The sequence below is a fragment of the Pseudomonas sp. URMO17WK12:I9 genome, assembly GCF_900230165.1.
Lineage (GTDB): Bacteria > Pseudomonadota > Gammaproteobacteria > Pseudomonadales > Pseudomonadaceae > Aquipseudomonas > Aquipseudomonas fulva.
In genome coordinates, this window is record NZ_OCMQ01000010.1 from 54,073 (window position 1) to 143,924 (window position 89,852).

Genomic DNA, 89,852 nt, shown 5'->3' on the forward strand with positions numbered 1-89,852 from the left:
GCTGCTCCATTCGCCCCACTGTTGGGCCAGGGCCAGCTCTACGCCATCGACGCGCGCCGAGGCCACGTTGCGGGGAATGGCGTCCTGACCGAACACGATCGCATCGCGCAGGTCGGTGCGGTACAGGGAAGCCTCCAGGCGGGTGTCGGTAGACAGCTGGCTGCGCCACTGCACTTCATAGGTCCTGGCGTGCTCGGGGTCAAGGTCAGGGTTGCTGAACTGCGGGTAATACAGGTCGTTGAACGTCGGGGCCCGGAAGCCTTCGCTGTAGGACAGCACCACATCATTGCGATCATCGAGCGCAACGCTCACGCTGCCACTCCAGGTGGTGTGAGTGCCGAACTGCTCGTTGCGGTCCTGGCGTACGCCCACTTCGGTGGAAAACAGCGGGCCTTGATAGCGGTGCTGAAGAAACACCGCCCGGTTCCAGCGGCTGTCCTTCTCGAAGTCGGTACTGGCGTGCACGCGGTCCTGATACCAGTCGGCGCCGGCGAGCAGGCTGTGCTGGTCGTTCAGGGCCAGGTCGTTCTGCCAGGTCATCTGGTCGCGGTAGGTGTTGAACACAAAGCGTTCTGAGCTCAACGTGTCGCGCTTGTCGTCACGGTTTTCGCTGTGCGCCACCTCCATCCGCGTGTGCCAGTTGTCGGTGAGCTGAGCGTCGAGGTAACTGCCCAGGCTGGCGACGGTGAAGTCGGTGTACGGCTGTTGGCCGACGCTTTGGAAGGTGACAGGGTCGAAGCCGCCGAATGGATTATCGTATTGACTGCGGCCCTGACTGTGCAGCAGGTTCAGGCCGACTTCGATGCGCTCGCCGAGCGTCTGGCTCAGGCTGAAGTTGAGCGATTTGTTGCGGTAAGCGTCATGGTCGGCGTCACTGCTGAACGACGGTCCGGTTGAATCGATGCCTGCCGTTTCGTCCAGGCTTGTGCCCAGGTTGAAGCGCGTTGAGCCATCGGCGCCCGACACACCCAGGCTGCGCTGGAAGGTTTTTCGGCTACCGGCAGCCAGGCGCACGCGCGGGTGCAGGCCGTCACCGAGGCTCCGTCGGGTGAACACTTGGATGACCCCGCCAATGGCATCGCTGCCATATACCGCCGACCGAGAGCCGCGAAGCACTTCGACACGCTCGATCTGGTCGACGTTGATAAACTGCAGGCCGCTGTCGCCTGAGGTCGCGTTGGCGATGCGTACACCATCGACCAGCACCAGCGTTTGCGCGGTCTTGGTGCCGCGAATGAAAAGGCCTGGCAAGCTGCCGCGCCCGCCGGTCGGTGCCACTTGCACGCCCGGCACGCGGCTGAGCAGGTCCATGACGCTACTCGGTTGCAGGCGGTCGATATCGGCTCGGGTAAACACGGTGTTCGCAGCACTGGTGGCGGTGCGCGATTCGACCTGGCGGCTGGCACTGATGAGCACGTCAGGCAGTTTCAGGGCGTCGTCGCGTTCGGACGCCAGCAAGGGTAGAGGGAGGCAAAGCAGGATGGCAAGGGTCGGGTTTTTCACGGGCGGTACATATCTGCGAAGTCTGCGCACTCCAACACAGCGGAGCCCAGCGCAGAAAGGCCCTAGCCCTCAGAGTCGCCATGAACGAAAAAGAAGCCGGCAATCACAGACCCCGTTGGGTAAATGACTGCCTGCTCGTTTGGCTGAGCACCCGGGCTGCAGCGCAGCCCTGCACATCAAAGTCCCAGCTTGACCATGCGGGCCTTGACGCTAGCTTCGATGCCCGCTGCATCCAGCCCACACTCTGCCAGCATCTGCGCGGGCTTGGCGTGTTCCACATAAAGGTCCGGCAAGCCCAGGTGCAGCAACGGCTTGACCACCGCCTCCCTGGCCAGGCACTCGCCTACGGCAGCACCGGCGCCGCCCATGATGGCATTTTCTTCAAGGGTCACCAGCAGTTCGTGGCTACCTGCCATTTCCAGCACCAGGGCATCATCCAGCGGCTTGACGAAGCGCATGTCGACGACCGTGGCGTTGATCTGTTCGGCTACTTGCAGGGCTTCGGCCAGCTGCACGCCAAAGACCAGCAGCGCGACCTTTTCACCCCGGCGACGCACCACGCCCTTGCCAATCTCCAGCGGTTCCAAGCCCTCGCCGACAGCAGCGCCAGGGCCTGTACCGCGCGGATAGCGCACGGCAGCCGGGCCGTTGTAGAGGTGCCCCGTGCTGAGCATCTGGCGCAACTCGCTTTCGTCGCTGGGGGTCATCACCAGCATGCCAGGGATGCAGCGCAGGTAGGACAGGTCATAGCTACCGGCATGGGTCGGGCCGTCTTCACCCACCAGACCGGCGCGGTCGATGGCGAACAGCACGTCCAGGTTCTGCACGGCCACGTCATGAATCAACTGGTCATAGGCCCTCTGCAGGAAGGTCGAGTAGATAGCCACTACCGGTTTGCTACCTTCGCAAGCCATGCCCGCTGCGAGCGTGACGGCATGCTGCTCGGCAATCGCCACGTCGAAATAGCGTTCAGGGTAGCGTTCGCTGAACGCCACCAGGTCGGAGCCTTCCTTCATGGCCGGCGTGATGCCGACAAGGCGATCGTCGGCGGCGGCCATGTCGCAGAGCCACTGGCCGAACACGGCGGAATATTTCGGTCCGCTGGCCTGTTTCGGCGCAACCGGCTTGTCCACAGGCTCGAGCTTGGTGATGGCGTGGTAGCCGATCGGGTCGATCTCGGCCGGGGCGAACCCCTTGCCCTTTTTTGTCACCACGTGCAGGAACTGCGGGCCCTTGAGGTCGCGCATGTTGCGCAGGGTGGCGATCATCGTGGGCAGGTCGTGACCATCGATGGGACCGATGTAGTTCCAGCCCAGCTCTTCGAACAGCGTGCCGGGTACCAGCATGCCCTTGGCATATTCTTCGGTACGCCGCGCTATTTCCCACGCACCTGGCAGGCGCGACAGCACTTTCTTGCTGCCTTCGCGCATGCTGGAGTAGGTGCGGCTGGAGAGGATCTTGGCCAGGTAGTTGGACAAGCCTCCCACATTGCGCGAGATCGACATGTCGTTGTCGTTGAGGATCACCAGCATGTCGGCGTTGACTTCCTGGGCGTGGTTCAACGCCTCGAACGCCATGCCTGCGGTGAGTGCGCCGTCGCCGATGACCGCAATCGACTTGCGAGCGCTGTTTTGCAGGCGCGCCGCGATGGCCATGCCAAGGGCTGCGCTGATCGATGTGCTGGAGTGACCGACGCCGAAGGTGTCGTACACGCTTTCGCTGCGGCGCGGGAAGGCGGCTACGCCGTCCTTCTGGCGAAGGCTGAGCATGCGGTTGCGGCGCCCGGTCAGAATCTTGTGCGGGTAGGCCTGGTGGCCCACGTCCCATACCAACCGGTCATCGGGGGTATCGAAGACGTAGTGCAGGGCGATGGTCAGCTCGATGACGCCCAGGCCGGCACCGAAGTGCCCACCGGTCTGGCCCACGGTATACAGAAGTTCCTGGCGCAACTCGTCGGCCAGGGTCTCCAGGTCGGCTTCGGCCAGACGGCGCAAGCCATCTGGCGTGTCAGCGCGGTCGAGCAGCGGCGTGACCGGGCGTTCGCGGGGGATCTCTTGAAACGTCGTGGGCATCAGGCGAGTCGTTATAGGTGTATTAAGACGCGGCAGTTTACCCCATTGTAGGAAAAGCTGCCCATTCAGACGGGTGACGCGCTGGCGGCTTAACAGCCATCACGCGCTACTCGCCAGGTCAGTTGCGGCGTTCGACGATGTAGCACGCCAGGGCTCGCAGTGGCTCAGCCTTTTCGTCGAAGCTTTCCAATGCGACCAATGCCTGGTCGCGCAGTTCGATCGCGTAGGCCTTGGCCGCCTCCATGCCCAGCAGGGCGGGGTAGGTCGGCTTGTCGCGGGCGATGTCGGCGCCCTGGCGTTTACCCAGTGTAGCCGTATCGCTTTCCACATCGAGGATGTCGTCCTGAACCTGGAAGGCCAGGCCGATGGCCTGCGCATACACCTGCAAGGCATCGAGCTGCGCCTGGTCGGCGCGGGCACTGGCCAGCCCGCCCAGGCGGACGCTGGCCTCGATCAGTGCACCGGTCTTGTGCCGGTGCATGAACGCCAAGGCTTGCTGGTCCAGCTTCATGCCCACCGAGCCCAGGTCGATGGCTTGCCCGCCCACCATGCCAGCGGGGCCGGCGGCCGAGGCCAAGGCCTGCACCATGGCCAGGCGAAGTGCGTCGGTCTGGGGGCTCAGGCGGGGGTCGAGCAATGCGCTGAAGGCCAGGCTTTGCAGGCCGTCACCGGCAAGAATGGCACAGGCCTCGTCGAACGCCTTGTGCGTGGTCGGCTGGCCGCGGCGCAGGTCGTCGTCATCCATGGCCGGCAAGTCGTCGTGGACCAGCGAGTAAGCGTGGATGAGCTCGACGGCGCAAGCGGCGCCGTTGGCGTGCTCCGCCGGAGCGCCCAAGGCCTCGCAGGCCGCGTAGGCGAGCAGCGGGCGTACGCGTTTGCCGCCGTTCATCACGCTGTAGCGCATTGCGGCGTACAAGCGTTCAAGCTCGGCCGTGGGGGCGATGAACAGCGGCTCGAGTGCGCCATCGACGCGTGCCTGGCAGGCGGACTGATAGGCACCGATCATGCCTCGGGCTCCACGTCGAAGGGCTGAGCAGTCAGCTCGCCATCGCGCTCCAGCAGAACCTGCACCTTCTGTTCGGCCTGAGCCAGTGCGCCTTGGCAATCACGCGTCAGGGCAATGCCTTGTTCGAAAGCGGCAAGCGAGTCCTCCAGGGACAACTCGCCGTTCTCCAGGCGCTCGACCAGTGCCTGCAACTCGGCAAGGGATTGCTCGAAATCAAGGGAAGCTTTTTTGCGGGCCATGGCGGCAGTCTCGGCGGTAGTCTGAACGCCGCGACACTAGCAGAGCGGGGCGGGGTGAGCAAACCGCCATTGGCACGGCAGCGCCGGGTTGGCGCTACCGTTCAGGCCCTGGCGTGGCCAGGTCGATCAGATCGCCGCAGCCGTTTGCGCCTGCAGCGCCAGTCGATACTGCGCCAACTCGTCGATGGTCAGCATGGGAAGGTTGTACTGGCGTGCATAGACGGCCACTTCCTCACCGCGAGCCATCGTGCCGTCAGGGTTCATCAATTCGCACAAGACGGCTGCCGGCCGCAGTCCGGCCAGGCGGGCCAGGTCAACCGACCCTTCGGTGTGACCGCGACGCGTGAGCACACCGCCATTGCGCGCGCGCAGCGGAAACACATGCCCAGGGCTGACGATATGCCGTTGCTCGGCCGAAGAGCGCAGTGCAGCGGCAATCGTGGTGACCCGGTCCTGGGCGCTTACGCCAGTGCTGATGCCCTCGGCAGCTTCGATGGTGACCGTGAACCCGGTGCCGTGGCGGGCCTGGTTGTTCTGGACCATGGGTGCCAGTTGCAGCTCATCGACCGTTGCCTCGTCCAGGCACAGGCAGACGATACCGCTGCAATCGCGGATCATCATGGCCATGGTCTGCAACGAAATGTTCTCGGCAGCGGCAATGATGTCCGCTTCATCTTCACGGTCGTCATCGTCAAGCAGCAGCACGGGGCGACCGGCCTTGAACGCGGCGATGGCGGCGGTGACATTGGGAAAGTGCACAGGGTGCAAGGTAGACATGAAACGCTCCTCGTAAGTGATCGATGAACGTCTCGGGGCGAGCAAAATGCGTGCGCAAGGGTGCCCGTGGGGCCCCTGCCTGACGCCTTCTTTCATCCGGACTATGACCGTCGGCCCTGGAATCTCACCAGGTCTGCTGACCTCCGGCATGGCCGGAGCGCTCGCGGGCTCATCTTTCGATTTACCGCCGGTGGGGACTTTCACCCCGCCCTGAAGACCGGGCAAGCATACCGCACCCTGTGCCTGGGTTGGCAACCCGCCGTTATGATCTAGACCGCTGTCAGCGGCTGGGCGAGGTGCCCTGCGGTGCTGCTTTGCTCAAGGTGTCGATCACCCAGTGCAGCGACGCCGCAAGCATCGGCCCATGCCCAAGGCCGTCGAACTGCTTGAAAGACACCTGCACGCCCTTGAGCTGGGTCAGGCTGGCGGCGAGGCTCCGTGCCGTCTGATCGGCGTGGGGCTGGGCCGGTTCGCGGGGGCTGGCCGGCTCCAGTGAGCCGCGCATCAACAGCACCTGCGGTTGGGCATCCCCCAACCGCGCCGGCAGGCTTGCCGCTTCGCGCAGGATCGCGCCGTCATGCCACCACAGCGATGGGCTGGCCGCCGCATAGACGGCGAATGACTTGGGCCGGGTGAAGAGGGCATGGAGCACGGCCAGGCCGCCATACGAGTGCCCCCACAGCGTCTGCTGCTGGGGGTCGATGCTCACCAGTGCTGCCAGCCCCGAGCGCATGCGGGTCTCCAGCAGGTCAAGAAAGGCATCCACCCCGCCGCTGGGTAACCCGGTGAGTGGGTCGCGTTGCTCTGTCTGCCCGGCCAGCGCCGGCGTGTAGTCGTAGGTTCGGCTGGTTCTGTCGATGCGCTGGCGGGTCTGGTAACCCACGGCGACCAGTACGGGGGCCTGGCCGGCGGCCAAGGCATCGAGTCGTTGTGGGTCCAGTGCGCTCAGGGCTGCATTGCCGTCGAGCATCCACAACACAGGGTAGCCGGTTGCGGGGGCGGCGCGCTTGGGCAGTCCTATCCACAGCCGGTAGTGACGCGCGCCGTCTGCCGAGTCGAGGTTCAGGTGGGTGAATCGATAGGCCAGGTCCTGGCGAGCCAGCAGCGTCGTATCCATCGGCTGGTCATGCTCGGGCTGGGCCGTGGCGGCACCGGTCACAAAGGCCAGCACAAGCGCCAGGCCCCGGATCATTCTGTTCATCAGGCATCTCTTCACGGCATTGCAGGCGCTGCAACTCAAGCAGCCAGATGATAATCAGCCTTTGACATGCGTAAAGCGCCTTAACTTTCTAAACCGTTGACGCTGGCCGGCAGGGTAAGGTGCAGGCGCAAGCCTGGGTGAGCATTGCAGGCCCAGAGTCTGCCACCCTGCAATTGGACGGCGCGGCGGGCAATGGCCAGGCCCAGTCCGAAGCCTGCGCCGCTGGCGGTCAGCCGCTGGTACGGTTGGAAAATGCGCTCAAGCGCGGCCTCAGGCACGCCGGGGCCTTGATCGCGCACGCACAGGTGCCAATGCGTACCCTCGCGCCAGCCCTCCAGGCAGACGGTTCCCTCGGGCGGAGAGTGCCGGATGGCGTTTCGCAGCAGGTTCTCCAGCGCCTGGGCCACGCTGTCCAGGTGCACCTGGACCACGCAGTCCTGCCCGAGTGTGCACGGCAGGCGTGCGGGGCTCCAGCCGCTTTCGAAGCAGATGTCCTGGCACAGCGCCTCCCACAGTGATGCCATCAGTACCGGTTCGGTGGCCAGGACGGGCTGCTCGGTATCCATCCAGGCCAGGTCGAGGGTGTCTTCCAGCAGTTTCTGCATATGGCTCGTTTCATAATCCATGCGCGCGCGTAACTGGGCGGCGGGCAAGTTGCTGTCATGGGCAATACGCAGGCGTGCCAGCGGCGTGCGCAGTTCGTGGGACAGTGTGCGCAGCAGCAGCCGCTGCTGTTCCAGGCTCTGGCGCAAGCGATTGGCCATATGATCGAAGGCCTGCGCCAGTTCGCCCAGCTCATCGCGCCGGTCTTGCAGGGCCAGGCCTGGGCTGTCCAGGTCGTTGGCCCGCAGCGCATCGGCGCGGTCACGCAGGCGGTTCAACGGGGCGACAAGGTGACGGTACAGTGCCAGCCCCATCAGCAGGGCCAGCAAGGCCGGCGCCACACCGTGGGTAACCAGGTGAGTCCAAGGCGTCAGCCCGGTGGGCAGCAGCCGCTCGGGCAGTTGCATCACCAAGCGACCGTGCTCGGGATGGCGCGGGAAGGTAATGCTGACGTAAGGCAGTTCGCCTTGCAGGCGGCGGCTCATGGGCCAGTTCAGCTTGCGCATGAAGGTCAGGTGACCCGCTTCCTCGGCTGTGAGCTGTGTGGTCCCCAGGCTTTGCAGGTAAGGGCCGACGACGGCTGCCCAGGTGTCCTCGGCCCTTTGCACCTGCTTACGCCAGGTCTCGACCCCCACGGCGCCTCCTTGCTCCCAGGCGAGCTCGGCCTGCCGGGCATAGCGGGCCAGGTAGTCCTGGTCGGCCTGAGCCAGGAAATAGGTGCTGCGTTCCACCGTCAGGCCCCAGGTCCAGATCAACCAGGTGAGCAGCAGGCAGAAGCTGACCTGCAGCAGGGCCAGCTTCCACAGCAGCGGATGACGCCGCATCAGGCCGGGCTCTGCACGACCAGGACATAGCCCTGACCACGCACAGCCTGGATGAGCAGATGCTGTATGCCAATGTCCGCCAGCTTGCGGCGCACGTTGCACACATGCACATCCAGGCCCCGATCCAGGCGCGTGTAGCCACGGTGCAGGACGGTCTGGTACAGGAAAGGCTTGCTCAGCGGCTCCCCGGCATGGGCGTGCAGCGTGATCAACAGGCGGAACTCCGAGCCAGTCAACCCCGCCGGCATGCCGTTGTGCATGACGTCCTGGGCCGCGTGGTCGAATACGGGCTCATCAGCGCGCGTTGCCAAGGGCGGCGTGCTGTGGAAGGCGACCCGGCGCAACAGTGCGTCTACCCGCGCATCCAGTTCCGCCAGGCTGAAGGGCTTGGGCAGGTAATCGTCGGCGCCGCGGGTGAATCCGGTGATGCGGTCCTGCTCGGCACCCAATGCCGACATGAGGATCACCGGTACGGCCTGCTTGCGCCGCAGTGCATCGAGCAGGCTCAGGCCATCGAGACCTGGCAGCATGATGTCCAGCAGCGCCAGGTCGAATGCGCATCGACGGGCATTGGCCAGCGCCGCTTCTCCCGTCGCGCATGCATGTACCTCGAAGCCACGGTCGATGAAATGGCGGTAAAGGTCGTGGCGTAAGCGTGGGTCGTCTTCGACCAGCAGCAAGGAGGTGGGCACGGCGAGCCTTGAATGAGAATTTATATCAGTTGCAAATCATCCCACCGGACTCGGCCCTAGGCAATGGCCCCAATGTGTTAAGAAGGTTAATGCTGCTGCATGCCCTGTACCTGCTCCGGTATCGTTCGCAAAAAGCAATATGTTTCGTTTGCGAATTACTATCATATGGGCGAAGGGTGCGGCATGAATGTTTTCAGTGGGGCAGGGCGCGCGCGGCGCGTGCGGGGATGGCTGGTGGCAGGGCTGGTGGCGCCGTTTTCACTTTCGGCATTGGCGCAAGACGTAGCTGTGGTGGTCAATGCCGATGACCCCCTTGACCTGCCTGCATTGACCATCGAAGGCAATCGGCTATACGACATGCTGCCCTCCGAAGCCACTGGCGGGTACAGCGTGGACGCCGCCACCGTGGGCACCAAGACGCCAGCCGCCTTGAAGGACATCCCGCAGTCGATCACCGTCTATACCCAGGATTACGTCAAGGATCGGCAGTTTGTCCACCTCGATGACCTGGCCAAGTACACGGCCGGCTTGCGTACCCTGACCAACGACAGTGGTCGGTCGTCGATCTACGCCCGTGGCTATGAGTACAGCGAATTCAACATCGACGGCCTGCCAGCACCGATGGCGAGCATCTTCGGGACCGTGCCATCGCTTGTGGCCTTCGACCGTGTCGAGATCATGCGTGGCCCGGCCGGGCTGTTCAGCAGCACCAGCGAACTGGGCGGTATCGTCAATATGGTGCGCAAGCGGCCGACGGCGGACTTTCAGGGGCATGTCGAGGGTTACTACGGCACCTGGGATACCAATCACCAGGAACTGGACCTGAGCGGGCCGCTGGACGAAAACGGACGGGTGCGCGGTCGCTTCATCGCCTCGCGCGACGACACCAATGGCGAAGTCGACTACAACGCCAACACCAGCAACAGCTACTACGGCGCGCTCGATGTCGACCTGGACGAGGCCACCACCTTGTCGTTCGGCCTGATCCACGAGGTCAAGAACATCACGCCGCACAACGGCTACCCGGCAACGCTGGACGGCAAGGTCCCTGACTTCAGCCATTCCCGCTTTCTGGGCGCAGACTGGAACGCGTTCGACGGCAAGACCACCGATCTGGTCGCTGAGCTGACCCATCGATTCGACAACGGTGGTTATGGCCGCATTGCTGCCCGCGGGTCGCACCGCGATACCAACTATCTCTACGCCTTCACGGCCACGAACCCTACCACGGGCAAAAACTCCGAACGCGCCAGTGCACGTGATTTCACCCAGGACACCTACGCGGTCGATGCCAGCTACAGCCAGCCCTTCGAAACCTTTGGCCAGGTCAGCGAGTTCGTCGTCGGCAGCGATTACAAGAACTACGATACCGAGTACCTGAACGGGGCCACGACGCTGGGCAACATCAACGTCAACACCTACTCGCCCAAGCAGTTCGCTAAACCAGCTGCGAACTACACGACCGAAACGGGCATGCAGGAAGAGGAGTACGGCTTGTATTCCAAGGTGACCTTCCGCCCGGTCGAGCGCCTGGCGTTGATTGCCGGTGGGCGGTTCAGTTGGTACCGCGGCGATTTCTACACCACGACCCTCAAGAGCGGTGTCACTGCGGACGACAGCAAGCAGGTCGATGGTCATTTCACACCCTATGCGGGGGCAGTCTATGACCTTTCCGAAAACCATGCGCTGTATGCCAGCTATTCCCAGGTGTTCAAGCCGCAATCGGCAACCGATGGCGACGGCCGGGTACTCAAGCCACGCGAAGGCGAGCAGTACGAAGTGGGCATCAAGAGCAGCTACTTTGGTGGCGCGCTCAACACGCGCCTGTCGGCGTTTCGCCTGACCGACGAAAACCGCGCCACCACCCGTTACGACAGCGAAGGCGTTGCGACCAATGACTCGGTGGCTGCCGGCAAGACACGGGTCAAGGGCGCGGAAGTGGAATTCAGCGGCAAGCTGACCGATAACTGGGAGCTGCTAGGCGGCTACACCTGGATGGACACCGAAACCGTGAAGGGCGATGCCGAAACCACGTTCTTCATCATGCCGCGCCACCAGGCGTCGCTGTGGAGCAAATACACCATCAGCCGTGGCGCGCTCACCGGGCTGGCCATCGGTGGCGGCGTTTCGGCAATGAGCAATTTCCACTCGGAAAACGGCGGGGTAGGCATCGACGCGCCGGGTTATGCCACCGTGGACGCCATGCTTTCCTACCCGGTGACCTCCAAGCTGACGGCCACCGTCAACGTCAACAACCTGTTCGATCGCGAATACCTGTCGCGAGTAGGTTCGACGTCCACCTTCAACTTCTACGGCCCGTCGCGCAGTGTGCTGGTGGGCGCGCGTTACGATTTCTAGAGGCGTGTGCCGACGGGTAATGCAGCGGCGCTATCAAGGCCCTACAGCGTCCCGGCTTTGCGGAGCTTTTCAAGTTCGCGAGGAAAGGCGACACCCTTATCGTCTCTGCTATCGACCGTCTTGGCCGGGACACCATCGACGTGCTCGAAACGGTGGAGGCTCTCAAGTCCAAAGGCGTGGCCGTCGTTTCGATGCGAGAGGGATTTGACCTTTCCAGCCCAATCGGAAAAGCCATGCTGACCATGCTTGCTGCCGTTGCGGAGTTAGAGCGCTCCAATATCAAGGCCGGACAAATGGCCGGCATCGAGCGAGCCAGGGCTTTGGGGCAGAAGCTGGGCGCACCTAAAAAAGTCGATGATCTGGCTGTTAGCGCATGGCGGGCAGCGAACTCGGCAACCATTCAGGAAACGGCTGCTCAATTCGGTATATCCATTGCATCTGTCAAAAGAGCTTGCGCCAGCAAGCCCTCAGTCACCGTAAAAGGGGAATGAAAATGGCCGGTAAACAATCGACGCCGGATCAAGCAGCTCAAGCGGTGATACTAAGAGAGGCGGGTTGGACCGTCTCAGGGATTGCACAGCGCCTGTGTATCAGAGTCAGCACAACGCAACGTCTCCTCAAAAAACACAATGCCGTTGCTGGCGCCGGAACTCAGGCGCTGATCGAGAAAGCCAGGGAAGAACTGCTCACCACAGCATTCTCCTTAGACACCGTACAGCAAACAGCAGCCTCGCTGGTGGCTGATGAGCTGGCGCTGAACCAGCAAATCCGGAGTAAGCTTGCAAACGCTCTTGAAGTACTCGACCCGGCCAACCCGGTTGTCTTCCGCTCGCTAGCAGCGGCATCGACTGCCCTCAAGCTGACGCAGGACGTGACGCGACGAGCCCTCCCGCTAGAAAAGCTGAACCAAGCGCTCGACATTGAAGAGCTGCCGGAGCTGAAGATTCATCTCATGACTGATGCGGATGTTGCAGAGATGCGCGCGCAGCAGCGGCTAGAAGAGGCCGAACACGAAGGGAACCTTGAAGGCGTTGAGGACGAGCTGGAGACATTGCGCTGGCTCGACAGCAGACGCCTCGCCCAGCTACAGCACCATGACGACGGCATTGTCAGCGAAGGTTCTGATCCAATCTTGCCCGGATGATGACCGGGCAAGTGTCAAAGTCTTAGAAATCAGTTTAAGTATCGAACACCCTGACGTCATGCAGGGTAACTCAAAAATGAAAATTAGCCCCTAGCCTGAGCATCTGAAGGTTGCCATGAGCAATGATAATCACAGCCCAACCATCGAGGCTTATCCCCTCGGTGCTGGAGTAAATGCAAATGCCGGCCACTCACAAAAGACCGGAAAATCGCTATCTATTCCAGGCAGGGCGGGGCTTGTGGCTGACTTCCACCTAAGGCACACAGAGCTCGTAGCTCGTAGTAGCTATTAGTGATCTCAACCCAGAACATGATCATCAACAGCTAGAAGCAGTCAGGAAAACAGAGGACTTCATTCAGAACCTGATGAGAAGCTATCAGGGAGCTGGTGAGCTTCCAGGTTGGGCCAAGTTTGTTAGTCCAGAAATGAGCAGTACTTCCGTCTTCATCTGCTGTGTACGAAGCCCGGCGCGAAAACGATCACCATCCGGCTAGATCATGACGCTGCTGAGGCAGCGCTGGCAGCGCCGCGAGGGCCAGCTAACTATCTCGCCGAGATTATCAAGCGAGCTCTGGCAAAACTAGGCATCAAGTCAGAGCTAGCTTTCAATCTGGAGTTCAACCATACAGGGAGTACGGAGAATCATCCCCTTCACATTCACGGGGCTTTCTGCATTCCGGATGTCAGAATTTCAGAGGTCTCTGAGGCTCTAAGGAGGGCGCTGGCGCTGGGTGACAGGCAGCGGTATACAAACCTTGCGGTGCATATAGAGAATCCACGGAGCGCTCACTGTTGGGCGGCGTACTGCATAAAGGAGTACACAGTCACCGCCGCGAGGCTCGAGGCTGAACGAGGACAAAAAAACCGTCCTGACTATTCTCTTCAATCACTGACACAGGAGGCAAAAGCCTTCTATGAAGAGATCAGTGGCTGGCTAAAAATCGAATAGTTTATGACCAATTGCCTGAGTTGAGCCCGGAGCTCAAGCGAACGGTGTACCTCAATACCCTGCCAATGCCGAAGCGACTTTATCAGGTGTGGCCTCTACCTCGACTGGCCGTGGCCACACAAGCTCAGCGGCCTTCAGCATAGCTCGAGAACGCCTAGCTATAGCCGTCTCATCCCATACTACACATGCAGGCTGCTGGAAATATGTATTGATTAAGAGGGCACTCTGCCCTAACTGTGAACGTTTTCCCTGTAGCTTTGGAGTACCACCATCCACCTCTACAAACGGCCCGTTACTGACGATGCTGTTAAGTGGCTGTGTCAACAGAGTCAGATTGCCAAAGCTGTGCAGCGCTGCCTCCCGAATGTGTTGCATCGAGTCATCAACCTGATAACTGGATACGTTTCTCCAGCTCTGAGGCATGACATGCTCAACTGTCAGGTCGGCCTGCTCAGGCACATGATTGCTCGCTTGCTGAGTTCCTCGAGCTGCGTATTCCAAAGCCCGTAAGATGCCGCAAGTCTTTGCAGGCCGAAGGGTCAGGTATGCTTGGCAAGAGCGCCAGGAGTCACTGAATCTCTCATCATCCGGCCAGATTTCACTCAAATTCGTTGTTGCGAGAAGAGTCTGTCGAAGAGCGTCTTGGGGTTCAAGGGTGCCAGCCGTTATCGCCTGAACTACGCGCAGAAAAAAATGGCCATAGCTTTTGCTGCTAAGTCCACATATCGCGCGCCTGGTCAGGTATGACGCTAGGTCGCTCAAGGCTTGCTTCAGTTGAGGGCTATCTGGCTCGAGTCGCTCTCGAAGGGCGAGGTAGACCGGCCCGACAGTACCTACATCCAGGGATTTGATTAAACGAGCGAACTCTGCCAGATACCCGGTTCCCGATGGCGAGACAAGCTCTTCGAAGTGCTTACTCGCACGGACAATCCGACCGAGTTCATCAGCAAGGCTTCGTGAGTGCCCTTTTTGCCACCATCCCTTGAAAGACTGGAACACGTGGCTTGTGAGAACACTCTCCTCGCTCCGGAGAATAGTATAGTTGTAGAAGAATAGATCTAGTCGGGGCGAGGCAAGGCGGCCTAACCGTTCCTTCTCCCTCCAGTATGCATTCGCTCCATTCGTTTTACCGTCGCCAGCGATGTCGAAAGGACTCCAATATTTCGCATACAACTCTTGAACGGGTTGTCCTTGCCGGGCGGCTTCGAGGAACACGAAGTTTCGGATTAAATCTGATGCTAGAAGCGGCTCCCCGCGTGCGTTCAACGTCTCGAAGATCACCTGAGGATCGTCGTCGGCTTCCAGAGTCAAAGTCATGATCTGAACCTGATCCTGCAATGCCATGTATAGAGCTTCAGCTCTTGCAGGGTCTAGTGGAAGCGTACCGAGTACCATAGGTACTTCGTTACTACGCCGAATGCTTCCGATGAGAGCGCTGCCATGCGTGCTTCCATTGCCGCCCGCAATCTCATCATCCAAGTCAACCCCACGCATGAAACTCAAGCAAGCGTGATAAAGGTAGAGGAACGTCTGGACCATTAACGGGCGGTCAATTTTTCTACGTCCGTCTTTCGCAGGGTAACGAGCGCAGAGATCTTCGATGGTTTGTTCTGCGTCATATAGCCGTCGTATTTCATCCTGACCAGCTTGCGTTGGCCATACTTTGTAATAGTCTTCGTCTCGCGAGTATGAGCCTCGATTCCTTACAAGATACTCCAGCATCTTAGGGATCGGGCTATCTGCCAACTTAGACGAAGCCTGACGCAGTGCTAGCAGCAGCAATTGCAAGGTAGTGGATCGTTGCTGGCCATCGATAACCTCAAACGCACCTACCCGCCCGAATGTGCTCTGTACCGGGGTCATCACGATAGAGCCCAAGAAATGCTTGGGGGCGGCCTTCACGCTATTTGACGGGTTGGCAGCTGAGGCCGCCTTTCGAGCCAGTACCGCATCAGCCTGGTCATGAATATCAGTCCAGAGTGGGCCAACTTGCTTTTCGAGCGTCCACACATACCCGCGCTGGAAGATCGGAATTTGATACTGAAAGTCAGAATTAAAGAGGCCAATGACTGTTGTTTTGCTGGGCTGCATACGATGTCCTATGTATCCGGATAATCCTTCATTTCAATCGTGCACCCTAGGCATTGCCTGAGTACTGGAGAGTCATGACCGGTTAAGCGTGCTGGCGCAGATCGTAGCATCACATTGCCATTTGCTACAAAACTGTGCTCAAAAGCTGGCTGCATCAGCTATCGAAAAGGTATGGGCTAGAGTATGGGCTGGGAATGAGGTAGTAGCGCGGAGGGTTGATTTGCGGGACTTTGAAGCATTAAAAAGCCGGCTTGTGGCCGGCTTCTCGGGGACGCTTCCGACTAATTTATGGTAAGCCGCAATCGCCTTAACGGTGTGGCCAAAAGAGGCCTGAAAGAGATGGCTGATGCCCGTATGGGGTATCGCCGAGCCCTCTGGACTGCGGCTTGGGCCGGTCGGGGCTGATGTGCGCGTAGCATACAAGGGCATGCACCTGATGCCCAGCAAAAAATGGCACAGGGTGTTTCAGCCAGGCCGCTGCCGTCGAAAATGCGACCAGTGATATACCCATCCCAGGATCTCTAGCCCTTGCGCCTGGCGCTGGCTGGGGGTCAAGCGCTCGACGGCATAGTTGTGCCGGTCATGGCTGTGTAGGTAAAGCGTGCCGTGCTCACCCATGGTCAGGTTGTGCACGCGCAACGCACCATTGATCAGCAGGGCATAGGTTTCGCCCTCCACGATCTGGGTCATGCTCATGTCGATGGCCAGGGTCGCTTCGACGGGGATCAAGGGGGCCATGTTGCCGCCTGGCATGGCCATGCAGATGGACGTGTCGTGTTTGACACCCAGCATTCGCAGGGCGTTGGCCGGCAGGCGCAAGGCACGCCCCGACACCTTGCACAGCAGGCCATTGCGCACCTCGTGGAACGGCACGTGCACTACGCGCCCGCGATGAACCGCACGCGGAATGGGAGCATCTATCGGCACAGGGCGTGGCGGACAGGTGCGCAGGATGGCATTGGGATGCTTGGCGCCTTCACCCGTGCGCAGCCAGCGACGGTGCACGCAGAACAGGTCGGCAAGCTCGTCCAGGCGAGCCAGCGGGACCCCGCGATTGAACCAGTTGTTGACGTGCTGAGGCGTCACGCCGCGCTGTGCGGCGAAGTCGGCAGGGGTCAGTCCGCATTCCTGAAGAAGGGCTCTTAAACGTTCACCAGATGTGTTCATGGGGAAAGTTTAGCGGCACGGTGCCACCAAGGGTATGAACAAGATGTTGATGGGCAAAGGGGAAACGTAGGGCAGTCAGACGCGGGTGTAGGACGTTGTAGGACGCTTGCGCCGCGATTGGCTGTGAAGCGTATTGCGCGCCAAAAAAAACCCGCCGAAGCGGGTTTTTCGTGCAATCAGGATCAGCCTTTGTAGGCTTCAACCGATTTGGTGATCGCAGCGCGGGCGGCGTCAGCGCCGTCCCAGCCTTCGATCTTGACCCACTTGCCTTTCTCGAGATCTTTGTAGTTGGCAAAGAAATGCTCGATCTGCTGGATCAGCAGGGCAGGCAGGTCGGTGTACTCCTTCACGTCCACGTACAGCTGCGACAGCTTGTCGTGGGGGACTGCGATGACCTTGGCGTCGCCGCCGCCATCGTCGGTCATGTTCAAGACACCCACCGGGCGGGCGCGGATGACCGAACCTGGGGCCACTGGGTAAGGGGTAACCACCAGCACGTCCAGCGGATCACCGTCGTCAGCCAGGGTGTTGGGGATGAAGCCGTAGTTGGCCGGGTAGAACATAGGGGTGGCCATGAAACGGTCGACGAACAGCGTGTCGCTGTCCTTGTCGATCTCGTATTTGATCGGCGCGTGGTTGGCCGGGATCTCGATGGCGACGTAGATGTCGTTCGGCAGGTCTTTGCCCGCCGGAATCTTGCTGTAGCTCATTGGGCAGTGCCCCCGTGTTTGACCAAAAAAGTGGCGGCGATTATAGGCATATTCCGACGGGGCATGCCACGTCTGGCCCAATGAACCGGGCGCTAGACGGGGGGATGGCGATAGTCGGGATGCTCGCTTTGCAACCGGGTCAGGCGTGCAAGCGGGTTCTGCCGGTAGAACAGCGACAGTTGCTGGTAGACCTCGGGGTAGGCCTGGTGCAGCAGGTCGGGGGCGCTGAAGAAGTACTCGCTGGTTACGGCGAAGAACTCGGCGGGGTTTTCGGCGGCATAAGGGTCGATCGGCGTGTCGGCTTCCGGGTCCCGATCGAGTTGCCGGTTGAGGTCGTCGAAGGCGTGTTGCATGGCATTCGCCCAGCGTTGCACAGGCATGTCGCTGTGCAGGGGAGGCAGGCCATTGGCATCGCCATTGAGCATGTCCAGCTTGTGCGCCAGCTCATGGATGACCAGGTTGTAGGCTTCCCAGCCGCCGCTGCCGAATACGCCATTGCAGGCCAGGATGATCGGGCCCTGCTGCCAGGCCTCGCCACTGTGTTCGCCGTCCCAGGCGTGCTCCACGCCGCTGGCGTCCCGGTGGCGCTGCGGGCTTTTGAAGTCGTCGGGGTAGAGGATGATTTCGTGAAAGCCCTGGTACCAGTTCAGGTCGCCCAGGTGGAGTAACGGCAGTTGAGCTTGCGCTGCCAGTACCAGGCGTTGCTCATCGTCGAGCTCGACGCCTGGCAGGCACGTCAGGTGCTTTTCGTTCAGGAACAGGATGCTGGCCTCGCGCAACCATTGGTCTTCGGCCTCGTCGATACCGTCCAGTATGGACAAGCGCTCGCGTACGGCTTGCCACTGCTGGACGCTGATCGGGAAGCGCGCCAACGTGCGCTTGCGCCGCCAGGCGCTGAACGACCACATGCCCGCTCAAGCGCCTCAGTGCGCTTTGGCCGTGCGGCCCAGGCGGGTGCGCAGCAGGCCGAGAATCATCGGGACCAGCGACAGCAGGATGATGCCCACTACCATCAGCGACAGGTGCTGCTTGATGAATGGCACGTTGCCGAAGAAGTACCCCAGCGTGACCAGGCCACCTACCCAGAGCAACGTACCGGCAATGCTGAAACCGAGAAAGCGCGGGTAGTGCATGCGGGCAATACCGGCCACGAACGGCGCGAACGTGCGCAGGATGGGCAGAAAACGCGCCATGGTGACCGTCTTGCCGCCGTGACGCTCGTAGAAGTCGTGAGTGCGCTGCAGGTAGTCGCGGCGGAAAATCTTCGAGTTCGGGTTGCTGAACAGGCGCTCGCCGGCCGTTCGCCCGATCACGTAGTTGGTGCTGTCGCCCAGGATGGCAGCGATCATGAGCAACCCGGCCAGCAGGACAGGATCCATGCCGCCGCCGGCAGCGACTGCACCGGCGATGAACAGCAAGGAATCGCCTGGCAGGAAGGGCATCACCACCAGGCCGGTTTCGCAAAATATGACAGCAAACAAAATGGCATAGATCCAGGGCCCGTAATTGGTGACCAACAGATCAAGGTACGCATCGAGATGCAGGATGAGGTCCAGCGGGTTGAAATCCATGTACAGCACCTGTGGTCTGGGTCGAAGGCTCGGTTACCTGGAGGAGTGAAATTTCACACATGACAAGTGGGCCATTATACGGCGAAGTGAGGATCACGCCCGCACAGTTTGTAGCGAGGGATTACGGCAGTAGGAAGGCGTGAGCCGCGTTGTAGTAAGGCAGACAGACACTGAGGCCATGGGTATCGTTCATCGTCCACGTTCGACGCACGGAGGCTTCGACGAGCGTGTTCAGTCCCCCGTCTGTAGCGCGCAGCAGGGCAGCGGGGGCACCGCCATCCTCCTGCGCAGGTGCTCAGCCCTTGCCCAGCAGAAAATTACCTTTCTGGCTGGCCAGTTCGTCACTTTCCAGGCTGTGAACTTCAGCCTCATCCTTGAGGTTCACGCCTGACAGCTGGCGCCGACAGGCTTCACGCATCAGGTACAGCAGCCGATGCGCGGCCATGCCGTAGCTCAACCCCTCCAGGCGAACATTGGAAATGCAGTTGCGGTAGGCATCGGTCAGCCCGACCCTCGGGGCGTAGGTGAAGTAAAGCCCCAGGCTGTCCGGTGAACTGAGCCCTGGCCGCTCACCGATCAGCATCACGGTCATGCGAGCCCCGAGCAGCTCGCCGACCTCGTCTGCCACCGCCACGCGTCCTTGCTGAACCAAGGAGATGGGCGCGCAGGTCCAGCCTTCGGCATTGACCTGCTCCTCAAGGCGCGTCAGAAACGGGAGTGTATGACGGTGTACCGCCAAGGCAGACAGCCCGTCGGCAACCACGATTGCCAAGTCGACCCCGCCGGGGTTGGCCTGGGCATGCTGGCGCAAGGTGGCGACCGAATCCTCGTTCAGGCGCCGGCCCAGGTCGGGCCGCTGCAGGTATTGATGACGGTCGCTTGCGGCGCTGTGCAACACGAGGCTGTCGCGCCCGCGTTGATCGAGCTGTGCGGTCAGCTCAGCCACGTCGAATGGAAGGTGCACGGCGTCCCGAGCCTGGGCATGGGCGAACTGGAAATCCAGTTGCGCACTGGTCGGAAGGCTGGTGCCCACGCGCCCCAAGGCGATACGCGCCGGGGTGAGGTTGCGCAGGGCCAGCCAAGGGTTTTCGGGGGTGGGGGTGCGGTTGTCCATGATCGGCGATTCCTATGCAAGCTGTGCCAAGGCCTGCCGGAAGGCTGGCGGCAGGTTGTCACCAAAGCGTATCCGGCCGTCGGCCTGGGTGAAGATGCCGGTCCGTGCCAGCCATGCTTCGAACTCAGGCCCAGGCTTGAGGCCCAGGGTTTGGCGGGCATACAGGGCGTCATGGAACGACGTGGTCTGGTAGTTGAGCATGATGTCGTCCGAGCCGGGAATGCCCATGATGAAGTTGATCCCGGCGACCCCCAGCAGCGTCAGCAGCGTGTCCATGTCGTCCTGATCGGCTTCGGCGTGGTTGGTGTAGCAGATGTCGCAGCCCATCGGCACGCCCAGCAACTTGCCGCAGAAGTGGTCTTCAAGGCCCGCGCGAATGATCTGCTTGCCGTTGTAGAGGTACTCCGGGCCAATGAAACCGACCACGGTATTGACCAGAAACGGTTTGAAGTGGCGGGCGACGGCATAGGCGCGGGTTTCGCACGTCTGCTGGTCGACACCATGGTGGGCATTGGCCGACAGCGCACTGCCTTGGCCGGTTTCGAAATACATCAGGTTCTGCCCCAGAGTACCGCGCTTGAGCGACAGCCCTGCTTCATACCCTTCCTGCAACACGTTCAGGTTGATGCCAAACCCTGCATTGGCCGCCTCGGTGCCGGCGATGGACTGGAAGACCAGGTCCAGTGGCACGCCCCGGTTGACCGCCTCGATCGAGGTGGTGACATGGGTGAGCACGCAGGACTGGGTCGGAATGTCGTAGCGCTGGATGATGGCATCGAGCATTTCCAGCAGCGCGCAGATGGAGGCGGTGCTGTCCGTGGCCGGGTTGATGCCGATCATGGCATCGCCATTGCCGTACAGCAGGCCGTCGAGAATGCTCGCCGCGATACCGGCCGGTTCGTCGGTAGGGTGGTTGGGCTGCAGTCGCGTCGACAAGCGCCCGCGCAGGCCCATGGTGCCGCGAAACTGGGTGACGACACGGATCTTCTGGGCCACCAGCACCAGGTCCTGGACGCGCATGATCTTCGATACGGCAGCGGCCATTTCCGGCGTCAGGCCCGGCGCCAATGCGCGCAGGCTGTTTTCGTCGGCCTGCTCGCTCAACAGCCAGTCACGCAAGCCGCCCACGGTCAGGTGGCTGACCGGTGCGAACGCCTGTGCATCGTGAGTATCGATGATCAAGCGGGTGACTTCGTCGTCTTCGTAGGGGATCAGCGCTTCGCTCAGAAAATGCGAGAGCGGAATGTTGGCCAATGCCATTTGCGCAGCCACACGCTCGCCATCGCTTGAAGCCGCGACCTCGGCGAGGTAGTCGCCGGAGCGTGCCGGGCTGGCCTTGGCCATCACTTCCCTGAGGCTGTCGAAGCGATAGACCAGGTTGCCTACGGTGTGTACGAAACTTGCCATGCAGATTCTCCAAAGCCGCGGGGCGCCCCGCGGCGAGTGTCGTCGATCAGTGCAAGGCCTCTTCGGCCTTCTGGATCGCGGCGAATTCCTCTTCTGGCGTGCCCGCTACCAAGTGGTGACGGCTGTAGAACGCAAAGTACGCAATCAGCACCGCATAGATCACGGCTGCGCCAATCACCACGCGCGGGTCGACCAGGAAGCCGGCGACCACGGCGATGCAGGCCAGCACCAGGGCCAGGCCCGAGGTGAAGATGCCGCCTGGGGTGCGGTAAGGGCGCTCCATTTTCGGGCGACGGATGCGCAAGGTGATGTGCGCCGCCATCATCAGTACATAAGACAAGGTAGCCCCGAACACGGCAACCAGGATGAGCAAGTCGCCTTGACCTGTCAGCGACAGGGCAAAACCGATGATGCCTGGGATCACCAACGCCATGACCGGTGCCTTGCTCTTGTTGGTCTCGGACAGTTTGCGCGGCAGGTAACCGGCTCGCGACAGCGCGAAGATCTGGCGCGAGTAGGCATAGATGATCGAGAAGAAGCTGGCGATCAGGCCTGCCAGGCCCACCAGGTTGACGAAGCTGCCCATCCAGGTGGAACCGCCGTAAGCCTTGGCCAGCGCCTCGACCAGCGGATTGCCGGAGGCCTTGAGTGCTTCGGAGCCTGCGCCGCCGGGGCCGACGATCAGGATCAGCAGGGCGAACGCCACCAGCACCAGCATCGCGCCAATCAGGCCGCGTGGCAGGTCGCGCTTGGGGTTCTTGGTTTCTTCGGCAGCCAATGGCACGCCCTCGACTGCCAGGAAGAACCAGATCGCATAGGGAATGGCTGCCCACACGCCTACATAGCCAAACGGCAGGAAGCTGCTGGCCCCTGCGGCATCGGTGACGGCGATGTCGAACAGGTTGGCTGCATCAAAATGGGGCACCATGGCCACGAGGAACACGGCCAGTGCAACGGCGGCGATGGCGGTGATGATGAACATCAGCTTGAGCGCCTCGCCCACGCCAAAGATGTGGATGCCGATGAACACCACGTAGAACGCCAGGTAGATCATCCAGCCGCCGATGCCGAACAACGACTGGCAATAGGCGCCGATGAAGGTGGCAATGGCCGCCGGCGCGATGGCGTACTCGATCAGGATGGCGGTGCCGGTCAGGAACCCGCCCCAGGGCCCGAAGGCGCTGCGGGCGAACCCGTAGCCACCGCCGGCAGTAGGGATCATCGACGACAGTTCGGCCAGGGAGAAGCACATGCACAGGTACATGGTGGCCATCAGCAGGGTAGCGAGGAACATGCCGCCCCAGCCACCCTGGGCCAGGCCGAAGTTCCAGCCGGCGTAGTCGCCGGAGATGACGTAGGCAACGCCTAGGCCGACCAGAAGCACCCAGCCGGCGGCGCCTTTCTTGAGTTCACGCTGTTGGAAATAGTCGGAACCGACTTTCTCGAAATCTACGGAAGAGCCTGCCGGGCTACCGGCTGGTTGTTCGCTTGGCATGGTTTCACCTGTTCTTTTTCTTGGTGGCCGGAAGGGGTTCGGGCCGATGGTGATCTGTACTGCAGGAAGCGAGCCAGAGCGGTTGGTGCATGACAACCGCCCTGGAAAGGGCCAGTCAACGCCGGCCTTTGCACCGTAACCGGTGAAAAGACCGGCGCAGGGCTTAGAAGAAGCCCAGTGGGTTGATGTCGTAGCTCACCAGCAGGTTCTTGGTCTGCTGGTAGTGATCGAGCATCATCTTGTGCGTCTCACGGCCAACACCGGACTTTTTGTAACCCCCGAAGGCCGCATGCGCCGGATACAGGTGGTAGCAGTTGGTCCACACACGCCCGGCCTTGACGCCGCGGCCCATGCGGTAGGCACGGTTGATGTCGCGGGTCCAGACCCCGGCGCCCAGGCCGAACTCGGTATCGTTGGCAATGGCCAGGGCTTCGGCCTCGTCCTTGAAGGTGGTGACGCTCACCACCGGGCCGAAGATTTCCTCCTGGAACACGCGCATCTTGTTGTTGCCCTTGAGCAGGGTCGGCTGGATGTAGTAACCGGTGGCCAGCGCGCCTTCGAGTTTCTCGACCTTGCCCCCGGTCAGCAGCTCGGCGCCTTCCTGCTGGGCGATCTCGAGGTAAGACAAGATCTTCTCGAACTGCTGTTGCGAGGCCTGTGCACCGACCATGGTGTCGGTGTCCAGCGGGTCGCCGCGCTTGATCTGCAGCACCTTCTTCATCACCACTTCCATGAACTGCGGGTAGATCGACTCCTGGACCAGGGCTCGGGATGGGCAGGTGCACACCTCGCCCTGGTTGAAGAATGCCAGGACCATGCCTTCGGCAGCCTTGTCGATGAAGCTTGGTTCGGCCTGCATGATGTCTTCGAAGTACACGTTCGGCGATTTGCCGCCCAGTTCCACCGTCGACGGGATGATGTTCTCGGCCGCGCACTTCATGATGTGCGAGCCCACGGGCGTGGAGCCTGTGAAGGCAATCTTGGCGATGCGCTTGCTGGTGGCCAGCGCCTCGCCCGCTTCACGGCCATAGCCTTGCACCACGTTCAGCACGCCCTTGGGCAGCAGGTCGCCGATCAGCTCCACCAGCACGGTAATGCCCAGTGGCGTCTGTTCGGCGGGCTTGAGCACCACGCAGTTGCCTGCTGCCAGCGCCGGCGCGAGTTTCCAGGCGGCCATCAGGATCGGGAAGTTCCACGGGATGATCTGACCGACCACCCCCAGCGGCTCATGGATATGGTAGGCCACGGTGTTTTCGTTGATTTCCGCAGCGCCGCCTTCCTGGGCGCGGATGCATCCGGCGAAGTAGCGGAAGTGGTCGACGGCCAGCGGGATGTCGGCATTGAGGGTTTCCCGCACGGGTTTGCCGTTGTCCCAGGTTTCGGTGATGGCCAGCACTTCGAGGTTCTGTTCGATACGGTCGGCGATGCGCAGCAACACGTTGGAGCGGTCCTGGACGGACGTGCGGCCCCAGGCATCGGCAGCGGCGTGGGCAGCGTCCAGGGCCTTGTCGATGTCTTCGGCGGTGGAACGGGGGAATTCGGCAATCGGCTGCCCGTCCACGGGCGATGTGTTGGTGAAGTACTCACCCTTTACCGGAGGAACGAACTCACCACCGATGTAGTTGCCGTAGCGGCTTTTGAAGGAAACCTTCGCGCCTTCGGTACCGGGATGTGCATAACGCATGGTGTGTCTCCTGGCTATTGTGTTTGTGTGGAGTGCAAAGCGTAGAGCAAAGGTTGGGCCATCGTTTTGCGCTTCAATGAAATCAAGCAGTTGGCGCCGCACAGCGCCCACTGGCTACCCGCGATGTGCCGTGTTCGATACAGGCTTGGGTGACACTGTGTACCGTCGATGACACGCCTTGTGGCGGGTGCATTGCAAACCGGCCTGCTGTGGAGGATGCTGGCTTTAGCCTCTATCTGCGGAGAACCACAATAATGCAGAGCAATCCATTTACCCGGCATGCCAGGCAAGTGCACACGGTCGCCCATGGCGGCGGTGTCGAAGGCGGCAGCGACCCGTCCATTGCCCGCTCCTGGCTGCGCTGCCTGGAGGACTATCATCTGGATCCCGCGCTGGCCGAAGCACCGGTGGTCCTCGAGCATGGCCGCCTGCTGGAAAGCCGCGAACGCATGCGCCAGGTGCTGCAAATCGCCGATCAGGAAATGAACAGCCTGCACCAGCAGCTTTCCGGTGCCGGCCATGCGGTGCTGCTCACCGATGCCCGTGGTGTGATCCTCAATTGCGTCACCGCTCCTACCGAGCGGCGCAGCTTCGAGCAGGCCGGGCTGTGGCTGGGCGCTGACTGGAGCGAGGCGCGAGAGGGCACCAACGGCATCGGCACCTGCCTGGTCGAACGCCAGGCGTTGACCATTCACCAGCACGAACACTTTCGTGGGCGGCATACGGGGCTGACCTGTTCGGCCAGCCCGGTGTTCGACCCTCACGGGCACTTGCTGGCCGTGCTGGATGTGTCTTCAGCGCGGCCCGACGTCTCGCGCCAAAGCGAATTCCACACCATGGCCATGGTGACCCTGTCGGCCAAGATGATCGAAAGCTGCTATTTCATGCGCCAGTTCGAGCACCACTGGCTGCTGCGTTTTCACCTGCAGGCCGAGTCGGTCGGGCTGTTCAGCGAGGGGCTGCTGGCAGTCGACGGCGATGGCCGTATCTGCGCGGCCAACCAGAGTGCGCTGAACCTGCTGGGCCGCGTGCGAGCCGGCGTGGAAGGGCAGACCCTGGAGCAGTTTTTCGCCTGCACCCATGACGAGCTGTTCAGCCGTGCCATGCCCGATGGCAGCGCAGCCTGGCCGCTGCTGACCCTGGACGGGCGGCAGGTGTTCGCCAGCCTGCGTGGCCAGGCACGTACGCCGGTCTGGACCGTGCCCGCCGGGCATGCGCGCCGCGTCGTCCGGCAGCCTGCGCAGGTCTGCCTGCTGGACCCGGCGCTGCAACACGATTTTCGCCGCAGTGTGCGGGTGTTCGAGCGCAATGTACCGCTGCTGCTGAGTGGAGAGACGGGCTGCGGCAAGGAAGCCTTCGCCCAGGCCGTGCATCAGGCCAGCGAACGCCGGGACAAGCCCTTCGTGGCCATCAACTGTGCATCCATCCCCGAGAGCCTGATCGAAAGCGAGTTGTTCGGCTATCGGGCCGGCAGCTTCACCGGGGCGCGCAAGGAAGGCATGCGCGGCAAGCTGCTGCAGGCCGACGGCGGTACCTTGCTGCTCGACGAGATCGGCGACATGCCCTTGGATCTGCAAACGCGGCTGCTGCGCGTGCTCGAAGAGCGGCAGGTGGTGCCAATCGGCGGCGAGCCGCAGGCTGTGGATGTACGCATCATCAGCGCCACCCACCGGGACCTGTTGCAACGAGTGGCCCAGGGTACGTTCCGTGAAGATCTTTACTACCGCCTCAATGGGCTCGAAGTCGCATTGCCTGCCGTGCGCGAGCGCAGCGACAAAGCGCAGTTGCTGGACGTGCTGCTGCGCCAGGAAACCCAGGGCCAGCTGATCGAGCTCGAACCCAAGGCGCGTCAGGCACTGCTGGACTACCCCTGGCCTGGTAACGTGCGGCAGATGCGCAACGTGCTGCGCACCCTGGCAGCCTTGTGCGACGAGGGTCGCGTCACGCTGGCAGACTTGCCTGCCGTGGTGCGCACGGCGCGTCGGCAAGACGCCGCGGCCGTGGCCATGTCGGGCTTGCCGAATGAGGGTTCATCGGTACCTGGGAACAAGACCACATTGGAGGCGGCCGAACGCCATGCGCTGCTGGCCGTTCTCGAGGCCCGGCATTGGCAGCTTACTCGGGTAGCTGAGCATCTGGGCATCAGCCGTAACACGCTGTATCGCAAACTGCGCAAGCATGGCATCAGTCGGCCCTTGTAACGAAACAGCGGGTGCGATTTGTCGCGCCCTGGGCTACCCTGCCTCGAAGTTTTGCGAGGTCGACCATGCACATTCACATTCTCGGTATTTGCGGCACTTTCATGGGCTCGCTGGCGGTGCTGGCCAAGGAACTTGGCCACCGCGTCACCGGATCGGACGCCAACGTCTATCCGCCGATGAGCACCCAGCTCCAGGCCCAGGGCATCGAGCTGACTCAGGGATATGACCCTGCCCAGCTGGAGCCGGCTCCCGATCTGGTCGTCATTGGCAACGCCATGTCCCGTGGCAACCCGGCGGTGGAGCATGTGCTCAACAAGGGCCTGCCTTATGTGTCGGGCCCGCAGTGGTTGGCCGACCATGTGCTGCAGGGCCGCTGGGTGTTGGCAGTCGCCGGTACCCACGGCAAAACCACCACCAGCAGCATGCTGGCCTGGGTGCTCGAGCATGCCGGCATGAGCCCTGGGTTCCTGATCGGTGGGGTGCCGCAGAATTTCTCCGTATCGGCGCGGCTGGGTGATACGCCGTTCTTCGTGGTCGAAGCGGACGAGTACGACAGCGCCTTCTTCGACAAGCGCTCGAAGTTCGTGCATTACCATCCGCGCACGGCAATCCTGAACAACCTGGAATTCGACCACGCCGACATTTTCCCTGACCTTGCTGCCATCGAGCGTCAATTCCATCACTTGGTGCGCACCATCCCCAGCGAAGGGCTGGTGATCCATCCCACGTCCGAACACGCGCTGGCCCGGGTCATCGAGATGGGCTGCTGGACGCCCGTGCAGACCACCGGTGACGGCGGTCAGTGGCAGGCACGCCTGCTCAGCCCGGACGGATCGCGTTTCGAGGTGCTGTTCGACGGGCACGTGCAAGGCGTGGTGGAGTGGGCCCTGACCGGTCAGCACAACGTGGCCAACGCCTTGGCGACCCTGGCGGCCGCTCGTCACGTTGGCGTGGCACCGGCGATGGGCATCGAGGGCCTCAGTGCGTTCAAGAGCGTCAAGCGGCGCATGGAAAAGGTCGCCGAAGTGCAAGGCGTGACCATCTTCGATGATTTCGCCCATCACCCCACGGCCATCGCCACCACCCTGGACGGCCTGCGCAAGCGCGTGGGTGATGCAGCGGTGATCGCCGTCATCGAGCCGCGCTCCAATTCGATGAAACTGGGCGCGCACCGCGATGGCCTGCCTGAAAGCGTCAACGATGCTGACCAGGTGATCTGGTATGCCCCGGCCAACCTGGGTTGGGACCTGGCAGCCACGGCCGCGCAATGCAAAGTCCCCAGCGTAGTGGCCGACAGCCTCGAGGCGATCATCGAGCAGGTCAAGCGCCAGGCGCGACCCGGTACCCAGGTGGTGATCATGAGCAACGGCGGCTTTGGCGGCCTGCACGGCAAGCTGGCCGAGGCGCTCAAGTGAACGGGCCGCAACGCATTACCCTGGCGATGACCGGGGCGTCGGGTGCGCAGTACGGCCTGCGCCTGCTCGATTGCCTGGTGCGCGAAGATCGGGAGGTGCACTTTCTGATTTCCAAGGCGGCACAGCTGGTCATGGCGACCGAAACCGACGTCCTGCTGCCTGCCAAGCCGCAGGCGATGCAGGCGTTTCTGACCGAGTACACCGGGGCTGCCGACGGGCAAATTCGGGTGTACGGCAAGGAAGACTGGATGTCGCCCGTGGCCTCGGGTTCCGGCGCACCGGCGGCCATGGTCGTGGTGCCATGTTCCACCGGCACGCTGTCGGCGATCGCCACCGGTGCGTGCAACAACCTGATCGAGCGGGCTGCCGATGTCACCCTCAAGGAGCGTCGGCAGTTGATCCTGGTGCCTCGTGAGGCGCCGTTTTCTACCATTCACCTCGAGAACATGCTCAAGCTGTCGCAGATGGGTGCGGTGATGCTACCGGCCTCGCCTGGCTTCTATCATCAGCCACAGACCATCGACGATCTGGTCGACTTCGTGGTGGCGCGCATCCTCAACCTGCTGAACATCCCTCAGGACATGCTGCCGCGTTGGGGTGAACATCACTATGGGGTGGATGATTGAAAAGAGGGCTGGCCGGGACGTTGGCTGTGTTGATGCTCGGTGGCTGCGCCACGGTACGCACCCTGGATGGCACCAAGCCAGGGGCGCCCGTGGTCTATGCAGGCACCCGGCTGGATTGGTATGCGATCAGCGGTGGCTGTTGCCCCCAGGCCCGCTTCGGCGTTGAGGCGCCTCGGTTCGCCTCCCTCGATCTGCCGGCGAGTTTTCTGCTCGATACCTTGTTACTGCCGTTGACCCTGCCAGCTGCAGCCGGCATCTACTATCACGGCAGCGGCGGCTTCTGAGTGCTGCACCTAGCCGCTTGCGAGCAGGCAGCGGCTCAGTTTTTCCCCAACTTGCGCAACTCGTCCGACTCCACGATCCGGATACCGTTCTCTTCCTCCAGCGCCAGGCGCCACAGCGCTCGCGCCAGGGTGCAGGCCTCTATGCCCCGGTACTTGCCAGGAATCAGCTTGGAAAAGGGAGCGGCCAGGGTTTCAGTGAGCCTTGGCTCGGTGCGTTCCCCGAGCAACAGCGACGGGCGGACGATGGTCAGCTGAGGCCAGTCCTGGGCTTTGAGGGCTTCTTCCATCTCACCTTTGACGCGGTTGTAGAAGATCGAGGAAGTCGGGTCGGCACCCACGGCACTGATTACCAGCAAGTGCCTGGCCCCCATCTCGCGGGCTCGCTTGCTGAAGGCCACCACCATGTCCAGGTCCACGGCCTTGAATGCAGACTCCGAGCCTGCCTGCTTCAATGTCGTGCCCAGGCAGCAGTAGGCAATGTCCACGCGGCCCTCCAGCTGGGGTAAAAAGACAGCCGGATCGCCCACGGGGTTTTCCAAGTGTGGATGTTCTGCCAAAGGCCGGCGTGTAGGCGCCAGCACCCGGGTGATGGTGGGCTCGTTGAGCAGGCGGTCGAGCAGGTGCTCGCCAGTCAGGCCGGTCGCTCCGGCAAGCAGGACATGCTGAGGCGTCAAGTACATGATGTCTCTCCCTTGTTACACACAAGCTTAGTGGGTGCGCGGCGTTTTCGCCTGTGCCCCCACCGCGGCCTGTGTCGTATTGCGCAAGGCCTCTTCGGCTTGATGCCGGCGTAGGCGCTGCCAGTGCTCCAGTACGTTTGGCGGTGCCCACAGCTGCGGCTCGGACGCTTCGAAGCCTTCGTTTCGTTCACGTTCGGCAACGCGGGTGCGCGCCAGTTCAAACGCCTGTTTCAGATCGTCCGTCTGGTTCAGCGCCTGCGCGAAAAGGGCATCGCCAAAATAGGTGAAGTCGGCTTCTTCCGAGCAACCGAAGGAAACCCGGTCGGCTCGGGCTGCTGTCATCAGAAGTGTGCGCGAGTCCTTCAGGGCATCGATGTAACCACCGGAATAACACGCGGAAATGACGATGACCTTGTCACGATTTTTCAAGGGGGCCAGTGCATCGGCCAACTCGTCGGCGGAAATATCGGCCAGTTGCAGGCGTGGTTGATCGAGGACCAGTTGGTGGTCCTGACTGCCGTGGCTGGTGAGGTAGATAAACAGCAGGTCTTCCGGGCCGCTGCGCTCGGCCAGGGTGCTGGCTGCGCGGGTGATGCTCTGCCGCGTGGCCATGGGGCGCGTCGCCATGAAGTCGCGATGGTTGACCAGCGTCACCTGCCCTTTGGCACCAAAGCGTACCTTCAGCAGGTTGCTCACGTAATCGGCTTCGCGCAGAAAAACGCTCTGCTGCCCGTCGCCACCCACCACCAGGCTGTACAGCTCGACCGCCGGCTGGGACCGGGGCACGGCGGCCAAGGCTTCCTTCAGCAAGCGCCCTTGATTGAGCAGTGCCATGTCGAGCGGGTCCGGCAGCAAGGTGCCGTGTTCATCGCGGACCCGAACGCCATTGGCCCAGATACCGGCTTGTACCTTGCCGTCAGCCAGCGTCAGGCGCCCCTGCCCGTGGTAGGCATCATCGAGCATGTGGCCCACATATTGACTGCCATCTGCCAGTTGCAGGCTGCCCTGGCCCGACATGCGCCAGTCGAGGAAGGTGCCTTTGTAATGGCTGCCATCGCTGCCCAGCATTTCACCCTCGCCGCTGAGCGAACCGTCCTTGAACTGACCGATCCACACGTCGCCTTCGGCGTTTTCATAGCGCCCGCGGCCTTCGAGGCGGTTGTCCTTGAACTCGCCGATGTACTGCTCGCCTTCGACGCTGTCGTAGGTGCCAGTGCCTTGCAATTGGCCATCCACGAACCTGCCGCTGAACTGATTACCGCTGGCGTCGCTGCGCACGCCGGCGCCGTTGGGCTTGCCCTTGGCGAACAGGCCCCGGTAGCGACTGCCGTCGGCCAGCTCCAGTTCGCCTGCGCCGTCGTAGAGGTCGTCCTTGAACTGCCCGCGGTAGGTTTGCCCGGTCTGCTTGAGGGTGCCTTCGCCATCGCGCCTGCCATGGCGGAAGGTACCCGCATAGTGGCTACCCGGAGTGGTCAGGTCGCCAAGCCCTTCGAACAGGCCAGCGGCGAACTGGCCGCGGTAGACTTCGCCGTTCTGCCCATGCCATTCCCCCTGACCGTGCCACAAGCCGTCCTTGAAGCCGCCGGCATACCAGCTGCCATTGGGGTAATCGATACGGCCTTGGCCCTGCAGCAAGCCGTCGACCACCTGGCCACGGTAGCGGCCGCCGTCCGGCAGGCGTGCATCGGGTGGGCTCAGGGATTCGCCATCCCCACAGGCAGCGAGCAACAGGAGCAGGGTCAGGGGAAGCAGTGGACGCATGGCGAGGACCGGGCAGTGAGTGCGCCGATTATGACTCAGATCGGGCGCCTGAAACAGCGAGTGGTGCGGGCGGGGCGAGGGGGCTTTGCGCCACGTTTGCAAGCTGTCGGGGCCTTGGGTAGAAGCGGCCTTGCCGGGGCGCCGGACCGGCAAGGCCGCTCTAGAGGGAGCTTCGATACCGTGCGCTTAGCGACCCAATCCCGGCGACACAATGATCTTCACGTTTTCCTCCTTGTTGTTCACCAGTTCCTCGAACCCCAGCTCGACGATTTGCTCCAGCCCGATGCGGCCGGTCACCAGCGGGCGTATGTCCAGCCGACCATCGGCGATGAAGGCGATCACGTCGGCGAACTCGCCGTTGTAGGCCAGGGCGCCGATCACCTGCTTCTCGGTGGACACCAGTTCGAAGAAGTTGAATTCGCTCGGCTCTTCGAAAATCCCCACCATCACACACTTGCCGGCCTTGCGAAGGGTGTCGATGGCCAGCTTGGCCGTGTGCTTGTTGCCGATGCACTCGAAGCTCACGTCAGCCCCCAGCCCGGCGGTGAGCACGCGAATCTCGGCCAACACATCGCACTGGTTAGGGTCCAGGACCACGCTGGCGCCCACTTCCAATGCCTTGGCCTTGCGCGCCGAAGACATTTCCAAGGCGATCACCCGCGCCGCGCCTGCCGCCTTGGCGCACATGATGGTGCACAGCCCGATGGTACCGGCGCCCACCACCACCACGGTCTGGCCCAGCAGGCTGCCCGCTTTTTTCACCGCGTGCATGCCGACCGCCAGCGGTTCGATCAGCGCCCCTGCCTCCGCTGGAAAACCGGGCGGCAGCCGGTAGAGCAGATTGGCCGGCACATTGACCCGCTCGGCGAAGGCGCCATTGTTCATCAGCCCTGTGAACGCCAGTCGCTCACAGATGTTGTACATCCCATGGGTACAGTAATAACAGGTCCCGCAGTGCTGGCAGGCGTCCGCCGCCACCGGATCGCCCACCGCATAGCCCTCGACACCTGCGCCGAGCTTGGCGATCCGGCCGCAGAACTCGTGGCCGAGGATGCACTGGCCCTGAATACCGGTAAGAGGATGTGGCGCGTCTACCGGGATGAAGACCGGCCCGGCCACGTATTCGTGCAGGTCCGAGCCGCAGATGCCGCACCAGTCCACCTGGATCTGCACCCACCCAGGTGCAGGATCGGCCGGCAGAGGCACCTGCTCGACGCGGATGTCGTTGCGCCCGTGCCAGACCGCCGCGCGCATGTGTGGGTTGCTCAAGTCGTTCATAGGAATCTCCAGAAGCCAGGAAGGGTCAATGGCTGCGCAGGAAAGCGAGCAGGTGCTGGTTGACCGCGTCGGCGGCCTCCATCTGCACCATATGGCCAGCGTCCGGCATGACCACCACCTGGGCTTCCAGGCCCTGGGCGTGACTGGCCGGAATGATCGCGTCCTTGCCGCCCCAGATGACCAGGGCGGGGTGCTGGCCCAGGACGCCGCGCAGGTCGTGGCGTTGCCGATCGCCCTCGGCCAGGGCCGAGGCCAGCACCTGCAGCGCCTGGTCTACGCCCTCAAGACGCTTGAACTTGAGCATGTCTTCGAGCAGCTGCCGCGTGACCAAGGCTGGATCGGCGAACAGTTGCACCATCTGCGGCTTGAGGGCGTTGCGGCTACTTGCCGCGACGAACCCTTGCAGGTATTGCCCATTGATCGCCTCGCCCAGACCCGCGCTGGCGATCAGACCAAGGCTGGCCACCCGGTGCGGTGCCAGGCGCGCAAGGCCCAGGCAAACCGCGCCGCCCATGGAGTGGCCGACCAGGTGCGCCCGGGGAAGGTCCAGGTGATCGAGCAGGGCCAGCACCGTTTCGCTCAGCTCCTCCAGGTCACCGCGCTGCAAGGCTTTCGCCGACTCGCCATGGCCCGGCAGGTCGAGGGCGATCACGCGTCGATCGGTGGCCAGGGCAGGGTGGTTGAACAGCCAGTTGTTGAGGTCGCCGCCAAAGCCATGTACCAGCACCAAGGGCGTCCCGCCTTCGCCCAATTCGAACCAACGCAACAAGCGCCCCTTCACCTCGGCTTTCTGGGGCGCCGGGCCTTGGGCCTGGTCGGTGCTACCTTCGGCCACGAACTCGGCCTGGAAGCGCTGTACCACAGCGTCGATGTCGGCGTCGTCGGCTTCGCCTTCAACCACCACGGCCAACAGCGCACCTACAGGCAGGGTCTCATCGGGCCTGGCCACCAGGCGGCGCAACACGCCACTGAACGGCGCCTCGACGCTGCTGCTGATCTTGTCCGTCTCCACGTCCAGCACTTCGTCGCCCTTGGTGATGACGTCGCCTTCCTGTTTGAGCCAGGTGTCTACCCGGCCTTCGGTCATCGACAAGCCCCATTTGGGCATGGTCAGGGTATGGATCTGGCTCATGCGGCGCTCCTTGTAGCGTCGAGGACGGTGCGCACGGCTGCTTCGATTTTGGCAGCGTCGGGGATGTACAGGTCTTCCAGGGCGTCGGAAAACGGAACGGGCGTGTGCGGCGCCGTCACCATTTCGATGGGCCCTTTCAGCGCGCCGAATGCCTTCTGCGCAACCAGGGCGCTGATGTCCGTGGCCATCGAACAACGGGGGTTGGCCTCGTCGATCACCACCAGGCGCCCGGTCTTCTCGACACTCTCAAGGATGCTGTCTTCATCCAGTGGACTGGTGGTGCGCAGGTCCAGGACTTCGCAGTCGATGCCCTGGCGGGCCAGGTTGTTGGCGGCTTCCATGGCCACATGCACCATGCGGCCATACGTCACCAAGGTGACATCGCTGCCATCGCGCAGGTAGTTGGCTTCGCCGAACGGCACCGTGTACACCTCTTCCGGTACGTCGCCCTGCATGCTGTACAGCAGCTTGTGCTCGCAGAAGATCACCGGGTCGTTGTCGCGGATGGCCTGGATCAGCAGGCCCTTGGCGTCATACGGTGAGGACGGGCACACCACCTTCAGGCCTGGGATATGCGTCCACAGCGAGGTGAGCATTTGCGAATGCTGGGCCGCGGCGCGCAGCCCGGCACCGTACATGGTGCGCATGACCAGCGGCGTCACGGCCTTACCGCCGAACATGTAGCGAAACTTGGCCGCCTGGTTGAGGATCTGGTCCAGGCAGCAGCCGGCGAAGTCGACGAACATCAGTTCGCAGACCGGGCGCAAGCCCTGGGTGGCCGCACCAACGGCAGCGCCTACGTAGCCGATCTCCGAGAGGGGCGCATCCAGCACGCGGCCTGGAAACTGGTGGTACAAGCCCTTGGTCACGCCCAGCACGCCACCCCAGGCATCGTCTTCGCCTGGCGCGCCTGCACCGCCGGCCACATCTTCGCCAATGATGAACACGGTATCGTCACGGCGCATTTCCTGAGCCAGGGCTTCGTTGATGGCCTGCTGGTAACTGATCTTTCTTGCCATGGTGGTTCTCCTGTTGTTCTTGTTCTGAGCGGCTCAGGGATAGGCGACGTAGACGTCGGTGAGCAGGTCGGCAGGTTGTGGCTTGGGGTCGGACTTGGCGCGTTGCACGGCGTCTTCGATCAGGTCCTCGACGCGGGCGTCGATGCTGTCCAGCTGCCCTGCTTCGAGCAGCCCCGCGCGCACGGTCTTGTCGCGGAACTGCAGCAGGCAGTCACGGGTTTCGCGCAAGTTCTTTACCTCATCGGGCGCGCGGTAGGTTTGCGCATCGCCTTCGAAGTGACCGTAGTAGCGGCTGAGCTTGACCTCGATCAGCGACGGCCCCTGGCCGGAGCGTGCACGCTCGATGGCGGCACCGGCGGCTTCGTGAACCGCGAAGAAATCGAAACCGTCGATGGTGACCCCTGGCATGCCGAAGCCGGCGGCGCGGTCGGCTATGTGATCGCAGGCCACTGACCAGTTGGACGCCGTGGCTTCGGCATAACCATTGTTCTCGGCGACGAAGATGCACGGCAGGTTCATGATCGCGGCCATGTTCATGGCTTCGAACACCGCGCCTTCATTGGAGGCGCCATCTCCGAAGAAGACCACGGACACATCGTCGCGGCCCTTGAGCTTGGCTGCCAGCGCAGCGCCCACCACCAACGGTGCGCCGGCGCCGACGATACCGTTGGCGCCGAGCATGCCCTTGCCCAGGTCGGCAATGTGCATCGAGCCGCCCTTGCCGCCGCAGACCCCGGTCTTCTTGCCGTAGATCTCGGCCATCATGCCGTACACATCCACGCCTTTGGCGATGCAGTGGCCATGGCCGCGATGGTTGGAGGCGATGCAGTCGCTGTCGCGCAGGTGGGCCATCACCCCCGCCGCGCTGGCCTCTTCACCCGCGTAAAGGTGGACGAAGCCGGGTATTTCGCCTGTGGCGAACTCGACGTGCAGGCGTTCTTCGAAGGCACGAATGGTGCGCATCACTTCATAGGCATGCAGCAGTTGTGCAGAACTCGGTTGATTGGACATCTTGTTGTTCTCCGGGGTTGTCTCAACGGGTCGCGGGGTGCAGCGGGTGGCCCAGGGGTACAGCCAGCAGACGATGCTGGGCGGCATGCGTGAGCACCGCCTGCACGTCCACACTCAAAGGGCCCAGGTGATCGAGGGTGATGGTGGGGGTGTCATGGGCGCAGAATTCGATTTCCCGCTCGCCGTCCAGCGCCAAGGTGCCCTGGACGAGGACCGGGCGGTACGGCGCGTCAGGCGCCATGTAGCCCGAGGCAGTAATGCCGCAGGCTTGCAGCACGCCGGGTGCCACGGGGGCCAGCAGCGCCTGCCCGGCGTCTTCGCCCAGGCGCACCCAGGCCCCGTGAGGCGCTTGCCGCGAGACCGGGCTCCACAGGCCGCACAGTGCCGACAAGCCGATGGCGTGGGGCTCGGCAAAGCAGGCGAAGATTTCGCTCAGGTCCTCGCTGCGGCTCAGGGCCCGCGCACCGATGAAACGTTGAGGCGATACCGCGACCTCCACCAGCGCCCATTCGCTCAGTTGCTGTTGGGGCACCCTGACCAGCAAGCGTTTGTTGCGGCGCAGGCCGATGGAGGTTGGCACCTTGCCGCTGACCACCAGGCCGCCTGCAAGGCCCGCACTGGTGGCTTCGCGCAGCTCCGGGAAGGCGTTGGTGGTGCCGGTGGACAAGGTCAGCAAGGGTACGTCGCCAGCTTCTGCCGCGACGGCCTTGTGCGTACCGTCGCCCCCCAGCACAGCGATCAGCGACACCCCCCGCGCCACCATGTTGCGCGTGGCAAGGCGGGTGTCGCTGACGGTCTGGGTCAGCGGCAGGTCGAGTATCTCGAGGGCAGGCCAGTGTTGATCGCGCGCCATCGGCCCGGTGCAGGCTTTGACCACGGCGGCGGCGATGCCAGTCATGTCGCTGGGCATCAGCACGTGGCCGACACCTGTTGCGCCGAATGCGGCGAGCAGGCGCGCGATGGCAGCGGCTTTGTCAGTGCTGGAGTACAAGCCGGCAGTGGCTGTCAGGCGACGCAAGTCTCGGCCTGAAGCAGGGTTGGCAATGATGCCGACCAGTGGGGCGGGTAGCGGCATGGCGCACCTCGTGTTCTTGTTTGCAAGGACAAGAGCAAGCGCGGTGCCAGCTTTGAATGAAATCCCGCAAAGGCCCGCAGCAGAGGCCTGGGATCGTCTTGCCTGCTGCCAGGCGGGTCGCCGTGCTGAGACGCCAGGTGCCGCTCTGGGCGTTGTGCGGCGAGACGCTGAGACGCTGCGTCTCAATCACACCTTTGATCACACCGTGCTTGTCCATGCCTGCGCGCAGGCGCTTAATGGCTGCACAACCACAAGAACAGCAACGAGAACCGGAGGGCCCGAATGCTTGCCGCGAACTCCCGCGCTCATGTCGACTGCGTCAGCAGGGTACTGAAGAACGCCGACCGTCTGCCCCAGGCGCCAGTACCGCCGTTGATCCTCGATTCCTGGCGTCGCTCCATGGAGCTGTACCGTCTCGATCCCGCCTCCGAGCAAGGGCCGCGTATCCTTTCCCAGGCCCTGCTCAACGAATGCCGAGAGCGCTCGGAGCTGTTCCTGCGCATTGCCGGGGATGCCGTGGCACGCTTGCACGAACAGGTGCGCGAGGCCGACTACTGCGTGCTGCTGACCGATGCCCAGGGCCGCACCATCGATTACCGGGTCGAGTCGGCCATTCGCACTGACTGCCGCAAGGCCGGCCTGTACCTGGGCACCTGCTGGTCGGAAGGAGAAGAGGGTACCTGCGGGGTAGCGGCGGTGCTGACCACCAAGGCACCGGTCACCGTGCACAAGCGCGATCACTTTCGCGCTGCCTTCATCGGTCTGACCTGTAGCGCGGCGCCTGTTTTCGACCCCTTTGGCGACTTGCTGGGGGTGCTGGACGTCTCTGCGCTGCGCTCGCCCGACGACCGCCGCAGCCAGCACCTGATCCGGCAATTGGTCGAGCAGACCGCACGCGAAATCGAGAACGCCTTTTTCATGCACAGCGCCCAAGGCCACTGGGTGATGCGTGCCCACGGCACCCCAGGCTACGTGGAAAGCCAGCCTGACTATCTACTGGCCTGGGACGCCGACGGTCGCCTGCAGGCGATGAACAGCCTGACACGGCAACGCCTGATGCAGCGCCTGGGACGCTTGCCTGCTCACATTGGTGAGCTGTTCGACCAAGAGCAATTGCGACGGGTCAGCAACGCGTCTGCGCAACGTCTGCCAGGGTTGGGCGAGCTGTATGGCCGGGTCAGCGCCCCCCAGCGCAAGCAGCCGGTCGAGCCCTTGCTGCAAGGCTTGGACCGGCGCATCGAACAACACTTGCGCCTGGCCACACGGGTCAAGGACTGTAACCTTGCAGTGCTGGTGCAGGGTGAGACGGGTACAGGCAAGGAAGTTTTTGCTCGCCAGGTGCATCAGCAAAGCAAGCGCGGCACCGGCCCGTTCGTCACGCTCAACTGCGCCGCCATCCCCGAGAACCTGATCGAGAGCGAGTTGTTTGGTTATGTCGCGGGCGCCTTTACCGGGGCTTCGAGCAAGGGTATGCAAGGGCTTGTACACCAGGCCGATGGCGGCACGCTGTTTCTGGACGAGATTGGCGACATGCCACTGAGCCTGCAGACCCGACTGTTGCGGGTACTGGCAGAAGGTGAGGTAGCCCCCTTGGGGGCTGCGCGGCGCCAGCGCGTGGACATTCAGGTGATCTGCGCCACGCACCGCGACCTCGCGGCGAGGGTGGAGCAGGGACAGTTTCGTGAGGACTTGTATTTTCGCCTGGCCAACGCCCGCTTCGCGTTGCCGGCGCTGCGCGAGCGCGAAGACCGGCTGGGGCTCATTCACCAGTTGCTGGCCGAAGAGGCCGACGCGTGTGGCGTGAGCGTGGCGCTAGCCGACGATGCCTTGCAGGTGTTGCTGGAGTACCGCTGGCCGGGGAACCTACGCCAGTTGCGGCAGGTGTTGCGTTATGCGTGCGCTGTGAACGAGGGTGGGCAGCTGCGCCTGCTTGACCTGCCTGAGGAAGTCCGTGGGCAGGAGGTTGGCCGAGTCACGAGCGAGGCGTCCTGCCCGGCGCGGCAACGGTTGCTGGATGCGTTGATCCGGCATCGTTGGAAGCCCGCCGAGGCTGCCCAGGCGTTGGGCATTTCGCGTGCGACATTGTATCGGCGCGTGCACGAGCATCGCATCGAGATGCCTCGTATGAAAGGGTAGCGTCGTGGCGGCATCTTTTTGCTGTTGTTGCTGACCGAGCAATCGTTCAGGCGCCGCAGCTTGCCGTTTCAGAGCCGTGCCCTACGCACAGGCTGCGTTCGGCCTGCTGAAGTCGCGAAGATCAACAGCACAATGCACATGGCTGGAAGCTGCGTTCAGTGAAAAACCCATGTGGAGTGATCATAGCCAAGAGAAAAACTTCAAGTTGATATCAGCCCGATGAGCCGTCCGCACGATGTGTTTCACCGGAGATATCGTTTTGTAGGCACGCGGTGGCAATTTCGGTCTTTGGCTTACGGGTAGAGGTGCGTTTCTTTCTCTGCGGGCGTTTGCCTGGGCGAGTAGCCCATAGGTAAGCGTTTTCACGCAACCGTGCTTGGATAGCGGGTGGATAATCATCAAGTGTGGTCAGCGGCGGGACGGGTTTTCCGGGCAAGCCGGCTTCACGAATGATCCTGGGCCAGCCCGGTTTCCAGCACAGCATCAGGCTTAGCCAATGGCCGGTGCCGATGATCAGGAAGGCGGGCGAGATCAAGACCAGGCCGAGTTTGGTGATTCGAGAAGATCTTCGAAAGTAGTGGGTCAGGCCTTCGAATTGAGGCGTGAAGGCTTGCCAGGGCCAGGGAAAATGCGAGGTGATAGACGGGCGCGGCAGGCCCTCATGGCCCTCGTCCATGAAGCGGCGGATGAACTCCCACTCGGATTGCTGCTCCGCAAAGTTGTTGGAGGCTTTGCCGACGTGGACGAGTTCTGGATGAAGTGTGCCGGTGAATGAAGGCGGCCATAGGAGTTCCAATGGAAGGCCTACGCCTGCGGCTGTAGCGTATTTTTTATCTGAGCCACTGGAGGTGACGCCGTGCCAGGGAAGTGTGACGATACCCCCACAGGACGTCGGACGATGCAGGTAGACCTGTTGGGTAATTCGGTTGAAGCGTACTAGCAAATGGCGGGATGTGAACATTTCCAAACGTGAAATACGTAAGCCATATTTTACGTAAGGTATGAAAATCAATAGCGCCAAGCTGGTACTAAATAGCGCTATGAATAGCTGGGGTCCGTATGACTCATCCTGAACGCTTTTATCCATTTCCAACAGTCGCATCAACGATATTGCCGCCATGTATAAGAAAGATGCGGCCGTACCTATGACAGTAGCGGAAATCAGGCTGATAAGTCCGCGTTTATCCTCCCACATGCCACTGCGTATTTCCAGAACGTGCTCGTTATAAATATAAATTGGTCCGCGACTTTTAGGGATATTGCTGGCTGATTTTTTCGCGGCCTCAATCATTTCCTGATCGTCGCTTTCATACACGATTTTTTTTCTGGTTTTTTTATGTCGCTTTTCGAAAGCTTCGCGCTCGTCCTTCGGATCGGTGTAGGCAAGCCATGTAAGCCACTCAAAAAGGTACACTAGGTGGTCTCCCAGATTGCGCTGAACAGGTCTTTGAGTTCTTCTGAGTCTTCGGCATAACCTTTGTCAGATAGTTGAATGCGAAAGCAGCATTTGTTGCACCATTTTTCAAGGGCGTCTTTGTCGATAATAAGTAAGACGGTACTGCTAATGAGCACGATGGCGCCTCCGAACCAGCTCAGGCGACTAAGCCAAAGCATGGCAGCATTGCTCGCGGCCAGTCGTGCTGATAATAGTGACAGCGTAGTGCTTAAGCTAATTGTGTATGTGCTTTTGACGCTGATGGATAGCCAACTTAGAAGCGCACTAGCCTGGGAAAACGCTATTCCTCCTTGTCCCGTGAGTAAGGCAAGAGTAGCGCCTATCCTGGCGCCATAAGCTGCTACTGATAACTGTTCAGATTTAGCTTGTGCATCAAGGGCATCGGAATAGTCCCACCTAATGCTTATGATTCCCCCCACCGCCGCCAAACCAGCCCCCCACAACCGATACCGTCCCAGGCTAACTTGCGCGCCCCGCGCAGTGACGCTGTTCCCACCAACACCCCTGAGTGTCAGTTCAGTGCCCACTGCAAGCAGCTCCATCCCCGCAGCCGCACTGGTAAATGCGGCCGCAGTCACTTCGCTCCAAAAGCGTCGGTCCTTGTCATCCCGCCTGCCTTGTAACAGCAGCAGCCCGGCCTCCAACAGCAGCAATCCGCTGGCGACCCGCAAGCGATAAAACTGATTCCCGTGCACCCCGCGCAACGTCTCTGCATAAGCTCGATCAAGCCGGCGCACGATGGGGGCCGCGACGCGACCGGGCGAGGGCGTTTTACCGTCCAGCGCCTGCTCACTCAAGCGCAGTTCCACGGCTTGCTTACCCAGCGAGGCAATGAGGTAGGTGCTCAGGCGTCGATACAGCAACCGGTCAGTGCTACCGGGCGCACCTACTGACAGGCTCTGGCGCCCCAGCTGCCCGAGCCAGGCCAGCGCGCCAGCAGTGTTGGTGGGGCTGTGTTGCGTGAGCTGGTCCAGGTGGCTGTCCAGCCGGCTGAAGTGTGCGGCGAGCTCTTTGGCTTGTTTGAGGGCCGCCTCCAGTTGAAGAATAGGGTCGCTGCCCGGTGCCAGTGCGTCCAGCGCTGTGCGTGTCTGCGCAAGCACCTCTGCGATCTCGCGCTGATTATGGACAAACGAGCGCAGCGCCAGGTTGTCGGGGGTGATAGCGTCGGCGCGCCACCATTGAGCAAGCAGCGCTGCGCCGGATGGCACGCCTTCGAGGCCGGCTACGCACAGCCCTGTCTGGTGCGCAAAGCACAGGCCATTGGCAGGGTCGTTTTCGTCGTAGTGGGCAAGTGCGTCTACCAGTGCGGACGACTTCAACCATGCGAGGTGATCTGCCGCTCTGGACTCGGCGAGACGTTGGGCTTCGGCGCTCTGCGCCTCAAACACATCAGGGTGCTGGTACATACCTTTTAGGTTAACGAGTGACAGATAGCGCTCTTCGAATTGCTTGGCAAATTCTCCATTTTTTGCGCGCGTTTCGAGCTTCTGCCTTTCAAGTTCAGCGGCGCTGTCCAGAATGTGCTCTTTAGCTGTTGCCCACCCCTCGGCCATGTACCGTGGAACCGCCTCGTCGCTGCCGAGATAGCCGCGCATCGCCTCTCTGCGGCGATCGACCATTGCGGCAACCTTTCGCTCCGTGAATTGCTGATGCAGTTCGGTGAATGTTTGCGCAACCAACACCTTTCGCTCGTTACTAGGGCCACCGCTCTCAGTGCTGGCTTCCAGCCAATGCTTGAGGTGTTCCATGCCAGCGTTGCGCCAGGCATTGAGTTCCTGGGTAATGCCGATGGCATCCTCCACCACCACGGCAACGCCCCGTGCTTCAGGTTTACTGCCCAAGGGGCCCAAGGCTTGGCGGGCCGCCGCCAGCGAGCTGATGCTTGGTGTACTGAAGACCTGAGCGTCCAACAGCGTGCGCAACACGTCGTTGGATTCCGCGGCAAAGTCGGCGACAAGGTTCAACTGGTCATGACGTATCGTGTAGGGCCTGGGCATTGGGCAGCTGGGGCTGGCGAAGGGCGCTATGTCTACTGCAGGCAGCAGGTCGCGTCGACGCAGCAATTGCCGCTGCGCCGCGATGGTCAACGGATCGGGGCTGTAGAACAGGCGAAGCTCGAGCAAGTCGTCGAGATCATGAACCGTGAATGCCCAGGTCATAGCGCGCACGACATCCTGGAATGTGGAGATGCCAGGCGGTTTTGGCTCTGGATGTTCAGGGTCGAAGAGCGACAGGGCGCCGTTCGCGGCGATTCGGTAGGGAGGGTGAAGGCTGTATTGCCCACTGAGCCTGCGCTTTTCCATGACATACAGGAAACCTTCACGCAGCGGGCGAATGGCATAGTCCGCCTGATGCAGCGCGGCGGTGCGATGCGGGTGGCGCAGGTGTTGAGGCAGAGTAGGGAGCTGCTGACGCTGGTAGGGATTACCGCCCACGGCGGCATAGCGTAATGGCAGAACGGTGAAGGTGCGGGTGCATGAGACGGCGGGCCCTATGGATAAAGGGTCTTGCAAGGCTTCGCAGTTCTGCCGATTGATTTCCATCAGCATCTTCAGATCGAACATGAGGGCCTCTGGCGAATTAAACGGTGCAGGTGTGTTTGAAGGCATTGGGCAAGTGGCAGGCTTTGCTCGAGTGATTCTTCATGGCAGCCTGCCAAACGGAATCGCAAGTCGGTTTTTCGCAAGCAGTACCGAGTAGGCTTGCCGTCTCAACGCCGCATTAATCAGGTACTCATCGAGTCGCTTTCCTGCACTCAATTTATATTCGAAGGTACTGTTTTCGTCTTGCCAGGAAGTTCCCAATGCTCAGTAGGAGTTTTCGTTGCAGGGCACGCTTCATACTCAAGCGGCATCGGTGCTTGCTCTTTGCGGCAAGCCAGATCATCAAGTCATGCAAGTTAGAGAGGGCGGCGGGAATACGCAGATTGCTCTGCTAGGTCGGTAGACACCGTTTGCTGGGTGATCGCCATTTGCACAGTGTTTGGCCGCAAGCACCCTGAAGGGCCGTATCAGCCATTAATGAAGCCTAACAGGCAATGAAAAAACCCCGGAGCCAGTCCGGGGTTCTTGTACGTCACACTACGCGATCAATCCTGGTTGGCCAGTTTGTGCTCGAGGTAGTGAATGTTGACGCCGCCTTTGCAGAAGCCTTCATCACGTACCAGATCACGGTGCAGCGGGATGTTGGTCTTGATGCCATCGACGACGATCTCGTCCAGGGCATTGCGCATGCGGGCCATGGCTTCGTCACGGTCCTTGCCCCAGGTGATCAGCTTGCCGATCAGCGAGTCATAGTTCGGCGGAACCGAATAACCGCTGTACAGGTGCGAATCGACGCGCACGCCGTTGCCGCCTGGTGCGTGGAAGTGCTTCACCTTGCCGGGGCTTGGGATGAACTTCTTCGGATCTTCGGCGTTGATACGGCACTCCAGCGAGTGGCCGTGGACCACCACGTCCTCCTGGCGGAACGACAGCTTGTTGCCAGCGGCGATGCTCAGCATCTCCTTGACGATGTCGATGCCTGTGACCATCTCCGACACCGGGTGCTCAACCTGCACACGGGTGTTCATCTCGATGAAGTAGAAGCGGCCATCTTCGTACAGGAACTCGAACGTTCCCGCACCGCGGTAGCCGATCTCGATGCACGCGTCCACGCAGCGCTTGAACACTTCCTGGCGCGCTTTCTCGTCGATGCCTGGGGCCGGAGCCTCTTCCAGCACCTTCTGGTGGCGGCGTTGCAGCGAGCAGTCACGGTCACCGAGGTGGATCGCATTGCCCTGGCCGTCGGACAAGACCTGTACTTCCACGTGACGTGGGTTGGTCAGGAACTTCTCCAGGTACACCATCGGGTTGCCGAAGGCTGCACCGGCTTCGGTACGGGTGAGCTTGGCCGAGGCGATCAAATCCTCTTCCTTGTGCACCACGCGCATGCCGCGACCACCACCGCCACCGGCGGCCTTGATGATCACCGGGTAGCCGACGTCGCGGGCGATGGCCAGCGCGACTTCTTCGTCTTCCGGCAGCGGGCCGTCGGAGCCCGGCACGGTCGGTACACCCGACTTGATCATCGCGTCCTTGGCCGACACCTTGTCACCCATCAGGCGAATGGTGTCGGCTTTGGGGCCAATGAAGGCAAAGCCGGACTTCTCAACCTGCTCGGCAAAATCGGCGTTTTCCGCCAGGAAGCCGTAACCGGGGTGAATCGCGGTCGCGCCGGTGACTTCGGCAGCGGCGATGATCGCCGGGATGTGCAGGTACGAATCCTTGGACGATGCAGGGCCGATGCAGACCGACTCGTCTGCCAGGCCCAGGTGCATCAGTTCACGGTCAGCGGTGGAGTGCACGGCGACGGTCTTGATACCCAGCTCTTTGCAGGCACGCAGGATCCGCAGGGCAATTTCCCCGCGGTTGGCGATCAGGACTTTTTCGAGCTTCCCAGACATCGTTGGCTCTCCGCGATTCAAACGATGGTGAACAGCGGCTGGTCGAACTCAACCGGCTGGCCGTCTTCTACCAGGATGGCGTCGATGACACCGCCGACATCGGCTTCGATGTGGTTCATCATCTTCATGGCTTCGACGATGCACAGGGTGTCGCCTTTCTTCACGCTCTGGCCCACTTCAGCGAAGTTCGGCGAGGTCGGCGAAGGTTTGCGGTAGAAGGTGCCTACCATTGGCGAGCGGATGACGGTGCCCTTGAGGGCCGGGGCAGCGGCGGCAGCTTCGACAGCAGGGGCGGCAGCGGCGACCGGGGCAGCGGCAGGCGCAGCCATCGGGGCAGGTGCGTAGAACTGCTGGGCAGCTGGGGTCTTGCTGTGACGGCTGATGCGAACCGACTCTTCGCCTTCCTTGATCTCCAGCTCGTCGATGCCAGACTCTTCCAGCAGCTCGATCAGTTTCTTGACTTTACGGATATCCATTAATCATCAACTCCCAAAGGTTCGGTCAGGGGGCGAAATTGTTAAAGCGTGTCGACACGCTTCTCTTGACCCTGGCCACCGAGGCCAGGGCTTTCATCATTTGGGCTGTGCGTTGGCAGCCAGCTGTTCCAGCGCGGACTCCAGGGCCAGGCGATAACCGCTGGCGCCCAGACCGCAGATCACCCCTACGGCTACATCGGAAAAGTAGGAGTGATGACGGAACGGTTCGCGTTTGTGCACGTTGGACAGGTGCACTTCGATGAATGGGATGCTCACCGCGAGCAATGCGTCACGTAGTGCAACGCTTGTGTGGGTGAATGCAGCCGGATTGATCAGGATGAAATCCACACCCTCGTTGCGTGCCGCATGAATGCGATCGATCAACTCGTATTCGGCATTGCTCTGCAAATACTGCAAATGGTGGCCCGCGGCGCGAGCACGTTGCTCCAGGTCTTGGTTGATCTGGGCCAGGGTCACGGCGCCATAGTGGCCGGGCTCGCGCGTACCGAGCAGGTTCAGATTAGGGCCGTGAAGCACCAGTAGCGTTGCCATCTGCGAGTTCCTTGGATTTGTAGGGCAATTCGACACAGCGCGGCGAGTGTGCCTAAAGCGACGGCAAGTGTCCAGTTCCCGGCAATAGCCAGCACGATGACCGAGATTCGCGCGAAGTATGTGACCGGATAGCAGGATCCGGTCACTGATCGCCGATATGTTCCTATGCCAGCGGGCCGTTACAGGCCTGACGTGTCGCGAACGCGGGACAAAATGGACGCAAAGTTCTCGGCATTTATCTCGCCTATCACCCGATCAGCGGTCAGTTCGCTGCCGTTGGCGGCAAAGAACATCAACGCTGGCGGGCCGAACAACCGATAGCGGTCCAGCAGGGCTCGCTGGGCCGCATCGCTGCGCGTCAGGTCCAGGCGCAACAGTTTGAAGCCCGCCAGTTGCGGCAGTACCTGAGGTGCATTCAACACCTCGTGCTCGATGACTTTGCAACTGATGCACCAGTCTGCGTACCAGTCCAGCAGTACCGGCTGGCCTGCGGCCTTGGCATCGGCCAGTGCAGCATCGAGCGCCTCGGCGGTGGTCAGTGTTTGCCACGCCTGGGCAGGGGGCGCAGCCTGACCAGCCATGCTCTCACCAACCGGGGGCAACGGCCGCAGCGGATCACCCTGGCCGCTGAGGGCGCCATACCCGCAGGCCAGGGCGTAGACCAGCAGCGCCAGGCCAAGCAGTTGGGCCAGGCGTTGGCGAGGCGTCTTGACGACGAATTCCAGTGTCCCCAGGAACACGGCCACCCCGGCCGCGAGCAACCCGATCAGCCCCAAGGTGACGGGCCCTGGCAAGACCCTGCTGAGCAAACCGATGGCCAGCCCCAGCAACAGGACGCCGATGGCGTTCTTGACACTGTTGAGCCATGGGCCGCTTTTCGGCAGCCAGGCGGCGCCACCGGTTGCGACCAGCAGCAGCGGGGCACCCATGCCCAGGCCCAGCGCGAACAGTTTGAGCGCACCGCCCAGGGCGTCTCCACTGGCACTGATATACAGCAGAGCACCGGCCAGCGGCGCCGAAACGCAGGGTGAAACCAACAGGCTGGACAACACGCCCAAGGCCGCGGCGCCCAGCAGCGAGCCGCCTTGGGTGCGATTGGCGACGCCGTCCAGACGGTTGCTCAGGGCCTGGGGCAGCTTGAGTTCGAACAAGCCGAACATGGCCAGGGCGAAAGCCACGAAGAACAGCGCAAAAGGCACCAGTACCCAGGCCGACTGCAGGCGCGCCTGCAGGTTGAGGCCTGCGCCGAACAGGCCCATCAAGGCCCCGAGGGCGGCGAAGCTGGCAGCCATGGACAGCACATAGGCCAGTGACAGCGACAGCCCGCGCAGCCCTCCTGTCTGACCGCGCAGTACCACACCCGAGAGAATGGGCAGCATGGGCAGCACGCATGGCGTGAACGTGAGGCCTACGCCGGCGATGAAGAACAGCAGGAGCGCTTTCCAGTCCCAGACGTGCGCGGCCTGGCTGCTCGGCGCGCTATCACCGTCAATGCTCAGCCGTTCGGTTTCAGGTGGATAGCACAAGCCTTTGTCAGCGCAGCCCTGGTAGCCCACCTGCAAGGTGAAAGCCCTGGAATCATTGCGTGGCAGCTCGATGTCGACGATGCCGTGATACACCTCCACATCGCCGAAGAATTCGTCATGCTTGGCCTCGCCCTTCGGGATGACCGGCGTGCCCAGAACAATGTCGGCCGGCTCGGTTCGAAACACGAAACGGTGGCGGTACAGGTAATAGCCGTCGGTGGCCACCAGGCGCAGCTTGATGGCATGGGCGTCGGCCTGGATCAGGCTGAGCTTGAAGGCTTCGTGTACCGGGAGGAAGTCGGCATTGCCGGCCAGTGAGGAGGCGCCGAGGGTGGCGCTGGGGCGATTGTCCAGCAACCCCGTGGCGAACACCGGGCTGGCCAGCAGTAGGCACAACAGGAAAAACAGGCGGTGCATGGTGAACTCGCAAGATCGAACGTGCCGCGCATCATAACGGAGTTGACGCTCAGGGAACCATGCGTGGGCCTGCCCGTCTTGCCGGTGATGGTCTAAAGCTATTTCGTGGAGCCAGGGCGGTCGGTTCAGGCCCTGAAGGCACCCACCGCCTGGTTCAGTGCGCTGCCAAGGCTAAGCAGGTGGTCGCCTTGCTCGCGTCCTTCACCGATGCGTTGCAGGTTATCTCCGCCCAGTTGATGAATCCGCTCGCTGTGGTCACGGATCTCGCTCACCGCTGCGCTTTGTTGCGCCGTCACTTCGGCAATGCGCAGGGCAGTGTCGGCAATGGTGCGGATCGCGCACACGATTTCGTCCAGTGCACCGTCGGCGGTCTGGGCCTGGTTGGCAGTGGCCTCGGCATGCTCCAGTTGTACCCGCGTACCGTCCACGGCGCCCTTGGCTGCCTGCTGCAATCTGTCGATCAGGGTCTGGATTTCCCCAGTAGCGCCGGTGGTGCGTTGGGCCAGGGTGCGGACTTCGTCGGCTACCACGGCGAACCCGCGACCCATTTCACCGGCGCGGGCGGCTTCGATGGCGGCATTGAGTGCCAGCAGGTTGGTCTGTTCCGCGATGGACCGGATCACTGTCAGCACGCCACCGATCGTGGCCGACTCTTCTGCCAGTTGCTCAATCATGCGCGCGTTGCCCTGCACCTCGTCGACCAGCGTGCGTAAACCCGACAAGCTTTGCCCGATCACCGCCTGGCCCTGTTCCACTGCCCGGCCTGCGTCACGGCTGGCCAGGGCTGCAGCGCTGGCGTCGCCAGCCACCTGCTGGATGGTCGCTTCCAGTTCTCCAAGCGCGTCGCGAATCTGCCCGGTATCCCCGGCCTGTCGTTGTGCGCCATCGTGCAAGGCAGCACTCATGTCGGCCAGCGCATGGCTGCTGCCGGCCACTTGCTCGGCGTTGTGCCGCAGGGCGCCTACCAGTTCGACCAGGTACTGGCGCAGGCGATTGAGCGAAGCCTGGATGTCATGCAGCTCGCGGTTGGTCCTGCCCATTTCGACAGGCTGGGTAAAATCGCCCTCGGCCCAGCGCGACAGCGCAGGCGCCAGGCCGGTGAGTGTGCGTGCAAGACGACGTTGCAGGGTGTCGATGAGCAGGGCGATCAGCAGGATCATCACGATCATCCCCCCTTGCAGGGTGCGCACTTCGCCCGCGATCGTGCCATGCAGGCTGCGCACCTCTGGCTCCAGGGCCGCAATGGCTTGACGCACTGCCTCCAGTTGTTGCGTGGCGCGGGTCGCCAGGGCGGCGCGCTGGTCGATCTGGGCACGGGTGCGTTGCAGCTCGGCCGGGTAGCGCCCCACGAGGCTTTGCAGTTCGCGCTTCAGGCCTATGGCGACGTCTTCCTGCTGGGCACGGGTATCGGTCTGCAAACCCATCAGCGCGGCAAAGTCATCCGCGCCGGATTCGGCAGCACGGGTCACGCCCAGCAGCGGCAAGCCTTCGATGACGTGCGCCTGGGCCTGAATCGATTGCAGCTCGCGTTCCAGCTCGTTCGCAAGTTCCGGCCGGCCGCTGCCCACCAGCTTTTCCCGCGCCAGCCCAAGCCTGCTCAGGTGCAAGGTCGCCTCGACAAGCGGCAGCAGGTATCGCCCAGCGTCGGGGCTGGTGCTGTCGCGCGCATAGGTGGTCAGTTGCTCCAGATTGGCCCCCATCTCGCGCTCGGCTTGCAGCAGCAGCGCCTGGGGGTCACCGGCCAACTTGCCGGCGGCCAGCAACTCACCCGCGCTGAAGGCCTGGAGGTCGTCCAGGCTGGGGCGCAGTTGGCTGGCCATCGCCTCGGGCCATTCGGCCAGCGAGGCTTGCAGTTGAACCGTGGCCTGCAGTGCCGCGGCATGGCGCACGGCATCGCCGTTGCCAAGATAGGCCTGGATGTTCTCGGCCGCCTCAGTCTGGAAATGGCGCGACAGGGTCAGGTAGCGCTCCATCATCTGGTAGGGGCGCTCCAGCGCCCGCTGCGACCACCACAGCGTGACACCCAGGGCGATGCACACCGTCACCAGTAACAACGTATTCAAATTGGTCAGCCACTTCAGGCGCATAGCCGCGAGCTTCCTGCGGGGGAGGGAGGAGTCAGGGGCCTGAAGTTATTGCGTTCGTGTGACGCGATGATGACGGCGGCACGCAGTTGGCTGGCAAAGTGCCTTTACCCATTGCCCGGCTTTTCAGGGCTCCACACGCACCACGCAATTGCGTCCCGCATGCTTGGCCCGGTACAGCGCCTCGTCGGCCGCGCTGGCCATGGTCAGCGCATCGAGGCCGTCATCGAGTTGCACCACGCCCGCGCTGAACGTACAGCGCAGGTCATGGGGCTGGGCTGGGTAGAGGATTTCGGCAAAACGCCCGCGGATGTCATCGAGCACCTTGTACGCCGCCTCCAATGGGGTATTGGGCATGACGATCGCGAATTCCTCGCCGCCGTAGCGTCCGATGAAATCGGTCTTGCGCAGGCGTTGCTTGAGAAACAGCGCCAGGCTCTTGATTACCCGGTCGCCCATGGGGTGGCCGTGGCGGTCGTTGATTTTCTTGAAGCGGTCGATGTCGAGCATGGCAAAGCTCAACGGCTGCTGTTCGCGCCGGGCACGGAAGCTGCAATCCTCGAGCAATTGCAGGATATGGGTGTGGTTGTACAGCCCGGTCAGGCTGTCGCGGACCATGCGCGCCTTCAGGTGCCGAGCGCGGGCCGCGCGGTTGCGCACCGTGGTGATCAGGTGGCGCGAGCGAAACGGCTTGGTCAGAAAGTCATCACCGCCTTCGCTCATGGCCTCAAGTTGCTTGTCCAGGTCATCCTCGGCCGACAGGTAGATGATCGGCACACTGACGTAGCGGTCGTTATGGCGAATCACCTTGGCCAGTTCAGGGCCGGTGCACGCCGGCATGTACAGGTCGAGGATGATCAGGTCAGGCTGGAAGTCAGCCAGCTCGGCCATGGTGGCGATCGGGTCGGTCAGGCTGCGGGTGATCATCCCGGCGCCTGCCAACACCCGTTCCGTGAACAGAGCCTGGGTGCGTGAGTCATCGATGATCAGCACGCGCAGGGGATCGTACGGCGCGGCATCGGTCAGTAACTCGACCTTCTCCAGCAGGCTGGAAGCCTCCAGTGTCCCGGTGAGGAAATCGCGACCGCCTGCCCGCACGGCGGCCAAGCGCGTCGGGGTATCGGTTTCGTGGTGGCTGAAGAACAGCAGCGGCAGGGGTTTGGTCTGCCGCGCCTGGGCTTCGGCCGCCAACGTCAGGCCCTGGCCGACCCCATTGAAGTCGACGTCCATGATGACCGCCGAAGGCGGGCATTCGTCCACCGATGCGCGAAAGGCATCGGCAGTGGGCAAGGCCTGTACGCCCAGGCCGAAGAATTCCAGTTGCTGGGCCAGGCGCTCGGCGCGGTCGTGGTCCTGCAAGAGGATATAGACCGGCCTGCGCTGGGGCGCCAGCAGCAACTGATCGTGTGGATCGTCCTTGCGCAGGCCACTACGCGCAACATGCTCAGCGGGGCACTGCGGGCTCGGCTCAACTGCTTGGCTCATGTCCTGGCTACTTGTCGTTAGGGGTATGCAGGGGCAGTGATGGCTCTATGCTAGCAGCTCTTGAGCTGCGTATGCGTGGCCCCTTTCAACAAACTGGGCTGAATGACTATTCAGTTCTCGACCCAGGGGTCGCTTATGCGTAAGGCGGTGTCTGCTTTATAGTGCTGTCAGGCGGGCTTGCCGTGGCACCCTGGCGTAGGCCTGTGGTCAAAGCCCCTGAACCGTCGTGACTGATCAAGGATATAGCCATGCTGGACTGGAAAAACCGCGAGGCCAAAGCCGAGCCCCGCGAGCGTGTCGACGGCCGCGGCGCTGCCGCCCGTAGCTATTTTGGTGGCCTGTGGGGCCGCTCACTGTTGGCCCTGATCGGGCTCTACCTGCTGGTGTGCATCGGTCTTGCCTGGTACTGGAGCCAGGAACCCGAATTGTTCCCGGTGCAGCAGAACGCCCAGAGCGCAGCCGAGCGTAACGGCCAGCAGATGGTAGTGGGCTACACCACCGTCGAAACGCTCAAGACGGTAGCGAGCACCTTGTTGAACAAGCCAGGTGGCTATATCGCCAATGACCGTCTCCCGCCAGGCCTGTGGATGGACAACATGCCCAACTGGGAGTACGGCGTACTGGTCCAGGTGCGTGACCTTTCCCGCGCGCTGCGCAAGGACTTCGCCCGCTCCCAGTCGCAATCGACTGAAGACGCCGACCTGGCCAAGGCCGAGCCGCGCTTCAACTTCGATTACAAGAGCTGGATCCTGCCGTCCAGCGAATCGGAATTCGAAGAAGGCATCAAGTCGCTGGCGCGCTATCAGGCTCGCCTGGCTTCAGGCGACAAGGGCGCGATCTTCTATACCCGTGCAGACAACCTGAACAACTGGCTGGGTGACGTCGCTACCCGCCTGGGCTCGCTGTCGCAACGACTCTCGGCCAGTGTAGGCCGCGTGAAGCTCAACACCACCCTCAAGACCGAGTCCGTGGTGGCTGGCCAGGCGCCGCAGGTAGATGAGGAAGTGGTGGAAACCCCATGGCTGCAGATCGACGACGTGTTCTATGAAGCCCGCGGCCAGGCCTGGGCGCTGTCGCACCTGCTGCGTGCGATCGAAGTCGATTTTGCCGACGTGTTGGCCAAGAAGAACGCCACCGTGAGTGTGCGTCAGATCATCCGGGAACTGGAGGCCTCGCAAGAGCCTCTGTGGAGCCCGATGGTGCTCAACGGCAGTGGTTTCGGCATGTGGGCCAACCACTCGCTGGTCATGGCCAACTACATCTCCCGCGCCAACGCGGCGGTCATCGACCTGCGCCAGCTGCTGTCGCAGGGTTGAGATGAGCTTCAGCCCTGATGAAGCCGCCCACCGGGCGGCTTCGGACCGGGAACGGGTTACCTGGGTGGACGAACACGACCAGGTGCTCGGCGCATTGCCCAGGGCGCAGTTGCGCGAGCGCGGGCTGATCGGGCGCTGCACGTTCATTCTGTTGTTCAATGGTGCCGGTGAACTGTGCGTGCACCGGCGTACCCTGAGCAAGGCGCTGTACCCCGGCTACTGGGACGTTGCCGCCGGCGGCATGGTGGCCGCTGGTGAAACGTACGCCGAATCGGCTGCGCGCGAGCTGGCCGAGGAACTGGGCGTCGCCGACGTGACCTTGCGCTTTCACGAGCGGTTTTTCTTCGATCAGCCTGACAATCGCCTGTGGTGCGCCTTGTACTCGGCAGTGTCCGATGCGCCGCTGCGGCTGCAGCCCGAGGAAGTGATCGAGGCACGTTTCATCGGTATTGACCAGGCCCTGGAGGACAGTCGGCTCAGGCCTTATTGCCCTGACTCGATGGCTGCGTTGATCCGCTACAGGAACAGCCTCGTCTAACCGCTGCACAGCGGGTCGCAAAACATTCGCAAAATGGCGCAATCCAGTACTTAGCAACTGCACCGTTTATCGTTACACTGCGCGGCCTTTTCGGGCTGCCGCACGTGTTGCGGCAGTAGCGCCGCCCCTGCCAGAGTGGGGCTTCGCGGTCGGCCTCATGTGCAGGTACGACCAGTTTTTGTCCTCAGCACCGAGGCACAAAAGTGGCCAAGAAAGCTTCTTCCCTCTCCGCCCTCGGCGGTCTCGTTTATTCGACCGATGCCGGTCGTCATTGCCCTGACTGTGGCCAGCCCGTGGATGCCTGTACCTGCAAGCAGCAGGTCATTCCCGAGGGTGATGGTATTGCCCGCGTGCGCCGCGAGAGCAAAGGCCGTGGCGGCAAGACCGTGACCACCGTCACGGGTGTGCCGTTGCCGCCCGATCAGCTCAAGGAACTGGCTGCCACCCTCAAGCGCCGCTGTGGTACCGGTGGCGCGCTCAAGGACGGCGTCATCGAGATCCAGGGTGATCATGTGCAATTGCTGCTCGACGAGCTGAGCAAGCAGGGCTTCAAGGCGAAAAAGTCGGGCGGCTGAGTCGCTCGGCAGGTTTTCGTCCTGCGCTTTCTAAACTCGTCGCAGTGCCCAGGGTCTACCCCAGAGCACGGGCGAACCGTCATTTTTGGCTTCTACACTGCTTCCCCGGTTTGACCGGCAGTGTCTTGACTCAATTTATAGGGGACTTGAATGTCCGTACGACGCACACGCAAAGACGATGGTAGCCAATGGACCGTGGCCGACAGCCGCAGTGTTTATGGCATCCGCCATTGGGGCGCTGGGTATTTCGCCATCAATGAAGCCGGGCGCGTCGAAGTGCGCCCCAACGGCCCGGACAGCTCGCCGATCGACCTGTACGAGCAGGTTGACCAGCTGCGCCAGAGCGGCCTGTCGCTGCCTTTGCTGGTGCGCTTCCCCGACATTCTGCAGGACCGCGTACGCCAGCTGACCGGCGCCTTCGACGCCAACATCGCGCGCCTGGAATACCAGAGCCAGTACACCGCCCTGTACCCGATCAAGGTCAACCAGCAGGAGGCGGTGGTCGAGAACATCATCGCCACCCAGAACGTGTCCATCGGGCTGGAAGCCGGCTCCAAACCCGAATTGCTGGCGGTGCTGGCCTTGGCGCCCAAGGGCGGTACCATCGTCTGCAACGGTTACAAGGACCGCGAGTTCATCCGCCTGGCGCTGATGGGACAGAAGCTGGGCCACAACGTCTTCATCGTCATCGAGAAAGAGTCCGAAGTGGCCTTGGTGATCGAGGAAGCGGCCGACCTCAAGGTCAAGCCGCAGGTGGGCCTGCGCGTGCGCCTGTCGTCGCTGGCATCGAGCAAGTGGGCTGACACCGGGGGCGAGAAGTCCAAGTTCGGGCTTTCTGCCGCGCAGCTGATTTCCGTGGTGCAGCGTTTCCGCGATGCCGGCCTTGATCAGGGTATCCGCCTGCTGCACTTCCACATGGGCTCGCAGATCGCCAACCTGGCGGACTACCAGCACGGCTTCAAGGAAGCCATCCGCTATTACGGCGAATTGCGCGCCCTGGGCCTGCCGGTGGACCACATCGATGTGGGCGGCGGCCTGGGTGTTGACTACGACGGCACTCACTCGCGCAACGCCAGCTCGATCAACTACGACATGGATGACTATGCCGGCGTGGTGGTAGGCATGCTCAAAGAGTTCTGCGACGCGCAGGGCTTGCCGCACCCGCACATCTTCTCGGAGAGCGGCCGTTCGCTGACGGCTCACCATGCCATGCTGGTCATCCAGGTCACTGACGTGGAGCGACACAATGACCAGGTGCCGACCATCGAGAACAAGGACGCGCTGCCCGAAACCGTGCAGTGGCTGGCCGATCTGCTGGGGCCCACCGACATCGAGATGGTGACCGAAACCTACTGGCGCGCCACCCACTACATGGGCGATGTAGCCGCGCAGTATGCTGACGGCAAGATCAGCCTGGCCGAGAAAGCCCTGGCCGAGCAGTGCTACTACGCTGTGTGCCGTCGTCTTTACAACTCGCTGAAGGCTCGCCAGCGCTCGCACCGTCAGGTACTCGACGAGCTGAACGACAAGTTGGCGGACAAGTACATCTGCAACTTCTCGGTGTTCCAGAGCCTGCCGGACACCTGGGCCATCGGTCAGGTGCTGCCGATCATCCCGCTGCACCGCCTGGACGAAGAGCCCCTGCGGCGCGCCGTGCTGCAAGACCTGACGTGCGACTCCGACGGCAAGATCAACCAGTATGTCGATGAGCAGAGCATCGAGACCAGCATGCCGGTGCACGCCCTGAACGAGGGCGAGGACTACCTGCTGGGCGTTTTCCTGGTCGGTGCCTACCAGGAGATTCTGGGCGACATGCACAACCTGTTCGGTGACACCGACTCGGTCAACATCTACCAGAATGCCGATGGCAGCGTGTACCACGCCGGTATCGAGACCCACGACACCATCGAGGACATGCTGCGCTACGTGCACCTGTCCCCCGAGGAGCTGATGACTCACTACCGCGACAAGGTGGCCAGCGCCAAGATCACCGCGCGCGAGCGTACCCAGTACCTGGATGCGCTGCGCCTGGGCTTGACCCGTTCGTCCTACCTCTCGTCCTGAGAAGCGTCAGCCCGTGAGGCCTCATTGCCGTCACGCCTTCGCGGCGTGGCGGCAGTGAGCACTGTCTTCGAATGCTCACGGGTCCACGCCACTGATCTCACGCCACCCAGGCGTCCTTGCCTTGCAGGCGCCACGCCACCCAAGCCAACGTCAGGGCGCGCACGCCCATGAAGACGAGAAACGCCAACCACAGGCCATGGTTGCCCAGCCCGCTCAGGGCAAAGGCCAGCGGCAATGCAATCGCGAGCGATGCCAGCATGGCGTTGCGCATTTCCCGAGCCCGTGTGGCCCCGATGAACAGCCCATCGAGCAAATAGCTCCACACGGCGATCAACGGCAGGCACGCCAGATAGGGCAGGTACGGGTAAGCCGCCGCCCTGACACTGTCGATATCGGTTTGCAGATCGATGAACAGGTGTCCTCCCACCCAGAACAGACCGGCAAAGACCGAACTCGCAATCAGCGACCATCCACCTGCCACCACCAGCGCACGGCGTAACGTGTCGCGGTCCCGAGCGCCAATGGCGTGACCGCACAGCGCCTCGACCGCGTGCGCCAGGCCATCGAGGGCATAGGCCGTAAGCAGCAGGCCGTTGAGCAGCAGTGCATTGGCCGCCACCGTGGCCTCGCCCAGGCGTGCGCCCTGTACGGCGATTAGTAGAAAGACCAACTGCAAGGCAAGGCTGCGCAAAAAGATGTCGCGGTTCACCGCCAACAGCGGGCGCCAGGCCTGCCAGCGTCTGAGTGCTGCCCAGGCGATGTGGCCCGGATAGGCGCGCAGGGCCGGACGGGTAAGCGCCAGGCCCAGCAGGGCCGCGCACCATTCGGCAATCACCGACGCGCGTGCCGAGCCCAGGACGCCCCAATCCAGGCCGAGCACGAACCACAGGTTCAGCACGATATTGAGCAGGTTGGTGGTCAGCAGGATCGCCAACGGCGCCCGGGCATTCTGTGTCCCCAGAAACCACCCGACCAAGGCGTAGCTGGCCAGTGCCGCCGGGAGGCCCAGCAACCGGGTGTGGAAGAAGGTTTGCGTAGCCTGCCCCAGGGCCGCGCTGGGCTGCATGGCGTGCAGTGCCAACTGGCTGAAGGGCAGGGCCAGCAGGCCGATGAGCAATGCGAACCCCACTGCCAGCATCAGGCCCTGAACCAACACCTGGCGCAGGGCGGCGCCATCCCCTCGGCCGGCGGCCTGGGCGGCGAAGCCTGTCGAGCCCATGCGCAGGAAGCCCATCAAGCCGACCATGAAGGTAAACAGCGTAGCGCCCACGGCCACTGCGCCGAGTTGATGGGCATGGGGCAGGTGGCCAATGACGGTGCTGTCGACCAGCGCAACCAGTGGCACCGAGACATTGGACAGGATCATGGGCGCGGCCAGCCCCCACACCTTGAAGTGGGTGGGGCGGTGGTGCCAGTCGGCGAAGAATCGGGGCATGTTCATTCCAGCGAAAACGAGGGCTGCAAACGCTCGAACGGACGCGCGCAAGGCGGCAATGCAAGCCAAGGGCGACAGTGTAACGGCCACGCAACCATTGTGTGCGATCAAGGTCTCATCTGGCGCACAACGCTGGGTGCAGCACTCGGCCTTGCGCTATAGTTGCTGCCTTCATCTACACCCTGCCTTCGAGTGTCTACTCCATGTTCAACAAAGGATTGTTGCTGGCCTGCGCGCTGGCCTTGCTCAGCGCCTGTGACGCCTCAACGCCCGACGCCTCGGCCCCTACCCAGAAGCCAACCGCCAGCGCTACCGCCAAGACAGCGCAGCGCGAAGACCCCGCCGTGCTTGCCAAGCGCTACGAGGGTCGTGAGCTGACGGTACTGGATGTGTCGGAAGTACAGCTCGATGGCGCGGCCACGCTGTCGGTCAGTTTCTCGGCGCCGCTGGATGCCGACCAGGACTTCGCCAACAAGGTGCACCTGGTGGACACGGTCAAGGGCAAGCTGGACGGTGCCTGGGAGCTGTCCGACAGCCAGATGGAGCTGCGCCTGCGTCACCTGGAACCGCAGCGCAAGCTGGTGCTGACCGTGGACAAAGGCCTGCTGGCTGTCAATGGCAAGGCCTTGCAGGAAGAGTCGATCACTCGCCTTGAGACACGCGACCTGCAACCCACCGTTGGCTTCGCCAGCCGGGGTTCGCTGTTGCCGACGCGGCTGGCAGAGGGACTGCCGGTCATCGCATTGAACGTGGACAAGGTGGATGTGGAGTTCTTTCGCGTCAAACCGGACATGGTCTCCTCGTTCATGGCCAACTGGGGGCGCAGCAGCAGCCTGGAGTACTACCAGTCCAAGGACACGCTGAGCATGGCCGAGCTGGTCTACAGCGGCCGCTTCGACCTCAACCCTGCACGCAACACGCGTGAAACCGTGCTGTTGCCCATTGCCGGCATCAAGCCGCTGCAGGAGCCCGGTGTGTACCTGGCCGTAATGCGCGCCTCGGGTACCTACGATTACTCCCAGCCAGCTACCCTGTTCACCCTGAGCGACATTGGCGTGTCGGCCCACCGCTACCGCGATCGCATCGATGTGTTCGCCCAGGCCCTGGAGGGGGGCAAGGCGATGGATGGCGTCAACATCGAGCTCCACGACAAGAAAGGCAAGCTGCTGGCCCAAGCCAGCACCGATGGCAAAGGCCATGCTGAACTGCCGATCACAACGAAGGCCGATACCCTCATCGCCACCCAAGGCGTGCACACGACCTTGTTGCGGCTCAATACTGCGGCGCTGGACCTGGCGGAATTCGACATCACCGGTCCCCAGGCCAATCCGCTGCAACTCTTCATCTTCGGCCCGCGCGACCTGTATCGCCCAGGCGAAACGGTGCTGTTGAACGGCTTGCTGCGCGACCAGGACGGCAAGCCCGTCAAGGCGCAACCGGTGAACGTCGAAGTACGCCGGCCGGATGAACAAGTCAGCCGCAAGTTCGTCTGGGAAGCAGACGATAACGGCCTGTTCCAGTACCAGTTGCAACTGGCCACCGAGGCGCCGACCGGCCGTTGGCAACTGCTGCTCGACCTGGGCGGCGGACGCAAGCAGGTCTACGAGTTCCTGGTCGAGGACTTCCTGCCTGAGCGGCTGGCCCTCGAACTCAAAGGCAGCAGCAAGCCCCTGGCCCCTGATCAGGACGCGCGCATCGAGGTGACTGGCCGCTATCTATACGGTGCGCCGGCCGCTGGCAATCGCCTGAGTGGCCAGGCCTATGTGCGCCCGCTGCGTGAAGCGGTACCTGCACTGCCGGGCTACCAGTTCGGCTCGGTTACCGAAGGCGAACTGGAGCAGGACCTGGAGCTTGATGAAGTCACCCTCGACCAGGCAGGCAAGGCGGTCCTGGATATTTCCAGCCGCTGGGCAGAGGCGCGTTCGCCGTTGCAACTGACCGTGCAGGCGAGCCTGCAGGAGTCCGGTGGCAGGCCCATCACCCGTCGCCTTGAGCAACCTGTTTGGCCGGCCGAACGCCTCCCAGGCCTGCGCGGGCTGTTCGACGGTGATGAAGCCGACAGTGAAGGCCCGGTGGAATTCGAGTTTCTGGTCGCTAACCGCGAGGGCAAGAAACTGGCCGCCGACGACCTGAAGGTCAGGCTGATCCGCGAGCGACGGGATTACTACTGGAATTATTCGCAAGGTGATGGCTGGAGCTACGCCTACAACGAAAAATTCCTGACCCAGGTGGAAGAGACGGTAAGCGTCAAGGCCGACGCCACGGCCAAGCTGAGCTTCCCGGTCGAGTGGGGCCCCTATCGCGTTGAGGTCGAAGACCCGCAGACCGGCCTGGTGTCCAGTCAGCGCTTCTGGGCAGGCTACCGCGCCCAGGACAATGCCGAGGGCGGAGCGGTACGCCCCGACCAGGTCAAGCTGGCCTTGGACAAGCCCTCCTACGCCGACGGTGCAACGGCCAAGGTCACGGTTACGCCACCAGCCGCCGGCAGTGGTTACTTGATGATCGAGTCCAGCGACGGCCCGTTGTGGTGGCAGGAAATCCAGGTGCCTGCAGAAGGAAAGACCTTCGATATCCCGCTGGACAAAGCCTGGGCACGCCACGACCTTTACCTCAGCACCTTGGTGGTGCGCCCAGGTGAACGCAAGGCCAATGCCACGCCCAAGCGTGCGGTAGGCCTGTTGCACCTGCCGCTCGACCGTGCCGAGCGCAAGCTGGCGGTGACGTTGCAGGCACCGGAAAAAATGCGTCCCAAGCAGCCACTGACGGTGAAAATCAAGGCGGCAAACGCCGACGGCAGCGTGCCTGCACAGGTGCGTGTGCTGGTGTCGGCGGTGGACGTCGGCATCCTCAATATCACCGACTTCAAGACCCCGGATCCCTTTGCAAGCCTGTTTGGTCGCAAGGCCTACGGTGCCGATCAGCTCGACATCTACGGGCAACTGATCGAAGCCGGGCAAGGGCGTCTGGCCAGCCTGGCATTCGGTGGTGACGCGGCGATGGCCAAGGGGGGCAAGCGCCCTAATACTACCGTCACCATCGTGGCCCAGCAGAGCCTGCCGGTGACCCTGAACGAGAAGGGGGAAGGGCAGGCCACGGTCGATATCCCTGATTTCAACGGTGAGTTGAGGCTCATGGCCCAGGCCTGGACCGAGGATCACTTTGGCATGGCAGAGGGCAAGACCGTTGTGGCCGCACCGCTGATTGCCGAACTCTCGGCCCCGCGGTTCCTGGCAGGCGGCGATCAGACGCGTTTGGCGCTGGACCTGGCCAACTTGTCGGGAGCTGCCCAACAGCTGACCGTGCAAGTGACCACCGAAGGGCAAGTGAGCCTGACCGGCAATGCCATGCAGTCTGTGGCGTTGGCCGAAGGCCAGCGGTCCACCCTGATGATTCCGGTACAGGCTCAAGGTGGCCTGGGGCAGGGCAAAGTGCATGTGCAGGTGACCGGCCTGCAGTTGGCCGGCGAGGCGCAGACCACGTTCGAGCGCGAATGGACACTGGGCGTGCGTCCGGCCTATCCCGCCATGCTCAAGCATTTCCGCGTGGCCTTGAAGGATCAGCCCTGGACGTTGCCCGAGGCGGACCTTGCTGCCTTCGAGCCTGCCGGCCTCGAGGGCACGCTGGCCCTGTCGAGCCGCCCCCCGCTCAACCTCGCCGAACAGATCCGCGCGCTGAAGGCTTACCCGTATGGGTGCCTCGAGCAGACCACCAGCGGGCTGTACCCATCGTTGTATGCGGACGCCGATACCCTCAAACGGCTCGGCATCGAGGGTGAACCGGCCACGGTGCGCAAGCGCAAGATCGAGATGGGCATCGAGCACCTGCTGGGTATGCAGCGCTACAACGGCAGCTTTGGCTTGTGGAGTGCCGACAGCGAAGAGGAATACTGGCTGACGGCCTATGTCACCGACTTCCTTCTGCGTGCCCGCGATCAAGGCTACGGGGTACCCGCCGAGGCGCTGAAGAAAGCCAGCGAGCGGTTGTTGCGCTACCTGCAGGAGCGCAACCTGATCGAGGTGGACTACAGCGAGGACGCCGATCACACCCGGTTCGCCGTGCAGGCTTACGCCGCGCTGGTGCTGTCGCGCAGTCAGCAGGCGCCCTTGGGCGCGCTACGCGGGTTGTTCGAGCGCCGCGCCGAAGCGCGTTCCGGTTTGCCGTTGGTGCAACTGGCCGTGGCGCTGGACAAGATGGGTGACAAACCTCGTGCCGACCAGGCCCTGCAGGCAGGGCTCGCCGTCAGCCGCGGCAAGCACTGGATGGCAGACTACGGCAGCCCCCTGCGTGACCAGGCGTTGATCCTGGCACTGCTGCAGGAAAACAAACTTGCCAGTGGCCAGGTGGACCAGCGGCTCTTCGCCCTGTCCGATGAAGTGGCGGCCAATCGCTGGCTGTCCACCCAGGAGCGCAACGCCTTGTTCCTGGCCGGACGTGGCCTGCTGGGTACGCCTGAAGCCAAGTGGCAGGCCCGTCTGGACAGCGCCGGTGAGCAGCGTGATTTCAATAACGCCGAAGCCGGCATGAAGCTGGAAGGGCCCCTGCTGGCATCGCCGCTGACGGTGCAGAACCATGGCAGCCAGACCGTCTACCAGCAACTGACCCTGTCGGGTTACCCCCGCCAGGCGCCGCCTGCCAGTAGCAATGGCATGCAGATCCGCCGCGAGTACCTGGGCATGAAGGGCCAGCCGCTGGACTTGGCGAACCTGCGCAGCGGCGATCTGGTGCTGGTGCATCTTGCCCTCAAGGCCGATGAGCGCGTTCCCGATGCGCTGGTGGTCGATCTCTTGCCAGCGGGCCTGGAGCTTGAAAACCAGAACCTTGCGCAAAGTGCAGCCAGCCTGGATAACGCCAGCGGCGCAGTGAAGCAATGGCGCGAATCGATGCAAAATGCCAACGTGGTTCACCAGGAGTATCGCGACGACCGTTACGTCGCAGCGCTCAAGCTGGACAGCTACGCAACCACCCACCTGCTGTACCTGGCGCGAGCGGTGACCCCAGGTACCTACCGGGTACCGCCACCGCAGGTCGAGTCGATGTACCGCCCCAACCTGCAGGCGGTGGGGGAAGGGCAGGGTGAAATGACGGTCAAGCCTCGCTAGGGGCAAGCCTTGTGCGACGAGCAGGGCTTTCACCTGTTCGTCGCACGGCCACTCAATGGATCACCCAGCTCATTACCCACAGGCCCAATACCAGCCAGATGATGCCGAGGATGATCGAGGCACGCATGAAGGCGCGGATCGCCGAAAACAGCAACATCAGGCCCACGATCAGGGCCAGGATGCTGACCAGCGAGGTGTCCATGCCCAACGTGCGCGACAGGCCATCGACGAAGTTGCCGCCCGCATTGGCCAACAGGTTGAACAACCCGCTCAGCGCGTCGACGACGATGCGGATCAGCGATCCCAGTGCTTGCCCCAGCCATTCGAAAAAACCTTCTACATGCATAGTTGCTTCCTGATCAACATGGCGGCGTTCTTGCCGTTTCCAGTGCTTTGGCCCTTGTCGGGGCAGGTCGGTTCCCGATGCCAAGCTTAGCCCGTTGGCGGCGATCGCGAACCGGCAAGGCAGTGCGTGCCCTGGTGATTGGCGCGGTGGCCTTGATGGGGCTGCTGTGGCTGGCCGACCGGATCTGGCCTTTGCCCATGCCCTCCGACGACCTGGCCCGGGTCGTGCTGGCCGAAGATGGCACGCCGTTGTGGCGATTCGCCGATGCCGACGGGGTGTGGCGCTATCCAGTCAGCCCCGAGCAGGTGTCGCCTCTATACCTGCAAGCGTTGCTGACGTACGAGGACCGCTGGTTCTACCAGCACTTGGGCGTGAACCCGATGGCTTTGGTCAGGGCGGCGTGGTTGAACGCGCGGGGCGGCCGCGTGGTGTCAGGCGGCAGCACGTTGTCGATGCAGGTGGCGCGCCTGCTCGATCCCCATGATCGCACCGTGGCGGGCAAGTTGCGGCAGCTGTGGCGCACGCTGCAGCTGGAATGGCACCTGTCCAAGCGGGACATTCTGCAAATCTACCTGGACCGCGCGCCGTTCGGCGGCACCTTGCAAGGTGTTGCCGCTGCCAGCTGGGCTTATCTGGGCAAGTCGCCCTTGCACCTGACGCCGTCGGAGGCAGCCCTGCTGGCGGTGCTGCCGCAAGCGCCCAGCCGCCTGCGCCCTGACCGCCACCCCGAGCGCGCCGAACGCGCGCGCAACAAGGTGCTGCAACGGTTGGCGCAGTATCAAGTGTGGCCCGAGCAGCGCCTGCGTGAAGCAGCTGAAGAACCGCTGGTGCTGGCACCGCGCCAGGAGCCGGCATTGGCACCATTGCTGGCCCGCCGTCTGAACACCCCTGGTAGCCCGCCGTTGATCCGTACCACCGTGGACGCCGGGTTACAGCGCCGGCTGGAAGACTTGCTGCTGGGATGGCGAGCGCGCCTGCCGGAGCGCACGTCTGCCGCAATCTTGGTGGTCGATGCGCAGACCATGGCTGTACGCGCTTACTTGGGCTCGATCGACCTCACGGACGCCCGGCGCTTCGGGCACGTGGACATGGTGCGGGCGTTGCGCTCGCCTGGCTCCACGCTCAAGCCGTTTCTGTATGGCCTGGCGATGGATGACGGGCTCATTCATTCCGAGTCGCTGTTGCAGGACGTGCCACGCCGCTACGGTGACTACCGTCCGGGCAATTTTTCCAGCGGCTTCAGCGGGCCGGTGTCGGCCAGTTCGGCATTGGCCCTGTCGCTCAACTTGCCCGCCGTGCAGTTGCTCGAGGCCTATGGCCCGAAACGCTTCGCCGCGCAGCTGCGCATGGGCGGCTTGCCGCTGACGCTACCGCCGCTGGCCGAGCCGAATCTTTCGCTGATCCTGGGCGGTGCCGGTAGCCGCCTGGAAGACCTGGTAGGCGGCTATGCGGCCTTGGCCCGTGAGGGTAAAAGCGCCCAGGTGCGGTTGCAGCCCCAAGCACCCTTGGTGGAGCACCGGCTCTTGTCGCCGGGTGCGGCGTGGATCATTCGGCGCATCCTTGGTGGCCAGGCTCGGCCCGACCGCGATCGGCATGCCGAACTGGTACGTCGCCCCCAACTGGCCTGGAAAACCGGCACCAGCTACGGCTTTCGAGATGCCTGGTCGATTGGCGTCGGCCCTCGCTACCTGATCGGGGTATGGATTGGCCGGCCGGACGGCACCCCTGTGGCCGGGCAGTTCGGTCTGGCCTCGGCCGCCCCGTTGATGCTGCAAGTGCACGACCTGCTCAGCAACCGGGACAGCCAGCGCGGGTTCGAAGCCCCGGTGCAGCGAACGCCTGCCAATGTCGGGGTGGCGGCGATCTGTTGGCCTTTGGGGCAAGCTATGAGCCGCCAGGACGACAACTGCAGGCGCCAGCGCTTTGCCTGGACCCTGGACGGCACCGTTCCCCCTACGTTGCAGGCGGCCGATCAGCCGCTGGGCCTGGGTTTGCGCGAACACATCTGGGTCAACGACCGCGGTTTGCGCGTCGACAGCACTTGCCCAGGCGCCCAGGCGCGCGAGGTGGCCCTGTGGCCCGCCCCCCTGGAACCCTGGTTGCCTCGAGCTGAACGGCGGGCTGCCCGTCTACCGGCCATGGACCCCACATGCCCACCGCAAGGTCCGGTCAGTGCCCCGCCGCTGGCCATCGTCGGTATTCGTTCTGGTGACCATCTGCGTCGCCCCGCCACCAGTGGTGAGCCGCTGCAAGTGCCAGTGTCGGCGCTGGGCGGTGGTGGGCGGCGTTGGTGGTTCCTCAATGGACAACCGCTGGGGGAAACCCAGGGGCAGGACAGCTTGCTGGTGCGCCTGCCGCAGGCAGGGCATGCCGAATTGAGTGCGCTGGACGAAAGCGGTGAGACCGCGCGGGTCGTGTTTCAGGTCAACGAGTAGTACGGCGGTGTGCCGGTGCCTTGGCACCGGCACCTGTCAGTGCGCCGTGAAGCGTTGATTCACCGGGGAGGAGCCTGGTGTCAGAGCCAATGCCAGTTGCGTGCGGTTGTGCATATGGGTCAGGCGCAACACCTGGGACACGTACAGTTTCACTGTGTTTTCGGTGATACCCAATTCACAGGCGATCTGATAATTGGTCTTGCCCTTGCCCACTAGCCGCGCCACCTCCAATTGACGGGGCGAGAGCTTTTCGAACACCGAGGGCAGCTCGGCCTCGGCTTCCTCCGTGTCGCCGGCGCGCCGGTGAGCCCCCTGCCCGCGGGCTTTTTCCAAGTCCTGATACAGTTCGTCGACGGACTCTGCCAGATCCTGCAGGCGCTGATTGAGCCCACTGAGGTCGTGGAAACCGCGCTGACGTTCCTGCAGCACCTGCTCCTGGCGGCGTACCCCTTCGAGCAGCTCGTCAAGGTCCATCGGTTTCTGGTAGTAGTCCGCAAAGCCTTCGCGCAGCGCCCGAATGACGTCCTGCTTTTCGGCACGGCCGGTCAACATGATCGCCTCGAACATGCGCTGATTGCCGTCGATCTGCTTTAGAGCCCGCATCAGTTCGATGCCATCGCGTCCGGGCATGTGAAGGTCGCAGATGATCAGACCGATGGCTGGGTCGGCCTTATAGTGTTTTACCGCCTCATCCGTGGAGAGTGCCGATACGCAACTGTATCCCTTGGCTTGCAGGAACTCGCACAGCTGTTCGACGATGACCGACTGATCATCGACTACCAGCACTTTCATTTCACTTACAGGTTTGGACACGATCAACTCCCTGTGAATATACGGCCCTGCTCCCGGGCTAGACGCTCTGGCAGATTAAAAGTAGCCGTACCTCTCGTAGTTGTACAAGGTGTGTACAAGATTAGGGACCGCTGGTTTCTTCATTGGATCCATACAGCTGTCAGAAGGTAGCCAGCCAGCACATAGGGGACGAATGCCTGCTTGTCGCCCATGGCTTCGGTCAGGGCCTGCAGGCGTTTTTTCACCTTGGGGTTGAGCAGCGTCCATAAGCGTCTGCGGGTAGTCAGCCAGATCAACAACGCGATCCCGGCCCCGATAAAGGTGCCGAGCACATGATCGGTGCCGGTAGCCAATGCCAGCGCGCCCATCAGTTTGACGTCATCGGCGCCGAAGTGGCCCATCATGTAGCCGGGCAAGGTGAGGAGCATGACGATGGCCAGCCCCCAGCCTGCCGAGCTAGGGTCGGCGCCAAGCCAAGTGTGGCCGGTTGCGAACAGCCATAGCAGAGCCCCTACGGCCACACCCAGCGTCAATAGATCCGGGAGCTGGCGCTGGCGCACATCCTGTTCGGTACACAAGGCAAGCCACAGAAGAAGAACAATGCTTTGCATCGACAGGTCGCCTTTCCTGGTAGATGAACACTTACCCGCTCAGTCAGGTTTCCTTAGTCAAGATAGACCGGAACCTGCATGACGGCCGTGTGCCGCGAGGAAAAGGCGCTGGGAGAATGGGTTTTGTCGCAGTCGTCGTCTGTCGAGAGGGGAGGTCGGCCTCTGCCTGCACCCCGCCACGGGGCGAGGCAGGCAGAACAGGCCCCGCTAGCGATTGCTGCCAGGTGGATAATTGCCCAGCACCTGAGCCACCGTTTTTTGGATGGCTTCGTTGCGTTCCTGCGGGCTTGGCGGGTAGTTGTTCATGATCTGCTCGGCACTGCCGCGCCAGACCAGCTTGCCATCGCGCCCATCAAGCAAGTCGACCTGGATGGTCGCGACTTTGTAGTCGACGCTGCGGGTTTCGTTGTACATCGGCCCGCCCCAGTAACCTCCCCAATAGCCACCCCAACCGCCGCCGTAGTTGGTGGTGACCTGTTGCTGGCGTTGCTCCACTATCAGGTAGGTGCGCACGTTGAGGTCCGCTCGCGTGCCAGGGGGCGCTGGGCGTAGGCCACGCTGATCAAGCTGTTCGCTGACCGCCTGACGGATGCGCTGCTCGGTCAGGTCGCTCTTGATGCGTGGATCGTCAGGACGATATTGCAGGCCGGGCTCCTGCCAGGCCCAGTTGCGGTAGGTGGCAAAATCACGACTCGCGTCGTAGTCCTGCTGCACATTATGGCTTGAGCAGGCAGCCAGCAAGGCCGCGAACGACACGAGTAACAGGCGGCGAAACATGATGAATCTCCGTTAGGCGTTAACTGGGAGGATAGCCGCTGAGGGCCTTGCGCACGGCGTCGCGCACGGCATTTTCACGGTCTCGCGGTGAACCCTGGTCGTTGCCGCTTTCGGCGCTGGCGCTCCAGACGGCCTGGCCGCTGCGGCTGTCGTACAGGTCGATGCGCACCACCATGACCTCAACCTGATAGGTGCGCACCACTGGGGTACTGGCATAACCCCCAAAACCGTTGCGGTAACCGCCATAGCCTACGTTGCCGTAGGGCCCGTAGTAGGGGTCGTAGCCGTCGTAGTCGCGCACTTGGCGCAGGCGTTTCTCAAGGCGGATATCGGCGCCGACGAGCAGGTCGCCAACGCCGCTGCGGGCGGGGCGCAAGCCCTGCTGATCGAGCGCTGCGGCGACGGCATCGGCCAACTGCGCAGGGTCGGCATTGGCCGAACCGCTGGGCAGGTGGCCGTCATGCCAGCTCCAGCTGCGGTAGCGGCCGTAGTCCCGTGTCGGTGCGGGGTAAGCGCTTGCGTCGAACGTGGTCGCTGCCTGAGGCGGGGCTGGTGGCAGTGGGCGGCTGCTGGCGACGTAGGGATTGGTGCCCTGGCATCCGGCCAGAACCAACGGCAGCAGGGCCAGTGGCAACAGACGGTACGGCATGCTTGCTCCTCACGGCAGGTCAACGTGGGCGACAGACCCAGTGCAGGTAACGGCCCAGGCCGGCGAAACTCGGATGGCGGCGGTGAGCGAGCTCCATTTCCAGCAGGTCCAGCAGCTCGGCGCGGTCCTGAAATTCCTTGGGCATGTAGTCATGGAAAACACGTATGCCACTTTCACTTTCGACCTGCCACAGAGGTTCAAGTTGCGCCCTGAGCGCCCGCGGATCAAGTGGTTTCTGCGGGGTAAGGCTCTGCTTTTCACCTTCGAGGCGATTGCTGCGCAGTTTGCGGAAGTGGCCCTTGAGCAGGTTGCGGTAGACCAGGGCATCGCGGTTGTAGAACGCCAACGACAGCCACCCTTCGGGGGCCGTGAGTTGATGCAGAACTGGCAGGATACTTTCCGGCTCAGCCAGCCATTCAAGTACCGCGTGGCACACGACCACGTCGTAGGGCTCGGTCAGCTCGCCCAGCAACGCTTGCCAGGGTGCCTGGATGAACGTTGCCGCCTGACCCGCTGCGGCAAAGCGGGCCCGTGCCCCTTCGAGCATGGGCTCGGCGGGTTCGGCCAGGGTAAGCTGGTGCCCGCGCTGGGCCAACCATAGCGCCATGTGGCCAAGGCCAGCACCGATATCGAGGACGCGCAACGGGCGATCCGGCAAGGCTTCGGCCAGGTCGGCCTGCAAGACTGCCAGCCTGATCGCACCCTTTGCGCCGCCATAGATCTTTTCGGCAAAACGGGTGGCCAGTTCATCGAAATGACGGTCGTTCATCGTGCGAAGCGCCTTTCACTGTCGGCCAGCTTGGCGCGCACCACCTGGTCCATGTCCAGCCCCAGTTCACTGCACAACAGCAACAGGTAGAGCACGACATCGCCTACTTCCTGACCGGCGTGGGCCAACTGTTCGGGTGGCAGGCGACGTGACTCGTCCTCGCTGAGCCACTGGAAGATTTCAACCAGCTCGGCCATTTCAACGCTGGCGGCCATGGCCAAATTCTTTGGGCTGTGGAAACGTTGCCAGTCATTGGTATCGCGGATTTGATGCAGGCGTTGAGTCAGTTCTTGCAGGTTCATCGGGTTCTCCTCATGGCGCATAGCTTCCGCGCAGGGCCGTTGCAAAGCAAGCTTCCCTGCACGGGGGCAGCACGCGCGAGTCAGCCCTGCAAGCAGGCCCAGCGGCCGAGCATATGTACCACGTCCGCCTGGCCGTCCAGGCGCAGTTCACCCACAGGGCCGGCCTGGCTGCCGCTGAGTACCACCTCCGAGGGCAAGCGCACGGGTTTGTGGAAGTCCACTTCGAACCAATAGCCACTGTGGGGCAAGTGCCCGTGCAGCGCGGCCATGGCCATGGACTTGCTCCACATGCCGTGGGCGATGGCAGTGGGAAAACCGAACAGCTGGGCGCTGGGGGCGCTGAGGTGAATGGGGTTGTAGTCGCCGCAGACCTTGGCATAACGGCGGCCGATATCACTGTCGGCATACCAGCGCGTGACTTCAGGCAAGCTGCTGGCCTGATCCTCGGCCGCTTCTGCCGCTTCTGCCGCTTCTGCGGGGTCGCCGTCGAGCTTCAGCCCGCGCACGAGCATGCGGCTGGTTTCCCGCCAGAGCACGCCGATACCGTCCGCCGCCTCGGTGACCAGGTCGAACGTTCCGCCTTTGGGGTGGGGCTGCAGGTTGTCGGCGTGAACCGCCATGCGCAGCGACTCGATGCCCCCAAGCGGGCGAATGACGTCAATGCGGTTGTGCAGGTGGACCAGCCCCAGTAGCGGAAAGGGAAACTGCTCGGCGGTCATCAACTGCAGTTGCAGGTTGAACGCCATGATGTGCGGATACGTGGCAGGCAGCCGGCCATCGTCGACGAAACGACACAACTGCCGGTAGGCATGCAGTTGCTTGGGCTGAACCGCCAGGGTGCAGCGCAGCCCGTGCATAGGCAGTTGATCACCGGTGATGCGTCGTTTGCCCGCTGCGCGCAGGTACAGGCTGGCGCGGCTGGCGGGTTGGTGCAGGTCATGCCATTGTCGTTGCATGCTCAGGCCCCCATCAGTGCTTGGCCGCACACCCGCAGCACCTGGCCGCTCACGACACCGGAGCCAGGTTGGCTAAGCCAGGCGATGGCTTCGGCCACATCCTGGGGCTTGCCGCCCTGGCCGAGCGAACTCAGGCGTCGCCCCGCCTCGCGCAAGCCCATGGGCATGGCGCCAGTCATATGGGTCTCAATGAAGCCAGGCGCCACGGCGTTGATGCTGATGCCTTGCTCGGCAAGCGTCGGTGCCCAGGCCTGAGCCAAGCCAATCAGCCCAGCTTTGCTGGCCGCATAGTTGGATTGCCCACGGTTGCCGGCGATGCCGCTGACCGAAGCCAGCAGGGTGATGCGGGCGTCCGCGTGCAACGCGCCGTTATCGAGCAGGGCCTGGGTCAGCACCTGCGGAGCCTTGAGGTTCACCGCCAGCACGGCGTCCCAATATTCGGGGGTCATGTTCGCCAGGGTCTTGTCACGGGTGATGCCTGCGTTGTGCACCAGGATGTCGAGGCCATCGGGCAAGGCCGCCAGCAACTGTTCGGCGGCGTCACTGGCGCAAATGTCCAGTGCTAGCGCCTTGCCACCCAGGCGCGCAGCGAGCGCCTGCAATGGCTCGCTGGCCTGGGGCACATCGAGCAGCAACACGTCGGCACCGTCGCGGGCCAGGGTTTCTGCAATGGCGGCGCCGATGCCGCGGGCAGCCCCGGTGATCAGCGCACGCTTGCCGCTAAGCGGCCGTGTCCAGTCCTCCACCTGAGCCTGGCAGGGCTGAAGGCGCAGCACCTGCCCCGACACGAAGGCGCTCCTGGGTGACAGGAAGAAGCGCAAGGCGCCTTCGAGTTGAGATTCGGCGCCATCACCCACGTACAGCAACTGTGCAGTAGCGCCGTTGCGCAGCTCCTTGGCCAGTGACCGGCTGAACCCTTCAAGCGCACGCTGGGCGACGCTGGCCATCGGGTCAGCGACGGCCTCAGGCGGGCGACCCAACACCACGATATGGGCGCAGGGCGCCAGGTTGCGCAGCAGCGGCTGGAAGAATTCGCGCAACTGCGTGAGCGCATCGCTGTCGGACAAGTGACTGGCATCGAATACCAGCGCCTTGATCTTGGGGCCCAACCCGGCGACCCAGGGTTCGCACTGGAGGCCTTGGCCGTTGAAACCGTAAACCGCGTCGGTCAACCGCGCTGCGAGTGTTTCGACCTGGCGTGCCAAGGGGCCGCCGCCAAGGACCAACGGCCCGTCCACTGGCCGCATGCGGCCCGCTTCCCAGCGCTCCAGGGTGGCTGGACGAGGCAGGCCCAGGCTGTCGACAAGTTTGCGGCCGAGGCTTGAGTTGGCAAAACCAAGGTAGCGATCACTCATGGTGGGTCCTCCGAAAGCAAGTCTGACAGTGTGGACCAGGATTGTGGCCAGGTCGTTCGAATGCAGCAAAAACACCTAGGCTCTACGGATCAAATTGTTTCAGGAGGAACATGCGCATGCGCTCACTTCGCCGGGTCGCTATCTTGGGCGGCAATCGAATCCCATTCGCCCGTTCCAATGGTGCGTACGCCACCGCCAGCAATCAGGACATGCTGACTGCCGCACTCGAGGGGCTCATCGAGCGCTACCGCCTGCACGGCCTGCGCCTTGGCGAAGTGGTGGCAGGGGCGGTACTCAAGCATGCCCGGGACATGAACCTTACGCGCGAGTGCGTGCTGGGTTCACGCCTGTCGGCCTCGACCCCCGCCTATGACATTCAGCAGGCCTGCGGCACCGGGCTTGAAGCTGCATTGCTGGTGGCCAATAAAATTGCCCTCGGGCAGATCGACTGCGGCATCGCCGGCGGCGTCGACACGACCTCCGACGCACCCATCGCCGTGAGCGAAGGGCTGCGCCGAATGATGTTGCAGGCCAACCGGGGCAAGACGCTGGGTGACCGACTCAAGCCTTTTCTGGGCTTGCGGCCTCACCATCTCAAGCCGTCGCTGCCGCGCAACGGCGAGCCACGCACCGGGTTGTCGATGGGCGAGCACTGCGAACGCATGGCCAAAACCTGGCGCATTGGCCGGGACGAGCAGGATGAGATGGCGCTGCGTAGCCATCAATGCCTGGCACGTGCCTACGAAGAAGGTTGGCAGGACGATCTGATGACCCCTTTTTGGTCGCTGACCCGGGACAACAACTTGCGCCCCGACCTGACACGGGAGCAACTGGCCAAGCTCAAACCGGCCTTCGACCGCAGCGATGAGGGCACCTTGACGGCAGGCAACTCCACGCCGTTGACCGATGGCGCCTCGCTGGTGTTGCTGGGGACTCAGGAATGGGCAGACCAACATGGCCTGCCGGTGCTCGCCTACCTGGTCGATGGCGAAACAGCCGCGGTGGATTTCGTCGACGGCCGCGAGGGCTTGCTGATGGCGCCCGTGTATGCGGTGCCGCGATTGCTGGCCCGCAACAACCTGACGCTGCAGGATTTCGATTACTACGAGATCCATGAGGCATTCGCGGCCCAGGTACTGTGCACCCTCAAGGCCTGGGAGGATGACCAGTACTGCCGGGACCGCCTTGGGCTGGATGCGCCGCTGGGGGCGATCGACCGTTCTCGGCTGAACGTGAAGGGCAGCTCACTTGGGGCAGGCCATCCATTCGCCGCAACGGGTGGGCGCATCCTAGCCAACTTGGCCAAGCTGCTGTCGACAGCGCCCCAAGGGCGAGGCCTGATCTCGATCTGCGCCGCAGGCGGGCAGGGCGTTACGGTCATCGTCGAGCGGTGAGCGTCGGTGTTGATCCGGCTGGGTGACCGAAGGTGGCCATCGAGCCGGATAACGCCGAGGGCGCCTGGGCTGTTAGGCTTGTCCGATCATCATGATAAGAAGTCGCCATGCCTGCCATCGGACATCCCCGTCCCATTCCAACGCTCGATTGCCTGCCTCGACCACTCTATGCCCGCGCCGAGCGACTGGTCGCCGGCTCGTGGACGACGTCGCATCAACACGACTGGGTGCAGTTTTCCTATGCCATCAGTGGCGTATTGGGGGTGTACACCCAGGCAGGCAGTTACTTCGCCCCGCCGCAATGGGGCGTGTGGATACCCGCGCAGGCCGAGCATGCGGTGTCCAGTTCGATGCAGGCTGAAATGCGCAGCCTCTACATACGCCGCGATGCCTGCCCTTGGGCGGCTGAGCGTTGCCGTGTGCTGGAAGTGACCCCCTTGGCCCGTGAGCTGATCAAGCAGTTCTGCCTGTACCCTGCACATTACCCAGAAGGCGATAGCGCACAGGCGCGTCTGGTCGCCGTGCTGCTTGACCAGTTGCAAGCGTTGCCAGAGGTGGCGTTTTCGTTGCCGCTGCCGCAACATCCAGGCTTGCTTGCCCTGTGCAATGGCCTGATCGCTGCACCGGAGCAGCCGCAGACCTTGCAGCAATGGGCGCGCGAACTGGGGTGTTCGGAAAAGACCCTGATGAGGTTGTTCCAGCGCGAGACCGGGTTGAGCTTTCGCAACTGGCGCCAGCGCATGCGCCTGCTGTCGTCCTTGACCGCGCTCGAGGCAGGGCACACGGTCACTGACGCGGCGCTGGGCTGCGGGTACGACTCTACCTCCGCCTACATCGCCGCGTTCAAGCAGCTGTTCGGTGCCACGCCAGGCGAGCTTAAACTCTAGCGGCTTACCTGGTGCGGCGCCCCGCGAGCCGGGTGAACGTGCACGCCCGATACTTGCGAGGCTTTTGCCGTCAGGTACGGAACCTGCGGACCAGCGCGTCCAGCTCGTTGGACAGGCCGGCGAGGCTTTCGGAGTCCTGGCGGGCTGCCTGGGCCAGTTCTGCCACCAGCTGGGCATCGCCGTGGATCTGGCTGATGTGCCGGTTGATGTCCTCGGCTACTTGGTGCTGCTCTTCGGCTGCCGTGGCGATCTGCGTGTTCATGTCACGGATAACGTCCACCGACTCGCGTATTTGACCAAAGCTGTCGCGGGCCATGCCGATACGGCTCACCGATTGCTGCGAAACTTCGAGGCTGGCGTGCATTTGCGCCGCCACCTCGGCCGTACGCCCGGCCAGGTTGCCCAGCAGGCCGTCGATTTCGGCCGTGGAGTCGGCGGTTCGCTTGGCCAGGGCACGCACTTCATCTGCCACCACTGCGAACCCACGCCCTTGCTCACCGGCACGGGCCGCTTCGATGGCGGCGTTGAGCGCCAGTAGGTTGGTCTGCTCGGCAATGGAACGGATGGTGCCCAGGATCGACTGGATGGCGTTGCTGTCGCGCTCAAGCTGCTGAATCGACTGCGCCGACTGTTCGATCTCGTGGCTCAGGCGGTCGACGCTGCTGACGGCGGCATCGATCTGCTGCTGGCCTTCGCGCGCCTGCTGCTGGCCGCTGTCGGCCGACTGCGCCGCCTGGCTGCAGGAACGTGCGACCTCGTTGGCAGTGGCGACCATTTCATGGAAGGCGGTGGAGACCATGTCGACTGCCTCACGCTGGCGCCCGGCGGCCTCGGCCATGTCGCTGGACACGCGTGTCGAGCTGGTGGAGGTGTTGAGGATATTGCCGGCCGCGGCGCTGATGTGCTGGATAAGGCTGCGAATGGCCCCCAGGAACTGGTTGAACCAGCTCGCCAGCTGGGCAGTTTCGTCACGGCCGCGGATTTCCAGGTTGCGGGTCAGGTCCCCTTCGCCCTGGGCGATGTCCTCAAGCCCGTTGGTGACGCTGTTGATCGGGCGCACGATCAGTTTGGCGAAGGTGGCACCCACGACGGCGAACACGGCAGCCAGTACCAGCGCGACGATCCCGATCAGCCAGGTCAGGCGGGTGGTGGTCTGCATCACCTCGCGCTGCTCGATCAGCCCGATAAGCGTCCAGCCCAGCTGTTCGTCCGGGTAGATGTTGGCCATGTAGCGAACACCGTCCAGCTCGACTTCAGCCAGGCCCTTGCCGTGCTTGGCAAGCTCGGCGTAGCCGTCGCCGAAGCTCGCCAGTTGTTTGAAGTTGTGCGCGGTATCCCGTGGGTCTACCAAGACGTTGCCGTTATTTTCGACCAGCAGCAGGTACCCACTTTCGCCCAGCTTGATCTGCTTGACGATTTCGGTGAGGCCTTTGATGGAAACGTCGACGTTGACTACGCCGCCAGGGTTGCCCAGCTGGTTGGCCACGGCACGCACGGTGCTGACCAGTACGGCATCGTCGGCGGCCCAGTAGTAGGCACCGGTGCGCAGGGTCTTGCCAGGGTTGGCCATGGCCAGCTGGTACCAAGGGCGCGTACGCGGATCGTAGTTGACGAACTTCTGCCCTGCCGGCCAGCCGACGTAGCCCCCGTCGGCGACCCCGTAGGAGAGGTAGGCATAGGCAGGATGAGCATTGGCCAGGCTGGTCATGAACGCCAGAATCTTGCTCGATTGCTCGCCCAGCTCGTAGGACGGCGTGGCGCTCGTGTACTTGGTCAGCTCGTTGCCAGTGGCCGCCACCAAGGGTTGCGAGGCCATGTACTCCACGTTCTGGCTGATGCCTTGGAAGAAGATGTTCATCGCGTTGCTGACCTGACGGATTTCTCGACTGCTGCTGTCGAGGAAGCCGTCCCTGGCCTCGCCGCGTAGGTTGAGTACCACCAGGGTGGCCACCAGCACGATGGGCAGGGCGGCGATGATCGCAAAAGCCCAGGTCAGTTTCTGTTTGATGCTCATCGGCGCTCCCGAATTATTGTTGTCGACACATGAGGCAGGTACCTAATGCATCGGCAGCAACCGAATTTTATGTAGGAAAACGCCCGTAATTATTGGGCGAAGTCGCTATTGATGCCTATTCGGTCGCGTTTGGACGGGTATGCCCTATGAGCTTGGTTGCACGGGTGCCGGGAATGCTCAGCGGCAGCAGCGCCCCGGCGCTTCGTTGGCCAGTTCCTTGAGAATCGGGCAGTCCGGGCGGTCATCACCGTGGCAGCTGGAAACCAGCTCGACCAAGGTGTCGCGCAGGCTAAGCAGTTCGTCGATACGTTTGTTCAACACATCGATATGCTGGTTGGCCAGTGCTTTGACATCAGCACTGGCTCGCTGCCGGTCCTGCCACAAGGTGAGCAGCTTGCCGACCTCCTCGAGGGAAAACCCCAGGTCTCGCGAGCGCTTGATGAAGGCCAAGGCGTGCAGGTCGGCAGGCTGATAGATCCGATAACCGCTGTCGCTGCGCAGGGCAGGCTTGAGCAGGCCGATGGATTCGTAATAGCGGATCATCTTGGTGCTGAGCCCGGTCCGGGCCGCCGCTTGGCCGATATTCATGGTGCCTCCTGATCGAGGGCGGGCTTCCAGGCCTTGAGCAACAGCGCATTGCTGACCACGCTGACGCTGGAGAGCGCCATGGCCGCGCCGGCCATGACCGGGTTGAGGTAACCGAAGGCAGCCAGCGGGATGCCGACGAGGTTGTAGATGAACGCCCAGAACAGGTTCTGGCGAATCTTCGCGTAGGTTCTACGGCTGATTTCGAGGGCTGCCGGCACCAACCGCGGATCCCCGCGCATCAGGGTGATGCCGGCGGCCTGCATGGCCACATCCGTGCCACCGCCCATGGCGATGCCAATGTCTGCAGCCGCCAATGCCGGTGCGTCGTTGACGCCGTCGCCGACCATGGCTACGGCACCACCCTGCTTGAGGGTCTCCACGGTGGCGGCCTTATCCGCTGGCAGCACCTCGGCGTAGACATCGGTAATGTCGAGGGCGGCCGCCACGGCCATGGCGCTGCCCCGGTTGTCGCCTGTGAGCAGGTGGCTGCTGATGCGCTGGCTGCGCAGCGTCTGGACCGCCTGACCGGCTCCGGGCTTGAGGCTGTCACCGAATGCGATCAAGCCAAGCACGCTGGGCGAAGTCCCGCGCTGGACGAGCCAGGACAAGGTGCGCCCTTGTGCTTCCCAGGCGTCAGCCGACGCGGCCAGTTCGCCGGGTGCCAGGCCAAGGTCTTGCAGCAGGCGGCGATTGCCCAGTGCCAGGTCACGTCCATCGACACGCCCGGCAATGCCGCGGCCGGTCAGGGATTGGCTGTCAGTTACCTCGGGCACCCGCAGGCCACGCTCGGCGCAGGCGTCCAGCACGGCCTTGGCCAGCGGGTGTTCACTGCCGCGCTGAAGCGCGCCGGCCAATCGGTAAAGGTTGTCCGTATCGCCGTCCAGTGCTTGGCTATGCACCACGTTCGGGCTGCCGGAGGTGAGCGTGCCTGTCTTGTCGAACACGACGCGGTTGACGGCCTGCGCGCGTTCCAGTGCTTCGGCATCTTTTATGAGAATGCCGTGGCGTGCGGCAACGCCTGTACCCGCCATGATCGCGGCCGGCGTGGCCAGCCCCAGCGCGCATGGGCAGGCGATGACCAGAACGGCCACGGCGTTGATCACAGCGGTTTCGAACGGGGCACCGGCCAGCCACCACCCCATCAAGGTGATCGCGGCGAGTATCAGTACGGCGGGCACGAACACCTGGCTTACCCGGTCGACCAGTTTCTGAATGGGCGCTTTGGCGGCTTGGGCGTCTTCGACCAAGCGGATGATGCGCGCCAGGACGGTTTCGGTGCCAAGCGCCTGGGTGCGGACCAGCAACCGGCCTTCGCCGTTGATCGCACCCCCGGTGACGCTGTCCCCGGGTTGCTTGGCGACTGGCAGGCTTTCGCCGCTGATCAGGGCCTCATCGGCATGGCTGTGACCGTCTTCGACGATACCGTCGACCGGAAAACGCTCACCTGGTTTGACCATGACCAGGTCACCCACGCGCAGCTGGGTGATGGCGACCTCCTGCTCCACGCCATCGATGACCCTTAGCGCACGCTCGGGACGCAGCGCTTCCAGTGCGCGTATGGCGCTGGCGGTCTGGCGCTTGGCACGGCTCTCCAGGTACTTGCCCAGCATGACCAGGGCGATGACCACTGCACTGGCTTCGAAGTAGAGGTGTGGTGTGGTACCCGATGGCGCGTTGGCCCATTGATAAAGACTCAAGCCGTAACCGGCACTGGTCCCGAGGGCGACCAGCAGGTCCATGTTGCCGCTGCGCGCACGCACGGCCTTCCAGGCCGCAACGTAGAAGCGGGCACCCAGGATGAACTGCACCGGCGTTGCCAGCAAAAACTGCGCCCAGGCCGGCAGCATCCAGTGCAGGCCCAACGGTTGTACCAGCATAGGCAACACCAGGGGAGACGCCAGCAGCAGCGCCGCAGCGACTGCAAGCCGTTCCCGGCGCAAGCGGCGCTGGATCGTCGCTTGTTCATTCTCGGGCGCGCGCGGCAGGCTGGCGTCATAACCGGCTTGCCCTATCGCATCGATCAGCGCCGCGTCCGGCACGCCGTCGAGAACGTCCAGGTGGGCACGTTCGTTGGCCAGATTGACGCTGACCTTCAGCACCCCCTGCACCTTGGCCAGCGCACGCTCGACTCGGCCGACGCAGCTGGCACAGGTCATGCCGGCGATCTGCAATTCCACCGTATGACTGGGTACAGCGTAACCGGCTGCGTGGACGGCGTTGACCAGTGCATCCAGGCTATCGGCCGGCGCCTGCACACGGGCCTGCTCACTGGCAAGGTTGACGGTGACGTGATCTGCGCCGGTGACCTTGCGCAAGGCACGCTCCACTCGGCCAGCGCAGCTGGCGCAGGTCATGCCGGAGACGGGCAGGTGATAAGTGACGGGCGTGGACATGGTTTCCTCCTTGGGCACGCTGCCAGCATCAACCTTGCCACCTGGGGAAGGTCAATAGTCCAGCGGCGTTCGCTTGAGCTCCATCCCATAGTGGCCCATCGCGATGCGGTACTTGTTGATCTGCCCAGCTTGCAGGTTCAACCGGGTGCTACGTTGATCCTCAAGGCCCGGGGCGCAACCGGGTGTCTGCCCAGGCAGCAGGCGCAGGCGTACATCGACGGGGCCCGCAGGCAGGTTGAACGACGTGGACTGTTCCTGGAACAGTCGCCCCGCCAGTTGATCGTTGAGGTAGACACCGATCTCGCAACTGGTGGCCACTTCAAGCCGTTCGCGGGAAATGATCAGTACGCTGTAGGCCGAGTTGTCTTCGGCGGCGGCCGGCGGCACTGCAGCGAGCGCACCCAGCAGCCCGATGAAGCCCATTGCTGTCCTGAACATGAACACTCTCCTGCTTGCCTGTTTCAGAGTCGCAGCTTGGCCGAGGTGGACGCGAATTGCCACCTCCAGACACGCCCGCTTGACCTTGCCCCCATGGCAAGCTTGAAACTCGCTGAAAACCTTGAGGAGGTGTTTCCATGCACGTATTCACTGTAGAAGGCATGACCTGTGGCCATTGCGTGAAGGCGGTCACCCAAGCTGTTCAGGCGCTCGATGGCGCTGCCAAGGTCGATGTCGATTTGGCCAAGAAGCAGGTTCACGTCGATAGCAGCGCCGACCCAGCGCAGATACGGGCGGCCATCCAGGAAGAGGGTTACCAGGCCGAAATTGCGTAGGCGCTCAAGCTGGCAACGCTATTGTTGGATTGTTTTGCGCAGCACGGGGTCCACAGCAGGTAGAATGTGCAACTTTGTTAGCTTGCTATGGATTCCCGATGAACCTGCGAATGGTCCTTATCCTGGGCGCACTCAGTGCGTTCGGGCCTTTGGCGATCGACTTCTACCTGCCTGCCTTTCCGGCGATAGCCCAGGCGTTCGCCACTGATGAAAAACACGTCCAGACCACTCTGGCTGCCTACTTTCTCGGGTTGTCGATCGGGCAGCTCCTCTATGGCCCGGTAGCTGACCGTTTCGGTCGGCGCAAGCCGTTGCTGTTTGGCGTGGCGCTTTTTACCCTGGCATCGCTGGGATGCGCCTATGCGCCCAACCTGGACACCCTGATTCTGGCGCGCTTTGTCCAGGCACTGGGCGGCTGCGCGGGTATGGTGCTATCCCGGGCGATCGTCAGCGACAAGTGCGACCCGGTGGCTTCGGCCAAGGTGTTCTCGCAGCTGGTGCTGGTCATGGGCTTGGCGCCGATCCTTGCGCCCATGCTCGGCGGCGTGCTGGTCAACCATGCTGGGTGGCAGTTCATTTTCCTGTCCTTGAGCCTGTTCAGTGCCGGTTGCCTGCTCGCCGTCAGCCTCGGGCTGCCTGAAAGCATGCCTGATCATATTCCCCGGCAGCCATTGTCAGGGGCTTTGCGTCAGTACCTGCGCCTGCTCGCCGACCGTGTGTTCCTGGGGCACGCCTTGACGGGCGGTATCGCCATCGCCGGCATGTTTGCCTACATCGCAGGCTCGCCGTTCGTGTTCATCAAGTTGTACGGAGTACCTGCCGAGCATTACGGGTGGTTCTTCGGTGTCAATGCTGCGGGGTTCATCCTGATGGCTCAGGTGAACGCACGCCTGCTGGCTAAACGCGGGCCCGCCTGGCTGCTGACCCGGGCGGTATGGGTATACCTGGTAGCAGGCCTGGTTTTGCTGAGCATGGCGGCAATCAGGCCCCCAGCGCTCTGGCCGCTATTGGTACCGCTATTCGTGTGCATAGCGAGCCTGGGCTTCATTCTGCCCAACGCCTCGGCTTGCGCCATGAGCGGGCAGGGCGCTCGGGCTGGCAGCGCGTCGGCCATGATGGGCTGCGTGCAGTTCAGTGTTGCCGCTGGGGCCGCGGCGTTGGTGGGTTTGCTGCACGATGGCAGCGCGGTGCCCATGGCGCTGGTGATGAGCCTGTGTGGGGCATTGGTGGTCACGGTTGCGCTGTTGACGCGGCGCTTGCAATTTAAACGCTCGGTATGAGGCGTGAAGAACCTTCGATTGTATCTGCGCTATTTGGTGAAGACGGCTGTGGGCATCTTCCGAATTTGCAATAAGTGATATGCCTTAACTCACTCCATGCTGGGCCATGTTTCCTGTCAAACCGCCGATATACAGGCTGTTTTGCGAACATGCCGTTGAATAAGTCTCCTGCAAAGGGTAGCCCTACCCAGTGCATTTTTGCGACAACTAGGCCTGGGAGTGGCGCCAGGGTGGCTCCAGGTGCGGCTTATACTGACGAGCCAGGCCGGCGCGAGCGAGGGCGTTCGTGGGCCAGGGTCGGCCATCGCACCTACACAGTGAATATGCAGGAGTCACAGGGACATGAAAGCAGCCAGCAGCATCAGCCAGATCGCCAGCCTGATGGCCGACCCCAAGCGCAGTGCCATGTTATGGGCCTTGATCGATGGCACCCCCCGCCTGGCCAACGAGTTGGCCATCATGACCGGGCTCAGCGCCTCATCGGCCTGTGCACATCTTTCGCTGCTTTCTTCAGCGGGCTTGCTTCGGCATGAGGCCAGGGGACGCAAGCGTTATTTCCGCCTGGCAACGCCTCAGGTGGGCGCCGCTGTAGAGGCCCTTGCCAGCGTGCAACTCGAACAGGCAAGAAACCGTCATGCCCACACGCCGCGCCCTTCATTGCCCATGTCCGTGCGACGCGCCAGGCGGTGCGGCGATCACCTGGGCGGTGAGCTTGCAGGCGAACTCTACCATCGACTAGTAGTGGCTGGATGGCTGGATGGTTGTGGGCGGCAGTTGGTGGTCAGCGATGAGGGGCGAGCGCAACTGGCTCGCCTCGGCGTATACATCGATGCGCTGGCACCGCATCAGCCCCGAGCATGCACGATGTGCCGCTGCACCGAGTGGCACGACATGGAACCGCACCTGGGGGGCATTCTGGGCCAGGCGCTGTTCCGGCTGTTCCTGCAATCAGGGTGGATGCGCGAGGCCGAAGATACCCGGGCGTTGCACATATCACCGCTGGGTATCCAGCAGATCAATCGCATCGCCCGGGTCGAGACGCTGCAGGTGGGCTGAACGCGTCAGACCAGGCGCGCATCCAGGCTGTTCTGGGCAAGCCGGCGAGCTTGCTCTTGGGTCATACCCAGGTGAGTGTGCAGGGCGTGGAAGTTTTCCGTCACGTAGCCACCGAAATAGGCTGGGTCGTCCGAGTTGACGGTGACCTTCACGCCTTTTTCCAACATGTCGAGAATGTTGTGTTGGCTCATGTGGTCGAACACGCACAGCTTGGTGTTGGACAGTGGGCACACGGTCAAGGGGATCTGCTCCTCGATGATGCGCTGCATGAGGCGCTCGTCCTCGATGGCGCGCACACCGTGATCGATACGCTTGATCTGGAGCAGGTCCAGCGCTTCCCAGATGTACTCGGGCGGGCCTTCCTCGCCGGCATGCGCGACGGCCACGAAGCCTTCGCTGCGTGCCCTGTCGAACACACGCTGGAACTTGCTCGGTGGGTGGCCCATTTCGGAACTGTCCAGCCCAACGGCAATGAATGCGTCGCGAAACGGCAGGGCCTGGTCCAACGTCTTGTGGGCTTCGTCTTCGCTCAGGTGACGAAGGAAGCTCAGGATCAGGCCGCTGCTGATGCCCAACTGGTCACGGCCATCCTTGAGTGCCTGGTTGATGCCATTGAGCACCACTTCGAAAGGGATGCCGCGGTCGGTGTGTGTCTGTGGATCGAAGAAGGGCTCGGTGTGAATCACATTCTGCGCTTTGCAACGCTGAAGGTAAGCCCATGTGAGGTCATAGAAGTCCTGTTCGGTGCGCAGAACGTCGGCACCCTGGTAGTACAGGTCGAGAAACTCCTGCAAGTTGTTGAAGGCGTACGCACCGCGCAACGTCTCGACATCAGCCCAAGGCAGGGTAATCTTGTTGCGCTCGGCCAGGGCGAACAGCAACTCGGGTTCCAGGGAGCCTTCAAGGTGCAGGTGCAGTTCGGCCTTGGGCAGGGCGTTCAACCAGTCATACATATAAGGTGATCTCAATCAGGTACGGTTGCCGCCATTCTACAGGGCCCGGCCCGGCCGTGCGCCCCAATGGCGGCAACCTGCCCAATCACCAGACCAAGGGTTCGCCCTTGTAGTTGATGAAGCGCAGGCCCGCCGTTCCACCCTGGGCCTTGATCTGCTCGAGCATGCCACGCGTGCTGGTCAACACGTCGATCTCCGCGTTTTCTCCGCCCATGTCGGTTTTCACCCATCCTGGGTGCATGGCCAATACGCACAGGTCATGGCGCTGCTGGGCCACCACAAAACTGTTGATCATGGAGTTGAGGGCCGCCTTGCTGGCTTTGTACAAGCAAATCTCCCCGCCATCAGGCACTGCGACACTGCCCAGAATGGAGCTCATGAAGGCGAGAACGCCGGTATGTTCACGTACATGTTCAACCAGGCGGCGTGCGACACGAATCGGTGCAACGACGTTGGTCATGAACAGGTCACCGATTTCTTGGTGTGTGACGTTTTCCACATCCTGTGGGAGAGGGCCCATGACACCTGCGTTGATAAACACCAGGTCGAATAGCTGGCCGGTCAGACGCTCGGCCAGGGTGTCGAGTTGGGCTGGGTCATTCATTTCCAGCTGTTCGATACGCACGCCTGGAACATCAGCCAGAGCGCCTGGTGTTTGCAGAGTGCGTACGGTGGCGGTGACCTCCCATCCGTCTTCGTACAGGCGGTTGACCAAGCCTAACCCCAGGCCACGTGAGGCCCCGATGATCAGAGCGGTTTTTGAATCGGCCATGAGCGTGCTCCGTATGATTGTCAGAGCCACTGAGCATAAGCCATAGGGCGCGGGGTCGTGCCAGGTCATTCGTGTTGTTGCTCGGGAGAGCGTTGCTGCTCGAAAAATGAGCGAACCTTGGTGCGGCCTTGTGCAACAGGCGCCCTGTCGTTCCACTCACGGGTTATCCACAGGCTGCTCCACAATTAATGTGTGCAAACCGCAGCGGTCCAACCTTATTGCCACCTGCGCATGGGGATAACTCAGGCCGGCTTTGGTCAAGCCGCCGATCCAGCAACCGTGGTCAAATTTTGAACAAACCTGTGGAGGGCTCATGCTTATTGGGCTCTAGGCGTATGCCCCAAGCTTATCCACAGCCAGGCCCACAGTTGCTGTGGGCAATACTCAGCAACTCTCCAACAGAATCCGGCCGCGGCTCAGGTCTGCCAATTGCTGCTGCAGTGGCTGCCTGTGGGCATCTTCAAAGGCAAGCCTCAGGTCTACACCATTGGCGGTGAAGTGCTCTTCAAGCACCAGACCCTGAACGTCGGCGATCCGCAGTTTCACCAATGCCAACTCGCTGAACGCACAACTGCAAGTGAACTCGCTGCGCTGTACCAGCAGGCGCTTGGGGGCCTGCTGCAGGCATTTGTTGGCACCGCCGCCGTATGCCCTGGCCAACCCGCCGGTGCCAAGCTGAATGCCACCGTACCAGCGGATGACCAGTACTACTACCTGATCGCAATCCTGTGCCTCGATGGCTGACAAGATCGGGCGCCCGGCCGTGCCGCCGGGTTCACCATCGTCGCTGCTGCGGTATTGAGCACCGATTTTCCATGCCCAGCAATTGTGGGTGGCGTCGGGGTCGCTGTGACGCTCGATGAAACTCATGGCATCGCTGGCACTGTCGATGGGCCCGGCCAGGGTAATGAAGCGGCTTTTGCGAATTTCCTCGCGGTATTCGCAGAGGTCGAGCAGGGTAGAAGGCATAAATGTCGGTCAGGCAACTGGCGCGATGCCGCATCCTTTGAGAATGATGTGGATAAGGTTGGTGCTGGCATCTTCCATGTCTTGCTTGGTCAACCGGCTGCGGCCAGTGACTTGGCAGATCTGCGTGGCGAAGTCGGCGTAATGCTGGGTACTGCCCCATAGCAGGAAGATCAGGTGGACGGGGTCGACAGGGTCCATCTTGCCGGCGTCCATCCAGGCCTGGAACACTGCCGCCCGGCCCCGGAACCACTCGCGGTAGTCAGCGCTGAAGTATTCGGTCAGGCATGAGCCGCCGCTGATGACTTCCATGGCGAAGATTCGGGACGCCTGCGGGTTGCGCCTGGAGAACTCCATCTTCGTGCGAATGTACCGGCTAAGCGCCTCGCCCGGGTCGTCCTCGACGCTCAAGGCGTTGAAGGTGCTGTCCCATAGCTCGATGATGTTGCTGAGTACGGCAATATACAGGCCCAGCTTGTTGGTGAAGTAGTAATGCAGGTTGGCTTTGGGCAGCCCCGCTTTGAGGGCGATGGTGTTCATGCTGGTGCCCTTGAAACCATGACGGGCGAACTCGTCTTCGGCGGCCTTGATGATGGCCTGTTCGTTTTTCTGTCGAATACGGCCTGCGGGTTTGCCGGAGGCGGATAGGCGATGCGCAGGGACTTCTAATGTCATGAACGATTCCGTGCAGGGGGATGGCTGCGTCTGTAGGACAAGATTACCTTCCCACGGCAAAGTAACAAGCATTGGCGGCAGAGAGTGGCATCAACGTGTCGCAGCCAGACTTTCCAGAAAACTCTCAAGCACCAGGTTGGGCCGTCTGCCTTTTCGCGTCACCCAGCTCAAGCTCAGGTCATAGAAACGTTGCTGCGGCTTGAGCGCTCTCAGCCTTCCTTGCTGGACCCAGAGCGCAGCGTAGTGATCAGGCAAGTAACCCATGTAGCGCCCTGTCAGGATCAGAAACGCCATGCCTTCGCGATCAGAGGCGCTGGCCGTGCAGTTGAGCACCTGGTAGTGGGCCTGGACTTCGGCAGGCAAGCGGAAGGTTGGGGTAATGGCTTCCTGGCGATTGAGGCGCTCATCGTCGAGCAGATGGTCATCGGCGTAGAACAGCGGATGACCGACGGCGCAGTACAGCAGCGAGCGTTCGCTATACAGCGGTTGATATTCCAGCCCCGACAACGGGCTGGTCTGGGGGACGACGCCCACATGCAGGCTACCATCTAGAACGCCGTGCTCCACCTGGCTGGGTGCAATCATGCGGATCTGGATACGCACGTCCGGACCTCGGTCCTTGAGTTCAGCCAGCGCATGGGTGATGCGCATGTGCGGCAGGGTGACGAGGTTATCGGTCAGGCCGATGTTCAACTCGCCGCGCAAATGCTGGTGCAGGCCGTTGACTTCGGTACGGAAGGTCTCCAGTGCGCTCAGCAGTTGCAGCGCCGAGTGATAGACCTCTCGGCCTTCCTCGGTCAACGAGAACCCTGCACGCCCGCGCTGGCACAGGCGCAAACCCAGACGCTGCTCAAGATCGTTCATCTGCTGACTGATAGCCGATCGCCCGATACCCAGCACGTTTTCCGCGGCGGAAAACCCGCCACATTCCACCACGCTGCGGTAGATTTTCAGCAGGCGAATATCGAAGTCGCTGACTTGGGCAAGCGGATCGGGGCGTCGGCTCATCAGTTTAGTCGTGGCCTGTGTAAAGGTTAGAAATGCAGGCTTTTTCAGACTTTATCGCCGTGCCAAGTTAGCTGCAACAACATCCATCGTTGCCTAATCGTCTCTCGAGGAACCGCCGATGAACATGCTCCAAACCGCGCCTGCCGGTATCGCCAGCCAGCTCAAGCTGGATGCGCACTGGATGCCCTATACCGCCAACCGCAATTTCCAGCGCGATCCTCGGCTGATCGTGGCGGCCGATGGCAACCATTTGGTGGACGACAAGGGGCGCAGGATTTTCGATGCCCTGTCAGGTTTGTGGACATGTGGCGCGGGCCATACCCGCAAGGAAATCACCGAGGCGGTGTCGCGTCAGATCGGCACCCTGGACTATTCGCCGGGGTTTCAGTTCGGGCACCCGCTGTCCTTCCAGCTGGCTGAAAAGATTGCCGAACTGACCCCGGGTGACCTGAATCATGTGTTCTACACCAACTCAGGCTCCGAATGTGCCGATACGGCGCTGAAGATGGTGCGCGCCTATTGGCGCTTGAAAGGCCAGGCCACCAAGACCAAGATCATTGGCCGCGCCCGTGGCTACCACGGGGTGAACATCGCGGGTACCAGCCTGGGCGGTGTCAACGGCAACCGCAAGATGTTCGGGCAGTTGCTGGACGTCGATCATCTGCCCCACACCGTATTGCCGGCCAACGCGTTCACCAAGGGTCTGCCGGAAGAAGGCGGTATCGCGCTGGCTGACGAGATGCTCAAGCTGATCGAGCTGCACGACGCGTCCAATATTGCAGCGGTGATCGTCGAGCCGCTGGCGGGTTCGGCCGGCGTGCTGCCGCCGCCCAAGGGTTACCTCAAGCGTTTGCGTGAAATCTGCACCCAGCACAATATCCTGCTGATCTTCGACGAAGTGATCACCGGCTTTGGCCGCATGGGCGCGATGACCGGCGCCGAGGCCTTCGGCGTTACGCCTGACCTGATGTGCATCGCCAAGCAGGTGACCAACGGGGCGATCCCCATGGGGGCCGTGGTCGCCAGCAGCGAGATCTATCACACCTTCATGAACCAGCCGACGCCGGACTATGCCGTGGAATTCCCCCATGGCTATACCTACTCCGCACACCCGGTCGCCTGCGCGGCAGGTCTTGCCGCACTGGATCTGCTGCAAAAAGAAAACCTCGTGCAGTCTGCTGCCGACCTGGCACCGCATTTCGAGAAGCTGCTGCACGGCGTCAAAGGCACCAAGAATATCGTCGATATCCGCAACTATGGCCTGGCAGGCGCCATCCAGATCGCCGCCCGGGACGGAGATGCCATCGTTCGCCCTTATGAAGCGGCCATGAAACTGTGGAAAGCGGGCTTCTATGTGCGGTTCGGTGGCGACACCTTGCAGTTCGGCCCAACGTTCAATACCAAGCCCGAAGAGCTGGACCGTCTGTTCGATGCCGTGGGCGAGACCCTGAACCTGATCGACTGATTTCCTGCGTTCAAGGCAGGCGTTTGCCGCAGGCACGCCTGTCACGCCTCTTTTTTTCTGGAGTGTTACATGAGCATTGTTCAGCACCTGATCAACGGTGACCTGGTTACCAAGGGCGAGCGCACCGCCGATGTGTTCAACCCTTCCACTGGCCAGGCCATTCGCAAGGTCGAACTGGCCAGTCGTGCGACCGTGCAGCAAGCCATCGATGCCGCCAAGGCCGCGTTCCCGGCCTGGCGCAACACCCCGCCGGCCAAGCGCGCGCAAGTCATGTTCCGTTTCAAGCAGCTGCTCGAGCAGAACGAAGCGCGAATCGCACAGATGATCAGCGAGGAGCACGGCAAGACCCTGGAAGATGCCGCCGGTGAGTTGAAGCGCGGTATCGAGAACGTCGAGTTCGCCTGTGCTGCACCTGAATTGCTCAAGGGCGAGTACAGCCGAAACGTAGGACCCAATATCGACGCCTGGTCCGACTTCCAACCGCTGGGCATAGTGGCGGGTATCACGCCCTTCAACTTCCCGGCGATGGTGCCGCTGTGGATGTATCCACTGGCAATCGCATGCGGCAACGCATTCATTCTCAAGCCGTCGGAGCGCGACCCCAGCTCGACGCTGTTCATCGCCCAGCTGTTGCTGGAAGCGGGCCTGCCCAAGGGCATCCTCAATGTGGTGCACGGTGACAAGGAAGCGGTGGATGCCCTGATCGAGGCACCGGAGGTCAAGGCGCTGAGTTTCGTGGGTTCCACGCCGATCGCCGAGTACATCTACGCTGAGGGTACCAAACGTGGCAAGCGCGTCCAGGCACTGGGCGGCGCGAAAAACCACGCAGTGCTGATGCCCGATGCCGACCTGGACAACGCCGTCAGTGCGCTGATGGGGGCTGCCTATGGTTCGTGCGGTGAGCGTTGCATGGCCATTTCGGTCGCGGTATGCGTGGGTGACCAGGTGGCCGATGCGCTTATTGCCAAGCTTGAGCCGCAAATCAAGGCACTGAAGATCGGTGCGGGCACATCGTGCGGCCTGGACATGGGGCCGCTGGTCACGGCGGCTGCTCGCGACAAAGTGGTTGGCTACATCGAGGAAGGCGTAGCGGCGGGGGCCAGGCTCGTTGTCGACGGTCGCGGCCTGCGCGTATCGGGTAATGAAGAAGGCTATTTTGTCGGCGGCACCTTGTTCGACAAGGTGACCCCGCAAATGCGCATCTACAAGGAAGAGATTTTCGGGCCGGTGTTGTGTGTAGTACGGGTCGACAGCCTTGAACAGGCCATGCAACTGATCAATGATCACGAGTATGGCAACGGTACCTGCATCTTTACCCGTGACGGTGAAGCGGCACGGTTGTTCTGCGATGAGATCGAAGTAGGCATGGTGGGGGTGAACGTTCCGCTGCCGGTCCCTGTGGCCTACCACAGCTTCGGCGGTTGGAAGCGTTCGCTGTTTGGTGACCTGCATGCCTACGGGCCGGACGGCGTGAGGTTCTACACCCGGCGCAAGGCCATTACTCAACGCTGGCCGCAACGTGCTAGCCATGAAGCATCGCAGTTCGCGTTCCCTAGTTTGTAAGCGTGCTGTAAACGAAGAAGGAGGCCACGGGGCCTCCTTCTTCTATATAGCGTCATGGTTCATCCATGGACGGCGTCTTTCCCACCCACGGCCTGAATATTTCAAATACATGAAATTAAAGGTTGACGCGGTTTCGAATCCCCTTATAATGCGCCCCACTTCCAGCGACATCGGAACGCGAAACTCCTTGAGATTCAATGAGTTAGCCAGTTCGGGTGGTGCTGAAAGGGCTACGATCGAATAGATCGGCGGCGGTTGAGAAGAAGGTTGACAGCGTGTTGAAACGCTGTAGAATTCGCCTCCCGCTACGAGAGATCGAAGCGAGTCAAGTGGTTGAAGTTGAACGAGTTTCTCGAAACAACCTTCAAAATAAACGCTTGA

Annotated in this window: 72 protein-coding genes, 1 pseudogene and 1 riboswitch (1 of these 74 running past the window's edge); of the genes and pseudogenes, 21 read left to right on the plus strand and 52 right to left on the minus strand. The window is 62.4% G+C overall.

Annotated elements, in window-relative coordinates; translation table 11 throughout:
* From CRP40_RS18025 to CRP40_RS18060, 8 genes are all read right to left on the minus strand, one after another.
* Positions 1-1,503, minus strand: partial view of a TonB-dependent receptor gene (locus CRP40_RS18025; RefSeq protein WP_027915135.1) — the 5' portion only. 369 nt of this gene lie to the left of the window's left edge; 1,503 of the gene's 1,872 nt are visible here — the first part of the coding sequence; it begins with the start codon at positions 1,501-1,503; its stop codon lies beyond the left edge, outside the window.
* 176 nt (positions 1,504-1,679) lie between these two features.
* The gene (gene dxs, locus CRP40_RS18030; RefSeq protein ID WP_027915136.1) at positions 1,680-3,575 is read right to left on the minus strand and encodes a 1-deoxy-D-xylulose-5-phosphate synthase; all 1,896 of its coding nucleotides are present in this window, start codon (positions 3,573-3,575) and stop codon (positions 1,680-1,682) included.
* Positions 3,576-3,693: 118 nt separating this feature from the next.
* Positions 3,694-4,581 carry a farnesyl diphosphate synthase gene (locus CRP40_RS18035; RefSeq protein ID WP_027915137.1) on the minus strand — a complete coding sequence of 296 codons (888 nt, stop codon included), beginning with the start codon at positions 4,579-4,581 and terminating at the stop codon, positions 3,694-3,696.
* Positions 4,578-4,820, minus strand: a complete 243-nt coding sequence (locus tag CRP40_RS18040; protein ID WP_023534977.1) for an exodeoxyribonuclease VII small subunit — start codon at positions 4,818-4,820, stop codon at positions 4,578-4,580. The genes CRP40_RS18035 and CRP40_RS18040 overlap by 4 nt, the downstream gene beginning before the upstream one ends.
* Positions 4,821-4,946: 126 nt before the next feature.
* Complete coding sequence (ribB, locus tag CRP40_RS18045) at positions 4,947-5,597, minus strand: 3,4-dihydroxy-2-butanone-4-phosphate synthase (RefSeq protein ID WP_023534985.1); 651 nt, start codon at positions 5,595-5,597, stop codon at positions 4,947-4,949.
* A gap of 80 nt (positions 5,598-5,677) precedes the next feature.
* A riboswitch (FMN riboswitch) is annotated at positions 5,678-5,819 on the minus strand.
* A 58-nt stretch (positions 5,820-5,877) separates the two neighbouring features.
* Complete coding sequence (locus CRP40_RS18050) at positions 5,878-6,798, minus strand: alpha/beta hydrolase (protein ID WP_027915138.1); 921 nt, start codon at positions 6,796-6,798, stop codon at positions 5,878-5,880.
* An 80-nt stretch (positions 6,799-6,878) separates the two neighbouring features.
* Positions 6,879-8,225 (minus strand): sensor histidine kinase, encoded by a 1,347-nt coding sequence (locus CRP40_RS18055; protein ID WP_027915139.1) that lies wholly within the window; start codon positions 8,223-8,225, stop codon positions 6,879-6,881.
* Positions 8,225-8,917 carry a response regulator transcription factor gene (locus CRP40_RS18060; protein ID WP_027915140.1) on the minus strand — a complete coding sequence of 231 codons (693 nt, stop codon included), beginning with the start codon at positions 8,915-8,917 and terminating at the stop codon, positions 8,225-8,227. The genes CRP40_RS18055 and CRP40_RS18060 overlap by 1 nt, the downstream gene beginning before the upstream one ends.
* A gap of 183 nt (positions 8,918-9,100) precedes the next feature.
* Here CRP40_RS18060 and CRP40_RS18065 point away from each other — a divergent pair, with 183 nt between their 5' ends.
* From CRP40_RS18065 to CRP40_RS18075, 3 genes and pseudogenes are all read left to right on the plus strand, one after another.
* On the plus strand, positions 9,101-11,275 hold the full coding sequence (locus tag CRP40_RS18065) for a TonB-dependent siderophore receptor (RefSeq protein WP_027915141.1): 2,175 nt from the start codon (positions 9,101-9,103) through the stop codon (positions 11,273-11,275).
* 23 nt (positions 11,276-11,298) lie between these two features.
* A pseudogene (locus CRP40_RS18070) lies at positions 11,299-11,766 on the plus strand (recombinase family protein); the annotation flags it as partial.
* 2 nt (positions 11,767-11,768) lie between these two features.
* The gene (locus CRP40_RS18075; protein ID WP_050587331.1) at positions 11,769-12,419 is read left to right on the plus strand and encodes a hypothetical protein; all 651 of its coding nucleotides are present in this window, start codon (positions 11,769-11,771) and stop codon (positions 12,417-12,419) included.
* A 1,000-nt stretch (positions 12,420-13,419) separates the two neighbouring features.
* Here the strand turns inward: CRP40_RS18075 and CRP40_RS18080 are convergent.
* From CRP40_RS18080 to CRP40_RS18120, 9 genes are all read right to left on the minus strand, one after another.
* Positions 13,420-15,459 (minus strand): DUF262 domain-containing protein, encoded by a 2,040-nt coding sequence (locus tag CRP40_RS18080; RefSeq protein ID WP_027915143.1) that lies wholly within the window; start codon positions 15,457-15,459, stop codon positions 13,420-13,422.
* Positions 15,460-15,924: 465 nt separating this feature from the next.
* The gene (locus CRP40_RS18085) at positions 15,925-16,626 is read right to left on the minus strand and encodes a helix-turn-helix transcriptional regulator (RefSeq protein WP_027915144.1); all 702 of its coding nucleotides are present in this window, start codon (positions 16,624-16,626) and stop codon (positions 15,925-15,927) included.
* Between the two features lie 182 nt (positions 16,627-16,808).
* Positions 16,809-17,336: an inorganic diphosphatase gene (gene ppa / locus CRP40_RS18090; RefSeq protein WP_023534987.1), complete on the minus strand. Its 528-nt coding sequence runs from the start codon at positions 17,334-17,336 to the stop codon at positions 16,809-16,811.
* Between the two features lie 92 nt (positions 17,337-17,428).
* Positions 17,429-18,244 carry a zinc-dependent peptidase gene (locus tag CRP40_RS18095; protein WP_027915145.1) on the minus strand — a complete coding sequence of 272 codons (816 nt, stop codon included), beginning with the start codon at positions 18,242-18,244 and terminating at the stop codon, positions 17,429-17,431.
* 15 nt (positions 18,245-18,259) lie between these two features.
* On the minus strand, positions 18,260-18,907 hold the full coding sequence (locus tag CRP40_RS18100) for a DedA family protein (RefSeq protein WP_023535016.1): 648 nt from the start codon (positions 18,905-18,907) through the stop codon (positions 18,260-18,262).
* A gap of 295 nt (positions 18,908-19,202) precedes the next feature.
* Complete coding sequence (eutC, locus tag CRP40_RS18105; protein WP_027915146.1) at positions 19,203-20,021, minus strand: ethanolamine ammonia-lyase subunit EutC; 819 nt, start codon at positions 20,019-20,021, stop codon at positions 19,203-19,205.
* 12 nt (positions 20,022-20,033) lie between these two features.
* A complete protein-coding gene (locus tag CRP40_RS18110; protein ID WP_027915147.1) occupies positions 20,034-21,428 on the minus strand; it encodes an ethanolamine ammonia-lyase subunit EutB in 1,395 nt (464 codons plus the stop codon).
* Positions 21,429-21,474: 46 nt separating this feature from the next.
* Entirely contained in the window at positions 21,475-22,923 is a 1,449-nt protein-coding gene (gene eat / locus CRP40_RS18115; RefSeq protein ID WP_027915148.1) for an ethanolamine permease, read from the minus strand.
* A 163-nt stretch (positions 22,924-23,086) separates the two neighbouring features.
* Positions 23,087-24,607 (minus strand): aldehyde dehydrogenase family protein, encoded by a 1,521-nt coding sequence (locus tag CRP40_RS18120; RefSeq protein WP_027915149.1) that lies wholly within the window; start codon positions 24,605-24,607, stop codon positions 23,087-23,089.
* Between the two features lie 254 nt (positions 24,608-24,861).
* Between CRP40_RS18120 and CRP40_RS18125 the strand changes: the two genes are divergently transcribed.
* From CRP40_RS18125 to CRP40_RS18140, 4 genes are all read left to right on the plus strand, one after another.
* On the plus strand, positions 24,862-26,808 hold the full coding sequence (locus tag CRP40_RS18125) for a sigma-54-dependent Fis family transcriptional regulator (protein ID WP_027915150.1): 1,947 nt from the start codon (positions 24,862-24,864) through the stop codon (positions 26,806-26,808).
* Positions 26,809-26,873: 65 nt separating this feature from the next.
* Positions 26,874-28,223, plus strand: a complete 1,350-nt coding sequence (mpl, locus tag CRP40_RS18130; RefSeq protein WP_027915151.1) for a UDP-N-acetylmuramate:L-alanyl-gamma-D-glutamyl-meso-diaminopimelate ligase — start codon at positions 26,874-26,876, stop codon at positions 28,221-28,223.
* On the plus strand, positions 28,220-28,849 hold the full coding sequence (gene ubiX / locus CRP40_RS18135) for a flavin prenyltransferase UbiX (protein ID WP_027915152.1): 630 nt from the start codon (positions 28,220-28,222) through the stop codon (positions 28,847-28,849). The genes mpl and ubiX overlap by 4 nt, the downstream gene beginning before the upstream one ends.
* Positions 28,846-29,133 (plus strand): YceK/YidQ family lipoprotein, encoded by a 288-nt coding sequence (locus tag CRP40_RS18140; RefSeq protein WP_027915153.1) that lies wholly within the window; start codon positions 28,846-28,848, stop codon positions 29,131-29,133. The genes ubiX and CRP40_RS18140 overlap by 4 nt, the downstream gene beginning before the upstream one ends.
* Before the next feature lie 35 nt (positions 29,134-29,168).
* Here CRP40_RS18140 and CRP40_RS18145 read toward each other — a convergent pair whose 3' ends face one another.
* The 7 genes from CRP40_RS18145 to CRP40_RS18175 form a co-directional block, all read right to left on the minus strand.
* Positions 29,169-29,813, minus strand: a complete 645-nt coding sequence (locus CRP40_RS18145) for an oxidoreductase (protein WP_027915154.1) — start codon at positions 29,811-29,813, stop codon at positions 29,169-29,171.
* A gap of 27 nt (positions 29,814-29,840) precedes the next feature.
* On the minus strand, positions 29,841-31,574 hold the full coding sequence (locus CRP40_RS18150) for a C13 family peptidase (RefSeq protein WP_027915155.1): 1,734 nt from the start codon (positions 31,572-31,574) through the stop codon (positions 29,841-29,843).
* A gap of 186 nt (positions 31,575-31,760) precedes the next feature.
* Complete coding sequence (locus CRP40_RS18155) at positions 31,761-32,828, minus strand: 2,3-butanediol dehydrogenase (RefSeq protein WP_023534966.1); 1,068 nt, start codon at positions 32,826-32,828, stop codon at positions 31,761-31,763.
* A 49-nt stretch (positions 32,829-32,877) separates the two neighbouring features.
* On the minus strand, positions 32,878-33,984 hold the full coding sequence (locus tag CRP40_RS18160) for an acetoin dehydrogenase dihydrolipoyllysine-residue acetyltransferase subunit (protein ID WP_027915157.1): 1,107 nt from the start codon (positions 33,982-33,984) through the stop codon (positions 32,878-32,880).
* Entirely contained in the window at positions 33,981-35,003 is a 1,023-nt protein-coding gene (locus CRP40_RS18165; RefSeq protein ID WP_027915158.1) for an alpha-ketoacid dehydrogenase subunit beta, read from the minus strand. Before CRP40_RS18165 ends, CRP40_RS18160 begins: the two co-directional genes overlap by 4 nt.
* Positions 35,004-35,036: 33 nt before the next feature.
* Positions 35,037-36,014, minus strand: coding sequence for a thiamine pyrophosphate-dependent dehydrogenase E1 component subunit alpha (locus tag CRP40_RS18170; protein WP_023534974.1), 978 nt, complete (start codon positions 36,012-36,014; stop codon positions 35,037-35,039).
* A gap of 22 nt (positions 36,015-36,036) precedes the next feature.
* The gene (locus tag CRP40_RS18175; protein ID WP_027915159.1) at positions 36,037-37,089 is read right to left on the minus strand and encodes an NAD(+)/NADH kinase; all 1,053 of its coding nucleotides are present in this window, start codon (positions 37,087-37,089) and stop codon (positions 36,037-36,039) included.
* Between the two features lie 282 nt (positions 37,090-37,371).
* On the opposite strand from CRP40_RS18175, the gene CRP40_RS18180 reads away from it, so the two are divergent.
* Entirely contained in the window at positions 37,372-39,225 is a 1,854-nt protein-coding gene (locus CRP40_RS18180; protein WP_027915160.1) for a sigma-54-dependent Fis family transcriptional regulator, read from the plus strand.
* 211 nt (positions 39,226-39,436) lie between these two features.
* Here CRP40_RS18180 and CRP40_RS18185 read toward each other — a convergent pair whose 3' ends face one another.
* The 8 genes from CRP40_RS18185 to CRP40_RS18225 form a co-directional block, all read right to left on the minus strand.
* Positions 39,437-40,639 carry a hypothetical protein gene (locus tag CRP40_RS18185; protein ID WP_050587332.1) on the minus strand — a complete coding sequence of 401 codons (1,203 nt, stop codon included), beginning with the start codon at positions 40,637-40,639 and terminating at the stop codon, positions 39,437-39,439.
* Entirely contained in the window at positions 40,639-43,245 is a 2,607-nt protein-coding gene (locus CRP40_RS18190) for a T6SS effector BTH_I2691 family protein (RefSeq protein ID WP_027915161.1), read from the minus strand. The genes CRP40_RS18185 and CRP40_RS18190 overlap by 1 nt, the downstream gene beginning before the upstream one ends.
* Before the next feature lie 524 nt (positions 43,246-43,769).
* Entirely contained in the window at positions 43,770-45,125 is a 1,356-nt protein-coding gene (accC, locus tag CRP40_RS18200) for an acetyl-CoA carboxylase biotin carboxylase subunit (RefSeq protein ID WP_027915162.1), read from the minus strand.
* A gap of 17 nt (positions 45,126-45,142) precedes the next feature.
* The gene (accB, locus tag CRP40_RS18205) at positions 45,143-45,601 is read right to left on the minus strand and encodes an acetyl-CoA carboxylase biotin carboxyl carrier protein (protein ID WP_023535179.1); all 459 of its coding nucleotides are present in this window, start codon (positions 45,599-45,601) and stop codon (positions 45,143-45,145) included.
* A gap of 96 nt (positions 45,602-45,697) precedes the next feature.
* Positions 45,698-46,153, minus strand: coding sequence for a type II 3-dehydroquinate dehydratase (gene aroQ, locus CRP40_RS18210; protein ID WP_003255330.1), 456 nt, complete (start codon positions 46,151-46,153; stop codon positions 45,698-45,700).
* Between the two features lie 179 nt (positions 46,154-46,332).
* Positions 46,333-48,096: a protein-disulfide reductase DsbD gene (locus CRP40_RS18215; RefSeq protein ID WP_027915163.1), complete on the minus strand. Its 1,764-nt coding sequence runs from the start codon at positions 48,094-48,096 to the stop codon at positions 46,333-46,335.
* Positions 48,097-48,221: 125 nt separating this feature from the next.
* Complete coding sequence (locus CRP40_RS18220; protein WP_027915164.1) at positions 48,222-50,183, minus strand: methyl-accepting chemotaxis protein; 1,962 nt, start codon at positions 50,181-50,183, stop codon at positions 48,222-48,224.
* 123 nt (positions 50,184-50,306) lie between these two features.
* The gene (locus CRP40_RS18225) at positions 50,307-51,665 is read right to left on the minus strand and encodes a diguanylate cyclase (RefSeq protein ID WP_027915165.1); all 1,359 of its coding nucleotides are present in this window, start codon (positions 51,663-51,665) and stop codon (positions 50,307-50,309) included.
* A gap of 248 nt (positions 51,666-51,913) precedes the next feature.
* Between CRP40_RS18225 and CRP40_RS18230 the strand changes: the two genes are divergently transcribed.
* From CRP40_RS18230 to speA, 4 genes are all read left to right on the plus strand, one after another.
* Complete coding sequence (locus CRP40_RS18230; RefSeq protein WP_027915166.1) at positions 51,914-52,981, plus strand: DUF2333 family protein; 1,068 nt, start codon at positions 51,914-51,916, stop codon at positions 52,979-52,981.
* 1 nt (position 52,982) lies between these two features.
* Complete coding sequence (locus tag CRP40_RS18235) at positions 52,983-53,519, plus strand: NUDIX hydrolase (RefSeq protein WP_027915167.1); 537 nt, start codon at positions 52,983-52,985, stop codon at positions 53,517-53,519.
* Positions 53,520-53,722: 203 nt separating this feature from the next.
* Positions 53,723-54,094 carry a translation initiation factor Sui1 gene (locus CRP40_RS18240; RefSeq protein WP_027915168.1) on the plus strand — a complete coding sequence of 124 codons (372 nt, stop codon included), beginning with the start codon at positions 53,723-53,725 and terminating at the stop codon, positions 54,092-54,094.
* A gap of 150 nt (positions 54,095-54,244) precedes the next feature.
* Positions 54,245-56,158: an arginine decarboxylase gene (gene speA / locus CRP40_RS18245; RefSeq protein WP_023535169.1), complete on the plus strand. Its 1,914-nt coding sequence runs from the start codon at positions 54,245-54,247 to the stop codon at positions 56,156-56,158.
* A 97-nt stretch (positions 56,159-56,255) separates the two neighbouring features.
* Here the strand turns inward: speA and CRP40_RS18250 are convergent, their stop codons facing one another.
* Entirely contained in the window at positions 56,256-57,593 is a 1,338-nt protein-coding gene (locus CRP40_RS18250) for an MATE family efflux transporter (protein WP_027915169.1), read from the minus strand.
* Positions 57,594-57,796: 203 nt separating this feature from the next.
* Between CRP40_RS18250 and CRP40_RS18255 the strand changes: the two genes are divergently transcribed.
* On the plus strand, positions 57,797-62,692 hold the full coding sequence (locus tag CRP40_RS18255) for an alpha-2-macroglobulin (protein ID WP_027915170.1): 4,896 nt from the start codon (positions 57,797-57,799) through the stop codon (positions 62,690-62,692).
* 52 nt (positions 62,693-62,744) lie between these two features.
* Here the strand turns inward: CRP40_RS18255 and CRP40_RS18260 are convergent, their stop codons facing one another.
* Entirely contained in the window at positions 62,745-63,038 is a 294-nt protein-coding gene (locus CRP40_RS18260) for a hypothetical protein (protein ID WP_023535173.1), read from the minus strand.
* Positions 63,039-63,115: 77 nt separating this feature from the next.
* On the opposite strand from CRP40_RS18260, the gene pbpC reads away from it, so the two are divergent.
* Positions 63,116-65,473: a peptidoglycan glycosyltransferase PbpC gene (gene pbpC, locus CRP40_RS18265; protein ID WP_027915171.1), complete on the plus strand. Its 2,358-nt coding sequence runs from the start codon at positions 63,116-63,118 to the stop codon at positions 65,471-65,473.
* A gap of 36 nt (positions 65,474-65,509) precedes the next feature.
* Here pbpC and CRP40_RS18270 read toward each other — a convergent pair whose 3' ends face one another.
* From CRP40_RS18270 to CRP40_RS18305, 8 genes are all read right to left on the minus strand, one after another.
* Positions 65,510-66,286 (minus strand): response regulator transcription factor, encoded by a 777-nt coding sequence (locus CRP40_RS18270; protein WP_027915172.1) that lies wholly within the window; start codon positions 66,284-66,286, stop codon positions 65,510-65,512.
* A 119-nt stretch (positions 66,287-66,405) separates the two neighbouring features.
* A complete protein-coding gene (locus CRP40_RS18275) occupies positions 66,406-66,876 on the minus strand; it encodes an A24 family peptidase (protein ID WP_027915173.1) in 471 nt (156 codons plus the stop codon).
* 207 nt (positions 66,877-67,083) lie between these two features.
* Positions 67,084-67,653, minus strand: coding sequence for a DUF4136 domain-containing protein (locus tag CRP40_RS18280; protein ID WP_027915174.1), 570 nt, complete (start codon positions 67,651-67,653; stop codon positions 67,084-67,086).
* A 19-nt stretch (positions 67,654-67,672) separates the two neighbouring features.
* The gene (locus CRP40_RS18285) at positions 67,673-68,302 is read right to left on the minus strand and encodes a DUF4136 domain-containing protein (RefSeq protein WP_027915175.1); all 630 of its coding nucleotides are present in this window, start codon (positions 68,300-68,302) and stop codon (positions 67,673-67,675) included.
* Positions 68,303-68,321: 19 nt separating this feature from the next.
* Positions 68,322-69,071, minus strand: coding sequence for a methyltransferase domain-containing protein (locus CRP40_RS18290; protein ID WP_027915176.1), 750 nt, complete (start codon positions 69,069-69,071; stop codon positions 68,322-68,324).
* On the minus strand, positions 69,068-69,373 hold the full coding sequence (locus CRP40_RS18295; RefSeq protein ID WP_023535180.1) for a MazG-like family protein: 306 nt from the start codon (positions 69,371-69,373) through the stop codon (positions 69,068-69,070). The genes CRP40_RS18290 and CRP40_RS18295 overlap by 4 nt, the downstream gene beginning before the upstream one ends.
* A gap of 80 nt (positions 69,374-69,453) precedes the next feature.
* A complete protein-coding gene (locus CRP40_RS18300; RefSeq protein ID WP_027915177.1) occupies positions 69,454-70,329 on the minus strand; it encodes a MaoC/PaaZ C-terminal domain-containing protein in 876 nt (291 codons plus the stop codon).
* 2 nt (positions 70,330-70,331) lie between these two features.
* On the minus strand, positions 70,332-71,684 hold the full coding sequence (locus CRP40_RS18305) for a 3-oxoacyl-ACP reductase (protein ID WP_027915178.1): 1,353 nt from the start codon (positions 71,682-71,684) through the stop codon (positions 70,332-70,334).
* Between the two features lie 116 nt (positions 71,685-71,800).
* On the opposite strand from CRP40_RS18305, the gene CRP40_RS18310 reads away from it, so the two are divergent.
* Together CRP40_RS18310 and CRP40_RS18315 are read left to right on the plus strand one after the other, a co-directional pair.
* Positions 71,801-73,078 (plus strand): acetyl-CoA C-acetyltransferase, encoded by a 1,278-nt coding sequence (locus CRP40_RS18310; protein ID WP_027915179.1) that lies wholly within the window; start codon positions 71,801-71,803, stop codon positions 73,076-73,078.
* Positions 73,079-73,185: 107 nt separating this feature from the next.
* Positions 73,186-73,965 carry a helix-turn-helix transcriptional regulator gene (locus tag CRP40_RS18315; RefSeq protein ID WP_027915180.1) on the plus strand — a complete coding sequence of 260 codons (780 nt, stop codon included), beginning with the start codon at positions 73,186-73,188 and terminating at the stop codon, positions 73,963-73,965.
* Between the two features lie 70 nt (positions 73,966-74,035).
* On the opposite strand, the gene CRP40_RS18320 is transcribed toward CRP40_RS18315, so the two are convergent.
* From CRP40_RS18320 to CRP40_RS18335, 4 genes are all read right to left on the minus strand, one after another.
* A complete protein-coding gene (locus tag CRP40_RS18320) occupies positions 74,036-75,979 on the minus strand; it encodes a methyl-accepting chemotaxis protein (RefSeq protein ID WP_027915181.1) in 1,944 nt (647 codons plus the stop codon).
* A 177-nt stretch (positions 75,980-76,156) separates the two neighbouring features.
* Positions 76,157-76,567, minus strand: a complete 411-nt coding sequence (cueR, locus tag CRP40_RS18325; RefSeq protein ID WP_027915182.1) for a Cu(I)-responsive transcriptional regulator — start codon at positions 76,565-76,567, stop codon at positions 76,157-76,159.
* A complete protein-coding gene (locus tag CRP40_RS18330; RefSeq protein ID WP_027915183.1) occupies positions 76,564-78,960 on the minus strand; it encodes a heavy metal translocating P-type ATPase in 2,397 nt (798 codons plus the stop codon). The genes cueR and CRP40_RS18330 overlap by 4 nt, the downstream gene beginning before the upstream one ends.
* A gap of 51 nt (positions 78,961-79,011) precedes the next feature.
* Positions 79,012-79,398, minus strand: a complete 387-nt coding sequence (locus CRP40_RS18335) for a hypothetical protein (RefSeq protein WP_027915184.1) — start codon at positions 79,396-79,398, stop codon at positions 79,012-79,014.
* A 137-nt stretch (positions 79,399-79,535) separates the two neighbouring features.
* Here CRP40_RS18335 and CRP40_RS18340 point away from each other — a divergent pair, with 137 nt between their 5' ends.
* The 3 genes from CRP40_RS18340 (at position 79,536) to CRP40_RS18350 (ending at position 82,069) form a co-directional block, all read left to right on the plus strand.
* Positions 79,536-79,733, plus strand: coding sequence for a cation transporter (locus tag CRP40_RS18340; protein WP_027915185.1), 198 nt, complete (start codon positions 79,536-79,538; stop codon positions 79,731-79,733).
* Positions 79,734-79,831: 98 nt separating this feature from the next.
* Positions 79,832-81,013: a multidrug effflux MFS transporter gene (locus CRP40_RS18345; protein WP_027915186.1), complete on the plus strand. Its 1,182-nt coding sequence runs from the start codon at positions 79,832-79,834 to the stop codon at positions 81,011-81,013.
* Between the two features lie 342 nt (positions 81,014-81,355).
* Entirely contained in the window at positions 81,356-82,069 is a 714-nt protein-coding gene (locus CRP40_RS18350) for a helix-turn-helix transcriptional regulator (RefSeq protein ID WP_027915187.1), read from the plus strand.
* Between the two features lie 5 nt (positions 82,070-82,074).
* Here the strand turns inward: CRP40_RS18350 and CRP40_RS18355 are convergent, their stop codons facing one another.
* The 5 genes from CRP40_RS18355 to CRP40_RS18375 all read right to left on the minus strand — a co-directional run bounded on the left by CRP40_RS18355 (position 82,075) and on the right by CRP40_RS18375 (position 86,446).
* Complete coding sequence (locus CRP40_RS18355; RefSeq protein ID WP_027915188.1) at positions 82,075-83,022, minus strand: adenosine deaminase; 948 nt, start codon at positions 83,020-83,022, stop codon at positions 82,075-82,077.
* Between the two features lie 85 nt (positions 83,023-83,107).
* A complete protein-coding gene (locus CRP40_RS18360) occupies positions 83,108-83,794 on the minus strand; it encodes an SDR family oxidoreductase (RefSeq protein ID WP_027915189.1) in 687 nt (228 codons plus the stop codon).
* A 384-nt stretch (positions 83,795-84,178) separates the two neighbouring features.
* Entirely contained in the window at positions 84,179-84,763 is a 585-nt protein-coding gene (locus CRP40_RS18365) for a YigZ family protein (RefSeq protein ID WP_027915190.1), read from the minus strand.
* 9 nt (positions 84,764-84,772) lie between these two features.
* A complete protein-coding gene (locus CRP40_RS18370; protein ID WP_023535181.1) occupies positions 84,773-85,435 on the minus strand; it encodes a TetR/AcrR family transcriptional regulator in 663 nt (220 codons plus the stop codon).
* Between the two features lie 90 nt (positions 85,436-85,525).
* Positions 85,526-86,446: a LysR family transcriptional regulator gene (locus CRP40_RS18375; protein WP_027915191.1), complete on the minus strand. Its 921-nt coding sequence runs from the start codon at positions 86,444-86,446 to the stop codon at positions 85,526-85,528.
* Between the two features lie 115 nt (positions 86,447-86,561).
* Here CRP40_RS18375 and CRP40_RS18380 point away from each other — a divergent pair, with 115 nt between their 5' ends.
* Positions 86,562-87,908, plus strand: coding sequence for an aspartate aminotransferase family protein (locus tag CRP40_RS18380; RefSeq protein WP_027915192.1), 1,347 nt, complete (start codon positions 86,562-86,564; stop codon positions 87,906-87,908).
* A 69-nt stretch (positions 87,909-87,977) separates the two neighbouring features.
* Positions 87,978-89,471, plus strand: a complete 1,494-nt coding sequence (locus CRP40_RS18385) for a CoA-acylating methylmalonate-semialdehyde dehydrogenase (protein WP_027915193.1) — start codon at positions 87,978-87,980, stop codon at positions 89,469-89,471.
* Between the two features lie 42 nt (positions 89,472-89,513).
* Here CRP40_RS18385 and CRP40_RS22115 read toward each other — a convergent pair.
* On the minus strand, positions 89,514-89,852 hold a 339-nt coding region (locus CRP40_RS22115), incomplete at its 5' end, for a hypothetical protein (protein WP_204904927.1).

Coding starts and splice junctions, on each gene's coding strand:
- dxs (WP_027915136.1), bottom strand. CDS start 3,575: ATGCCCACGACGTTTCAAGAGATCCCCCGCGAACGCCCGGTCACGCCG.
- CRP40_RS18035 (WP_027915137.1), bottom strand. CDS start 4,581: ATGATCGGTGCCTATCAGTCCGCCTGCCAGGCACGCGTCGATGGCGCA.
- CRP40_RS18040 (WP_023534977.1), bottom strand. CDS start 4,820: ATGGCCCGCAAAAAAGCTTCCCTTGATTTCGAGCAATCCCTTGCCGAG.
- ribB (WP_023534985.1), bottom strand. CDS start 5,597: ATGTCTACCTTGCACCCTGTGCACTTTCCCAATGTCACCGCCGCCATC.
- CRP40_RS18050 (WP_027915138.1), bottom strand. CDS start 6,798: ATGAACAGAATGATCCGGGGCCTGGCGCTTGTGCTGGCCTTTGTGACC.
- CRP40_RS18055 (WP_027915139.1), bottom strand. CDS start 8,225: ATGCGGCGTCATCCGCTGCTGTGGAAGCTGGCCCTGCTGCAGGTCAGC.
- CRP40_RS18065 (WP_027915141.1), top strand. CDS start 9,101: ATGAATGTTTTCAGTGGGGCAGGGCGCGCGCGGCGCGTGCGGGGATGG.
- CRP40_RS18075 (WP_050587331.1), top strand. CDS start 11,769: ATGGCCGGTAAACAATCGACGCCGGATCAAGCAGCTCAAGCGGTGATA.
- CRP40_RS18080 (WP_027915143.1), bottom strand. CDS start 15,459: ATGCAGCCCAGCAAAACAACAGTCATTGGCCTCTTTAATTCTGACTTT.
- CRP40_RS18085 (WP_027915144.1), bottom strand. CDS start 16,626: ATGAACACATCTGGTGAACGTTTAAGAGCCCTTCTTCAGGAATGCGGA.
- ppa (WP_023534987.1), bottom strand. CDS start 17,336: ATGAGCTACAGCAAGATTCCGGCGGGCAAAGACCTGCCGAACGACATC.
- CRP40_RS18095 (WP_027915145.1), bottom strand. CDS start 18,244: ATGTGGTCGTTCAGCGCCTGGCGGCGCAAGCGCACGTTGGCGCGCTTC.
- CRP40_RS18100 (WP_023535016.1), bottom strand. CDS start 18,907: ATGGATTTCAACCCGCTGGACCTCATCCTGCATCTCGATGCGTACCTT.
- eutC (WP_027915146.1), bottom strand. CDS start 20,021: ATGGACAACCGCACCCCCACCCCCGAAAACCCTTGGCTGGCCCTGCGC.
- CRP40_RS18110 (WP_027915147.1), bottom strand. CDS start 21,428: ATGGCAAGTTTCGTACACACCGTAGGCAACCTGGTCTATCGCTTCGAC.
- eat (WP_027915148.1), bottom strand. CDS start 22,923: ATGCCAAGCGAACAACCAGCCGGTAGCCCGGCAGGCTCTTCCGTAGAT.
- CRP40_RS18120 (WP_027915149.1), bottom strand. CDS start 24,607: ATGCGTTATGCACATCCCGGTACCGAAGGCGCGAAGGTTTCCTTCAAA.
- CRP40_RS18125 (WP_027915150.1), top strand. CDS start 24,862: ATGCAGAGCAATCCATTTACCCGGCATGCCAGGCAAGTGCACACGGTC.
- mpl (WP_027915151.1), top strand. CDS start 26,874: ATGCACATTCACATTCTCGGTATTTGCGGCACTTTCATGGGCTCGCTG.
- CRP40_RS18145 (WP_027915154.1), bottom strand. CDS start 29,813: ATGTACTTGACGCCTCAGCATGTCCTGCTTGCCGGAGCGACCGGCCTG.
- CRP40_RS18150 (WP_027915155.1), bottom strand. CDS start 31,574: ATGCGTCCACTGCTTCCCCTGACCCTGCTCCTGTTGCTCGCTGCCTGT.
- CRP40_RS18155 (WP_023534966.1), bottom strand. CDS start 32,828: ATGCGCGCGGCGGTCTGGCACGGGCGCAACGACATCCGCGTCGAGCAG.
- CRP40_RS18160 (WP_027915157.1), bottom strand. CDS start 33,984: ATGAGCCAGATCCATACCCTGACCATGCCCAAATGGGGCTTGTCGATG.
- CRP40_RS18165 (WP_027915158.1), bottom strand. CDS start 35,003: ATGGCAAGAAAGATCAGTTACCAGCAGGCCATCAACGAAGCCCTGGCT.
- CRP40_RS18170 (WP_023534974.1), bottom strand. CDS start 36,014: ATGTCCAATCAACCGAGTTCTGCACAACTGCTGCATGCCTATGAAGTG.
- CRP40_RS18175 (WP_027915159.1), bottom strand. CDS start 37,089: ATGCCGCTACCCGCCCCACTGGTCGGCATCATTGCCAACCCTGCTTCA.
- CRP40_RS18180 (WP_027915160.1), top strand. CDS start 37,372: ATGCTTGCCGCGAACTCCCGCGCTCATGTCGACTGCGTCAGCAGGGTA.
- CRP40_RS18190 (WP_027915161.1), bottom strand. CDS start 43,245: ATGTTCGATCTGAAGATGCTGATGGAAATCAATCGGCAGAACTGCGAA.
- accC (WP_027915162.1), bottom strand. CDS start 45,125: ATGTCTGGGAAGCTCGAAAAAGTCCTGATCGCCAACCGCGGGGAAATT.
- accB (WP_023535179.1), bottom strand. CDS start 45,601: ATGGATATCCGTAAAGTCAAGAAACTGATCGAGCTGCTGGAAGAGTCT.
- aroQ (WP_003255330.1), bottom strand. CDS start 46,153: ATGGCAACGCTACTGGTGCTTCACGGCCCTAATCTGAACCTGCTCGGT.
- CRP40_RS18215 (WP_027915163.1), bottom strand. CDS start 48,096: ATGCACCGCCTGTTTTTCCTGTTGTGCCTACTGCTGGCCAGCCCGGTG.
- CRP40_RS18220 (WP_027915164.1), bottom strand. CDS start 50,183: ATGCGCCTGAAGTGGCTGACCAATTTGAATACGTTGTTACTGGTGACG.
- CRP40_RS18225 (WP_027915165.1), bottom strand. CDS start 51,665: ATGAGCCAAGCAGTTGAGCCGAGCCCGCAGTGCCCCGCTGAGCATGTT.
- CRP40_RS18230 (WP_027915166.1), top strand. CDS start 51,914: ATGCTGGACTGGAAAAACCGCGAGGCCAAAGCCGAGCCCCGCGAGCGT.
- CRP40_RS18235 (WP_027915167.1), top strand. CDS start 52,983: ATGAGCTTCAGCCCTGATGAAGCCGCCCACCGGGCGGCTTCGGACCGG.
- speA (WP_023535169.1), top strand. CDS start 54,245: ATGTCCGTACGACGCACACGCAAAGACGATGGTAGCCAATGGACCGTG.
- CRP40_RS18250 (WP_027915169.1), bottom strand. CDS start 57,593: ATGCCCCGATTCTTCGCCGACTGGCACCACCGCCCCACCCACTTCAAG.
- CRP40_RS18255 (WP_027915170.1), top strand. CDS start 57,797: ATGTTCAACAAAGGATTGTTGCTGGCCTGCGCGCTGGCCTTGCTCAGC.
- CRP40_RS18260 (WP_023535173.1), bottom strand. CDS start 63,038: ATGCATGTAGAAGGTTTTTTCGAATGGCTGGGGCAAGCACTGGGATCG.
- pbpC (WP_027915171.1), top strand. CDS start 63,116: ATGCCAAGCTTAGCCCGTTGGCGGCGATCGCGAACCGGCAAGGCAGTG.
- CRP40_RS18275 (WP_027915173.1), bottom strand. CDS start 66,876: ATGCAAAGCATTGTTCTTCTTCTGTGGCTTGCCTTGTGTACCGAACAG.
- CRP40_RS18280 (WP_027915174.1), bottom strand. CDS start 67,653: ATGTTTCGCCGCCTGTTACTCGTGTCGTTCGCGGCCTTGCTGGCTGCC.
- CRP40_RS18285 (WP_027915175.1), bottom strand. CDS start 68,302: ATGCCGTACCGTCTGTTGCCACTGGCCCTGCTGCCGTTGGTTCTGGCC.
- CRP40_RS18290 (WP_027915176.1), bottom strand. CDS start 69,071: ATGAACGACCGTCATTTCGATGAACTGGCCACCCGTTTTGCCGAAAAG.
- CRP40_RS18295 (WP_023535180.1), bottom strand. CDS start 69,373: ATGAACCTGCAAGAACTGACTCAACGCCTGCATCAAATCCGCGATACC.
- CRP40_RS18300 (WP_027915177.1), bottom strand. CDS start 70,329: ATGCAACGACAATGGCATGACCTGCACCAACCCGCCAGCCGCGCCAGC.
- CRP40_RS18305 (WP_027915178.1), bottom strand. CDS start 71,684: ATGAGTGATCGCTACCTTGGTTTTGCCAACTCAAGCCTCGGCCGCAAA.
- CRP40_RS18310 (WP_027915179.1), top strand. CDS start 71,801: ATGCGCTCACTTCGCCGGGTCGCTATCTTGGGCGGCAATCGAATCCCA.
- CRP40_RS18315 (WP_027915180.1), top strand. CDS start 73,186: ATGCCTGCCATCGGACATCCCCGTCCCATTCCAACGCTCGATTGCCTG.
- CRP40_RS18320 (WP_027915181.1), bottom strand. CDS start 75,979: ATGAGCATCAAACAGAAACTGACCTGGGCTTTTGCGATCATCGCCGCC.
- cueR (WP_027915182.1), bottom strand. CDS start 76,567: ATGAATATCGGCCAAGCGGCGGCCCGGACCGGGCTCAGCACCAAGATG.
- CRP40_RS18330 (WP_027915183.1), bottom strand. CDS start 78,960: ATGTCCACGCCCGTCACTTATCACCTGCCCGTCTCCGGCATGACCTGC.
- CRP40_RS18335 (WP_027915184.1), bottom strand. CDS start 79,398: ATGTTCAGGACAGCAATGGGCTTCATCGGGCTGCTGGGTGCGCTCGCT.
- CRP40_RS18340 (WP_027915185.1), top strand. CDS start 79,536: ATGCACGTATTCACTGTAGAAGGCATGACCTGTGGCCATTGCGTGAAG.
- CRP40_RS18345 (WP_027915186.1), top strand. CDS start 79,832: ATGAACCTGCGAATGGTCCTTATCCTGGGCGCACTCAGTGCGTTCGGG.
- CRP40_RS18350 (WP_027915187.1), top strand. CDS start 81,356: ATGAAAGCAGCCAGCAGCATCAGCCAGATCGCCAGCCTGATGGCCGAC.
- CRP40_RS18355 (WP_027915188.1), bottom strand. CDS start 83,022: ATGTATGACTGGTTGAACGCCCTGCCCAAGGCCGAACTGCACCTGCAC.
- CRP40_RS18360 (WP_027915189.1), bottom strand. CDS start 83,794: ATGGCCGATTCAAAAACCGCTCTGATCATCGGGGCCTCACGTGGCCTG.
- CRP40_RS18365 (WP_027915190.1), bottom strand. CDS start 84,763: ATGCCTTCTACCCTGCTCGACCTCTGCGAATACCGCGAGGAAATTCGC.
- CRP40_RS18370 (WP_023535181.1), bottom strand. CDS start 85,435: ATGACATTAGAAGTCCCTGCGCATCGCCTATCCGCCTCCGGCAAACCC.
- CRP40_RS18380 (WP_027915192.1), top strand. CDS start 86,562: ATGAACATGCTCCAAACCGCGCCTGCCGGTATCGCCAGCCAGCTCAAG.
- CRP40_RS18385 (WP_027915193.1), top strand. CDS start 87,978: ATGAGCATTGTTCAGCACCTGATCAACGGTGACCTGGTTACCAAGGGC.